The 115,343-nt window shown below is 52.6% G+C and carries 95 protein-coding genes and 1 rRNA gene (1 of these 96 running past the window's edge); 48 read left to right on the forward strand and 48 right to left on the reverse strand.

Going from position 1 to position 115,343, the window contains the following annotated elements:
• Positions 1-140: ribosomal RNA gene (locus VFA09_15035) — 23S ribosomal RNA — on the forward strand; the annotation flags it as partial.
• A 273-nt stretch (positions 141-413) separates the two neighbouring features.
• Here VFA09_15035 and VFA09_15040 read toward each other — a convergent pair.
• From VFA09_15040 to VFA09_15105, 14 genes are all read right to left on the reverse strand, one after another.
• On the reverse strand, positions 414-2,009 hold the full coding sequence (locus VFA09_15040) for a heterodisulfide reductase-related iron-sulfur binding cluster (GenBank protein ID HZU68590.1): 1,596 nt from the start codon (positions 2,007-2,009) through the stop codon (positions 414-416).
• Positions 2,010-2,060: 51 nt separating this feature from the next.
• Positions 2,061-3,209 (reverse strand): SAM-dependent methyltransferase, encoded by a 1,149-nt coding sequence (locus VFA09_15045; protein ID HZU68591.1) that lies wholly within the window; start codon positions 3,207-3,209, stop codon positions 2,061-2,063.
• A complete protein-coding gene (locus tag VFA09_15050) occupies positions 3,206-4,540 on the reverse strand; it encodes an FAD-binding oxidoreductase (GenBank protein ID HZU68592.1) in 1,335 nt (444 codons plus the stop codon). The genes VFA09_15045 and VFA09_15050 overlap by 4 nt, the downstream gene beginning before the upstream one ends.
• A gap of 27 nt (positions 4,541-4,567) precedes the next feature.
• Complete coding sequence (locus tag VFA09_15055; GenBank protein ID HZU68593.1) at positions 4,568-6,037, reverse strand: FAD-linked oxidase C-terminal domain-containing protein; 1,470 nt, start codon at positions 6,035-6,037, stop codon at positions 4,568-4,570.
• A 115-nt stretch (positions 6,038-6,152) separates the two neighbouring features.
• Positions 6,153-7,040 (reverse strand): lamin tail domain-containing protein, encoded by an 888-nt coding sequence (locus VFA09_15060; GenBank protein HZU68594.1) that lies wholly within the window; start codon positions 7,038-7,040, stop codon positions 6,153-6,155.
• A 34-nt stretch (positions 7,041-7,074) separates the two neighbouring features.
• Positions 7,075-7,260 (reverse strand): hypothetical protein, encoded by a 186-nt coding sequence (locus VFA09_15065; protein ID HZU68595.1) that lies wholly within the window; start codon positions 7,258-7,260, stop codon positions 7,075-7,077.
• Positions 7,261-7,281: 21 nt separating this feature from the next.
• Positions 7,282-7,641, reverse strand: coding sequence for a ribosome silencing factor (gene rsfS / locus VFA09_15070; GenBank protein ID HZU68596.1), 360 nt, complete (start codon positions 7,639-7,641; stop codon positions 7,282-7,284).
• A 123-nt stretch (positions 7,642-7,764) separates the two neighbouring features.
• The gene (mptA, locus tag VFA09_15075; protein ID HZU68597.1) at positions 7,765-9,285 is read right to left on the reverse strand and encodes a GTP cyclohydrolase MptA; all 1,521 of its coding nucleotides are present in this window, start codon (positions 9,283-9,285) and stop codon (positions 7,765-7,767) included.
• Between the two features lie 275 nt (positions 9,286-9,560).
• Positions 9,561-11,420, reverse strand: coding sequence for a protein kinase (locus tag VFA09_15080; protein ID HZU68598.1), 1,860 nt, complete (start codon positions 11,418-11,420; stop codon positions 9,561-9,563).
• Positions 11,421-11,643: 223 nt separating this feature from the next.
• On the reverse strand, positions 11,644-12,456 hold the full coding sequence (locus VFA09_15085; GenBank protein ID HZU68599.1) for a PIG-L family deacetylase: 813 nt from the start codon (positions 12,454-12,456) through the stop codon (positions 11,644-11,646).
• A gap of 152 nt (positions 12,457-12,608) precedes the next feature.
• On the reverse strand, positions 12,609-13,442 hold the full coding sequence (locus tag VFA09_15090) for an A/G-specific adenine glycosylase (protein HZU68600.1): 834 nt from the start codon (positions 13,440-13,442) through the stop codon (positions 12,609-12,611).
• 599 nt (positions 13,443-14,041) lie between these two features.
• The gene (locus VFA09_15095; protein ID HZU68601.1) at positions 14,042-15,436 is read right to left on the reverse strand and encodes an alkaline phosphatase family protein; all 1,395 of its coding nucleotides are present in this window, start codon (positions 15,434-15,436) and stop codon (positions 14,042-14,044) included.
• An 8-nt stretch (positions 15,437-15,444) separates the two neighbouring features.
• Positions 15,445-16,455: a prolipoprotein diacylglyceryl transferase gene (lgt, locus tag VFA09_15100; protein ID HZU68602.1), complete on the reverse strand. Its 1,011-nt coding sequence runs from the start codon at positions 16,453-16,455 to the stop codon at positions 15,445-15,447.
• A gap of 15 nt (positions 16,456-16,470) precedes the next feature.
• On the reverse strand, positions 16,471-18,012 hold the full coding sequence (locus VFA09_15105; protein ID HZU68603.1) for a sulfatase: 1,542 nt from the start codon (positions 18,010-18,012) through the stop codon (positions 16,471-16,473).
• A 399-nt stretch (positions 18,013-18,411) separates the two neighbouring features.
• Between VFA09_15105 and VFA09_15110 the strand changes: the two genes are divergently transcribed.
• The gene (locus tag VFA09_15110) at positions 18,412-19,842 is read left to right on the forward strand and encodes a hypothetical protein (protein ID HZU68604.1); all 1,431 of its coding nucleotides are present in this window, start codon (positions 18,412-18,414) and stop codon (positions 19,840-19,842) included.
• 321 nt (positions 19,843-20,163) lie between these two features.
• Here VFA09_15110 and VFA09_15115 read toward each other — a convergent pair whose 3' ends face one another.
• Positions 20,164-20,475, reverse strand: coding sequence for a hypothetical protein (locus VFA09_15115; protein HZU68605.1), 312 nt, complete (start codon positions 20,473-20,475; stop codon positions 20,164-20,166).
• A 207-nt stretch (positions 20,476-20,682) separates the two neighbouring features.
• Here VFA09_15115 and VFA09_15120 point away from each other — a divergent pair, with 207 nt between their 5' ends.
• The 3 genes from VFA09_15120 to VFA09_15130 are packed head-to-tail and all read left to right on the forward strand — an operon-like array spanning position 20,683 to position 23,021.
• Positions 20,683-21,240: a hypothetical protein gene (locus tag VFA09_15120; GenBank protein HZU68606.1), complete on the forward strand. Its 558-nt coding sequence runs from the start codon at positions 20,683-20,685 to the stop codon at positions 21,238-21,240.
• A 28-nt stretch (positions 21,241-21,268) separates the two neighbouring features.
• The gene (gene galT, locus VFA09_15125; GenBank protein ID HZU68607.1) at positions 21,269-22,177 is read left to right on the forward strand and encodes a galactose-1-phosphate uridylyltransferase; all 909 of its coding nucleotides are present in this window, start codon (positions 21,269-21,271) and stop codon (positions 22,175-22,177) included.
• Positions 22,178-22,193: 16 nt separating this feature from the next.
• Positions 22,194-23,021, forward strand: a complete 828-nt coding sequence (locus tag VFA09_15130) for a M55 family metallopeptidase (GenBank protein HZU68608.1) — start codon at positions 22,194-22,196, stop codon at positions 23,019-23,021.
• A gap of 153 nt (positions 23,022-23,174) precedes the next feature.
• Here VFA09_15130 and VFA09_15135 read toward each other — a convergent pair whose 3' ends face one another.
• The 7 genes from VFA09_15135 to VFA09_15165 all read right to left on the reverse strand — a co-directional run bounded on the left by VFA09_15135 (position 23,175) and on the right by VFA09_15165 (position 31,423).
• On the reverse strand, positions 23,175-23,618 hold the full coding sequence (locus tag VFA09_15135; protein ID HZU68609.1) for a hypothetical protein: 444 nt from the start codon (positions 23,616-23,618) through the stop codon (positions 23,175-23,177).
• 161 nt (positions 23,619-23,779) lie between these two features.
• Positions 23,780-24,442 (reverse strand): efflux RND transporter periplasmic adaptor subunit, encoded by a 663-nt coding sequence (locus VFA09_15140; GenBank protein HZU68610.1) that lies wholly within the window; start codon positions 24,440-24,442, stop codon positions 23,780-23,782.
• 88 nt (positions 24,443-24,530) lie between these two features.
• On the reverse strand, positions 24,531-26,177 hold the full coding sequence (locus tag VFA09_15145; protein ID HZU68611.1) for a DHA2 family efflux MFS transporter permease subunit: 1,647 nt from the start codon (positions 26,175-26,177) through the stop codon (positions 24,531-24,533).
• Between the two features lie 4 nt (positions 26,178-26,181).
• Positions 26,182-27,045, reverse strand: a complete 864-nt coding sequence (locus tag VFA09_15150; protein ID HZU68612.1) for a TetR/AcrR family transcriptional regulator — start codon at positions 27,043-27,045, stop codon at positions 26,182-26,184.
• Between the two features lie 95 nt (positions 27,046-27,140).
• Positions 27,141-28,808: an FHA domain-containing protein gene (locus tag VFA09_15155; GenBank protein ID HZU68613.1), complete on the reverse strand. Its 1,668-nt coding sequence runs from the start codon at positions 28,806-28,808 to the stop codon at positions 27,141-27,143.
• Positions 28,809-28,867: 59 nt separating this feature from the next.
• Positions 28,868-29,620 carry a DedA family protein gene (locus VFA09_15160; GenBank protein HZU68614.1) on the reverse strand — a complete coding sequence of 251 codons (753 nt, stop codon included), beginning with the start codon at positions 29,618-29,620 and terminating at the stop codon, positions 28,868-28,870.
• Between the two features lie 105 nt (positions 29,621-29,725).
• Positions 29,726-31,423, reverse strand: a complete 1,698-nt coding sequence (locus VFA09_15165; protein HZU68615.1) for a hypothetical protein — start codon at positions 31,421-31,423, stop codon at positions 29,726-29,728.
• Between the two features lie 243 nt (positions 31,424-31,666).
• Here VFA09_15165 and VFA09_15170 point away from each other — a divergent pair, with 243 nt between their 5' ends.
• Positions 31,667-33,046: a glycosyltransferase family 39 protein gene (locus VFA09_15170; GenBank protein HZU68616.1), complete on the forward strand. Its 1,380-nt coding sequence runs from the start codon at positions 31,667-31,669 to the stop codon at positions 33,044-33,046.
• Positions 33,047-33,116: 70 nt separating this feature from the next.
• Here the strand turns inward: VFA09_15170 and VFA09_15175 are convergent, their stop codons facing one another.
• A complete protein-coding gene (locus tag VFA09_15175; protein HZU68617.1) occupies positions 33,117-34,370 on the reverse strand; it encodes a hypothetical protein in 1,254 nt (417 codons plus the stop codon).
• Positions 34,371-34,538: 168 nt separating this feature from the next.
• Complete coding sequence (locus VFA09_15180) at positions 34,539-36,635, reverse strand: thiamine pyrophosphate-dependent enzyme (GenBank protein HZU68618.1); 2,097 nt, start codon at positions 36,633-36,635, stop codon at positions 34,539-34,541.
• A gap of 289 nt (positions 36,636-36,924) precedes the next feature.
• On the opposite strand from VFA09_15180, the gene VFA09_15185 reads away from it, so the two are divergent.
• The 3 genes from VFA09_15185 to VFA09_15195 are packed head-to-tail and all read left to right on the forward strand — an operon-like array spanning position 36,925 to position 39,137.
• A complete protein-coding gene (locus tag VFA09_15185; protein HZU68619.1) occupies positions 36,925-37,806 on the forward strand; it encodes a thiamine pyrophosphate-dependent dehydrogenase E1 component subunit alpha in 882 nt (293 codons plus the stop codon).
• Positions 37,807-37,851: 45 nt separating this feature from the next.
• Complete coding sequence (locus VFA09_15190) at positions 37,852-38,430, forward strand: class I SAM-dependent methyltransferase (GenBank protein HZU68620.1); 579 nt, start codon at positions 37,852-37,854, stop codon at positions 38,428-38,430.
• A 44-nt stretch (positions 38,431-38,474) separates the two neighbouring features.
• Positions 38,475-39,137 (forward strand): phospholipase, encoded by a 663-nt coding sequence (locus tag VFA09_15195; protein HZU68621.1) that lies wholly within the window; start codon positions 38,475-38,477, stop codon positions 39,135-39,137.
• Between the two features lie 4 nt (positions 39,138-39,141).
• Here the strand turns inward: VFA09_15195 and VFA09_15200 are convergent, their stop codons facing one another.
• Genes VFA09_15200 through VFA09_15210 form a run of 3 tightly spaced genes read right to left on the reverse strand, consistent with a single transcriptional unit; the run spans position 39,142 to position 42,525 of the window.
• A complete protein-coding gene (locus tag VFA09_15200; protein ID HZU68622.1) occupies positions 39,142-39,621 on the reverse strand; it encodes an NUDIX domain-containing protein in 480 nt (159 codons plus the stop codon).
• Between the two features lie 44 nt (positions 39,622-39,665).
• Positions 39,666-40,796: an amidohydrolase family protein gene (locus VFA09_15205; GenBank protein ID HZU68623.1), complete on the reverse strand. Its 1,131-nt coding sequence runs from the start codon at positions 40,794-40,796 to the stop codon at positions 39,666-39,668.
• Between the two features lie 40 nt (positions 40,797-40,836).
• Positions 40,837-42,525, reverse strand: coding sequence for an ATP-binding protein (locus tag VFA09_15210; GenBank protein ID HZU68624.1), 1,689 nt, complete (start codon positions 42,523-42,525; stop codon positions 40,837-40,839).
• A 291-nt stretch (positions 42,526-42,816) separates the two neighbouring features.
• Between VFA09_15210 and VFA09_15215 the strand changes: the two genes are divergently transcribed.
• A complete protein-coding gene (locus tag VFA09_15215; GenBank protein ID HZU68625.1) occupies positions 42,817-43,263 on the forward strand; it encodes a hypothetical protein in 447 nt (148 codons plus the stop codon).
• A gap of 250 nt (positions 43,264-43,513) precedes the next feature.
• Here VFA09_15215 and VFA09_15220 read toward each other — a convergent pair whose 3' ends face one another.
• Positions 43,514-44,875 carry a glutamine synthetase family protein gene (locus tag VFA09_15220; GenBank protein ID HZU68626.1) on the reverse strand — a complete coding sequence of 454 codons (1,362 nt, stop codon included), beginning with the start codon at positions 44,873-44,875 and terminating at the stop codon, positions 43,514-43,516.
• Positions 44,876-45,105: 230 nt separating this feature from the next.
• On the opposite strand from VFA09_15220, the gene VFA09_15225 reads away from it, so the two are divergent.
• Positions 45,106-47,058 (forward strand): ABC-F family ATP-binding cassette domain-containing protein, encoded by a 1,953-nt coding sequence (locus VFA09_15225; protein ID HZU68627.1) that lies wholly within the window; start codon positions 45,106-45,108, stop codon positions 47,056-47,058.
• A 12-nt stretch (positions 47,059-47,070) separates the two neighbouring features.
• Here VFA09_15225 and VFA09_15230 read toward each other — a convergent pair whose 3' ends face one another.
• On the reverse strand, positions 47,071-48,852 hold the full coding sequence (locus VFA09_15230) for a tetratricopeptide repeat protein (GenBank protein HZU68628.1): 1,782 nt from the start codon (positions 48,850-48,852) through the stop codon (positions 47,071-47,073).
• A gap of 137 nt (positions 48,853-48,989) precedes the next feature.
• On the opposite strand from VFA09_15230, the gene coaE reads away from it, so the two are divergent.
• The 6 genes from coaE (at position 48,990) to VFA09_15260 (ending at position 56,229) form a co-directional block, all read left to right on the forward strand.
• Positions 48,990-49,595, forward strand: coding sequence for a dephospho-CoA kinase (gene coaE, locus VFA09_15235; protein ID HZU68629.1), 606 nt, complete (start codon positions 48,990-48,992; stop codon positions 49,593-49,595).
• A gap of 341 nt (positions 49,596-49,936) precedes the next feature.
• Positions 49,937-51,265 (forward strand): branched-chain amino acid ABC transporter substrate-binding protein, encoded by a 1,329-nt coding sequence (locus VFA09_15240; protein HZU68630.1) that lies wholly within the window; start codon positions 49,937-49,939, stop codon positions 51,263-51,265.
• Positions 51,266-51,462: 197 nt separating this feature from the next.
• Complete coding sequence (locus tag VFA09_15245) at positions 51,463-52,425, forward strand: branched-chain amino acid ABC transporter permease (protein HZU68631.1); 963 nt, start codon at positions 51,463-51,465, stop codon at positions 52,423-52,425.
• 63 nt (positions 52,426-52,488) lie between these two features.
• Positions 52,489-54,510 carry a hypothetical protein gene (locus VFA09_15250; protein HZU68632.1) on the forward strand — a complete coding sequence of 674 codons (2,022 nt, stop codon included), beginning with the start codon at positions 52,489-52,491 and terminating at the stop codon, positions 54,508-54,510.
• Positions 54,511-54,534: 24 nt separating this feature from the next.
• Complete coding sequence (locus VFA09_15255; GenBank protein ID HZU68633.1) at positions 54,535-55,377, forward strand: ABC transporter ATP-binding protein; 843 nt, start codon at positions 54,535-54,537, stop codon at positions 55,375-55,377.
• A gap of 144 nt (positions 55,378-55,521) precedes the next feature.
• Complete coding sequence (locus tag VFA09_15260; GenBank protein HZU68634.1) at positions 55,522-56,229, forward strand: ABC transporter ATP-binding protein; 708 nt, start codon at positions 55,522-55,524, stop codon at positions 56,227-56,229.
• Between the two features lie 185 nt (positions 56,230-56,414).
• Here VFA09_15260 and VFA09_15265 read toward each other — a convergent pair whose 3' ends face one another.
• Both VFA09_15265 and VFA09_15270 read right to left on the reverse strand, forming a co-directional pair.
• On the reverse strand, positions 56,415-56,609 hold the full coding sequence (locus VFA09_15265; GenBank protein HZU68635.1) for a hypothetical protein: 195 nt from the start codon (positions 56,607-56,609) through the stop codon (positions 56,415-56,417).
• A gap of 104 nt (positions 56,610-56,713) precedes the next feature.
• The gene (locus VFA09_15270) at positions 56,714-58,060 is read right to left on the reverse strand and encodes a hypothetical protein (protein ID HZU68636.1); all 1,347 of its coding nucleotides are present in this window, start codon (positions 58,058-58,060) and stop codon (positions 56,714-56,716) included.
• 332 nt (positions 58,061-58,392) lie between these two features.
• Here VFA09_15270 and VFA09_15275 point away from each other — a divergent pair, with 332 nt between their 5' ends.
• From VFA09_15275 to VFA09_15325, 11 genes are all read left to right on the forward strand, one after another.
• A complete protein-coding gene (locus tag VFA09_15275; GenBank protein ID HZU68637.1) occupies positions 58,393-60,093 on the forward strand; it encodes an ATP-binding protein in 1,701 nt (566 codons plus the stop codon).
• Entirely contained in the window at positions 60,086-60,805 is a 720-nt protein-coding gene (locus VFA09_15280; GenBank protein HZU68638.1) for a response regulator transcription factor, read from the forward strand. The genes VFA09_15275 and VFA09_15280 overlap by 8 nt, the downstream gene beginning before the upstream one ends.
• Positions 60,806-60,933: 128 nt before the next feature.
• Positions 60,934-61,515 (forward strand): universal stress protein, encoded by a 582-nt coding sequence (locus VFA09_15285; GenBank protein ID HZU68639.1) that lies wholly within the window; start codon positions 60,934-60,936, stop codon positions 61,513-61,515.
• Positions 61,502-63,193 carry an ATP-binding protein gene (locus VFA09_15290; protein ID HZU68640.1) on the forward strand — a complete coding sequence of 564 codons (1,692 nt, stop codon included), beginning with the start codon at positions 61,502-61,504 and terminating at the stop codon, positions 63,191-63,193. Before VFA09_15285 ends, VFA09_15290 begins: the two co-directional genes overlap by 14 nt.
• On the forward strand, positions 63,183-63,881 hold the full coding sequence (locus tag VFA09_15295; protein HZU68641.1) for a response regulator transcription factor: 699 nt from the start codon (positions 63,183-63,185) through the stop codon (positions 63,879-63,881). The genes VFA09_15290 and VFA09_15295 overlap by 11 nt, the downstream gene beginning before the upstream one ends.
• A gap of 285 nt (positions 63,882-64,166) precedes the next feature.
• Positions 64,167-64,634 (forward strand): response regulator, encoded by a 468-nt coding sequence (locus tag VFA09_15300; protein ID HZU68642.1) that lies wholly within the window; start codon positions 64,167-64,169, stop codon positions 64,632-64,634.
• A 96-nt stretch (positions 64,635-64,730) separates the two neighbouring features.
• Positions 64,731-64,826, forward strand: coding sequence for a potassium-transporting ATPase subunit F (locus VFA09_15305; GenBank protein ID HZU68643.1), 96 nt, complete (start codon positions 64,731-64,733; stop codon positions 64,824-64,826).
• 35 nt (positions 64,827-64,861) lie between these two features.
• Positions 64,862-66,613 carry a potassium-transporting ATPase subunit KdpA gene (gene kdpA / locus VFA09_15310; GenBank protein ID HZU68644.1) on the forward strand — a complete coding sequence of 584 codons (1,752 nt, stop codon included), beginning with the start codon at positions 64,862-64,864 and terminating at the stop codon, positions 66,611-66,613.
• A gap of 1 nt (position 66,614) precedes the next feature.
• Positions 66,615-68,813 (forward strand): potassium-transporting ATPase subunit KdpB, encoded by a 2,199-nt coding sequence (gene kdpB, locus VFA09_15315; GenBank protein HZU68645.1) that lies wholly within the window; start codon positions 66,615-66,617, stop codon positions 68,811-68,813.
• Between the two features lie 25 nt (positions 68,814-68,838).
• Positions 68,839-69,477, forward strand: coding sequence for a potassium-transporting ATPase subunit KdpC (gene kdpC, locus VFA09_15320; protein HZU68646.1), 639 nt, complete (start codon positions 68,839-68,841; stop codon positions 69,475-69,477).
• Positions 69,478-69,515: 38 nt separating this feature from the next.
• Positions 69,516-70,835 carry a universal stress protein gene (locus VFA09_15325; GenBank protein ID HZU68647.1) on the forward strand — a complete coding sequence of 440 codons (1,320 nt, stop codon included), beginning with the start codon at positions 69,516-69,518 and terminating at the stop codon, positions 70,833-70,835.
• A gap of 15 nt (positions 70,836-70,850) precedes the next feature.
• Here the strand turns inward: VFA09_15325 and VFA09_15330 are convergent, their stop codons facing one another.
• Complete coding sequence (locus VFA09_15330; protein HZU68648.1) at positions 70,851-71,945, reverse strand: hypothetical protein; 1,095 nt, start codon at positions 71,943-71,945, stop codon at positions 70,851-70,853.
• 250 nt (positions 71,946-72,195) lie between these two features.
• Between VFA09_15330 and VFA09_15335 the strand changes: the two genes are divergently transcribed.
• Positions 72,196-73,122 carry a DUF4118 domain-containing protein gene (locus VFA09_15335; GenBank protein HZU68649.1) on the forward strand — a complete coding sequence of 309 codons (927 nt, stop codon included), beginning with the start codon at positions 72,196-72,198 and terminating at the stop codon, positions 73,120-73,122.
• A 7-nt stretch (positions 73,123-73,129) separates the two neighbouring features.
• Here the strand turns inward: VFA09_15335 and VFA09_15340 are convergent, their stop codons facing one another.
• The 3 genes from VFA09_15340 to VFA09_15350 are packed head-to-tail and all read right to left on the reverse strand — an operon-like array spanning position 73,130 to position 75,734.
• Positions 73,130-73,792, reverse strand: a complete 663-nt coding sequence (locus VFA09_15340; protein ID HZU68650.1) for a universal stress protein — start codon at positions 73,790-73,792, stop codon at positions 73,130-73,132.
• A gap of 17 nt (positions 73,793-73,809) precedes the next feature.
• A complete protein-coding gene (locus tag VFA09_15345; protein ID HZU68651.1) occupies positions 73,810-74,040 on the reverse strand; it encodes a hypothetical protein in 231 nt (76 codons plus the stop codon).
• Positions 74,037-75,734 (reverse strand): APC family permease, encoded by a 1,698-nt coding sequence (locus VFA09_15350; GenBank protein ID HZU68652.1) that lies wholly within the window; start codon positions 75,732-75,734, stop codon positions 74,037-74,039. Before VFA09_15350 ends, VFA09_15345 begins: the two co-directional genes overlap by 4 nt.
• A 306-nt stretch (positions 75,735-76,040) precedes the next feature.
• Between VFA09_15350 and VFA09_15355 the strand changes: the two genes are divergently transcribed.
• The 5 genes from VFA09_15355 to rsmG all read left to right on the forward strand — a co-directional run bounded on the left by VFA09_15355 (position 76,041) and on the right by rsmG (position 84,260).
• The gene (locus tag VFA09_15355) at positions 76,041-78,164 is read left to right on the forward strand and encodes an APC family permease (GenBank protein ID HZU68653.1); all 2,124 of its coding nucleotides are present in this window, start codon (positions 76,041-76,043) and stop codon (positions 78,162-78,164) included.
• Positions 78,165-78,552: 388 nt separating this feature from the next.
• Positions 78,553-79,776: a carbon-nitrogen hydrolase family protein gene (locus VFA09_15360; GenBank protein HZU68654.1), complete on the forward strand. Its 1,224-nt coding sequence runs from the start codon at positions 78,553-78,555 to the stop codon at positions 79,774-79,776.
• A gap of 152 nt (positions 79,777-79,928) precedes the next feature.
• Positions 79,929-81,332 (forward strand): sigma 54-interacting transcriptional regulator, encoded by a 1,404-nt coding sequence (locus VFA09_15365; protein ID HZU68655.1) that lies wholly within the window; start codon positions 79,929-79,931, stop codon positions 81,330-81,332.
• Positions 81,333-81,343: 11 nt separating this feature from the next.
• Positions 81,344-83,539, forward strand: a complete 2,196-nt coding sequence (locus tag VFA09_15370) for a VWA domain-containing protein (protein ID HZU68656.1) — start codon at positions 81,344-81,346, stop codon at positions 83,537-83,539.
• A complete protein-coding gene (gene rsmG, locus VFA09_15375) occupies positions 83,532-84,260 on the forward strand; it encodes a 16S rRNA (guanine(527)-N(7))-methyltransferase RsmG (protein HZU68657.1) in 729 nt (242 codons plus the stop codon). Before VFA09_15370 ends, rsmG begins: the two co-directional genes overlap by 8 nt.
• Before the next feature lie 413 nt (positions 84,261-84,673).
• Here rsmG and VFA09_15380 read toward each other — a convergent pair whose 3' ends face one another.
• Together VFA09_15380 and VFA09_15385 are read right to left on the reverse strand one after the other, a co-directional pair.
• Complete coding sequence (locus VFA09_15380) at positions 84,674-84,955, reverse strand: hypothetical protein (protein ID HZU68658.1); 282 nt, start codon at positions 84,953-84,955, stop codon at positions 84,674-84,676.
• A 38-nt stretch (positions 84,956-84,993) separates the two neighbouring features.
• Entirely contained in the window at positions 84,994-85,125 is a 132-nt protein-coding gene (locus VFA09_15385; protein HZU68659.1) for a hypothetical protein, read from the reverse strand.
• 74 nt (positions 85,126-85,199) lie between these two features.
• Here VFA09_15385 and VFA09_15390 point away from each other — a divergent pair, with 74 nt between their 5' ends.
• Entirely contained in the window at positions 85,200-85,811 is a 612-nt protein-coding gene (locus tag VFA09_15390; protein ID HZU68660.1) for a GNAT family N-acetyltransferase, read from the forward strand.
• A gap of 15 nt (positions 85,812-85,826) precedes the next feature.
• Here the strand turns inward: VFA09_15390 and VFA09_15395 are convergent, their stop codons facing one another.
• The 7 genes from VFA09_15395 to VFA09_15425 all read right to left on the reverse strand — a co-directional run bounded on the left by VFA09_15395 (position 85,827) and on the right by VFA09_15425 (position 97,268).
• Positions 85,827-86,213: a pyridoxamine 5'-phosphate oxidase family protein gene (locus tag VFA09_15395; protein HZU68661.1), complete on the reverse strand. Its 387-nt coding sequence runs from the start codon at positions 86,211-86,213 to the stop codon at positions 85,827-85,829.
• Positions 86,214-86,297: 84 nt separating this feature from the next.
• Positions 86,298-87,626, reverse strand: a complete 1,329-nt coding sequence (locus VFA09_15400) for an adenylosuccinate synthase (protein HZU68662.1) — start codon at positions 87,624-87,626, stop codon at positions 86,298-86,300.
• 92 nt (positions 87,627-87,718) lie between these two features.
• Complete coding sequence (locus VFA09_15405) at positions 87,719-88,675, reverse strand: hypothetical protein (GenBank protein HZU68663.1); 957 nt, start codon at positions 88,673-88,675, stop codon at positions 87,719-87,721.
• A 451-nt stretch (positions 88,676-89,126) separates the two neighbouring features.
• Positions 89,127-89,636: a Mov34/MPN/PAD-1 family protein gene (locus VFA09_15410; protein HZU68664.1), complete on the reverse strand. Its 510-nt coding sequence runs from the start codon at positions 89,634-89,636 to the stop codon at positions 89,127-89,129.
• A 119-nt stretch (positions 89,637-89,755) separates the two neighbouring features.
• Complete coding sequence (locus tag VFA09_15415; protein ID HZU68665.1) at positions 89,756-91,027, reverse strand: MFS transporter; 1,272 nt, start codon at positions 91,025-91,027, stop codon at positions 89,756-89,758.
• 107 nt (positions 91,028-91,134) lie between these two features.
• A complete protein-coding gene (locus tag VFA09_15420; GenBank protein HZU68666.1) occupies positions 91,135-94,248 on the reverse strand; it encodes a LuxR C-terminal-related transcriptional regulator in 3,114 nt (1,037 codons plus the stop codon).
• A 302-nt stretch (positions 94,249-94,550) separates the two neighbouring features.
• A complete protein-coding gene (locus tag VFA09_15425) occupies positions 94,551-97,268 on the reverse strand; it encodes a hypothetical protein (GenBank protein ID HZU68667.1) in 2,718 nt (905 codons plus the stop codon).
• A gap of 219 nt (positions 97,269-97,487) precedes the next feature.
• Here VFA09_15425 and VFA09_15430 point away from each other — a divergent pair, with 219 nt between their 5' ends.
• Together VFA09_15430 and VFA09_15435 are read left to right on the forward strand one after the other, a co-directional pair.
• Positions 97,488-98,408 (forward strand): threonine/serine dehydratase, encoded by a 921-nt coding sequence (locus VFA09_15430; GenBank protein ID HZU68668.1) that lies wholly within the window; start codon positions 97,488-97,490, stop codon positions 98,406-98,408.
• Positions 98,409-98,429: 21 nt separating this feature from the next.
• A complete protein-coding gene (locus VFA09_15435; GenBank protein HZU68669.1) occupies positions 98,430-98,975 on the forward strand; it encodes a DNA-3-methyladenine glycosylase I in 546 nt (181 codons plus the stop codon).
• Between the two features lie 41 nt (positions 98,976-99,016).
• Here the strand turns inward: VFA09_15435 and VFA09_15440 are convergent, their stop codons facing one another.
• Both VFA09_15440 and VFA09_15445 read right to left on the reverse strand, forming a co-directional pair.
• Positions 99,017-99,514, reverse strand: a complete 498-nt coding sequence (locus VFA09_15440; GenBank protein ID HZU68670.1) for an LURP-one-related family protein — start codon at positions 99,512-99,514, stop codon at positions 99,017-99,019.
• A gap of 36 nt (positions 99,515-99,550) precedes the next feature.
• Complete coding sequence (locus tag VFA09_15445; protein ID HZU68671.1) at positions 99,551-100,219, reverse strand: HAD family hydrolase; 669 nt, start codon at positions 100,217-100,219, stop codon at positions 99,551-99,553.
• A gap of 371 nt (positions 100,220-100,590) precedes the next feature.
• Here VFA09_15445 and VFA09_15450 point away from each other — a divergent pair, with 371 nt between their 5' ends.
• The 4 genes from VFA09_15450 (at position 100,591) to VFA09_15465 (ending at position 103,328) form a co-directional block, all read left to right on the forward strand.
• A complete protein-coding gene (locus VFA09_15450; GenBank protein HZU68672.1) occupies positions 100,591-100,965 on the forward strand; it encodes a recombinase family protein in 375 nt (124 codons plus the stop codon).
• A gap of 167 nt (positions 100,966-101,132) precedes the next feature.
• A complete protein-coding gene (locus VFA09_15455; protein HZU68673.1) occupies positions 101,133-101,363 on the forward strand; it encodes a hypothetical protein in 231 nt (76 codons plus the stop codon).
• Entirely contained in the window at positions 101,360-102,631 is a 1,272-nt protein-coding gene (locus tag VFA09_15460) for an ATP-grasp domain-containing protein (protein ID HZU68674.1), read from the forward strand. The genes VFA09_15455 and VFA09_15460 overlap by 4 nt, the downstream gene beginning before the upstream one ends.
• Before the next feature lie 349 nt (positions 102,632-102,980).
• A complete protein-coding gene (locus tag VFA09_15465; GenBank protein ID HZU68675.1) occupies positions 102,981-103,328 on the forward strand; it encodes a peptide chain release factor-like protein in 348 nt (115 codons plus the stop codon).
• Between the two features lie 7 nt (positions 103,329-103,335).
• Here the strand turns inward: VFA09_15465 and VFA09_15470 are convergent, their stop codons facing one another.
• Positions 103,336-104,421 carry a PQQ-binding-like beta-propeller repeat protein gene (locus tag VFA09_15470; GenBank protein HZU68676.1) on the reverse strand — a complete coding sequence of 362 codons (1,086 nt, stop codon included), beginning with the start codon at positions 104,419-104,421 and terminating at the stop codon, positions 103,336-103,338.
• 165 nt (positions 104,422-104,586) lie between these two features.
• Positions 104,587-104,922 carry a hypothetical protein gene (locus VFA09_15475; protein HZU68677.1) on the reverse strand — a complete coding sequence of 112 codons (336 nt, stop codon included), beginning with the start codon at positions 104,920-104,922 and terminating at the stop codon, positions 104,587-104,589.
• A 347-nt stretch (positions 104,923-105,269) separates the two neighbouring features.
• Between VFA09_15475 and VFA09_15480 the strand changes: the two genes are divergently transcribed.
• The 7 genes from VFA09_15480 to VFA09_15510 form a co-directional block, all read left to right on the forward strand.
• Positions 105,270-108,380 carry a sigma 54-interacting transcriptional regulator gene (locus VFA09_15480; protein ID HZU68678.1) on the forward strand — a complete coding sequence of 1,037 codons (3,111 nt, stop codon included), beginning with the start codon at positions 105,270-105,272 and terminating at the stop codon, positions 108,378-108,380.
• A 256-nt stretch (positions 108,381-108,636) separates the two neighbouring features.
• On the forward strand, positions 108,637-108,969 hold the full coding sequence (locus VFA09_15485) for a PTS sugar transporter subunit IIB (protein HZU68679.1): 333 nt from the start codon (positions 108,637-108,639) through the stop codon (positions 108,967-108,969).
• Positions 108,966-110,300 (forward strand): PTS transporter subunit EIIC, encoded by a 1,335-nt coding sequence (locus VFA09_15490; GenBank protein ID HZU68680.1) that lies wholly within the window; start codon positions 108,966-108,968, stop codon positions 110,298-110,300. Before VFA09_15485 ends, VFA09_15490 begins: the two co-directional genes overlap by 4 nt.
• Before the next feature lie 189 nt (positions 110,301-110,489).
• Positions 110,490-111,647, forward strand: coding sequence for a sugar ABC transporter substrate-binding protein (locus VFA09_15495; GenBank protein HZU68681.1), 1,158 nt, complete (start codon positions 110,490-110,492; stop codon positions 111,645-111,647).
• A gap of 437 nt (positions 111,648-112,084) precedes the next feature.
• Complete coding sequence (locus tag VFA09_15500; protein ID HZU68682.1) at positions 112,085-112,915, forward strand: ATP-binding cassette domain-containing protein; 831 nt, start codon at positions 112,085-112,087, stop codon at positions 112,913-112,915.
• Between the two features lie 3 nt (positions 112,916-112,918).
• The gene (locus VFA09_15505; protein ID HZU68683.1) at positions 112,919-114,208 is read left to right on the forward strand and encodes an inner-membrane translocator; all 1,290 of its coding nucleotides are present in this window, start codon (positions 112,919-112,921) and stop codon (positions 114,206-114,208) included.
• Between the two features lie 423 nt (positions 114,209-114,631).
• Positions 114,632-115,343, forward strand: the 5' end (the start) of a protein-coding gene (locus tag VFA09_15510) for a glycoside hydrolase family 15 protein (protein ID HZU68684.1). It continues 2,165 nt past the right edge of the window; only the first 712 of its 2,877 coding nucleotides appear in the window; it begins with the start codon at positions 114,632-114,634; its stop codon lies off the right edge, out of view.

Below are 115,343 nucleotides of genomic sequence, written 5' to 3' on the forward strand. Positions count from 1 at the left end.
AAGCCGCCCCCAAGAGGACTCTTCCCATCGCTCTGCGGAGCGATCAAGATCCCAGGCAGATGACCTGGTGGATAGACCGCGCGTGTGAGCCGGGCAACCGGCGCAGCGGAGCGGCCCTAATGATCGTACGGCTTGTTTCCCAACAGGCCACTTTGCGAATATCCTATATCTTCGCCAACATGACTCCATCGACGCGAGATACGTTTCATCTTGGATGAGCGTCTGACTCGTCGCTGGTGGTGTGTTTCTCACGCTTCAAGACCGCTGGTGAGCCTCTGCTCATCTCTTGCCTGGTCTCGGCAAAATTGAGGTAATTGTAAACAATCTGCAAACAGTTGACGACGAAAAAGGATCAGCTTCGAAAGCTGATCCTTTTTCGTTTTGCAAACGAGGAAAGTTGTCGATTTCCTGTATTACTCTCGTTTGCGTCGCCTGACCAGCAAGAAACCAATTGCTATCCCAACACTGATAGCTATGACTCGATTGCGGCGTCTAATCTTCTCTTTTAGAACATCTTGTGCAGGAATGGTATACAGGCCACCGGTCAGATATGCCTCATCAAGTAACTGAATCGGGTGGACAACGTCCAGTTCCATTCCCCTCTGGCGGGCGCCCAGTGCAATTTGCATCATGCAGCCTGGATTAGCAGTGGCGATGGCGTTTGCTCCGGTTGCTAGAATATTATTCATCTTGCGCTCTAGAAGCTGAGAGGCCATCTCCTGGTTGGTGATGTTGTAGATACCGGCGCTGCCGCAGCACCAGTCGGCCTCTTTTAAATCGACAATCTTCAGTCCCGGGATAGCCTTCAGTAGTTGTACCGGCTGCTGTTTGATCTTCTGACCATGATACAGGTGACAGGCGTGGTGATAGGTAATGGTGCGCGGCACTGCCCCCATTTCGCGATTCAGATCAATGCCTGCCAGGAATTCGTTCACGTCCTTTACCTTCGCGCTGAATGCTTCGGCGCGTTTAGCGTATGCAGGATCGTCGCGCAGCAGGTGACCGTACTCCTTCAGGTTGGAGCCGCAGCCTGCTGAATTGATAATGATAGCATCGCAGTGATATGGCTCAAACACATCAATGTTATGACGGGCAAGTTGCCTGCCGCGTTCCGCCTCTCCAGCATGGACATGCAGTGCTCCGCAGCATTGCTGGAGAGGCGGCGTAATCACTTCACAGCCGTTGGCCGTCAGAACGCGAATGGTCGCCTCGTTAATGTCGCGGTAGACCTGGTCCATGATGCAGCCACTGATGAAGCCGACGCGGTAGCGTTTTCTGCCAGGAGCAGGGGTGATTTCCGGCAAGGGTGCGGGTATCAGGTCACCGCTTGCGGCTGGCATGAGTTCTTCGGGCGTTTTCAATTTGCCCTGAAATGGAGTGGGCAAGTTGTTCACGGCGTCGAGCAGTCCGGTACGGTGTACCAGGGCTTGCAGGCCGCTTCTCTGGTATATTTTCAAGCCTGCAAATACCAGGGAGGTAACCAGGCGCGATGGGAGCATAATATCAAAAAAGAAACGCCGCAGGAATCGTTCTGTGAGATTTTCCAGCCTGGGACTTTTATCTTCACGCTCATGCAGGGGGAAATTAAGCGTGCCTTGGGGTTCAGGAAGTTCATCTTTTGCCCGCCATTGGCCGTTTGTGATATAGCTATGTGCCACCTCAAGCTGGATTTGTTCACGGGCGGCCTCGATCAATTTGCCGAATTGCACACCGGAAGGGCAGGCGGTCTCGCAGGCCCGACATCCCAGGCAGCAGTACATGTGATCCACAAACTCAGGGGAAATCTCCATGCGCCCCTCGGCTACAGCCTGCATCTGATAAATGCGCCCGCGCGGAGAGTCCATTTCTACTCCCAGCACGGCATACGTTGGGCAGGTGGGCAGGCAGAAACCGCAGTGGATGCACTGGCGCATCAAGTCGTAGGTATGCGTATGACGACGTAATGGCCCCTGGCTGGGCGCTACGTGCTGCGTCGATAAAGTGGGTGAGTTTGTTGATTCTGCGGGCATTTCTACCTCCTCGTATGAACCAGAAATACAGGACTATGAAATCTGCCAGAGTTATGACTTCGCTACAAGTGGCCGCGCCGTAACGACCGTCACTTCCTGCCGGTTATGGAAAAGCTGATGAGCCTGTACAATGTTGAAGTACCTGCTCAAAAGATGTAAAGCCTCCCTCAGGTTCTTCAATGGGTCTATACTGGCTGTTGCATGTGGCAACTTGAGCGTGCTGATGATGAAACCATCGCGCCGCAAGCATTTGCCCGCCTGAACCAGCAAGCGGGAAGCTTCTCGCGCATCCATGCGCATATCGTTAGCGATTATATCGAACTGGCGGTGCTTTTTCACGGCATCTTCGAGATACACTTCGGCATAACCACGAAAATGCTCCAGGCGCTGCGCGTGAGGTGAACGCAGCAGGCGCGGGTCAAGTTTAGCCGGATCAACCGCTACGACGCTTAATCCGGCCTCCAGCAACAACCGCGTCCAGCCGCCGGGAGCTGCACCGAGGTCGAGCGCGCGCCCGTGCGGTGGCAGCGAAAGCCCAAAGACTTCCAGGGCCTCCAGTAGTTTGAATTCGGCACGGCTGATCTGCTCGTCTGTCTGGGCAAAATGGCGCATGCCGCCCGGCCACGGACTCAGATTATCGCTGGCGAGCGAGATGCCGCTGTATGCTTTATCTGAGGCGCAGAGCAATGACACGATGATCTGTGGCTTTTTAATGGATTCTACCGCGCCGGTCTCTTCGGCGATAGCTTCAGCAAGTTGCTGGTTCAAGCGCCCACCGCTATATGGACGGTCGATAGTGGCTCTGGTTTGTGCCTCGCTTTGCACAAAACGGGTCTGCACCGCGAAACGTTGCCCTGGTTCCAGCAAGGGAAAGGTAGGCAGTTCCGCGATAGCTAAGGCCAGTTCGCCTATGTCCTTTTCTGTATTGGACAGGGTGACGATTGCCTGCACAGGGGCGAGGTGACGCACGAAGATGGGCCGCTGCTCAGCAACACGATGCATGAATTCTGGAGTGTTGGGAACGCTGCAAAGAGCAATACCGGGGGCCAGCACTTCATGGAGCATGAGGCGTCTATTTATGTGCTTCAGTTCGTCTAACGCGGCATCCAGAAATTCGGGGTGTGCGGTGAAGATCAGCGTAGGAACTGAAGTATCTGTCTGTTCTTTGTTGTTGCCATCTGGCCATATTTGCTGGTTCACAGGCCCCCCACAAAGCGACCGCGCACGAATGTACCCTTGGGATCAAATTGCAATTTGAGACGCTGCATCAGGTAGAAATCGGCGCCAGGTTCGCCCCACACGCTGATGAGCCGCTTGAGATCGACAGGGCAGCGCTCTACGACCAGGCTACCATGAGCAGCTCTGGCTTTCAGGCGCATCTCGGCGATTGCCTCGACCAGGCGAGGAGTAGCGTCGACTGGGCGCAATTCGATATAAAGAATCCCGTTACCTGCATGCGCCACAACTGCGGATTCAAGCTCGTGATGACGGCAGATGGCATCTAGCTCCTGAAGATAAGTGGCAACCTGCGATACCAGAATGGCGGCTTTGCAGGTGACCGATCCACGCGTATGTTCGCGTATGACCTGCCAGAATTGCTGCTGATCCTTCCCTGTCAGGTCATCGCTGAGCAAAGCGCTGTGTTTGCGTGCCAGTAAACGAGCCTCGTCCAACTGCCGATCAATGGTTGCCAGCGAACCCTCAAAATCAATAGCTAACGTATAGCCATCGGTCGGAAGCCGCAGGCCAAAGAAATCGCTCATATCGCTGGCCGCGCCCGCGTCTATCAACTCGATAGCGGATGGCGTGAGCAGGGAGCCAAGGATAGCCGTCACCGTATGCATGGCATCTGTGACATTCGAATAGGTGAGTAACAAGGTGCGCTCTTTCGAAGGAAGCGGTTGCAGTTTGAAATTCGCATCGATGATAATACCAAGCGTTCCTAGAGAGCCGATATAGAGCTTATTGAGGTCGTACCCGGCCACATTTTTAACGACTTTGCCGCCGCTGCGCCCAATTTCGCCATCGGCCTGCACGACATGTAGTCCGATTACCATATCACGGGCTGTACCATAACGCAGGCGTTTGGGGCCACTGGCATTCGAGGCTAAGATGCCACCAATGGTTGCCTGTTGAGCATCGGGTGGATCGAGCGCCAGCCACTGCCCTTTTTTCGCCAGTTGAGCCTGGAGCGCGGCTAAAGTAAGCCCTGCTTCCACATGGCAGGTGAGGTCGGGGGCTTCATGCTCAAGCAGGCGCGTCAATTGCGTCGTTTCGATCATCATATCTATGCGTTCGGGGATATCACCCAGGTCGATGCGCGAACCGCCCCCGCGAGCAAGGACGGTCAGATCTTGCTGGTTTGCAAGCGCCGTGACGAGCGCGACCTGTTCGGCGTTGGCTGGCATGACGACCATGCGAGGCAGTATACCATCGATGCTATAATCGCGTAGCTCATCGGGATCGATGGTTACGTTGATGCCGGGAATGGATTGCTGAAGCGTCGTTGCAAACGTTTCGATCTCAACCATCAGTCTTTTCCTTACAATTGATCTACATCACAATTGTTTTACGTCGGCACAACGTCCTGGCAGCGGGAAGAGCTTTCCTGGATTGAATAACTGGCGCGGATTCCATGCCTCGCGCACCTGTTGCATGATGCGCAAATCGACGGGATTGAAGATCAAGGCCATTTCTTCCTGTTTCTCAATGCCGACTCCGTGTTCTCCTGTGATCGTGCCTCCTACCTCAGCACAGACGGCCAGTATCTCATGTCCTGCCTTGCGCACGCGCTCGACCTCGCCGGGCACCTGCGAATCGAAGAGGATGAGCGGGTGCAGATTGCCGTCACCGGCGTGAAAGACATTGCCGACCCGCAAACCATAGCTGGTACAGATCTCCTCGACGCGCCGCAGGACGTAAGGCAAACGAGTACGAGGCACAACACCATCCTGGACATAAAATTCAGGGCTGATGCGCCCGACGGCGCCAAATGCATTCTTGCGCCCTGCCCAGAATAGCTGTCGCTCCGTTTCATTCGCAGCGATGCGCACGGTGCGCGCGTGATGCTTATTGCAGATATTGACGATCTGCTCGACCTGTTCGGCGACGCTTTCACGAATACCCTCGGCCTCCATGAGCAGAACGGCGGCGGCGTCCATAGGATAGCCTGCATGTGTGTCAGCCTCCACCGCCTGCAAGATCATGCGGTCCATCATTTCGATGGCGGCGGGTATGACACCGGAAGCGATGATCTCGGAAACGGTATTCGAAGCATCATCCATGGTGTCGAAGACGGCCACCATAGTCTTGACGGCTTCGGGCAAATGTACCATGCGCACAATGATTTTGGTAACGATACACAGCGTTCCCTCAGACCCGATGATCAAGCCGGTGAGATCATATCCTGGTGTATCATATGTCTGGCCGCCCACCTGCACGATATCACCCTCCGGGGTAACAATTTCCAATCCCAATACATGGTTGGTCGTAACGCCGTAGATGAGCGTATGCGGGCCGCCCGCGTTTTCGCCGACATTGCCGCCGATAGTGCAGGAACGCTGGCTGCTCGGATCGGGTACATAATAGAATCCCTGCGGATTGAGCGCATTACTCAGATGAAGATTGACCAGGCCGGGTTGAACAACCGCCCGCAGATTCTCGTAATCAATCTCGAGGATGCGGTTCATACGCGCGAACGCGATAACGATTCCGCCATAAATAGGGATGGCGCCTCCACTCAGGCCGGTGCCTGCGCCCCTGGGAACAACAGGGACGTTGTGATAGGCAGCAATTTTGACAATAGCCGCTACCTCCTCCGTCGTTGCGGGCAGCACGACGATATCAGGGGTGCTGCGATCAATTGAGGCATCGTACTCGTAAAGCATCAAATCATAGGGTGTGTGCAGGACATAACGCGCTCCAAGCAAGGCACTCAATTCATGCACGACAAGAGCTTTTTTCGATGCGGACATGCGCTCGAATGCAGGGGCGGTAGCAGGTGATGATGGAATTTCTGCGATGCTCATGGTGGTATTTCCCCTCAATCGCTGCCACAGAGTGGGCAAGCAATAGACTCCTGACCAACGGCTGTTCTAAGTTGATGATACCATGCGAATCGGGCTATGGGAAGATGGGAATCTATCAAGAAGGCCGGAAGAGCCGCCAGCACCAGAAGAGCATCAGAGCGAGAGCGATTACGAGTATGGTTAATAGAATACGACGAACGGTGTCTGAAACATTGTTTGTGGCAGGGGATGGCGATGGAACAGCGAGAGAGGCGCTCGTTATCGCTGTTGGGCTAGCTACAGCAGTTGGAAGCTGTAACCTGTTCCACGCTATCTGCGTTCCATCCACTATTGTTGGTGTATAGCCTGGATACCCTGCTCCACCGCCAGAACCGCCAGAGCCACCGGAACCTCCAGGACTCGATTTAGTGGGAGTCGGTGTCTTTTTAGGCGTTACATTACTGGCAGCAATGGTTGGGGAAAGCGTGACTTGTAAGGTGCTGGCGCCATCAGGTACGCGAGCATAGGATTGATCGGGGCCAAGCGCGGGAATAGTCAGCTGGTCAATGGTTACACCGCTGATATTGAAGCTCAAAGTGATGCCAGAACCAAGATAGGATGAGCCTTCATCTGGAAAAATGACAAGGTAATCATGCGCAGCAATGGCGCTGTTGAGAGGAAAGTAATATGGATATGGATTGGTATTGCTGGTAAAACTGGCATGTGAAGCGTACAGATCAAGCGCCTGATTGGTTGTATTATAGAGTTCAACCCACGAATCCGTGGTGTAAGAGGGCTTGCCTTGATCCAGGCAGTTCCATACTGTAGCAGGTGCGTAAAGTACTTCGTTGATTACCACAATATGCTGGTACGCGGGAGCGGGGACAAGCGGACCGGGCACAGGCGGAGGGACGGACGGCGCGCAGCCATGAGAACCGGCGGCATGAAGAGGCAAAGCAGACAGGCAGGAGAGCAGGGTCAAGACCAGTAGGGCAACTACAAACGATACCCGCAGCCGCACCACAAGGCCCTCCTTACGGTATCAGTTTTCTTTGAAGTTATTGATAGAGGCTTTCGTAAAGCACTTTCCGCCGGCGTGGAAGCCGGTCGTTGATGGCGTGCCGCAACGCCCCGACGCTACTTTCGCCAAGGGTAAAAGCAACGATTGAACCAATAATAACCCCGCAAACTCCACCTAGCGCAATGCCCTCAAGAAACATGCGATTTCGAAAAAATGTCAACATTGATCACCTTTTCTGATTGGTTTATTGCAGGTACACTACAGTCTTTGCATCATTCCAGAGGCGCTCCAGGCGGTAATATTCCCGTTCCTGTTTCCCGAAGATGTGTACAATAATATCACCAAAGTCCAGCAATAGCCAGCCGGTTTCGGCAACGCCCTCTCGATGAAGCAGCCTGGCTCCCTGCTTCTCTAATTGCTCTTCAACGGCTTCAGCAATTGCTTGTATCTGGCGCGTATTATTGCCGCTACAAATGACAAAGTAGTCCGCAATGGTACTTACGTCTCGAATATCGAGCAATATCACATCCGAAGCTTTTTTATCGGACGCGGCATCGACCGCTGTTCTTGCCAATTGTCCTGAGTCTAAAAGGACTCCTTCCACATTCACTCCTTTTCAATCCCGTTTCAATATATTCGTTGTGCCCGCATTATAGCACGGATACGCAACTGTTGTTAATAGTACGCAGGACTGGACGAAAAGTTCACCAGACGGGCAGAGATGCGATTATCGAGCCGGTCCTACGATGCCCAGCCACTCTTCTTTCGTTGTATGACGTTTGAGCCTGGCATTGTGCAGGATCTCGGCGCGTAATTCACCAAGCGTGCCCCAGCCTTCGGCTTCGACATCATATTTATGAATAGTTTCCTCGTTGCGTTGGCGCACCCAGATAAAGGTTTCATCCGGCAAATTGGTATATTTTTCTACCACGGCGCGCAAAATTTCGCGTGCCACATCTTCAACAAAGCGAGGATTGGCATGCGCTTTGTTCACGATATAGAGTTCATCGGGCCGCTTGAGCAACCCGTAGTTTTCTGAACTCATCGCGCTTTCGGCGATGCCGATAAGATCTGCGGCGTCCAGATTCTCGTCAGTGCCAATCATCAGGGTAGCTCGCCCGCGCTGGTTATGAGTGGCGAGCGGCGTGAGATTGAGCATCTTGTCGATCACATCCTCGGCGAAACCCTCTTCCTGCAAGCGCACGCGAGCAAAAGAGTGAACCATATCTTGCGCACACGGGCAGGCGACCATGCCCTCGACTTCGACGCCAATCATGCGCCTGGAAGTATCTTTCGTGGCGACTGCCTGCGCCATCAAACCATACACTTCCTGGGTAGGGCGACCGGAAACCGGTGTCCACCGTTGTAGCGGGTAGGCAGTGCGAATATGCACCTCGGCACGGACGGCTTTTTGCTTCTCTACAATGGTTTTAGCCACATGTTCGGCAAGTATCTCGATTTTTGGCCAGGCGTTGGTATCGATGCCCTCCATGACTTCATCGAGCGCATCGCTGAAACGCGACATGTGAACGCCTGCCTGACTCGAATCGAGGTCGGCATAGAGATCGAATGTGGCATTGAACCACTGCTGGTTTCCCTCGCTGCCAATCAGGATGGCCTTGGTCACGCCGACCACGCCCGCACGTCCCAGCCGCACATGTACCGTTGGCTGGCCACTTTGAATATCATGTTCAAGTGAGATGCGCAGGTCGGGTGCTAATTTTTTCACCCCTTCCCCGGAGACGGCATTCAGTAGCTGCTGAGCGGTATGCCCGGTTACAGGGTCAACGGCATCGGGAGCAATTTCCGCCAGGGGAACAAGTACAAATGCCCGCTCCGCCATACGCGGATGCGGAATAGTCAGATTATCTTCCGTAATATGTAGATCATCGTAGAAGATAATATCGATATCAATCGGGCGCGGTCCATTGCGAAATGTTGGCTGCCTGCCTATTGCCACTTCGATATCTTTCGCATATTTCAGTAATTCCGGTGCAGAAAGCGATGTCTTGCCCGCAATGACGATATTGAAAAACCGGGGCTGATCAAGGTAGCCTACCGGCTCTGTTTCATATATTGATGAAATTGCCGTGATCTCAACGACTTCCCGCAAGCGCTGTAATGCTGCTGCCAGATTTCCTCGACGATCTCCGATATTCGAACCTAACGCCAGGTAAACTGTGTGTGTGGCGACCAGTTTGTGCCCATTCTGGGAAAACGGTGGTGAAACCGTGGTATCTATGCTCATGTATAATGCAACCTCTCAAAACTTTTTCCATACCCATGTAACTAAAACATGGAGCCTGATGTCTTTCATTCCCTTATAAGTAAGATGGCTTTCGCGAGGGAAAGGGATACAACTAGAGGTTTGCGGAGCAAGTTAGTTGACATGCGAAAACAAGAGAACTACATACCTCTGCCACTGGCATAGGCGCAATCTTTACAGCGGCGGCTGTGGGCGAACTTCTTGGCAACATTGCCGGTCGCGGTAACGCGAGGACAAAGAAAAGCTACCCTCATCCATCATTTTTGAAACACCCATACATTGCTGAACATGGCCTCAGTTCCGCCGGCGCTATCTCCCGCCACCAGGAAGCCGATCAGGCCCGACGTGTAAGCGGAACCGGTTGCATCTACATAGCTCGAGACGATCAGTTGCTTGTTGATGTAAAAGCTGAATTGCGAGCCTGTTGCCACAATTAAAAACGTATTGATCTGGCCGTAGCCCTTGAGGATGGTGTTGGATGCCGTCCAGTCTATGAGCGTCAGCCAGTTCAAAGGATTGTTGCCGGATGCACGCACGAAGCGGTATTCGCCCAGGCTATTGAGTTCCAGGACGTAAAACTGGCGACCGCGTGGGCTTAGACGGAAAATCAGGCCATAGGTATCACCACGCAGCAATTGGGCCTGGGCAGTTATCACGACGTTGGAGAACGATTGGATGCTGGAGTAGCACCAGGCAGCTTCGTGCGCGGCATGTGTCTGGACATGATACCCCAGTGGTGAGAAAAAGCACTGGCTACCGTCATTCACCCAGCCGTTGCCCGGCGCTGTCATGCTATCCATGTAGAGAACGTTTCCGGCGCCAATAGCCGATGTGATGCCAGCAGTTGCTTGAGCGCGAGCCTCAGCTGCCAGTGTTGCCTGGATATGGGCCTGTCCTATGGCGGTAGCCGTCATATCCGCGTTAATGAGTTGCTGAGCGCCCAGAGATTGCGGGCCTGTATTCGCGCCGTGATGCGATTGACGCCCCTGCCACGTCATAAAACCTAAGGGTAATGCTATGACGAGAGATACCAGGCAAGCCAGGACAAGCAGTGCGGGCCATGGGCGACTTCTACGACGTGTGTTCTGCCTTGCGGTTGCTGAGGATACCTCGATCAGTGGCTCTTTCAATGGGATGAGCAGGGGAGTAATGAGTGGGTGCGATGATCCGAGGCCGGTCTCTGGTAGAACCTGAGTCGCGATGGATGGGACAATTACTGCTTTCTGCATAGTTTCTGCCGCTTCAGCAGAAACTTCTGAACTCGATGAAGTCGGCTCGGTGCTTGTTTGCGTATGCGCCTGTTCCTGTTGTAGAGCGTGCCACAAGGCATCCGCGAAAGCCTGCGCCTGTTGGAAGCGTTCATCCGGGTCTTTGGCCAGCGCTTTGAGAATGATCTCTTCAATAGAGGGCGGAATCTCGCTATTGAGTTCGCGTGGGGGCACAGGTTTTGATTGAATGTGTTTCAAGGAAATTGCTACAGGTGATTCGGCGGTAAATGGCACGCGGCCCGCCAGCATCTGGTAAAGGATGATGCCGAGTGAATAAATATCGCTTCGATAATCGCTCTGTCCATTGGATTGTTCCGGGGCCATATATTCCGGGGTTCCGATCATTGCCCCCGCGGTCGTGAGCGATTCGCCGCCTGTAATTGCCTTGGCCAATCCGAAATCGACGAGGTAGGCGTAACCATCCTGGCGCAGCAGAATATTGGATGGCTTTACATCGCGATGCACTACGCCATGGTCATGCGCATATTGTAAAGCTGAGGCAATCTGGCTTATGATACTGGTGGCTTCCTCAAGCGTAAGCAGTTTGCGCTTGAACAGGTAGTCGCGCAGCGTGCTGCCCTCGACATAGGGCATCACCAGGTAGTACCAGGGACTCTGTTCGCCGAAATCGTAGAGGGGCAGGATGTGGTTGTGGGAGAGCGCCCCAACGGATAGTGCCTCGCGCTCAAATCGACGCACGAACGATTCATCTCGTCCATAGAGTACTTTAATGGCTACCTGCCGCCGCACCCGGCGGTCATAGGCCAGGTATACTTCAGCCATACCACCCTGACCTAACCGCCTGCGCAGTTCGTATCGTCCTAATGTCAGACCTTCTATCCCCTTCATCTATCCACCCCATCCGCATCGATAGATGGTTTGAAATCAGTCGCAACCATACTGTCCTCTTGCTTCTCTTGCGCCTTTTGAGCGCAAACATCTTCTATACTCAGCATACCATGAGAGAAAACAGGTGTGGTCGGCGTGTTTCGTTGCCTGGTAGAAATTTACTAGTTGCGAGTATGCGAAAAGTACCAGGCAACCATTATTTCAAATACCGGACGGCCGTGGTCTAACGTGCAGTCCAGTAGCGCTCGAGGTGAACTGTCTCTACCGGACGAATGCTGTGCGTATAGTTTTCCATCGCCTCAAACATAGACGTTTTATCGCCGAAATTTGGAGCAATTTGCGAAGCGTACATTTCCGCTGCTTCCTGGCGCACGGGCAGCATTTCCGACATCTCGACCAGCGCAGGCTCCAGGGTATTGCCGAATTCCTTCAGACGCGCTTCTAAAGCCCCTTTTTGTAACACATACGGAAAGTCCTCATAAAGTTTGACGTTTGCTCCAAGCTGAATGAGGCGATCAACCGCGGAAGTGACGATCTGGTGATCCACGTGCCGGCCCACGCCGAGAGGCGCGTACCAGACCGCGTCGGGCAGGCGATCATGCAGAGCAACCAGGTGTTCGGCCAGTTGTCTATCAATATAGAGGTCTGATGGGTGAACTTCGCCCCCCATCAACTGGCTTTCCTGAGTATAGAACGATGGACTGCCGCGAAAAATCGCGTCGAGATAATCCAGCCAGAGATAATCAGTGTGCAGGTAATCAAGCGCCCTGGCGTCTTCTTGTCGCCGGGCAAGCACAGCATTCTGTATATCCTGGGGCCGGAATCCCATTCCCCTTAAAACCCGCTCGGCCAGAGGACTGAGAGTTATTGAATTATCGGGGATACCGGCGAAGACGGTGATGACCAGCGGGCGGAGTCCTACACTGACCTGCACTCCCAACGTGCCACCGCAGGAAAAGACGACGTCGTCGAAGTGCGGCGAGAGATAAATATGGCGATAGGTTCTGGTGATGTCATCAAGACTTTTGAGTTGCAACTGAATGTTCCTCCATGAAATAGATGAAATAATCTCGTTGTTATTGCGCTACGGGTAACAGCCTCAGTATACATGACCGGGCTGAGAGTACAAAATGATACGGTTTTAATGTCCAAAAGTCCCTGTTAATACTGTAGCACGAAGCAAAAGGATTATCCAGCAGGTAGCCTGACACCCTCATTCGTGCAATCGACCAGTCCATCTTTTACCAGTCCATCGATCAATTTTTGCAGCCACGGAAGGTCATCAGGACAAAATTCGGGTTTGATTTGCGGGCCGAGCGCAGTCAGGGAAATGCGCTCGTTAGCCGGTAGGGATCGCAGTTGAACGACGATACGCCCGCGAAAATAGCGGTTTGTGCTGGTAAATGGCCTCGTTTGATAGGGAGCTTTCTTTTCTGCAACCTTACGCATCTGACGGAGTACGGCGCCCGATGGGAAAAGACTCTGCCGGCTCATTTCAGTATAGGCGCTACAGGTTTCCTGAAGAGGGCAGCGCGTGCATTGCGGGTTAGTGCTGGTGCAAATGGTCGCGCCGAGATCCATCAGCGCCTGATTCCAGTCATAGGCTTCGCCATCAGGTAAGACCTGCTCCGCCAGCGCTAGCATCTGGTCGTTATTGAGTTTTGCTTCTGGATATTCCAGTCCCAGAAAGATGCGATGCAGCACGCGATAGATATTCGTATCGACGGTGGCCACCTGTTTGTGATAGGCAAAACAGGCTATCGCACCGGCTGTATAGCGACCAATACCTTTCAGTTTCAGTAGATCATCGATGGTATCGGGAATGCGCCCACCATATTCGGCGATGACCTGGCGGGCAATGGATTGCAGGCGTACTGCGCGCATGTTGTAACCCAGCGGCACCCAGACTGAAATGACATCCGCGGTGGAAGCGGCGGCAAGATCGGCAAGGGTTGGAAAAGTGGCCAGGAACTGCTGATATTTAGGCAGAACGCGATCAACCTGTGTCTGCTGGAGCATCATTTCGGACACGAGAATAGCATAGGGATCATTGGTTAATCGCCAGGGTAAATTCCTGCTTTCAGCCCTGTACCATGCCAAAAGAGAGAGATGAACCCGCGCCAGAACATCGGACGCGGGCCGTGAGAAGAAATAAGATGATGAAGATCGCTTGCCCATAAACGATTAAGGTGTAGTGCGCTGAGGCGTTGCGCTCTCCGGCTCTGCCATAGTATCTTCTGCAACAGCCTTTGCCTGTCCGCGCTTGCGCGCCATCAAAGAAAACAGCGTTTCGCCGCCTTCTTGCCAGCATCTGGAATCAGGAGCCGGGAGGTTTTCGCAGAGGATCCAGTCTTCTGCATCCCTTAGCACATGTCCCTTAATGCATTTAGCATACATCACGTGATCGTTCAATTCAGGATCGCCCGGCTTGATGTCAGGCGAGGCAATCTTCGGTATAAAAAACTTGCACCACGGCACGTTTAGGCACCTTCCTTACATTCGTTTTTCTGCTCTTAAGTGAGCATTTTTATAAGTTCACTCAAACAACAGAGCTTGCGACTTATTATAGCGCATTACGATGGTTTTAACCAGTGCAAGAATAAAAAAGGCTTATTTAGGAGCTAGATTTTCTGCAACACCTTGCCACGCAAACCCCTGGGTGCCTCGATATCGTAGCGGCTCAAGAGAGTAGGCAAGATATCATATATCTGGGCGTTCTCAATACGTTGTCCATTGCCGGGTCGTCGCGGGTCGTAGTAGATCATGAGGCCGTATTGGGCGTGGTTTGCGTCATCGGGTCCGGTGTCATTTTCCATCGTGTATAGTTCGCCTCCGCCCACGGTTCCTACCGAGCGCCATGCCAGGTCGGCGAAATAGACGATCAGATCAGGCGCGACACCGCGCACGTTTTGATAGATTTGTCGCGGAATAAAGACGCGGTTCCCGAATGGTCGGCCATCAGGGCCGGGGATGGCGCGCAGTTGCTCGGCCAGGGCTGTTCGCTCGCGTTCATATTCGGCCAGTGGGATGATGCCTTCAGGTTCGCGACCTCGCACATTCATGAAGATGCGGGCGTAGTAGCCTCCCGCGCCCCATGCCTTTGTGCGTTTCCAATCTACGGCTGCCTCTTCCAATGAGATGGGGCTGGTTGGCTGCTCGCGCAACGTGAGATAGCCGGCCATCTGGAGCCACTCGTTGATGCAAATGCCTCCCATTAATGGGCGAGCGCCATGGTCTGAAACCACCAGCACCGACGTTTCTTCTCCACAGTAGCTCAGTAATTCACCAATGCGCTTATCGACGTGGCGGTAGTACTCGTGGATAGCCTCACTGAATGGGGAATTGGGAATGTATCCTGGATGGCGCGGGTCCATATGCTTCCAGAGCGCATGGTGAATGCGGTCGACTCCCATCTCCACCATCATGAACAGGTCTGGCTCGTACTCCGTAAGCAGGCGTGTAGCTACCGTGAAGCGCTGATCGCACAGGGTGTAGATGTCTTTGAGGATGCGCGCTTTGTCTTCTGAACGAAAATTGGGCACATCGAGCAGGTAGTTATCGACCCACATCGCTATGCGGTCAGCCAGGTGCGGCGGCCACGTGTAGGCAACACGAGTCGAGGGGCTGAGAAAGCAGGAGACAAGCGCTCCATTGACCGGGTGTGGCGGATAGGTACCCGGTACGCTGAGAACAGCAACTTTCCAGCCTGCTTCGCTCAAGATATCCCAGAGTCGTGGTACGCGCACGGCCCTGCCATCAGCAATAGTCATGTGCTGGTAAGAGCGGTCGGCGCGGTTGCGAAAGCCATAAATGCCCAGCTCTCCCGGATCACGCCCGCTCATCATGCAGCTCCAGGCAGGCACGGTAATGGCCGGTATGCTGCTTTCTAGCAAGCCATAGCTGCCTTTTTGTACCAGCCCGGCAAGGTTTGGTAGGTCGTTACGCCATTGATCGAAGACTAGCGATGGCTCAGCGCAGTCGAGACCGATGATGATGAGGCGGGGGGACTTTGACATCGAACCAACTATCCTTTTTCGATGCCAGGCGTATTTACCCCTGTACTATTGACCCCGATTTCGCTTTCAGTACGCTGATCTTCAGATTCCGAACTGTTAACCGCTATTCCGTTGCTGCTGGCGCCGGCCTCCTCGTTTGCTAGTGCTTCTGAATCTGCTGATTCATTAGCTACTTCGGGCTGTTCTACCTCAGCGGCAGGCTGGCGGCGGTGGCGCAGGATCAGGATGGTGGCGCTGGTGATAACGGCAAGGGCGGACAGGATATGTACGAGATCGATGTGTGTGCCGGGGAAGTACCATGAGTCCGAACGCATGAATTCGATAAAGAAACGCCCGGTCGGGAACCAGATCAGGTACATCAAAAAAAGATCGCCATTGCGCAGGCGCGTCTTGAAACGGCGCGAGATGAAGTACAGGACGGCGAAGCCGAGCGCGTCCCAGGTGAGCTCATAGAGAAAGAGTGGTTGAAAGCGCACACTCTCCGGATAGAGCGTCAGGTTGTTATAGGGCGGAACGCGATGAGCAGGATCGATGCGCAGGCCCCAGGGGAGCGTGGTAGGCGGGCCGTACAATTCCTGGTTGATGAAGTTTCCGATGCGACCAATAGCCTGTCCAATCAGTAAGCCCAGGCCAATGCCGTCGAGGTAGATCAGTACCGGCAGTTTGCGTATGCGTAGGAATAAAAGCCCGGTGATGCCGCCTAAGATAATAGCCCCAAAGATATGAATGCCGCCATTCCATATCTCGAAAATTTTGATGGGGTTTGCCAGGTACTGCCCAACACCATTAGGTCCCGGTGGTGTCTGAATGAAGACGAAGTACAGACGGGCGCCGACGAGCGCGGGAATGAGCACCCAGAGCAGCATTTCCCAGATGCTATTTGGGTCCTGCCCCTTGCGTGCTACATAGCTACTGGCGACCATGGTGCCAGTGAAGATAGCAAGCGTCATCGTCAGGCCATACCAGTGTATCGCGAGAGGCCCCAATTGTATCAAAATTGGACTAACAGGTGGATACATAATACGTTCATGCTCCTATTCAAGGTAACCCAGGTTACGCAGACGATGAGATACCTGTGGGTCATTGTAAGGGTCAAGCCCGGTGTTGGGAGTTCCAACATCGACATGTTGCATAAAAGCCTTTAAGCGCTCTTGCATCATTTCGACCTGCTCAGGAAGGATATCGCGCAAATTCAAGGTCTCATCGGGATCGTCGAAGAAGTCGTAAAGCTCTACCTCGTCTTCTCCGGTCTGAATAAGTTTGTAGCGTTCGCTCCATACCGTCCGGCGTGGATTGTTCAAATGGGCCTTGCGCACCAGGTCTGGCCGGCGCCGTTCCAGCAGGCTCAGCGCGTTTTGGGGCGTTACTCCCTCTGAATAAACGATGGTATCGATGAGATCGCTATGTTCATTTTTTCGCGCCAGGGTAAGTCTCTGCTCAGCTTCGGTTGCGATTCCTGCCGCTGTTAGTATAGTATGAAAAATGCGCCTTGTCGAGGTCGTTTCTTCGACAGTAGTGCCGCGTGGAAAATCGCCGTCCGGGTCGCGAATGAACAGGGGGACATGCACAAGTTCGTTGTAAAGCGAGATGCTGTGCCCCATCAGTTCTTTCTCGCCCAGGTGCTCGCCATGATCCGCGCAGACAATGAAAAGTGTGCGATCCAGCCTGCCACTTGCCCGCAGTTTATCCAGGAATTCGCCTACTTGCTCGTCCTGGTTAGCCACTTCCGCGTTGTACATACCATCCAGCGTCGCCTTTTCTTTCGCGTCCATTGTGCCGGCCAGCGGGGCCAGCCAGCCGAAGACATCGCTGTTGAAGCGGCGCAAGTAATGCTGCGCCGATTTATCCTCTAAAACATGGGGCGCGAAACGCTCGACGAAGCGCCGCGGCGGATGGTAGGGCATGTGTGTGCCCATCAGGTTTATGAAGCTAAAAATAGGTTGATCTTCTGGAAGCCCTTCGCGCTTGATCAGCAAGCGCGCCGCATCGTTCAGTGCCCTGCCTGTATTGCCTTTAAAGCTAAGAGCGGTTTGCCAGAGTGGAACCATCAAAGGAGAAAATGAGAAATCCAGCAGCGTATCTGAACGTGCGAAGACATCCTGTATGCCGGTGATTGCATTGGCCAGGAAACGCTTGAAATGTTTACGATAGCGGTCAAACAGGTGCTGCTGCCCCCCGATCTGATTGGGGCGTGAAGTCATCCAGCCAGAATAATTCAAAAAGCTATTGAAACCTCTTCGCAGGCCGTTATTAACGACACCGAGCAGGGGATTGTTGCAGTACGCGGCAGTGAGGTAGTGATTATTGCTAAGCCGCTCTGCCAGCGTGGACATCGATGCCGGCAGAATCGACGAGGCATGGAACATGGTGTGGCTAGAAGGATAAACGCCGGTGAACATCGAGGCATGAGACGGAACGGTCCACTGGGCCGTTGAGACGGCATGGCGAAACAGCGTAGAATCGGCAGCAAGCTCGTCGATATGGGGCGATATTTCAAGCGGATTCCCGTAGCATGAAAGACGGTCGATACGCTGAGTGTCAAGTACGAGTAGCACAATATCCGGGCGTGCTCTCACTGTTAAGCTCCTTTTGATTGCGCCAGTACATAAGAGGCTGTTATTTTTCAGCTAGCTTAGGGATAACTGGCTGCCATTGTCTCCATAAACACTATCATAAATGCCGGCCTTTGTCTATAAAATGAGCATAGCCCGGCTTTGTTATAAAACGGTTAAGTCAATGCAAAGGGAGCGTAATACAAATATCTTTACTGTTTAGTTTATTTAATGCCCGCTTGCTTGAATGAGCTTCTGGATGAGTTTCTTGCTTGATTTAGAAAACTTATAAGCAAAAATCCTTAACCGCTTCTCAACCTTATCATTATTGCACCTATCTATTGATGAGTGCTATGTTGATTAATGAAGATCAGGGATTTCCTGACGTATTATCGGAAAGAACAGTATTTGAGAGGAAATTGTATGAAGCGGAAAATGAAGTTTGCCGGTCTCTGCATGTTTTTAGTGCTATGCGGAGGTATGGTAGCGGCTTTCATTGTGGTGCAGCGAATGCCTGGCAAGGCTCATGCTTCTGGAGGCGGCCAGGTTATCTTTCAAGATAATTTTGACAGTTACCAGCCAGGCCCTTTACCAACAGGTCCGGGGGCTGACCAGTGGTCGAGTGTAGGCATAAAAGGCACCGGTTTCAACGTGGCTGTTTCTAATGCCCAGTTCGAGAGTGCTCCAAATTCATTACAGATAACTCTGGGTAGTCAAAAGAACGGCTATGCATGGGCAGAGAAGGACTATACCGGTCCCGGCTATGTCGAACATACTGTAGACTTCAACCTTTATCTCGACCCAAGCCTCAGTCTTGGGAACCAGTCAATCGCTTTATTTACGGCAGAGAACGCCAGCCAGCCACAAAATGGCTCTGCCGCCATATGGTTGACTTCGAATGGTCATTTACAGGTTGTGCGTTATGATAGCCAGGGCGTCAAGCATGCTACGGGGGCAAAGGCCGGGCTTTCCTTGGGTCAATGGCATGCGATCGAGCTAAATCAGACAAACGATCCCCAGAGCGGCTCCTACTCTCTCCTGGTAGATGGAACGCAGGTTCTGGGAGAAACAGGAATCGATACCGGAAATACACTGGTGACGACCATTTTTGCCGGCGATAAACTCAGCTCTAATGCGAGCTTAAGCGGCTTATATTATGAAGATGATGTCGTTACTTCGACCACGACTCCACCACCGCCAACCGTTATCTTCCAGGACAACTTCGATAGCTATCCTCTAGGTCCCTTACCAACCGGGCCGGGAGCGAACCAGTGGACGAAGGTCAGTATAAAGGGTGCAGGCTTTGGTGTAGCGGTTTCCAGCGCGCAATCTCACAGCGCTCCCAATTCGTTGCAGATTACGCTTGGTAACGTGGCGCGCGGGCATGCCTGGGCGGAGAAGGATTATTCGGGAGCCGGCTACTTCACGCACGCGGCCCAGTTCTGGGTTTACCTTGACCCACACCTGGTACAGGGTAACCAGGCCATCTCCTTGTTCACCGTCAATAACAGTAGCCAGCCGCAGAATGGCTCGATTGCTCTCTGGTTAACTCCAAAACAACACCTGCAAATCATTCGCTACGATAGCCTTGGAAAGAAGTATATTGTAGGGACAACAGGTGTCCTGACTACCGGGGCATGGTTTAAGATCGAGATAGACCAGACGAACGATCCCGCCAATGGCTCATACGCGCTTTTCCTGAACAATACCCAGGTTGCAGGGCAGACCGGCATAGATACCGGCAATATCCCGGTAACTTCAATCGTTGCGGGCGATAGGCTCATTTCTCGCGCCGGACTATCCGGGTCTTATTATGAGGACGATGTGATAACAGCAACCGGTTATATTGGGTAAAGCGAACCGTTCCTAAGCGTGTCGTTGCATTCCATAATCGATTTTCCCAGGAGCCGATCAATCGGCCCCTACGGCACCACCGTGGGGGCCGTTATGTATTTTTACCATCAAAATCCAGGTCGTGTCATTCTGAGCGCAGCGAAGAATCTGTGCCCTGTCGCGCTGAGATTCTTCGCTGCGCTCAGAATGACATGACCTGAACCACAGATGCTGAACGAGGCGAAGAATGGCGTGACCTGAACCACTCAGATTATCGGTTTTGGTCGTGAAAATTCATTATCGGCCCCATTGACGCATTCTTTCAGAAAGGTCCCATTTTGCTTACAGTCCGCGACTGACGGCAATGCGCAGCCACCAGCTACCTGTTTTGAAAGCCAAAATCAGGTAAAACCAGCCCCAGGGTTCCTGAATAACCCAGTAGCTGGCCGCCATTGCCAGAAAGAAGAGGCTGGCAATCGCGGAGAGCTGCTTTAAACGCCAGCTGCGCAAGCGCCAGTTAAAACTTTGCACCTGGCTTCCGCGAAAATGCCACAGAACCAGGCCGGTCGTTACTAAGAGGGCAACAGTGCCGGCGATGCCAAACCCGAAAAGGTAGGGTGAGAATACGCCAGGATTGAAAGTACCGGCATCCATGAGAAATGTCCTCGATTTGTGTTCATGAACCGTTGCTACAATAGGCCTGGGTTATTATATGCAATTATAGCATGCAGCGAGTGCCTGTAGTATACTAAGGGGGCATGTCATTCTGAGTGAAGCGAAGAATCTGAAAAGGGATGGCGTGTAGGGACCCGATTGATCGCGTCCGGGGGTAGGACTTTCCCCGACTTCGTGGAGTGAAGTGTGTTAGCAAATGAATTAGTCGTGCTTGACGCCGATTCTCGTCTTTGGCAGGCAGCACGTTCATTATTGAATGCCGCTTTACGGCTGGATCAGTCTGATGATGCGTACTCGTGGCATGGATGGGATAAGCTTCAGATAAACTCCTTCCTCAAAAATTTGCCGTCGCCGTGTAGCCTGGTTGTGGGAGTATGGAAAACTGTGCTTGCGCAAGATGGTGAGGTGGAGCGCGAGGAACTGGCATTGGGCATCGTTTGTGCGGTGGTCGAGGGAGAAGTTCACTCGATTTGCACCTTTGAAGCGCTGGCTGCTGCCGGACTCAAGTCTGTTAAGGAACTGGAGCCTGGCATTGATGATGCCGTGGAGATTATGCGTGCAGCCCGCAAGCTGTTTGCTCCCGTGGCCTGGGCGCTTTTTATCGAGAAGCCGGCATGGGATGAATGGCTGTTTGCCGGTGGAGACGATGGCGCGGTTGCGAATAAAGGAGAACTGCTTGCCTCTTATGCTCGCCAGGGGCGCTGTGTTTTGATGGGGAGCCAGACCGGGCATCATCATCCATGAAATGGGCTGGAACAATCATGAGGATACTATGGAACCGGCAACAAAGTTAACCTGGAATCCTATTCTTCGTCAATATCTTGTCAATGCGCCCCAGCGCATGAACCGGCGCGAAGGAAGTGCCGCGTGCCCTTTCTGCGCGGATATCGTCAATGGCAAAGTAGGGCCGGAAACACAGGTATGGCTGCATCCCAATGATTTCCCCCCATTGGTAGCTCCGGTTGGAGAAGCCTATGTCGTGATTTATAACCGCGACCATAACCGCACATTCACCGAATTGACCGTAGATGAGGTAGACGCCGTCACACATTTGTGGCGCGACCTCTACCGCGACCTTGCTTCACGTTACCCCGCCGTAATGATCTTCGAGAACAGCGGCGAAGCGATTGGGCAAACACAACACCATCCGCACGGCCAGGCATTCGGCGTCTCCGTAATCCCCCCGCTATTGGAACGCGAGTTAGAGACCGTTCTGAAAGATCATAGCGAAGGCAAGGGGTGCCCATTTTGCCGCGCGCGAGAGGAAATGACGAACAGCGACTATCAGGTAGCGGCCAATACTACCTGGCAGGCATTCTTACCACCCTACGCGCGATACCCCTATGAGACGCATCTTTACCCGCGCCGCCACGTGCCGAATCTTTCACTGATGCAAGATCACGGGCTGCACGACCTCGCGGACATATTACTGGCGGTGGTGCGAGGTTACAATGCGTTGTATGATGGAGCAATGGCCCCCATGCCTTACTTGCTGGGGATACATCAATTAGCCGATGAACGCTTTCACCTGCACGTTGAAATCCTTGCCATCGGTCGCGCGCCCGGCAAATTGAAGTACGCAGCCTCATCCGAGTCCATCTGGGGCCTATGGACAAACGACTCCAATCCGGCGCAGAAAGCCCGGGAGTTGCGAGAGGCCATCGCGAAAATAGCAGTGTAGAAGGAGCATAACATCCATGAAATTATTTCTTTCCACTGACTTTGAGGGAACCAGCGGTATCGTGGCCTGGGAGCAGATTCTTGAGGGCAACCCTGAATACGAGCAGGGCCGCCGTTTACTCACCGCCGAGGTCAATGCCATCATCCAGGGCGCTTTAAACGCCGGAGCGAATGAATTCGTCGTCAACGACTCACATCATGATATGCGCAACCTTCATCCACAGGACTTACTTGGCCTGGCTACCTTGATTACCGGCAAGCATAAGCCACTCTATATGATGCAGGGCCTGGACGCCAGCTTCGATGGGGTATGCTTCGTGAGCTATCATGGCTCGATTGGAGCAGAACACGCGGTGCTATCGCATACGTATAATCCGCGCGCCATCTGGGAAGTGCGCATCAATGGCGAAATCGTGGGCGAATCCGGCATCAATGCGCTCGTGGCGGCCCATTATGGCGTGCCAATTATCTTTGTCAGCGGAGATGCCGTAACAGCAAAAGAGGCCGAGAGCATCGCACCCAACGCGGAAAAGGTGGTCGTAAAGCAATCGCTTGGACGATTTGCCGCCGCCCATATTCATCCTACACTTGCCTGTGAAATGCTGCGCGAGGGAGCATTTCGAGCGGTTAGCAATATCGAAAAGATGCGCCCGCCGGAGTTCAAACTGCCGGTGCCATTGGAGATAACCTTTCTGGTCGCCGATATGGCTGAGATGGCCTCCTGGATACGAGGCGTTGAGCTGGTAGGCCCACGCACGGTGATCTTGAGCAGCGACAATCTACTCGATCTCTATCGTATGTTCGTGGCGATTGTCACGCTGACTCGCTCGCTGGTGGATAGGTAGCGTTTCATATAGCCAGGACAATCTTTTTGACAGGCCGCCGCGTAGAGCTAGAATCTTTTCATTCCTACGGCTCTACGCGGCGGCTTCTATTTTTATTGGTTTTTCCTCTTTTGAGTGATCGAGATCTCCAAAGATGGAAAAGCAATCTATAGGTTACGAACCATCTCCAGAAGAATGAGTGCGCGATTCTTCAGCGATGCTGAAACGAGCGGCTTGTGATTGTTCGATGCGATCAACAGCCTCCGTCAGTACGCGTAAATGTTGCTCAAGCTCCCAGGCATGCTGGTAGAGGGTGCGCAACTCAGAGGCAAGCTCATGGAACTGGCCGTTGAGCGCGGATAATTGTTGATCGTCTCCTCTTGTGCCATATGATCGCTCTACAGGAACCGGTGCGGACTGCCTTATAGGAGCTGTCCTGCCGGTTGGAACGCTTTGATTTGATGCGCTGCTTGCCGTCGAACTCATATTTGTTGCACCCGCGGCTGCTCCATTGGCACGCGCTTTCTCAGCACGCTGCTCGCCGATGGAGAGGAGTACAGCGCCGAGAATTGCTGCTGCTGCTATGATGATCAGGCCGCCCATAATCAGTAAATTCACGAAAGCCTCCTTTGTATATCAGGAACGATGTACGCTTGCAGCATCGTTTCCTGGATTTGCTTGTGCATCTGCTCTTGACGTTTGCAGGTTTAGCAAGCTATGCTCCTGTCACAGGAAGCGGCAAGGACCAGACTCTTCACTGAATCCGTTCGGGATCGAAACTAGTGAAGATGAATGGTAACCTCGGCACTCATACCCGGGACAATATCCTTGCCGCCATTATTGTCGAGCGTGATGATTACCGGGATGCGCTGCCCCACCTTGGTGAAATTTCCACTGGTCGGGTCCTCGTTAGGCAGAAGCGAAAACTCGCCGGCAGCCGCCTGGATAATTTGCTGCACGTGGCCGCTAAAAGTTGTACCGCTATAGGCGTCGATGCTAATATCGACCGCCTGGCCGACACTGATATTGCTGATGGAGTTCTCATCAACATAAGCGGTCACCGTTACGGCGCCGAGATTGGTCACTTCAGCGATTGTCAGGCCAGGCGCGACGGTTTGATTTTGTACCGCGGGAACCTGCAAAATGGTGCCGTTCATAGGGCTGGTAATATTGATAGTAGCCGGGGCTGCACCGGCGCCATTTGCGCTGGATGCTAAAGTGACCGTACCGATTGTTTCGCCGGAAGTAACTGTATCACCTTGCTTGATTGAGAGGCTGGTGAGGATACCGGCAGCCGGTGCGCTCACATTTACAATCGGCCCGGTGACCTGTGCATCATCGGTGCTATAGTAGGTATAGTTGTTATAAACAGCGTAAAAAATAGCCCCACCAATGGCGAATACTGCTATTATGACCAGCAGCGGTATAAGTAAACGACGCATGGATTATCTCTCCCTTGATAAACTTTATGATGTTGCGGAGGCATACACACATGCCACTCTACGTTGTACTGGCATGCCGTTAAGCACATTATCCGGCCAGCACTGCTTCCGCAAGGGCGGCATCTTCTGTTTGTGCAGGAACCTGGACCTCAGGCGCACGAGCAGGCACGCGCTGTGGCTTAGGCCTTGACCTGACGAACAGCGTAGCAATGATTGCCACAACGATGAAAACTAATGTGAGCCTTAAGGCATCTTGTATAGCCAGAACAAAAGCCTGTCCTTTCACGAATTCGGCAATCAATTGGATGGCCGTTCGATGAGCCAGTGCTGGATCAGCACCATGGAGAATAAAGTAATTCTGAATAAACGGGACGAGCTGGCCAAGGCGCGAACTGGGTGTTACCTGCTCGGCGAGATGACCGAAATGTAACATGCTTTGTGTTTGCACCAGTGTGGCCAGTATAGCGATGCCAAGCGAGCTTGCCACAGCACGATTCACAGTGCTGATAGCGGAAGCCTGACCAAGTTGGCGCGGACTGATCTCAGATAACGATGCTACCGTTAAAGGCTGGATGGTGAGTCCGAGGGCCATGCCACGCAAGATCAGCATTGATTGCAACCAGGAATAAGGTGAATACAGGGTTAGCTGGGCAAGTTGCCATGTTGCAAAAGCCAGGATGAGCAGGCCGGGGATCATTACAGCTCGCACGCCGATTTTGTCCACCAGGCGTCCACCGATAATCGTTGTTACCATGGAGGCCAGGGCCTGGGGCAGTAAGATCAGACCGGCCTGGAATGCGCTCAGCTGCCGCAGGTCTTGCAGGTAAATTGGAAACAGGAATAGCGCGCTAAAGAGACTGAAAATGACGAAGACGTTGGCAATCATGCCCGCCCGGAATGGCCCGTTTGCGAAGAGGCGCAGGTCAAGCAGTGGTTGTCCGCCACGATTTGCGAGGATCAATTCTGTAGCGATAAACGCTGCGATGCAGAACAATCCCCCCGCGAGACAGCCCAGAACAGTTCCAGACCCCCATCCATCCGTACTTGCAGATGAAAGCGCGTAAAGAACGAGGGCCAGCCCGATGGCAGCAGAGATGAAGCCAACCGGGTCAAAACGTGTATTCCCCTCAGGGCGTGCCTGGCGTATGAAGAGGATAGAGAGGATGATGGCAACGATGCCGACGGGAACGTTGATATAGAAAATCAACTGCCAGCCCGCGTAGGTGACAAGGTAGCCTCCAAGCGTCGGGCCAACTGCCGGTGCCAACAGCGCGGGAACGCCGAAGAATCCCATTGCCATGCCGCGTTCCTGCGGTGGGAACTCGCGGAAGAGCAGTGTGATGGAGAGCGGGAACAGCGCGGCTCCTCCAAGCCCTTGCAAAATACGGAATGTGATCAGGACTGGCAGACTCCAGGCAAGACCACACAACGCCGAACCAGCGGTAAATGCAACCAGCGAAAGGATGTAGAAGCGCTTGATCCCGAGCCTGTCCGAGAAGAAAGCCGCGGCTGGTGTAGCGACTCCCTGGGCAAGGATATACGCGGTAAGCACCCATTGAACGCTGTGGATATCGGCGCCGAAAGCTGTTTGCAGGCGTGGTATGGCAATATTGACGATGGTCTGATCCAGGATGCTCATAAACACTCCTAGAATGACGACCATTGCCAGTATCCACTTGTAGTCAAGTCCTCCGTCGCGTCGTGCCGCCTGGGTATTGACTTGCATGACCTGCATGCGGTTAAACTCCTTTCCAGGCTTCGTCTTTAGGCGGTTGATCGCGGCGGACGATGCCGTATAGAAGTAAAGAGACAAATTGATCGATAATTTCTTCGCGTGAGAGGTGTGCCAGGGGGAGAAGATCGCTGAGTCCCTGTCCTACTACGCGCATAGCACAGGTTAAGGATATTACCTGTACGAAAAATGCAGGATCAATATCCTGACAGAAAGAGCCGTCTTCCTGGCGTTTTTTCACGTACTCAATAATGCTTTTGCGTCCCTTGACGATTTTCTCTGCGAGCAGGCGGGCCGCCTCTGGATGGGTATGAACAAGTAGAATGGCGAGGCGCGCATAATCTCCCATCTCGGTGAAGCCGTCGTAAAAGGCAGCAACAAGTTTTCGCACGATAGCTTCATCGTCAAGCGGAACGTCATCCCTCAAATGTTGTTCAATCGACTCGACAACCGGGCGCACTACGGAATGAGGCCCATAGCGCTTAATGATGGCTGAGAGTAACTCATCTTTACTGTGAAAGTGCCATAAGAGCGTGCCGCGTGTGACACCCGCTTCGGCAGCAATGTCTTCCAGGGTGGCTGCTGAAATACCGGCGCGCGCGAAAACGCGCAGGGCCGCCTCGAGAATGGCCTGCTGCGTATCTTGAACCGGTCCCTCATCAAGTATGCCGCGATGTATCAGTTCAGCGCGCAGCTCTTCTTTCCCCCCTGCAAAGTGGTAATAGAAGGCAGGGCGCGAGAGTTCCGCGGTTTTGCTAATATCATCAATGGTGATATTAGCAAAAGGACGTTCTTTCGCCAGTACTTGAGCCGCATTGATCAAGCGCTCTTTCCCGCTGCATTTTCCTTTATCGGAGTGCTGCCGAACCAACTATACTTTCCTTTACCAGAAATTTGTATCATACAGTGGAACAGACTATATTATACAGTTTCACTGGTAAGGATAGTATAGACTACAGGAAAAAGTCAAGAGTTATTCACCAGTTGCTCAAAAGCCATACTCATAACCGGTGAGAGGCGGAAAATGATCTCGTAGTTTCCGATGCTGATGTGATCGCCATCCGCCAGTTCGCATCCCACCACAGCATCAATCTTCTGGCCATTCACAAACACACCATTCGCGCTCCGCCTGTCATAGATGATGTAAGTATTATCCACACGTTTGAGCAGGGCATGATGTCGTGAAGTGAGGTTATCCTGGTCCAGCAGGATATCGCTGGAACCGGCGCGGCCCAGGGTTATTTCGTCGCTTTTCATTCTATATTCCACCACCTGTTCAGTATATGGCGAGACGATGATCAGGTGTGGGGTAGCCGTCGCCTGTTCTTGTTCCGTTTGTGGTAATAGTTCCGCGTAGTCCGTAAGTTCGCTTATAGAAGTGTAGCCGGCCTGTGGCAGCGTTTGAGGCGTTGTTTCAGGTATGGTGGGTTCGGGCAATGGTTGTGGCACATCTGGCACCGGTTGTGGAATGGGGTCAGGCACCGGCTGCGGTGTATCCGGCTCAGAGGGCGTTCCAGGAATATCCGGTTGGGGAGCAGGAACGGGGTCTGGCGAGGGTTGAGGTACGTTGGGTTCCGGTATAGGCTGTGGAATATCTGGTTCTGGTCGAGGTTCGGGAGCAGGACTCGGAACTGGAGTTGGTGGAACTGTTGGAGCGGGTTCTGGTTCTGGTTGAGGAGTCGGGGCAGGCTCTGGTGTAGGCTGGGGTATCTGCTGCGCAAATTGATCTTCCACTACCAGGACCGGCTCTTCTCGCTCTTGTTCCTCAGAAGACTCAGCCTGAGGGGTGGGCGCCAGCGTTGCCAGCAGAGATTCTGCAAATGCAAGCATCGAGGGATAACGATCTTCAGGGTAGCTAGATAAGGCGCGAAGTAGGATGCCGTCTTGCTCAAGAGTTACCTTTGGATTGAGGGAGCTCGGCAGCGGAATACTTTCAGAAAGTTTCAAATGCTCAATTTCTTCTGGAGTTCCTAAATACGGTGGTTGGCCGGTGAGCCAGAAGTAGAGTAATACGGCGAGGGCGAATTGATCGCTGGCAGGAGTGACACGTTTGCCGTATTGTTCGGGAGCAGTTGTGATGGGAAGGAATTGATTCTGGGGCCGGCCAAAGCGACGTACAAAGTTTGTCAAGCCGGCATCCGCGAGCAAGAAAGGCGCGTAATCCGGTTCGTTATCAAGGTTTGGACCGCGCAATAGCAGGATGTTAGAGAAAGTCATGGAGCCGTGCAAATATCCCAGATTATGGATGTACTGAAGCGCCTGGGCCAGTTGATGTACATAATGGATGGCATCCGCGATAGGAAGCGGGGGTCGAAACCACAAGCGGCCTTCGTTGCCTAATAAAGTGCCACCGGTAACGTAGCGGCGAGCGACGTATAGCCTGCTATCAAGCTCCCCATAGTCAAGCACCGCCGCGAGGTAGGGATGATTGAGGGCGCTAATCCCCTGCATTTCGCGGAAAAACTGGCGGCGGGCGGCGTCGGCAAGGGTGGCCCATGGATGTATCAGTTTCAGCGAGACTTTGCGCAGGAGCATGGTATCTTCGGCCTCATAGCATTCTCCTGAAGCGCTACTTCCTAGATGGCGTAGGATACGATAGCGCTCAAATAGCTGTCCATCAAGCAATGTTGGCATGGCAGAGACCCCTCACTTTTCTTTCTTGTACTCAATGTTAGCATGCACAAAAGAGGCAATTAAGGATGATCATTCGCTGTGCTGGCAGCTTCTTCCGCGAGCTCTTCCAGCGGGACATCCTGGATTTCCCCGGCTAATTGGGTTGAACGCATACGCCGTTTGCGCAGGCGATACATGATAATTGCCAGGATGACGACCAGTGCGATTGCCCCGGCTCCCGCCCAGCCAATTGTGCGAGCAATGGTTTCCACCTGTGTAAAATTATCCTTGAAGTAGCGTCCAGCATAAAAGCCGAGCAGGCCATAGACGATGGCCCAGACGATACCGCCGGCGGCATTATAGAGCAGGAAACTGCGCCAGCGCATATGGTTAACCCCTGCTAGAAACGCCGCCCATGCACGTAAGATAGAGACGAAACGACCGAAAAAGACCGTTTTATTGCCGTGTTTGGCAAAGAACTTTTCGGCCCGGTCCAGGTGTTCCGGCTTCAAGAAGACATAACGACCGTAGCGTTCTGCCAGGGCGCGGCCTCCGGTACGACCGATGATATAGCCGATATTGTCTCCCACAATCGCGCCGAGTGCGGCGCAAGCAATGACGATGGGTATCTGTAATTGCTGCTCTACTCCCGCGTAAAAAGAGGCGAGCAGCAACATTGTTTCACCGGGGAATGGGATGCCCGAACTCTCGATCATGATGAAAAGCGCAACTGCCGGATAGCCCATTGCGTTCAGCGCGTTACGCAATAGGTCCAGTGAGATGAGCGCCCCCATCGGCTCACCTGACCAGTAAAGCATTTTGTTTCGAAACATGAATAAATGGCGCATCGAGAGTCCTTTCGCCCCGGTTGAACAATCGCTGAGAGCTCACCCAGGCAATTATAAAGCGGCGAGGTCCGACTCGGCAACTTTATGATATCAAGCCCTGACTTTTTCCGTGTAGGCACTATCGCTTGTCAGGTGGGAAGCCTGTGAAGGAGACTTCCAGGTAAAGTATACAATGAGAAAGGCGACTATGGGAGGGGCAATAGTAGTTAAAAATACCAGGCCGGTCCATACGCCGAACGGCGGGTAGCCATCTTTAAAAAGATAAGTCAGGAGAGCCGAAGCCGAAAATATCAGGACAAAGGCCAGCAGCGATCTGCCGGTACGGCTCCCTTTCAATGGAAGGCAAACTGCTATCAGACCGACTAGCCAGGTCACGTACCAGGAATAGAACCATGGCGTGACGATGAGCAGGGCGCCCAGGGAAGCGACTGATGCGAGCATAAAATTGCGCATGGTTTGGGTTTTCCACATCGCAATCGCCCCGGCCAGGATGGATATCGCTAAAATGAGAATGCTTATATCGTCCCAGGTCTTGCGAGCGGCCAGAGTGCTGGCAAGCGTGTCCATAAAGCTACCTGGCGGTAGACTATTGGCATGATTCCAGGCCTGTATGGCTCGCATGATCGAATTTTCGGAAAAGAGAGCTGATGGTGGAGAGGTGAAACTGCTCTCAATTGCATGGATACTATGGCCGATCCAGAATGGGCCATAAAATGAAATCGCTACGATAGCGGCGCTGATGCTCGCGAGGAGAACCGTTAAGAGCGCTTGTTTCCAGCGACGTGAGATTATTCTCCATACCGGTTGACCATCTGAGTCTGCCGGATGCAGCACTCTACATGCCAGGAGAATAATAAAGAGAGCGATGATTGGGATGGTCGTGAACTTTATTAAGGCGGCCAGCGTGAATGCGATTATCGGTGGCAGGTAGCCTCGCGGCGTAGGAAGTAATCCCTTGCGATCTGCGCGAACGGCCAGCAAAATCCCGGCAAGTATGAAGGTGACCATGACGATATCGTTATGACCACCAAGGCTACTCTCAAGCAATACGAGAGGATTCCAGGCGTACAGCAGCGCTCCGAGAGTGATGGTACGCGGTGAGTGCCCCATTGTGCGCAGTGTGGTGATGACCAACCAGATATTTATCAGATGGCAGGCAAGCGCGAACAGGCGAAAAGCCAGGACATACGCAACCGGTTGCGGGCCAACTATCAATCCCCAAAAAGCGCATATGCCTAACCACACGGGACCATAAGCAGCTGTCGTATGAGCCCAGTAGTTAAGAGGGTAAAGCGGGTCCTGGGGGTAGGCTGATAATGGCACGAAATAGGGATTCGCATGATACACACCCAATATGCGGCTGTAGCTGGCGTAGACAAGGATATCATGCGAGAGCATTGCTGGTGTAAAGACGTAGATCAGCCCTGCCACCAGCGTCCCAGCCCAGATGAACTGGAGCGTTTGCCTGTGCCTGTTAGCCTGGGCCAGGCGTAAGATGAAGAAGGCAAACCATGCATAGATGGCAAAAGTAAGCCCGATGAGTAGCAAGAATTCCAGGTAGTTTGTGTTAGCCTGGGATGCTACATGATTCGCTGTTAGGCCCACATCATTGGGTAACCAGGCTCCTACCCTGGCAAGATAGGCTCCCAGAGGCGTTTGCAGGCGAATGACCGGGTCTGGTATTCGACTGAGCGGTGCAACGGTGAGCAATGTACAGGCTACAAAAGCTAGCGTGCAGAGTATGCTAGTAAGTATTGATGATCGGCCTTCAGTGTTTCTCTCGACCAATTTTATCCTCTATTGAATGAAAAGCATAGTAAGAAGGAGTGAGGCAGCTTTCTGCACCAACAGCATTTTAACTATAGTTTTCTGACCATGTACTTTGTCAATTTTGATATCTCTAGGTACTATTACCGAGTGATGACAAATTCGTTACCTCAACAAACGTAGTTCGTTAGTTTTGAGTAGGCCCGATGGAATTTTCACATTATCTAACGTACTAGATGCTCGGTATGGAACATGAAATTTGAAATGAAACATTTGCGGTCATATCTGCCTGCATTCAGCATTTTTTGTCTCGCTCTGGCGGTACGCCTGGTCTATAATCTCACAGTTGCGCGTAATTATGTACCGGAGCACGACTCGCTTTCTTATTACATGTTGGGTGTCCATATTGTTACCGAACATTGTTTCTGCGTGCAGCCATATATGCCGACGGTATACCGTGCCCCTTTCTGGCCGGCAATCATCGCGGTGATAGTTGCGCTCTTCGGTCAACATGCTGAATTGCCGCGCTATTTTTTGTGCCTGGTTGGTTCCGGTACCTGCGTGCTGGTCTACCTGTTCGCGCGAGATTTGTTTGGCTGGCGTATAGGCCTGCTGGCAGGGGCATTTGCCGCCATCTACCCGCAACTGTATATCTATGACGGTTGGCTGTATACCGAGTCTATCTATATTTTCCTCTTTTTTGGTTTTTGCTATGCTGTCTACCGGTTACAACGCGATCGGAAACGAGCAAACTGGATATGGTGCGCAATACTGCTCGCCATGCTCACCCTCACCAGGCCCAACGGTATTCTTGTGCTTGCGCTTTTCCTATTCTGGGCAGTTATTATGGTCTGGAGAAAAGTGCTTCCATGGCAATTACTCGCGAAAAGCGCGCTTGGCATTACGCTGATAACCGCTATCTTCGTAGTTCCCTGGACGATTCGCAATTATAACGTTTCACACGCGTTTGTGCTTGTGGCAAACGGGGATGGAACCGTACTGCTCGGAGCATACAATTCGCAAACGGTCTACCTGCCAAGCTATCCGGGTGGAGTGCCGGGAACCTGGATCAATCCACTCGTGTCCAGTCCGGCTATCGCGCACAAATACCCGGATTTTTGCGTGCCGACGTGCGAGGTCGCGCGCGACAACTATTTCAAGGCTCAGGCCATTCTATGGATCAAGAGCCATCTTAATTTGATGCCTCACTTGCTGAAATTACATTTCATTAATATGTGGCAACCTGCGACCTTCGAAGCCGATTTGCCGGTTGACAAATATTTCTGGCAGCGGTCATCAAAAATTGTTCAGGATATGATGAACACCTTCCCGATTGCTGTTTTTATCATGGCCGGTCTGGGCCTGGCGCTTACCTGGCAAAGATGGCGTGAACTCCTGTTCCTCTATCTCATGATCTTGATGACCATTGCCCAGTGTATTATTTTTTATGGCATCCCACGCTTTCGAGCGCCTATCGAGCCAATACTTATCCTGCTGGGGGCCGGTGCCCTGTGGTGGTTGACGAGCGGAGAGCCTGGAACCCTGCGCGCGCTTATCGCAAGTTACAGGAAAGCGCCCGCTCAAAAGATGGAACCAAAAGCTGAAGAGGATGTGCCAGAGACAAGCGAGGCCCTGGGCAAATAAACCCTCTCTGATCAATTTTGCCAATCGAATCGGGGAATCACCATCATCGTGCCTGTCCTCTTCGGGGCCGCTACACCATCCAACGATTCAGCACGAAAAGCATCGCGAATACTGCCTGCAAGGTCGGGAACAAAAGTATCAATGCCTGGTGCAGACGATGATGTTTGATGCCAAGGGCCGCCAGCGTGATGAAAGCCGGGAACATTTCCAGGACGAAGCGTTGATTGGACTGTAAGGCGTCATGCTGTGTCGTTGCCGGGCTAATGAGCATGAATAACAATAAAATGACCAGCCAGACATTGTAGCTGGTACGCAGCCGCCGCCAGCCCATCACTGCCAGGATGATAAAGCTAATGGTAGCAGTGAGATCGATTAAGGTATGAACCTCGTAGAATGATCCAAATGGAGTTGCCCAGAAGAGATCGACTAACGCCAGCCATATACCTATCCAGGGCCAGGAGAGATGCCGCGCCCAATAAATCTGCACCGATGCAAACGCAAATGGATTGCCGAAGACATACCACGTATAGAGACAGTAGAGCAGCGTACCAAGCGGGATGAGAATAACCGGCAAGGCCCTGGAAAGGAAGTCCAGTAATTTGCGGGCAACGACCCTGGTAGCGTGACCAGGCCTGTCATTTGAGACCCAGATTTCATAGAGAAAAGGGATGATAAGGAATAGACCGGCTGAGCGTGTCAAAGCAGCGAAGAACCCCAGGCCTGCCGCAAGCCACCACCTCTTTCGACGCATAGCGAGGAAGGAACTGGCGGTCAGGAAGAGGAAAAGTGACTCATTATAGGCGGCAAAAAAGAAAAAAGCGGTTGGGAAGATGCAAAGATACAGCAGCGTTCGTCGCCCAACCTGTTCTCCTGAAACATCGACGGCAATCTGGTAGAGAACGAACAGCGATCCAAGCAAAGCGAGATTGCTGATAATCATGCCAATAGCGATGTAACCTTGATTGCCAAGTAAAAAAGCGACTGCCTTGATAAGTAGGGGAAAAAGTGGGAAAAAAGCGGTCAGCTCAACTCTGGTATAACCGAACTCGGCAATATAGGTATAATTGGCGGCATCCCAGTGATTCCAGGAAGTAAACAATCCGATCAGGTCAACGGGTGTGTTTGGATAGAAATGCGCCGGTACCGGAAAAAGAATAAAGCTGATATACGTAACCAGGATGAGTAACAGGCGCGTTGCTACGAACAGCCAGATGATATCCGAAACAGGGACAGTCTGCTTTGTAACTTCGCCTGCCGGTTGCTCAACATATTCAGGTTGCTGAACGCGATTACGCTGAGAGGTAAATATAGCTTTATTCCTCACTTGAGCCAGGTTATCGAATTGATCAAGTCTAAGGTATGTAACGTATCGCCCAGCCAAATAGATACAATCGGGCCTGAGAGCGATCAAAAAGAGGGGGCCAAATCTTTACAGTACTGGCCCCCTCTTTCTCGTTGGTTGTAGGAGGGTATTATATCCAGGCGATGGTGGTTATTCCTGCAATAACTGCTCGATTCCGGCTTCGATAGTGGCAGCGGTTGGATAGAATGCCTTCTCTTCCGGCTCGTTATAGGGAGCTGCGGGAGCCGGAAGCGCGGAGATGAAGATGGGCGTGCCATCCAGGTCATAGAAGCAGTGTTCCACAATCCAGGAATGCAGGTGGCGAGCAAAGCTCGTCAAATCGTATTCTTCCGTCACGATGATGACGCGATTCGCTTCACGCACGGCTGCGGATACCGCCTCTTCGTCGAAAGGAGTGAGCGTGCGCAAATCTACCACTTCGATTGCCCCCCCACTGCGATTGACGATATTGGCCGCCGCGGTACAGGATTCCAGCACCATCGTTCCCCAGCTGATGATGGCAATGTTAGAACGCCCCTCACCGATGCGCAGGCGCCGGGCCTTACCTATCGGCAGTGTGTAGTAGCCTTCGGGAACATTCCACAGTTCGGCCATAACCGCGATAAGGTTGCCTGCGCTGTCCTTTGGCGGCTCCGAACGATAGAGACGACCGCGTTCGAGGAACGTGACCGGAGATTGCGAGCGGGCCGCTTCAAGGAGTAGTCCCTTGGCATCAAAAGGCGTTGATGGACAGATGGTTATCATGCCTGGTATCGATGTGAACCATTGCTCGCCGGCGTTGGAATGACCGAAAGCGCCGCCGCCTGCGCCGCCGCTGGAGATAGGGCCACCGCCGCCGCTGCCCGACTTGGTACGGATAATCAACGGAACCGTCCAATCGCCATTGCTCTGATACATCGTGCGCGCAGCCATGCGGATGGTCTGGGCCGCCGACTGGTGATAGTCAACGAATTGAATTTCAGCGCAGCGTGCTTTTCCATCGATCATACCTGCGCCCGCCGCGATGCCAACGATAAGCTGTTCATTGAGGGGACTACTGATGGCGCGACCGGGAAATTGTGTGACGAGTGAAGCAGTCGCACCAAAAACGCCGCCTCTCGGACTGCCTACGTCCTGCCCATAAACAAAAAAGTAAGGATCGCGTTGTGCCAGCTCTACCAGCGCGTCGTTGATAGCTCCCAGCATTGATGTCTGCTTTTTCGTTCCGCGTGGCATGTTTTCTTGCCACTCTGGAACGGCGAGAACATGCTGCGTGACCCGATCAGGTGATGGCTCCGGCTCCTGCAGCACCTGGGCTTCGGCCTGTTCCAGTTCGGCACGAACCTCTTTGCGGATACGCTCGATATCGCCTTCCTGCAGGTAATTGTTTTCAACGAGCCAGCGACCAAAGTTTTTCACCGGGTCTTTCGTGGCGGTAGTAGCCTCGATCTCTTCCTTTGTACGGTAAGCGCGAATATCGGTGCTGCTGGAATGTGGATCAAGCAGGCCTAGACGCAGGTGCATCAAAACAGGTCCCTGGCCGGAGCGGACATGTTCGGCGAGACTTACGGCGGCATTATAGGTAGCCATCGTATCCGTTCCATCGACCTCTTCAGCGTAGACGCCTCCCCCCTTAGCCCATTCTACCAGCGAGCCTGCCCATTGAACAGGAGAAGGAGTAGTGATGGCCCAGCCATTATCCTCTACAACCATCAAGACGGGCAGTTTATGCACTGCTGCCTGGCGGAACAGAACATTGAAGTCATTGGTAGCGGCTCCGCCATCGCCGGTACAAAACATGACGATATCTTTACTTTCGTGCCTTTGTAACGAGAATGCCACGCCGCCCGCGAAAGGACCCAATGCCGCGACCTCGCTGAAGGTAGGGAGAATGCGGTGGCGTTTGCTGCTATAATGGGATGGCATATTGCGCCCGGCTCCCATAGGGCCGGTTGTGCGCGAATACGCTTCACGCAATGGACCGTAAATATCACCCGTTCGCTGGAGCCATGCTCCCAGGTCGCGGTAGTAGAGGGCGAGCCAATCGGTTGTGCGCAGGGCCGCGACAACGGCGGCCATACTTTCATGTCCGGCGCACCCGATGTAAAATGGGAAACGGCCCTGCGTTTTGCGCGTTTTCAATAAATCGTTTGTCACGCGGGCTGTTACCATCGTCCGGTATAGCGCGAGGATATCCAGCGGCTCTGCTGTGGTACTTGCTTCCGTAGCCTGTATGTTAACTGTCATGCTGCCTCCATGAATCTAAGCTGCTCTGGCTCTAGTTGAGGATTGTATTGTTAGTCCATTATAGAATCCTTGATTAGAAAAAAGCAATATTGATCGGAGAAAGGCAGAGTTATTATTTTTGTGGGAATCACCGGGACTCTTTCCTATCATTATTGCCTCACAACGAGGCCGGGTCGTATAATACACGCGGAAAAAGTCCTTGAAAGACAATAGATCGGGTGGAAATTCATTGGAGAAACAGGCAGTCTCTGCATCTTCTGTAGCCCTTTTAAAAAACTTGTATGCTCGTATGCTTTTTTCGCGTATTGTCGATGATTGTGCATGGGGGTTATTTAAACAGGGACAGATCGATTTTGTGGCCAGCGCTCGTGGGCATGAAGCGGCTCAGGTGGGAAGTGCGCTGTGTATCGAGGTGGGACTGGATTTCACCCTACCCTATTATCGTGATCTGGGCGTTGTATTGACTATCGGTATGACGCCTTATGAGGTGTTTCGCACATATTTGCTGGCTCATAGTCGCTATTCAGCGCAAGATAGACCGGTGGGAGCATCAGGAGAGGGCCGTGTTGAAAGGCAATGTGTGCATCATTGGGGCTATCAAAAGCACAACATGATTACGGGTACTGCGCCGGTCGCGACGCAGATTCTGCATGCCGCGGGCGTCGCATTTGCCTGCAAGCTACGTAAGACGCCGGCAGTTACAGTCGCTTATTGTGGCGATGGAGCTACCGCCGAACCAGATTTCCTCGAAGGCATAAAATTCGCGGCTCAACATGTCCTGCCTGCGGTATTCATCTGCGAGCAGGATTGTTCCGATCCGGCTTTATCTTGCCTGCAGGAATTGGAACTTCCCGCGGGCATCGAGCATCGCCACGTTAATGGAGTCGATGTTGTGGAGGTATATGATGCAATGAGAAATGCGATGCTGCATGCGCGTAGTGGCCTCGGCCCCGTTTTACTGGAGATGCACGTTGTGCGCTCGGGCCTTGACCAACATAAGCAGATGCCATCCGAGCAGCTGCCTGCTGATCCTCTCCTACGCTGCCGGCAACTGATGGAGGAGCAGGGCGTATGGGATGAGCAGTGGGCAAGTGAGTTGTATGAACGCACATTTGAAGAGGTTGAACAGGCATTAGAGGATGCGATGAGGGATGTTGTGGGGATGCGATAATTTAGTAAGATATATGCTATTTGGTATTGCTATGGATGGGACAAGATGATAAATTGGAAAGAGTTCTACAAATTTACCAAAGGCCAACCACCGTGGTCATTGCTTGTCAAAGCAGTATCTATAGTCTCTCGTAAGGAAAATGCGCTGGAATTGGGAAGCGGCGCCGGACGTGATACCATATACTTACTGGAACAGGGCTTTCACGTGACCGCGGTGGATAAAGACCCAGATTCTATGGCAATTCTGCAAGAATTGCCACAACAGAACTTGCGACTCGTGCAGTCAGGCTTTGAGGATTTTACGTTTGAGCCGGGCGCTTATGACCTGGTCAGCGCGCAATTTGCCCTGCCATTCACCGCAAAGGACAAATTCGGCGAGGTTTTTGCACGCATGAAGGATTCTTCGCGACCGGGAGGTATCTTTGCGGGCCAGTTGTTCGGTATGCATGACCAGTGGAATACCCCAGGCAATAGTATGACTTTTCTGACGCGCGAGCAGGCAGAAGATTTATTCAGGGATATGCGCGTCATAGAGTTCAAAGAGGTTGAAGAGGACGGGCATACAGCAAATGGGTCGCCGAAACATTGGCATGTCTTCCATATCATTGCGCGCAAGGAAGCGTAAAGCAGTAGAAGTTTTCAGGTCAGTTTACCGGAAAGGGAATCAGTATGGACGAGTCAGCAGGTAAGATCACCGGGCTACATCAAGGCCAGCCACTTCTGCACGCGGGCGAATCGATGGAAAAGGCGCGGGCAGCTATGATTATGGTACACGGACGAGGCGCTTCAGCAGAAGATATTCTCAGCTTAACTCCTGACCTGAAACAACCCGGCTTTATATTTCTGGCTCCACAGGCCGCCGGAAATGCCTGGTATCCCAATAGTTTTCTGGCGCCCACAGCGAGCAATGAACCAGCCCTATCATCAGCGCTGGCAGTAATTGCATCTCTCCTGGAGCAACTTGCGGCAGCCGGGATTCCCGCGGAACGTACCCTACTTCTAGGCTTCTCACAGGGCGCGTGCCTTTCTTTAGAATTTGCCGCGCGCAATGCTCGTCGTTATGGTGGAATAGCCGGCTTGAGCGGTGGATTAATTGGGCCAGATGGCGCACCACGAGATTATCCAGGTTCATTGGCAGGAACGCCGGTGTTTCTCGGCTGTAGCGATAGAGATCCCCACATCCCAAAGGAGCGGGTGCTGCTGACTGACGAGGTATTGAAGCGCATGGGCGGAATGGTTACCACGCGCCTGTATCCTCACATGGGGCATATGGTTAACAGAGATGAGCTGCGATTTGTGCAGGACATGATGAAGGAACTGGTTGAACAATAGATTCCTAACTCGTCGTAAGTCCCTGATCTTCCTCTGTACTGGTGAGCTGCGCGCGAATAATCGCTTCGCATTGGTTGAGTAGAGCGTCTTCAATACGCTGGCGGTGTTTGGGTAGCGTATTTTCCGGCAGAGCATCGGGCGGAAAATACCTGCTCTCGCTCGTTTCTTCAGTTGCTTGCAATGTCCCGCCGGTGATGTGGCAGCGGAACGCCAGCACCACCTCTTGCTTTTGGGGTTTCGAGTAGACCCCTACCAGTTTTTCAACCTCGATCTCAAGACCGGTCTCTTCCTGTACTTCGCGACGCAATGCTTCATCGACCGTCTCTCCTATCTCCATGCCGCCGCCGGGGAGATTCCACCAGTCAGTATCGCGCCGGTGCCCAAGGAGAATATGCCCCTGCTCATTGAAGATCAAAGCAAAGACGCCGATACGAAATTGTCGCGGACTGGTCGCTGCATCTAATGTATCTATCGACCTGGCCAATGTTGTCCCTCCCTGGATTTGTTCTACTTCACTTTAAATATATCTCATAGTTTGTAGACGGTATAGGCCGTATCGTGTAAAATTTGAAGCGCAAGGTCGTATGCCTGCTCTTCATCAATTTCGTCCGCCTCGATCATTTCCTGAAGAACCTGTCCGATGATGCTACGTCCCCGGATGGCCGCGGCCCAGTGCATTTCAGGCACATGTATACCATCCGAACTGTACATGAGTTTGCTTGCCGGTGCTACTGCCAACGCCTGGCGGGTAAACGCCAGCATCTCTAACCTGTCTACAAAAGGAATCATATAAGACAGGTCAAAATAGACATGTGGATAAATAGCTGCCAGGTAAGCTCCAAGCTGTGAATAAGGGTAGCTCTCATGCAAAAGCACAACCTTCATCGTTTGGTATTCTTTGCGTTCCAGCACATTGCGCAGGTGCAGTGGATTGCCCAGCAACATGTCGGTATCACTATCGCCATAACCGGTATGAAACTGCAGCGGAAGTTCTTGCTCAGCGGCTTCCTTGAAAGCAATGTGCAAAAGATAATCGATCAGAGGCTTGTGAACAATGCGTAATTGCCCATCCCTGATACTGGAAACTGCTTCTCGAAAAGAGGAAATCGCCTGGTCTTTGCTCCAATCTTCGATGTGCAATCCGCTACGATAGGCGACAATACTTTTGAATGCGCAGTAGCCCTGTGCGCGTGCGTTGCTCAAGGCCAGCGTGTAGCGTTCAACTACTTCATCGAAATCATGGTATTGCACGATCAATCGCTGCATAAGCGTTTCCAGGCGTAGCATGCTGGCGACACGGCAATGACCCAGCTGTCCCATACGCTCCGGCGTATAACATATCTGCGGGAGCGGGAAAGCAGGGTCGAGAATTAATGTGTCGATGTTGGCGGCACGCAGGAAGCGCTCGATAAGGGCATCTCCATTCAGCGCATTTCTTATAGCCAGAATGTCTATCTCACTGTTCTGGCAGCCGTAAAAAGTTGCTAGTTGTCGAAGAAGCCAGAGGTAGTAGACGGTGTTCGGGATGTGCGTTTCTGAAAAGCTGGCATCGCTCGCCTCGGTAAAATAGCCGCGGAAGCTCTGTGCATCTAGCTGCTGGTTTAACAGGACGGGATGGCAGTGGTTATCTACCACCGGGATGCTGGTCAGGTCAAGCATAGCATATCTCCCTCCTCCAGTCCTGGGAGCATTCAGAAAGTCATTGCTGCTGGATCGGCAATCTGACGGTAAAAGTGCTGCCATTCCCAGGAATGCCTTCGCTTTTTATCGTTAATGTGCCTCCATGTTTGGCAACCAGCGCGTTGACAAGATAAAGGCCAAGACCTAAGCCTTTTGAGTCAACGCTCATGGCATTTTCGGCACGGAAAAAGCGCTCGGTCAGGTGCGCCAGCGCCTCCGGTGGTATGCCAATCCCCTCATCTTCAACGTCAATCTCGATATATTCATTCTCAACCTGCCGGATTGATACGGTAATCGGGCCATCTTCAGGGCTATATTTGATAGCGTTGCTGAGCAGATTTGCCAGTATCTGTTCCAGTTGTTGTTCGTCAGCCTCTATTTTCAGAGAGTGTGCTATGTGATCGCTCTCTGGGGCAGTTGGAACGATGGGCACAGCATTTCCATTAACAAGCAGGCGAAGTTCATGGTTGCGTGCGGCGTAAGGCAGTTGTTCGGCCAGCGCGCGGCGTGCCAGCTGGATCAGGTCAATCTGCTGTAACTCACTTTCCAGGCGATCCAGATCGAGGCGGCTGACATCCAGCAGGGTATTAATCATGTGTTCGATTCTGCGCGATTGATGTTCGATGCTGTCCAGCCCTCGAATCAGATCGTTGGTGGCTTCGGTATTGATAATTTCTGGATGCAGCATTCTTCTGAAGTAACGCCGCAAGACCTGGGCCTGGCCGCGAATAGCTGTAAGCGGGTTTTTGAGTTCGTGTGCGGTTAGCGAAATGAACTCATCTCGCTGGTTAAGCAGCGCACGAGCAGTTTCCAGTTCGCTGTACCGGCGATTTAATGCTATCAGCAGGTGATTTTTTTCGATTGTCATGCTGGCAAATCTCGCCAGGGCGGTGAGCAATTCAACACTCCACTGGGGGAAATAGGAAGGGTCCTGACCGAGTGGGCGGTGTCTTTCGACCCCTAATACAGCTATGGGATGCCCGTTGAACATAACCGGGGCATAGATCGCGGCACGCAGCTGGCGTGGATTGCTCAGACCTGGGGAAGAGGCGAAATCGAACATGAGGGGGCGCGCAAGCCTGAGCGTTTGTAAATAGGGCGATGAGGACTTGTTTAAGGCCTGTTGTAAATGGATGGTCAAATCCTCAAGCTCCTTTTGCCACTCTTCCTTGCTTTGCTGGCTTGAGCCAAACAGTCCAATAGGCACAATTCTTCCTGTTTTATCATCAAGGCGAAAGGCGATGCTATTATCTACCGATTCCATCTGCGGAATGAGGGCAGCAATGCGACGCAGAACCTCGTCGATTTCGTTGTTTTCATGCTCACCATGTGTGTCGAGCATGACCTCTAGCAGCACATTTAATGCGGTCAGCGCCTGGTGTTCTTCAAGCAGGTGTTCGCTGATATCATGCGAGGTGATAACGACACCCTTGATAGCGTTGCTTGCTGAATGTAGAGGGACGGAATTGATAAGCAGGAACTCTTTTTCACTGATATGCACAATTTCATGCTGCACCTGTGTACCTGCGAGCGCTCGTGCGACAGCAGGTTGCTTTGCGAGCCTGTTGCTGGACGCATGCTTCAGGTTCCAATGCCTTTCTGCCACTGCGTTATGGTAGATCAATGCACCATTTGCATCGAGATAGCAAATTCCTTCGTGAAATGAATTCAGCAAGGGGCTAAGGTCGTGCTGGTGAATTTCAACCATTCAATTACTCCTGACCAGTAAGCTAAAAAATATAGATTGATTATATGCTATTGGTTAAAAGAACGGAAGTCCAATAATTTGTAACTGGCAGATTCTAATGATACTTCGCGGTGAGGGTAAGACGCTCGTAACGCTTTGTAGCGCATCTGAAACCGATTGATTACTATGCACGTATCTGTAATGGATGGATTTCAAACTCGTTTTCCTGGAAGATCCAGTACATATGAGTACTATTCTTACTTAAGCGTGTGGTATAGGGCCACGCAGGTCCTATAGGAAAGGATGTCGAAGATGAACAGTTTCTTTAAAGGTTTGCTGGTTGGCGTTGGCGTTGGCCTGCTGGTAGCTCCAATGAGAGGTGAGGAGATGCGCAATCTCTTGAGCCAGCGCTTTGAAGAGCTACGGGGTTATCTGCCTGAAAACGAACAGCTCAACCAGTATGTGCAGCAAGTTTCTAGCAGCGTCTCACAAACAAGTAGCAATTTGAAGAGCTATGCCCAACAGGCAGCCGCGAAGATGAAAGACACGGGTTCGGGTCTTGGCGAACTTGCTCAAAAGGCAACCAGGGATGTGAAGCAGACGGGCCAGGATGTCGCGCAGACAACGAAGCAGGCGGCACAATCTACAAAGCAAAGCGTGCAGTCAAGCACCACAGGTACCGGTACTGCAACATCTGCCCCGGCTCCGACAGCATATCCCGAATATGTCAATCCTGAGAGGGGTACTACTGATCACTAGTTTCAATTCCCAGACGGGTTCAGGAAAGAAAGGACACTTTTCCCACAAAGGGGGAGTGTCCTTTCCTGTCTACTGTGCCTGATTTCTTTGGCAATGGCCGTAGGGGCCGATTGATCGTGCCCACCGCCGATTGATCGGCCTCCGCTCTACTGTGCCTGATTTCTTTGGTAATGGCTGTAGGGCCGATTGATCGGCCTCCGCGTCAATACCTGATTATTTTGTTAAACAACATTAAAGCAAGGTATGAGTATCAATACTTGTAAAAGTGCTGGATAGCCTCTTCCTCGGGTGTTTTATCTTTGAAAAACGCGGCTTCATTGCGCTTGACGGCAATGTAGGAGTTTGCTAGCAACGGGCCGAGCGCATCCGTCAAAACCGTATCGCGTTCTAGCTCGTCCAGGGCCTCGTCGAGCGTGGTGGGGAGACGACGGATGCCGCGTTCCTCGCGTTCCGCATCGCTATAGTTTCCGGGATCTATCTCCTGTGGATCGCCGGGGTCGATCTGGTTCTGCACTCCATCCATACCGGCGGCAATGAGCGCGCCCATGGCAAGATAGGGATTGCCGCTGTGATCAGACGGCTTCAGTTCCAGGTTAATCGAATCGGCTTCACGCCCCCAGAAGACCGATGGCACACGAATAGCTCCTTCGCGGTTATCGAAGCCGTAGGCGCCATAGGCGGAACTCCAGAAATGCGGCAGGAGACGCCGATAGGAGTTCGGACTGGCACAGGTGATGGCAACCAGGCCGCGAATATGCCGTAAAACGCCCCCAATGAAGTATTTACCGAAATCACTCAGCGAGCCGCGTGCGTTCGGATCGTAGAACAGGTTTTTGCGTTGATGCTCCTCATCCCCGGTTCCCCAGATGCTCAGGTGGATATGCGCTCCGCTGCCGGCCTGGTCAAGGAATGGCTTGGGGGCGAACGTGGCGAGCAAATCGAAGGAACGGGCGATGCCATGAGCCGTCTCACGCACAAGGCAGACATTATCCGCGGCGCGCAGGACATCGGCATGATGAATAGAGAGTTCCTGCTGCGCGGGACCGAGTTCTGTATGGAACAGTTCGATGGAGAGGCCTTGCTTTTCCAGTGCCTCTAGAAGAGCATCTATTACCTCTGCCTGTTCGTCCAGGCCGATGCTGCTATAGCAAAGACTGTGGTCGGCAGGAACGTATTTCCCGTTCTCTTCACGCGCAAGGTAAAACTCGTGTTCGACGGCGGCCTCAGCGTACATGCCTTGATCGGCCAGCCGCGCCACCATGCGTTTCAGAAAAGTGCGCGGGCATGCCTCCCATGGTTTACCATCTGTCCGGATCATGTCGCACATCATGCTGCCGGTACCGGGCACGTAGGGTAGTATGACGAACGTATTGGGGTCGGGGATCAGGCGAAACTCGCCAATCGGTCCCATACCCTCAACAGGGGCAAGCGATTCGACGCCGGTAAAAGCCTGCATCGCAAGCGTCTGGCCGATGCCTTCGGTAATACGTGTGGAAAGTTTGCTGGCGTGTGTAGCTTTGCCACGGATAATGCCGCCATTATCACAATACAAAAATCGCACCAGCCGGAGGTCTGCCTCGCGTGCCTGTCGCACCACATCTTGAGCATTCATGGGTCTGCTTTCTCCTAATCTACGTTATAATGCAAAAGGAAAAGAGCCATAGAACCGGTATTGATCTGCTGGCAGTAGTATATCAAAGCAGTTGAGAGAATACAAGAAGAGGAAGCATAGGCATCGTGAGGCATGTGTATCGTATCGAACTTGCGTCCGCTGGCATGTTATGATACCCTGTTCCTTGCAATTGATATCCTCAATTTTTAATGGTCACCGGGTGAATTGCTATGCCAATTGTCAATGTAACACAGGTAGGGAAATCGTTTGGGTCTGAACTCATCTTTTCTGACGTCAGCTTTCAAATTGATGAGCATGATCGTATTGGACTTGTAGGCCCCAATGGCGCCGGTAAAACAACGCTCCTCAATCTTCTGGCCGGTTATGAAGAGCCTGACGAGGGCACAATATCTATCGCTCGTAATACTCGCCTTGGGTATCTGAGACAACTCACGGATTTTCATCCTCGGAATACGCTGCGGGAAGAGATGCTTACCGTCTTTGCGGAGGTGCGAGCCTGGGAACGGGAACTGAATGAGCTGGCTGTTGCCCTCAGTAGCACATCTGACCAGGAGGTTGATACAACAACGCATGATCAGCTTTTGCAACGCTATGCAGAATTGCAGATGCACTTTGAACACGCGGGTGGCTATACCTATGAAAATCGTATCGACCAGGTGCTTGATGGACTCGGATTTTCGCGGGAGCAACAGGCAGCCCCGGTGGAACAGCTCAGCGGTGGGCAGCAAACGCGGGCGGCTCTCGGCAAACTACTCTTGCAAGAGCCTGATCTGTTGCTACTGGACGAGCCAACGAACCATCTTGATCTGGCGGCCCTCGAATGGTTAGAGACCTACCTGAGCGGCTGGAAAGGCGCTATGGTTATCGTCGCGCATGATCGCTACTTCCTGGACAAAGTCGTCTCGCGCACCATCGAGATGGCTTTTGGTCGCATCGAAGAGTATCCCGGCAATTATACAAAATATCTACACCTGCGAGAGGAGCGCATGGAGCGCCGGATGCGCGAATACGAGGCGCAGCAGGCACATATCGCTCACACGGAGGAGTTTATTCGCCGTTACAAAGCGGGCCAGCGCAGCCGTGAAGCGCGCGGGCGTCAGAAACTGCTTGACCGCCTGGAACGTGTCGAGCGGCCACAGGATTTTCCAGAGATGCATTTCGAGTTCACTCCCGTTGTGGATAGCGGCCAGGTGGTGCTTTCTACCCAGAAACTCGCGGTGGGATATACTGCCGCGAATACGGAGAATGGACAGCAGCCGAGGATGCTGGTGCGTGTCGCCGACCTGGAACTTTTACGTGGAGATCGCGTCGGGCTGCTTGGGCCGAATGGCGCGGGCAAAACAACTCTTTTGCGCACGATCATTGGAGAGCTTCCTCCGGTCGGCGGGCAGGTCAACATTGGTCATAATGTGCGCATCGGCTATTATTCGCAGACCCATGCCGGGTTAAATCCCAATCGCACCATTGTCGACGAAATCCGGCAGGTGAGCGTATTGAGCGAAGATGGCGCGCGCAGCTTCCTGGGACGTTTTCTCTTCAGCGGAGATGACGTGTTCAAGCCAATCAGCACGCTGAGCGGTGGCGAGCGCAGTCGCGTGGCGCTGGCCAAGTTGACGCTACAGGGTTCTAATTTTCTCGTATTAGACGAGCCAACGAACCATCTTGACCTGCAATCGCGCCAGTTTCTTGAAGAGATTCTGGGCGAATTTGAGGGGACGCTGCTCTTTGTCTCGCATGATCGCTACTTTATCGATAGCCTGGCAACCAAAGTCTGGGTGATTGAGGACGGCGTATTGATACCCTACCTGGGTAACTACACGGAATATCGCACACGCAAGCGACCGCTGGTGCTCGATATTCCTGCTCCTGCTCAGGATAATGGAAGGACTCCGGGGGCAGTTGCTAAACCCCTGCCATCCTCTGCTCCCGCGCCTAAATCCGCAACCAGAAAAGGTCCGAAGGTCAAGGTGCGTACAGTCGAGGATGTGGAACGAGATATCGAAAAAGCTGAGGCACGTGTGAAAGCAGTAGAAGACGAACTTTCTGCTGCCGCACTCCAGGCAGATGCGGCCCAACTGACGAAGCTGGCCGCCGATTATGAGCGGGTGAAAGCAGATGTTGAGAAGCTGCTGGCTGAATGGGAGCAGCTGGCTGAGATGTAAAGAAGCATTGCTTTACTTTTTCCGCCGCACGCCGGTGAAAAGTCCGGCAATAAGTCCGCCGATGCCTGCCAGGAAAGGCACTATCGCTGCCACCAGTAGCCACGTCCCGAGAAAGATCACAGATACGATCAGTGGAGGATTGGCTGTAACTCTATTAACTATCCAGTTATAGCCAAATTTATAGAGTGCCCCAATGATGCCGGCTGCCATCAAACTGGTAATGAGCGTAATCAGCAGGCGTGAAAATCCATAGAGATAAGCTCCGCGCGCAGCATTTACACACAAAACGGACAAGCCTAAACTTCCCAGCACGAAAGCAATGATGATGGCCAGTTGTGGCGCTATCAGGAGCAGCGATATACCGATTGAGCCAACGATGAGGGCGAAAATTTGCAGGAAAGCACTAAGCAAGAAAGATGCCGCATTGTCACGTGGACGAGCGTAAGCTGCCTGCAACTTCTGGCTCTGCTCGACGAGTTGCTGTCTTGTCAAGATAGTTTCCTTGACAGCCCATGTCTCCGGGTTGTTGGGGTCAATGGCAAGCGAGCGCTCAACCGAAGTTAAGGCCTCTTGAAATTCTCCCAGGTTAGCTAGCAGGGCCGCCTGCATGCTCCAACCCAGGGCGTTGTTAGGTTCTGATTGTAACGATTGTTTGATAGCGGCAAGAGCATCCTGGAACTGGCCGGCAGTGCCTAAAATCTGCCCTTTGAGAATAAGCGCATCACTAAGCGTTGGTGAAATTTGCAGAACCTGGTTGACGATGGTGAGCGCTTCGGTGAGATTCTGCATCTGCACAAGCTGGCGAGCCTGGTTCAGGAGCATCATACATTGCTGCTGGCGATTTCTCTCCAGGACTGAAAGTGCCAGTTGCCCGGAGGTTGTGGGCGACATTTGCCTGGTTGCGGTAGCGGTTGATGCCGTGTTCTGGGGAGATTGTTGCCATGGCGAGCTGGTGCTTGCCTGAAAAGGAGTTGTTCCGGCGGGGCTGGCAGGAGGGACAGCGGCAGACTCATAGCCATTTTGCTTACTACCGGTAAGTGTAGGGAGATCACCTACCAGCACGATAGGACGCTGTTCCTGACCGAATACCTGTGGCGAGTATTGCGGGTTGAGAGAACTCGACAGGAATGCATGCAGTCTTTGCAGTGTGACCTGGCCGGTAGCAGGATCGACAGCCGGACCACTGAGGCCAACTATGGCGCTGTGCATCAGGACGCCTAGATTTTTCCCACCCACCTCTGGCACAGATTCGTTTCCGCGACAAGAACAATACAGCAATCGACCCTGTATTTGTTGCAGTCCATTCAATAGTGACTGGCCAAGCAATGGCTTGAAATCAAAAGGAGAAGCACGCAGGGAATTCCAGGCAGGGCCGGACTGGAAACAATCGAGTACCAATAATATTTGAGCGGCTCGGCTGGCGGCAATGATATTTCTAACCAGAGAGTAGAGATGCAGGCCGGTATCTGGCTGCTGGTAACGAGTATTTGCTAAGGCAAGATAACCCTCTTTACTCGATTGATCGACGAACGCGTGACCGGCGAAGTAGATCAGAATGAGGTCGCCAGGCATGGCCTCATTGAGGCAGACCTGTGTGAGCAGTGATTCGGTTAATTCTCGTGTAGCCTGTGAGCCGAGTACCAACTGTACGTCCGAAGGGAGCCATTTGCCACCTCGAACATTCACCAGCCATTGAGCCAGCGCTTTAGCGTCGGTTTCGGCAAACTGCAACGGTCGAAATGCAGTATCTTGATACTGATTGATTCCGATAATGAGCCCCAGGCGTCTGGCCAACTCTGTTCTCCTTAGAGCCTAAGCATTGCAAGTGTCCTTTGGGTATTGTACGATACATGGCAGAGAATATGGAACTCAAAACGTAAAAACAAGTACTTTTGTGGTATTCGGGGAGTATCAAAAGGAACGATTGAAGCATGCCGCGAATTATTGGGATAACCGGCAATATTGCCTGTGGCAAGACTGCTGTTGGGCAAATGCTGCTGGAATTGGGAGCCGAGCGCTATATCGACGCTGACGCGCTTGTCCATAGGCTCTACCTGAAAGGCCAGCCGGTAGCGATAAAGGTTGCCGAGGCGTTCGGTCCCCAGGTTGTTGCTGCTGACGGAAGCATTGATCGCAAAGCCTTGGGAACGATCGTATTTCAAGATGCCGGAGCCATGCGCCGCCTGGAAGGGATAGTTCACCCGGCGGTGGGGCAGGCATTGCTGAAAGAATTAGCCACTATTAGCCCATCCGGCATCGCGGTCATCGATGCGGTGAAGCTATTGGAGGGAGGATCAGGTGCCTTATGCCAGAGCAAATGGTTGATTACCTGCTCGGAGGAACAAGAACTGGCCCGCTTGATGGCCCGCAATGGGCTGAGTGAGGAGGATGCCCGGTCGCGTATTCGAGCGCAGCCTTCCGTTTCCGCCCGGCTTCTCCTGGTCGATGAAGTGATTGATAACAGTGGCTCATTAGAGGAAACGCGACGGCAGGTGACTGCTGCGTTTGAACGCTTCCTTAATCGTTTCCCGGCGTAGCATGTAAAGCATGTAACGAATGAGATTGACTCGTAATTTGCGGAAGTTGAGCAGAAACTATTGACATCCTATGCCTGGATACGTATAATCTGTCCAGCTATTACCCCGTTTCTTTTATCTTGTTCCATTGGGAGAAACCGGCATTCTAGTGGGCTCATGAGCCGTCATCTTGAAAGCAAAGCTGTCAGGGATGATCTGATCAGTATTAGCTCATCCTGGTGAGATTTGTTAAAAAGCTGACGTACTTAATCGTAGGAAGGGATTATCAGTTCCGAGAATTGACCCTTTCTAAAGACTTATGAGTCCATATTTCGTATTGTTGAAGGAGGCTGACTACGATCATGAAGAGAAGTTGGTCACGTATTTTTGCCTTAACACTGGGAATCCCCTTGTTGTTGGCAATTCTCGTGGCGTGTGGCGGCACGGGAACCACGGGAGGAAGTGGAACGAGTGGTGGAGGCACCACCTCCGGTGGAATCATCAAAATTGCCACCGACCTGCCGGTGAGCGGCGCGGAAGCCACCGATGGCAAACCAGCCGAGAATGGCGCACACCTGGCCGTCGACCAGGCCAATGCCAACCATACTATTCCCGGCTATACCCTGGTCTTTGATCCACAAGATGATGTGGGTGCCAGCGGTGTGCATGACCCGGCAGTCGGCGCTGCCAACGTCACCAAACTGATCGGCGATGCCGAAGTAGCCGGCATCATTGGCCCGTTCAACAGTAGCGTGGCCCAATCCGAAATGCCGATTGCTAATGAGGCCCCCATCGTCCTGATTAGCCCATCCAACACCAACACCTGCCTGACGCAGAATAGTCCAGATACCGGCTGCACTGGCGCCAATGATATGCTCTCTACCTTACGTCCAACAGGGAAGGTCACCTACTTCCGTATTGCGACGACCGACAACCACCAGGGCGCAGTCGGAGCTGATTTCCTGTACAAGACGCAGGGCTACAAGACCGCCTATGTGATCGATGATACCGAGACCTATGGCGTCGGATTGGCCACCCAATTTATCAAAGAATGGCAGGCCGACGGTGGGAAGCTGCTTGGCCACGACAGTATCAAGAGTACGACAGACTACACCGGTGAATTGACCAAGATCGCGTCCTTAAAACCCGATGTGATCTACTTTGCAGGTGTGGAGGCCAATGGTGGCTTACAGATCCGCAAGCAGATGGCGACGACCCCTGGCCTGACCAACACCCCATTTGCCGGTGGTGATGGTATCCAGGACAGCGCCTTCGCGACAGCCATTGGCACCAAGACCGGTGGTCCCGTCTTCAGCACGGTGGCAGCAGTCGATGTCACCAAGGTACCCTCAGCGGCTAGCTTTATCCAGCAGTACCAGGCCAAGTATGGGCCGCTGGGCGCCTATAGTGCCAGTGGTTATGACTGCGCGCAGATCCTGATCCTGGCCATCAAGGCGGCGATTGCCAGTGGAGCCAAACCGCCGACCAGTTCAAGCGATGTGGCTGCGGCCCAGTCGTTCCGGCAGGCGGTCATTGACCAGGTGGCCAAGACCAACTATAACGGGGTCACCGGCCACCAGTCCTTTGATCAGAACGGCGATACGACCAACAAGACCATTTCGGTCTACCAGTTGGCCGATGTCAATGGCTCTCCCGGTTGGAAGTATGTGACCGCGGAGACGCTGCCGTAAGCTGTCTTCCAGGTAAATAGTGGCAGTGGCCTGATTGTGAGCAAAACTCTCAGGCCATTGATACCAGCATGGAAAGCATAAAAGGGGGTCGTTGTCATACTCTCGTTGACGGCTCCCTTGCTTGCTATTCATTTCCTGAATGATATAATTACTCCCGATTCCATCCTAACTCGCAGGAAGGAGGGTTGCCGCATACTATGACGCTTTTTGTGCAGTTACTGATCGTAGGTCTTTCCGGAGGCGCGATTTATGCGCTCATTGCTCTTGGATATACGATGGTCTATGGTATCATCGAGCTGATTAACTTCGCCCATGGCGATATCTTCATGATTGGCACCTTCATCACGATTACCATTCTCCAGGCATTTAACATTACTGATGATCCTAATGTAAATGGCACGCTGGTCGCAGCAATACTGATAGCTTTTTTTGCATCGATGATCCTGTGTGCTATTTTAGGCGTTGTGATCGAACGAATTGCCTATCGCCCACTGCGTAACGCTCCGCGACTGGCGCCGCTGATTTCCGCTATTGGTGTATCTTTGGTCCTTGAAGATATCGGAAAGCTCTGGAAAGGTCTTAGCCCGATCTCCCCACCTCAAATTTTCGGCGCGGGCGCGGTTTTCTATATCGGCCCAATATCCATCCAGGTAGTCGATATTGTTGTCGTCGTGGTCTCCATACTATTGATGGTCGGCTTGCAATGGATGGTCAACAGCACTCGTCTCGGTCGTGCTATGCGCGCAGTCGCGCAGGATCGTGAGGCAGCTGCGTTAATGGGTGTCAATGTCGATTTTATTATTTCGTTCACTTTCCTTGTTGGTACTGGACTGGCCGGTGCCGCCGGTTTTATCTATCTGTTGAAATTTCCGGTTACGACGTTCACCATCGGTTTCGATCTGGGCCTAATTGCTTTTACTGCCGCCGTGCTTGGAGGCATCGGCAACCTCTATGGTGCAATGCTCGGCGGGCTTGTGATTGGCCTGGTGCAGTCTCTGGTCAATCTCATACCCGATTCCAACAACCCAAGTTCTCATGGGTTAGGCTTGCCACATGGTGGTGGCGCCTGGGCGACAGCCATCATTTTCGCAATCCTGATCCTGATCCTGGTATTTCGTCCCTCCGGCCTCCTGGGTCAACAGACTCCGGAGAAAGTGTAAAGGAACATCTGTGCAAGCTGGTGATTCGTTTCGCAGATTTGCCGGAATCAAGGAGAGAAAGCCATGTCTGCTGTCACTATCAACACAAATCCGGCTGGCCCGGTAAGCAGTACGCGCTCACTATTAATAAAGTGGGTGATCGCGTTGCTTGTGCCCATACTTGTCTTCAACTTTGTCTGGCAGGGTGATTACCTGATCAACAATGTGATCCTGGGATTCATTAATCCTGCTGACGCCCTTATTGGTACAGGTAGCCTGGTTCAGGCAACGATCTTTATTATCTTTTTCTACCTGGTTATACTCGCATTCGCCGGATACCTCGTGGCCGCGGATACAGGCCGGAGGGGTATGGTTGAAGTATGGGTCGATGTGCTTGTTTTTGCCGTCCTGCCCATCCTGCTGATTGTCCTGGTGAACAATAACTTGATCATTGGCCTGGCGCTGTGTGCGATAGTGTGGCCTATTTACTTTTATATTCGCCGTCGCGTCCCATTCCTGGCGCGCAGTCAGGCTCTTTCGTTGCCAAAGAGTATTTCCGTATTGAACACTGAACAGAAGGCCGCGATGGTCCGTCGAGCTAAACTAGGCGGATTCGCGTTTGGATTATCTTTAGCCATCATCTGGCTTATTGTCGATCTGCTTTATTATATTGCAGGAGCTTACCCCACGGAGTTGCTCGTTGTTACAGCTGTTCGCACGGTATTTCTCATAGTAGCAGGCTATTTTCTTGGCTGGCTCGGCGGTATTGTGGCGGTGCGACGTACCCTGTCTGCAAATGGAAATCCCACCAATGGCTCAGATAATGCCACTCAATCTGACGCCAATGAACGAAGAAGACGCCAATCGCTGTTGTTAGCGAGTTCTCGCGCGAAGGAAGAAGTCCAGGAAGTCGTGCCTAATGATTTGCCTTTGCGCAGCGCGGGCGCTCGACGGTTCTTTCTTATCCTCTTGATTGCGTTCGTCCTCTTCTATCCTGTGCTTGATCCGTTCCTGTTTGGTTATGGAACGGCTGGTCGTCTCGCAGGCTATACTGACGCGGGTTATTATGTGATTCTTGCGCTTGGCCTCAATATCGTGGTGGGCTTCGCGGGATTGCTTGACCTGGGATATGTAGCGTTCTTCGCCATAGGTGCTTATGCCTGGGGTATCTTCGGCTCAACGCAATTTGGTCGGCTTACCAATATTATCATCCAGCCGAATGTTCTATCCTGGCTTTTCTGGCCGATGTTAATTGTAACCGCGCTCATTGCGGCTCTCTGGGGAGTGATATTAGGGGCGCCAACACTACGCCTGCGCGGTGATTACCTGGCGATTGTTACGCTGGGTTTTGGTGAAATTGTTCCGGTGATCTTTCTCAATCTCGATAAATATACCAATGGTACGAACGGCATTGTGGGTGTACGTTCGCCCGCTTTCTTTGGCATACAATGGACAGTAATCAACCATGTTCCTTACTACTACTTGATCCTGGCCTTGATTGCCCTCGTGATTTTCGCCAATGTCCGCCTGCGCGATTCCCGGCTGGGTCGTGCCTGGATTGCTATACGCGAGGACGAGATAGCCGCGGCATCCTCAGGTGTGAATCTTGTGCGCACAAAATTATTCGCGTTCGGCACGGGCGCATTCTTTTCAGGTATCGCGGGAGCATATTTCTCCGCTAAGCTGGGTAATGTTTCGCCAGACCTGTTCAGCTTCAATGACTCGGTCATTTACCTGGCAATGGTCGTGATTGGTGGTCTGGGTAGTATTCCTGGTGTCATCGTAGGCGCATTGGCCGTCTACTCCATCAACCTGTTTATCCTGAACAACCTTGATTCTATCGCCTCCGATCCCAGCAGTTTCCTCTATGGGATTGACCAGTTCATTATCCATTTTATTCCGAGCTTTACGTTCGGCAATATTCGTAACCTGGTCTTTGGCATTGTACTGGTAGCGATTATGATCTTCCGCCCCGAGGGTCTGATACCGAGCGCGAGAAGGAGACGCGAATTGCACCAGGCTCCCGAAGAGGAAGCGGTAGAACTCGGCTCGCTGGATGTAACGACGACCGATCCAGGCTTCGAGGCCGAGGTTCGTATTGAGTAATATCGAGCAGGAGAGAGAACTACTATGGTCGAGGAACGGGTATACGTACCTACTAACGAGGTACTGCTGGATTTACAAAACGTAACAAAGCATTTTGGTGGTCTGGCCGCGGTCCAGGATGTCAACCTGCAGGTCCGGCGAGGCGAAATTATCAGTGTGATTGGACCCAATGGAGCCGGTAAAACAACCGTATTTAACCTGATTACAGGGATATATCACGTATCAAGTGGTGATATCGTCCTGGATGGGAAGTCGATTCTCGGGTTGACGCCCGACCAGGTACTGCGTCGTGGTATCGCGCGCACCTTTCAAAACATTCGCCTCTTTAATAATATGACCGTGCTTGAGAACATCCTGGTCGGCCAGCATACACAGTTGAGTGCAAACATACTAACTTCGCTCTTTCGCACGCCCGGTGTCCGGCGAGAAGAAGAGGAGGCGCGTGAGCGAGCTACTGAGTTATTGAGTTTCTTCGGCGCTGGATTGGTAAACCGGCAGGAAGAGTATGTAATAAACCTTTCCTATGCTGATCGGAGGCGCGTTGAAATCGCTCGCGCACTGGCAGCAAGACCAAAACTGCTGTTGTTGGACGAACCAACTGCCGGTATGAACGAGGCTGAAACGCTGGAAGCTGTGAAATACGTGCGCCGTTTGCGTGATGAACTAGGCCTGACCATACTGTTGATCGAACATAAGCTGGCGGTAACAATGGGCATGTCAGACCGCATTTACGTGCTCGATTATGGACGGAAGATTGCCGAGGGCCTACCAGAAGAGGTGCGCCGGAATGAAAAAGTCATCGCGGCCTATCTTGGCAAACCTGCAGCCAGCGAGCAAAAGGCGGCTGGTGATGCGCCTTATGTGTAGTCGAACCAATCATATGCGTTCTCTGTCCCATATAGCTGCTTGAGCTAGGGAGCAGGTAGCGCAGGAGGGTAATTTTCCATGTCAAGTGCAGATATATTTCCGACCGCTTATGGCGCAAATGTACCAGGGGCAACAACTACAGCAATGTTGCGCCTCAACAATGTGAATACGTTCTACGGTCCAAGCCAGGTTCTGTATGATGTGTCGGTTGAGGTGAATAGGGGCGAGATTGTTTGTTTGCTGGGGGCAAATGCAGCAGGCAAGACAACCACCATGAAAACAATCTTCGGCCTCGTGCGAGCCCGCAGCGGAACGATTGAATTCGAGGGCAAACGCATTGACCGTATGTTGCCCGGTGATATTGTACGTATGGGCATGGCGCTGGTGCCCGAAGCTCGCCGCATCTTCTCACGTATGACTGTGCTGGAGAACCTGGAGATGGGCGCATTCATTCGCAATAACCGGTCAGAAATCAAGCAAGATCTCGATCATGTATGCCAGATATTCCCTCGTCTCCAGGAACGCTTGAAGCAGGTTGCAGGTACTATGTCCGGTGGGGAACAGCAGATGCTGGCGATGGCCCGTGCCTTGATGTCTCGTCCACGTATGATATGTATGGATGAACCATCCATGGGCTTATCTCCAATTCTCGTTGAGACCGTTTTTAACACGATCCTGCGCATTCGCGATGAAGGGGTAACAATTTTCCTGGTGGAGCAGAATGCGTCAATGGCCTTGAGCCTGGCGGATAGAGGCTATGTTTTACAGACCGGTCACATCGTCTTGAGCGATTCGGCACGCAACTTGCTGACGAATGATCTCGTCCGGCAGGCTTATCTGGGTGGCGCGTAGAAAAATCGCGGAGATGAGACATCCCGAATTTTGACAAGTGGACTTGTAGAGGGCGACCAGTAGAGTGCGCATTCATCCGGCGCGTGGTGCGCCCTTACTATGACCACGAAGCTATCTCGTAAGGGCGCACCCTTGTGTCGCCCTTTCTCCTTGCCTATTCCTCAAATTCGGGATGTCTCATCTTCTCATTTCAGGTCGAGTTGCCGGTGTAATTCGTCGATGCGCTGGATGACCTCCGCCAGCGTCGTTACTCCCAGGTCCTCCATATCTTCACGCAATGTCTCTAGCCGCTCTAGCATCTCCATCACATCATATTCTTCTTCGTCCAGATCATTAGCGGCTTCATCAGCAGAATCCTGATTATGTGGATTGTGATTCATTTCTTGTATTCCTTCCATAACAATGCTGTTCATGTGTATGATGTTGTCTATATTGTATAGACGTTTATGTGGACGGCGTAAGAGCATTTCAGGATAGCCCCCGATCAAAACAAAAAGGATGTATTGGGGTCTTCGTAGCTCCAGCTGGCCTGTGAATCGTTTCCTGAATCTATAAGGTTAGGTGTGCCCTGAACTTTCCCCTGGTTATCGAGCGTAACTGTGTAGAGGCCATTACCGGAATGCAGACGCTGTCCCTGCCAGCTCAAGCGAGAGCGTGTCAGAAAGAGAAAGTGCCGGCTATCCGACGCCCAGGGACTATTTGAGGCAGGCTGGAGCAAACCATCAACCCCGGGAAGAGCAGGCGACGAAGCTCCTGGCTCCTGTGTCATACTGGAATCGCTCAGTAATATTTGCTGGCTCTGATGCGCGATCTGCGCAAGTACCAGGGTATGTAAACCATCGAGCAGCAAAAATTCACTGTCCGGCGACCAGTAGGGTAGGCTCCCTGCCTCACCCGAGATAGTGAAGGCTGAGCCGGAGTGTATGTTCACGACAGTATAGATTGAGCCTGTACTGTACAGTACTGAGTTTCCATCCGGTGACCAGGCAAATTGAGTGCAACTACAGGTTGCCAGTGAGGAAGTATGACCATCGCTTTCGCGCAGCTCCAGTTGGACTTTTAGAGCCCCCGAACCAAACGATTTAGATTGTGACGAGGGAACAGCAATAGCATAAAGAATAGCAGGATTCTGGTGCGCAGGCTGCCAGAGGATGCGCTCCAGGCTGGTCGGCAGGGGATGGCCTGGCAGAACAGAGGGTATAATGTATTGTATGTTGGTTCCGGCCAGTGTCGTAGTAAAAACACCCTGTTCCGAATTTCCTATAGCCAAAGAACTATTGGGTGAAAATGATGGGATCGAGAAGGTGCTGGGAAGCGATTTGCGGGCGATGCCGCTCGGTTGATCATTTTGGGATACCCACCAGGAAACGCCAAGGGGGCTTTGAACACTGGATAACGGTTCTTCACGATATAGCACGCGATTGCCACTTGCATTCCACCATGCATTGCTGCGCGAGATATCGGAACTGGCGAAGATAATGGGAATAGGAGTGCCTCCATCGATGCCAACGGTATTAAGTGTAGAAGGGACATCGCCAGGCATTCCTGTGATGGGATTAAAAGTGAGATGTTTACCAGCCGCGCTCTTAGCGAAGGTACTATCGAGTGTGCGAAATACAAAGATATGATGGTCAGGTGACCACGCATAACCAATAACGGGATCAGCACCGGAAACTACCTGATATGCATTTGCGCCATCAGGGTCAATGGTCCACAGGTGCCCATCGCGCACAAAAGCAATCTCATTACCTCCCACGTGACCAGGACTGCACGAGGCAAGCAGAGGCAGCAGGAGTAAAATCAGTAATAGTAGTACATGATGCCGTTTCATAAGCGCAGTATAGCCTTGTGAAAGGGGTCAGTCAATAGCGATCTCTCAGCATCCAACCCGATGTAAAAGTCATACTGCCAGAGCATCCTTGTGGCCGCCTATTTTCCCACCAGGCTTTTTTATTACCATTTCTTCAGCATCGCTATTGACTGCGTATCTACAATCTCATATGCTAGATAATAGCTTAATTTCAATCCCCACCGGGAAGCCGGGAAAAGGACCAGTTCCTGCCGCTTCTCTGTGGAGAGAGTATAGTGGTCAAACCCGAATATATCAAGGGCAAATAGCATTAAACAATGTAAGCCCCGGCGGGCATCTATCAGGAACATACAATGAACTGGCTTGAACGATTTCGTCTATCGCTGTTAGAAATAAAACAGGAGCAGCGAGGGAGTAAAATCTTCGTCGATAGCGTAGTAGCGGTACTAGGAGCGCTTGTTGTTACCTTCATCATTTACTTTTTTCACCTTTACCCACGTATTCCGAATATATCGCTACTATATATAGTAGTCGTGCTGGCACTGGCAAGTACACGTGGCCTCTATGCCGCTGTTCTTACGTCTATAGTGGCGTTCTTATCGTTCGATTACTTTCTGGTTCCTCCATACTATACCCTCAGCATTGCGAAGATTGATGAATGGCTGGCGTTATTCATTTTTCTGGTTACCGCGATCATTACCGGACAACTTGCATCTGCTCTACGCAAGCGCGCGGAACAGGCAAGACGCCGCGAGTATGAGACGAGAATTCTTTATGAACTTGTGCGCGATATGAATAGAGAAGAGAATCTGCAGAGGCAGTTGGATATCATTGTGCATGGGATTGCCGATAACTTTTCTTCCTGGGGCGTCCGTGATTGCGCTATTTTTCTTCCTGACTCTGCCGGGCGCCTCGTTTTACAGGAGAGCGCGCGAGAACCGGCGGTTCAAGTCAATCTTTTGCCCGATGAAGAAGCAACCGCGGCCTGGGTGATGGCGCAATCGCAAACCGTTGAATTGCACGATGTCGCGTTAAATCCCCCCCAATTGTCGGTTAACGCGCCGAGGGCAGTAGTGCGTAGTACCAGGCACGGACAGGTGGCACGCCATTACATACGCTTGATACCCCTAAAGCTAGGGCAAAAAGTGGTTGGTGTGCTGCGTCTTTCGATGGAAGACGACCCCCAATTATTCGCCGCGGAAAGAAGCCTGGGAGTGGAACAGGAGAGATCAAATCCGCGTATGGCCTTTTTCTGGGCCTTTGTCGATCAGGCGGCGGTTGCGATTGAGCGCGCGCGTTTAAGGCATGAAAGTTTGCGAGTCCAGGTTTTGCAGCGTACAGATGAACTGCGAGCAGCGCTGCTCTCTTCTGTCTCGCATGATCTGCGCACCCCTCTTTCAGCGATTAAGGCGGCTGCTAGCAGTTTGTTGCAAGAGGATGTACAATGGGACGAAGAGGCAAGGCGGGGCTTTGCCCTGTCTATCGAACGGGAAGCAGATCGGCTCAACCGGCTGGTTGAGAATCTACTGGATATGTCGCGTATCGAGGGCGGGGCGCTCAAACCTGAAAAAGAGTGGTATCCGGTAGATGAACTGGTTCATGACGTGTTAGGGCGTTTGCAACCGGACTTACGAGGACGCGAGGTGATCCTGGATTTACCTGCCAGTTTGCCACCTGTCAAATTAGACTACATGGAAATAGACCAGGTGTTGACCAATATTATAGAGAATGCGGTGGACTATTCGCCCGCTGGATCGCCAATAGAGATAAGCGCGAAAGTTGATAGCGATCAAATGGTGGTAAGTGTGGCAGATCGTGGCCCAGGTATTCCGCCAGACGATCTGGTGCGTATCTTTGATAAATTTTATCGCATCAGGAATATAAAAACGAAATCGCCTCGCACTTCTGGGTCGGGATTAGGACTGGCAGTGAGCCGGGGGATGGTAGAGGCCCATGGAGGGCGTATCTGGGCGGAAAATCGTGAGGGCGGCGGATCGATCTTTCGTTTCACCTTGCCGCTAGGGAAAACAGAGAGGGTACTGCTCCATGAGTAAGAGTGGCGCGCGCATTCTGGTTGTTGATGATGAGATCGAGATCATGCGGGCCTTGCAGCGCAGCCTGGCTGCACATGGATTTGAGGTGTTCACTGCCAATAGCGGTGAGGAAGCGCTGGATGCTATTATTCAGCACCGGCCTGACCTCATGATATTGGATCTGGGACTGCCAGGTATAAGTGGGCTGGAGGTCTGCAAGCGGGTACGGACGCAATCCAATTTGCCCATCATTGTGCTTTCCGTGAAGGATACCGAACGTGACAAAGTGCTGGCGCTCGATCTGGGGGCGGACGATTATGTTTCCAAGCCCTTTGGAATGAATGAGGTGCTGGCGCGTATCCGCGTGGCCTTGCGTCATGCCGCACAGGTCGAGTCTGGAACGGAACCCATCTTTACTGCTGGCCCACTGAAAGTGGATTTTGCGCAAAGGCTCGTGCAGGTCAATGGAAAAGAGGTGAAGCTGACTCCAACCGAATACGACCTGCTCAAGGCCCTTATCAAGAACAGCGGCAAGATCATGACGCGCCAGATGTTGCTTTCCCAGGTCTGGGGAACCGGATATGGCGCCGAGTCTCATTACCTCCACGTGTATATAGGTCAGCTGCGCCGTAAAATTGAGCCTGATCCCGCGCATCCTCGTTTTATCCTCACTATATCTGGCGTCGGTTATCGCTTCAATGCTGACGAAGAAGTTGAGCCGGCCAGATATTGAGCGAATCTTTAGCTCTTCGCGTTTTCTTCTTAGCACATATTGACCTGCTTTTAGCTAAAATGTGGACATGAATAAAGAGGTTATTCTTTGCCTCCGTGAGATATTGTCCCGGCTATCTGGAGGTCATGATGAAAAAATGTTTACTACTCCCTTTTACGCATGGCATCGACTCATTTGCGGTTGAGCAGGCTATACGGTTAGCGAAGAGCCTGGGTGCTACCCTCATTTCTCTCTCAATAATTTTTGTGCCGCAGGAACGATGTCCAGGAGGGGCTCGCCTCGAACATATTCAGCAGTCGAAGGATTTTCTGGAAATGGCGAAGTATAGGGCGGCAAGAATCGGTGTTCCTCTCAAATGCTTCGAGGTTTTTACATCTGACGTTGTGGAGAGTATTAACATTGTGGCGAGGGAACAGGGATGCGAGGGTATCTTGCTCTTCGTACAGGACAGGCGCGGCGTGCTTCTGCATGCAGATGAGATTAAGCATCTGATGGAGAGGGCGACTTGTAAGCTCTATATTATGCGCTTGCAGTTTGATGATAAAGATACTCCTGTACGATCTTTTCGCGAGCGTCTCTCTCATTTGCTTTCCCAGAGGGGGCGGAGATACCAGGGGATGCCGCTCGAAGTGCTGGCCTATGCTGAAGAGGAGGCATCCCCTCTCTTTTGTATTCCATCGGGCAGGAAGCCTGGCTATGAACGTAGTTGAGCATTTACCCGCAATCGAAGAAAGAAAAGCCCCGACCTGGAGAAGTTTCCTCTATGATACAGTTCTGGCAATAGCTGGAGCTTTGCTGATTACTGCTATCATCTTCTTGCTTCATCTCTATCCGCGCATTCCCAACATATCGTTTGCCTACCTGCTGGTTGTGCTGGCACTGGCGAGTACACGGGGATTGTATGCCTCAATTCTCACCTCTGTGACAGCATTTCTTTCGTTTGATTACTACCTCGTGCCGCCAATTTACACCTTTACAATACAAAGGGTGGACGAATGGCTGGCCCTGTTTTTCTTCCTGGCGGTTTCCATCATCACGGCGCAATTCGCTACGGCCCTGCGGAAGCGTGCGGAGGAAGCGCGGCGGCACGAACGTGAGATGCACATCCTCTTCGATCTCGTGCGCGTCACCAATCGAGAAGATGATCTTTCCAGGGAACTCAGCGTGGTTGCCCGTGCATTTGTGGATGTGTTTTCGCCGTGGGGGGTGCGTGCATGTTCGATTCTGCTACCGGATGAAAGTGGAGCGCTTACTGTACGCGCATCCGCCAATGGACTTGCAGCGATCAAGCCGGAGGAACGTTCCTCTGATGAGGAAGCAACGTGTTCATGGGTACTCTCTCATGGCCAATCCGTAAAGCTGCACGAGACATCAACTTCTCTACAGAAGTCGGCTTATACGCTGCGAGTTTCTGCAACTGGCAGGGCTGAACTCCCTGATTCACGTTACGCACTCTACCTGCTCCCACTCAGGGTGGGGCAAAAGGCCGTGGGCGTCCTTCGTCTCAAGATCGAGGGGAACCCGCACTGGCTTTCTTCGGAGTCATCTCTAGATGATGAAAAAGAGCGCGCAAGCTCGCAGACAGCTTTCTTCTGGACCTTCCTGGAACAGGCTTCGACGATGATTGAACAGGCGAGTTTGCGCCAGGAAACGATGCAGGTCGAGGTCTTGCGACGCACAGATGCCTTGCGTACTGCCCTGCTTTCCTCTGTTTCGCATGATTTGCGCACTCCGCTAGCCTCGATAAAGGCAGCGGCCAGCAGTCTCCAGCAGGAAGATATGCAGTGGGATGAGGAGGCGCGCCGCAGCTTTGCTAATACTATTGAACGTGAGGCTGATCGTCTCAATCGCCTTGTTGAGAACCTGCTGGATATGTCACGCATTGAAGCAGGTGCGCTCAAGCCTGAGAAAGAGTGGTATTCGATCACCGCTTTGATCCAGGATGTGGTGGGGCGCCTGCAGCCGCTTTTACAGACAAGGGAGATACGAGCCTCTTTGCCTGCTGATTTGCCACCGGTAAAGATAGATTATCTCTACATTGATCAGGTCCTGACAAATCTCCTGGAAAATGCCACGCGCTACACACCACCAGATTCGCCGATTGATCTCAGCACGGCAGTGAAAAATAACTTCATACTTGTCAGCGTCGCTGATCGCGGCCCGGGCATTCCTGCCGGTGAGCGCGAGCGCATATTTGACAAGTTCTACCGCATACTTGGGAGCCAGCGCGATACGAGAGGATCGGGATTAGGTCTTGCTGTCAGTCGTGGGCTTATTGAAGCTCACGGAGGGCGTATCTGGGTAGAGGCGCGTGAGGGGGGCGGCTCTGTGTTTCGTTTCACGCTTCCGCTTGAGAACATAGAAGAGGGACATTTCCATGATGAATGAAGACGCGCACATTCTGGTAGTCGATGATGATATTGGTATTCAACGCGCTCTACAACGCAGCTTGAGCGCCTATGGCTATCAAGTGAGCACTGTCAGCACCGGTGAGGAGGCGCTGGAGGAAATTGCTCGGAAACGTCCCGACCTTGTTTTACTCGACCTGGGATTGCCCGGCATGAGCGGTCTGGAGGTGTGTGAGAAGATACGCACCGGGTCCAATCTTCCGATCATCGTGCTTTCTATTAAGAACTCGGAACAGGATAAAGTCCGCGCGCTTGATCTTGGTGCCGACGATTACGTCTCCAAACCCTTTGGAATCAACGAGGTTCTCGCTCGCGTTCGTGTGGCGCTGCGCCATGCTACGCAGCGATACTCTGAGACGGAACAGGTTGTGAAAGCAGGTTCTTTGACGATTGACTTTACGAAACGAAAAGTGCTGGTAGATGGACGTGATATCAAGCTTACACCGACCGAATATGAATTGCTGGCCGCCCTGGTGCAGCACAGCGGCAAGATCATGACGCGCCATATGCTGCTCTCTCAAGTGTGGGGGAATGGTTACGAAGCGGACGCGCATTATCTGCACGTTTATGTGGCTCACCTGCGGCAAAAGATCGAACCAGACCCGGCGCATCCATGCTTTATATTGACCATCCCTGGCGTCGGTTACCGCTTCAACTCAGAATTCTAGGTTGACACCCTATTCCTATTGCTCATTTTGAGCAAACATTGAGATGCCGCATTATTCTTCTTAGTTCATCTTGATACGAAAAGCGCGATAATTGCTGTAAAGGTAAGATCAGTCAGTGGATTAGTGTTTAGAGGCACTGCCCATGACGAGGCTCATCACGCTTTCGTGTCACATCCTTCTTATACCAGGGCCAGAGAGAGCCTGGCTCCTCAGTTCGGAAGTGGCAACAGACTTCGCAGGATGAGCCTTTGAGTGAGGAAATGTCCTGAAAAGGAGCCATGTATTATGCCTGGAGCACAGATTCTCCTGGTAGAAGATGACGATGTTCTCTGTGACGTTATTGGACGAAATTTGCATGCACGCGATCATACAGTGACCATGGCGCTGGATGTGCAAAGCGCGGTTGAATACTTGCGCACAAAGGAATTTGACCTCATCGTGCTCGATATCAACCTGCCAGACCAGACGGGCTGGGATGTATTACGTGTGGCACGCCAGAAAGGATACATTCATCCAATTGAGGAAGATGGGAATAAGCTGCCGGTAGTAGTGCTCTCGGCAGTACGAGTAAGTCCTCACCGGCTGGCTGAATTCCGCCCATTGGCCTACCTGCCGAAACCGTTTCCTATGGATGCGCTGCTGCGCCTGGCTGCCGGGGCTGCACAGCACGGGAAAGCTTCCTCACATAATGAGGAAGCAGATGCAGAGGGTTCTGAGAACCCTCAAACAAACGAGGAGGAATTACATGCTTGATGTGATTATCATCCTGGTCACCATTATCACGTTTGTCGCGTTCATCGGTTTCACCGAGGGCTGTGAGCGCCTGTAGCAAAAGAAAGAGGGAAAGTCATGAACACCCCGCTGGAGTATATCCTGGTTGGCATCGTCACACTGGGTGTACTCATCTATCTGATTATCGCGCTACTAATGCCCGAAAAATTTTAATAGTGTCTTTTTCAACATAAGTGAGGTAAAGAATTATGCCTGTAACACTCAATAGTGTCCTGCAGGTAGCCATCTTCCTGGTGATCGTGCTGCTGCTGACCAAACCGCTTGGCCTGTATATGTACAAGGTTTTCAATGGGGAGCGCACCTGGCTCTCGCCAGTCTTTGTCCCCATGGAGCGTTTTTTCTACCGGCTCAGTGGAGTCAACCCGGAGGAGGAGCAGAAGTGGACAGGCTACATGATCTCCATCCTGATCTTCAGCGTGGTAGGCATGTTGCTCCTATATGCTTTCGAGCGCACCCAGCAGTGGCAGGGGCCGTTCTTCAATCCGCAGGGCTTGCCCAACGTCGAGCCGCAGCTGGCCTTCAACACAGCTGCCAGCTTCACCACCAACACCAACTGGCAGAACTATACTGGCGAGCAGACCATGACCTACCTGACGCAGATGGCCGGTCTGTCCTTTCACCAGTTCGTTTCAGCAGGTGCCGGCATTGCGATGGCCGTGGCGCTGGTGCGCGGGTTAGCGCGCCGCAGCACCCAGCACCTGGGCAACTTCTGGGTAGACCTGACACGCGCTACACTCTACGTCCTGCTGCCTATCTGCGTGGTGGTCGCGCTGATCTTCGTCTCGCAAGGCATGATCCAGAACTTCAATGCCTATACTGTCGTACATACCCTCAATGGGGGAATGCAGACAGTCGCCCAGGGGCCGGTAGCTGCTATGGAGGCAATCAAGGATCTGGGAACGAACGGCGGCGGCTTCTTCAACGTCAACTCGGCGCACCCTTTCGAGAATCCCAATGCCTTCACTGCCCTGATCATCATCCTTGAAGAGATCTCTATCGGCGCGGGCCTGTTCTATATGTTTGGCAAGTGGGTTGGCGATACGCGCCAGGGCTGGGTGTTGTGGATTGCCTCGGCCATTCTGTTTGTCGTCGGTCTGTCGATTGTCATCCCTGCCGAGCAGGCCGGCAATCCTATCCTGACCAGCCTGGGAGCGAACCAGCAGGTCAGCACGACACAGATGGGCGGCAATATGGAGGGCAAGGAGGTGCGCTTCGGCATCACTATCTCTTCGTTGCAAGAGGTGACTACGACCGCCACTTCGACCGGAACCGTCATGAGCTTCCACGACAGCTACACGCCGCTGGGTGGGCTGGTGCTCATTGCCAACATGGCACTTGGTGAGATCATCTTTGGAGGGGTTGGCGCAGGACTATACTGCATGATCATGTTTGCCATCATCGCGGTCTTCATTGCGGGTCTGATGGTGGGTAGAACACCAGAATACCTGGGCAAGAAGATCGAGCGCAAGGAAATCATGATGGCGGTGCTGGCGCTGCTTGTCTCACCCCTGGTGATCCTGGGATTCTCCGCCGTTGCCATCGTACTTCCGGCGGGTATGGCCGGGCTTACGACGGGAGCCAATAATCTGGGGCCGCATGGCCTGACCGACATCCTGTACGCCTTCACCTCGACCAATGCCAACAACGGCTCGGCTTTCGCCGGGTTGAACGGCAATAATCCTTTCTATAACTGGACGCTGGGCTTCGCCATGCTGATCGGACGTTTCGCCGAGGTCATTCCCTTGCTGGCTTTAGGGGGAGTGCTCGTCAAGAAGAGGGTCGTGCCGGCGAACCTGGGTACTTTTCCGACCACAGGACCGCTGTTTGTTGGATTGTTGATCGGTGTGATCCTGATCGTGGGCGCGCTGACCTTCTTCCCGGCCTATGCGTTGGGGCCAATTGTTGAACATTTGCTGATGCTGCAGGGGAGGACGTTCTAAGATGCAGACCAATCAAACACAGCCTCAGATAGAGTCCGATAGCTTAGAAGTCAAACAATGGAAGACGCGACGCAAAGGGGATATCTCGATCTGGGACCCCAAGATCATCCGTACCGCCATCCCGGCATCGTTCCAGAAGCTCGACCCGCGCGTGCAGGTCAAGAACCCGGTTATGTTCGTGGTAGAGGTCGGTAGCGTTATCACCACTATCGAATTCGTGCGCCTGCTCTTTACCCGGCCCAGCGCTGGCTTTACCGGCAGCCAACTCGTGGCCGAGCGACTCTTCGTGCTGGCGGTGGCCATCTGGCTCTGGTTCACCGTCGTCTTCGCCAACTTCGCCGAGGCAATGGCTGAGGGACGCGGCAAGGCGCAGGCTGAGACGCTGCGCCGGGCACGCACCACGACGATGGCCAAACGCCTCGCCGGTCCCGACCGCTTCGGACCCGTGCAGGAAGTCACGGCCCCCGAACTGCGCAAGGGTGATCTGGTGCTCGTCGAGGCCGGCGATGTCATCCCTGGCGATGGGGATGTGGTAGAAGGTGTGGCCTCTGTCGATGAGTCGGCTATCACCGGCGAATCGGCCCCGGTCATTCGTGAGAGCGGCGGCGACCGCTCCGCGGTCACAGGTGGTACGCGCGTCCTTTCCGACTGGATCGTGGTCAAAATTTCGGCGAACCCTGGCGAAACGTTCCTGGATCGGATGATCGCGCTCGTGGAGGGCGCGAAGCGACAGCGTACACCCAACGAGATCGCTTTGAATATCCTGATCTCCGCCCTGACCATCATCTTCGTGCTGGTGGTCGTCTCCCTTGAGCCATTCGCCATCTACTCAGGGCAGGCCGTCTCAGTTACCACGCTGATCGCGCTGCTCATCTGTTTGATCCCTACTACCATTGGTGGACTGTTATCGGCCATCGGCATTGCAGGCATGGACCGGCTGGTGCAGCGCAATGTGCTGGCGATGAGCGGGCGCGCGGTGGAGGCGGCAGGCGATGTCGATGTGCTGCTCCTGGATAAGACTGGCACCATCACTATCGGCAACCGCCAGGCCACGCGTTTCATTCCGCTGCATGGAGTAGACGAACGCGACCTGGCCCGTGCCGCGATGTTGTCCAGTCTCTCGGATGAGACGCCCGAAGGTCGCTCGATTGTCACGCTGGCGAAGGAAAAATACGGGTTTACCGACGAGATCGATTCCTCTGCTACCTTCATTCCGTTCTCAGCCACTACACGGATGAGTGGTGTCGACCTGGATGGTGCTCATGCAGGCAATGGTGCTGTACCTGTGCATTCTATTCGCAAAGGTGCCTCCGATTCGGTTGCTGCTTATGTGGCCGAACATGGGGGCAATAGCAGTGACGAATTGAAAGTGATTGTCAATGGCATCGCCAGCGCCGGCAGTACGCCACTCGTTGTAGCTGAGACGGAGCCTGGCTCCAACGGTACAAAGGAGCGCGCGCGGGTGCTGGGAGTGATCGAACTGAAAGACATCGTCAAGGGTGGGATGCGGGCGCGCTTCGATGAACTGCGCAAGATGGGCATCCGCACCATTATGATCACCGGAGATAACCCGCTGACCGCCGCGGCCATCGCTAAAGAATCGGGCGTCGACGATTTCCTGGCACAGGCGACACCTGAGACCAAAATGAAGCTGATTAAAGAGCAGCAGAGCGGCGGGCGTATGGTGGCCATGACCGGCGACGGTACCAACGATGCACCGGCCCTGGCGCAGGCGGATGTAGGTGTTGCCATGAATACCGGCACGCAGGCGGCCAAAGAAGCCGCCAATATGGTGGATCTCGATTCCAACCCGACCAAGCTGATCGAGGTGGTCGAGGTGGGCAAGCAACTGCTGATTACTCGAGGTGCGCTGACCACGTTCAGCATTGCCAATGACGTGGCGAAGTACTTCGCCATCATTCCGGCGGCTTTCTCGATCACGTACCCGCAGTTGCAGGCCTTGAATATCATGCACCTGGCAACACCGCACAGCGCGGTACTCTCAGCTGTGATTTTCAACGCTTTGATTATCGTAGCCCTGATTCCCCTGGCCCTACGGGGCGTGAAATACCGGGCCATTGGAGCAGGACCACTGCTACGGCGCAATCTGCTGATCTATGGCATTGGCGGCATCATTGTCCCGTTCATTGGCATTAAGGCCATCGACCTGATCTTGCAGGTGCTACACCTGACTCTATAAGCAAAGGATACAAAGGATAGATAAAATGAAGACGTTTTTGATCAAGTACCTGCGCCCGGCGGTGGCGCTGGCGATAATTCTGACCATCGTGACCGGGTTCCTCTATCCAGGAGTGGTAACAGTGCTGGCGCAGGTACTCTTTAACCACCAGGCGAACGGAAGCTTACTCTGCAATGCGCAGGGCCAGGTAGTCGGCTCCGAATTAATCGGGCAGTACTGGACGCAGCTGAAGTACTTTCATGGACGGCCTTCGGCGACTGTCAACCCGGTGACAGAGAAGCCTGAGCCTTACGCAGCCGATAATTCATCGGCTTCGAACCTTGGTCCGACGAACGCGGCGCTTAAGCAGGATGTGCAGCAACGCATCGCGGCATTACAGGCGGAATTCAAGCAGGAGCATCTGCCGGTTCCTGCTGGCTCAGTGCCGGTTGATCTAGTCACCGCGTCCGGTTCGGGGCTAGACCCGGACATTTCGATTGCTGCGGCGATGTACCAGGTGCCGGTTGTGGCGGCCGCACGCGGGATGAGCCAGCAAGCGGTCATGAATCTGATCACATCCAACGAGACGGGACGCTTCCTGGGCGTCTTCGGCGAGCCATATGTCAATGTTCTCACGTTGAACCTGGCTCTGGATGGGCCGAGCGCGAATGTACACCAGTGTTAATGCTGCTGGACTGGAACGCAGCATGATAAGATAGGGTCATGATGGCTGAGCGACTACCTGACGAAGAACAACATAGGCGAGAGGAAGGGCGGCCCGACCCGGAGGAACTGCTCAGGCGCTATGGCTTGCGAGATAGCGACCTGGCCGCACCTTCTCCTGGCATGCCGTCGGAGAGTGGGCAGAATCAGAATGTCCTTACTCCCAGCCGGGTAACCTACCCACACCGGCGCGGTCGGCTGCGCGTCTACCTGGCGGCGGCAGCTGGAGCAGGGAAGACCTATGCTATGCTCAATGAGGGGCACCGCCGCGAGGGACGAGGCACCGATGTGGTGATCGGCTATGTTGAGACGCACAAGCGCTCACAAACCGAATCACAGATTGGGGACCTGGAGATTATGCCGCGTAAGAAAGTGACGTACCGCGGGGTGACGCTCGAAGAAATGGACACCGAGGCAATTATTGCCCGGCATCCGAAAGTCGCGCTCATCGATGAACTTGCTCATACGAACGTCCCGGGTTCCAAACATGCCAAACGTTACCAGGATGTATTGGAGATTCTGGATGCAGGCATTGATGTAGTAACGACGCTCAACGTGCAGCATCTTGAGAGCCTCAACGATACGGTGGCCAGTATTACCGGGGTGCGTGTGCGTGAGACCTTACCCGACTGGGTGCTGGACGGGGCTGACGAGGTGGAACTGGTCGATATCTCGCCATATGCTCTTCGCCAGCGCATGAAGCACGGAAATATCTATCCTCCAGAGCGCATTGATGCAGCTCTTAACAATTTCTTCCGTGAGGGGAATTTGACGGCGCTGCGCGAACTGGCATTGATCCGCACTGCTGAAAAGACAGAATCCCAGCTGCAGGAATACATGACCGAGCATAAGATCGAGAAGCTATGGCCCGCGAGCGAACGGGTGCTGGTGGGTTTCGACACTCGGCCACAGAGCCGCCAGATCATCCGTGATGCCTGGCGGCTCGCCCATGGCCTGCATGCCGATCTCATTGCCGTCACAGTGCAGCCGGAGGGCTATATGGCTTTCACAAGCAAACTTATTGGATTACTCAAGTATGGTAGTAAGGCTAAGAAGCACAGGGAAGAGGCTCTGCAGCGCCTGGAACAACATGCTTTGCTCGCAGAAGATCTCGGTGCCGAAGTCATCCGCACCAGTAGCAACGATATTGCCAGGAAGCTCGTCGAGGTGGCCCGTGAAAACCATGTGACCCAGTTAGTGCTTGGCCAGCCCGCACGCAGCCGCTGGGAAGAGCTGCTGAGAGGCTCCATTATCAATCGTGTGTTGCGCCTGAGTTCGGAAATTGATATTCATCTTGTACCCCAGGAAAGGGAAGAATAGGTAGGCATAAATTTCCTATATCCACAGATGCGCAATAACCCATACCACGTAGATACAGAGCAGTACCAGGCCAGGTACACGCCCAAAATGCCGTTTCAATACTCCAAAAAGCATACCCAGTGTGAGCAGGATCGTGAGTGGCATATCCAGGAATAGAATCGAGCGGTCAGAGAGCAGTCCTTGCCAGAACAACAAAGGCAACGCTATGCCAAGCGCCAGATTGATGCTGTTGCTGCTAAAAATTTCTTCTACCGATGCGGCGGCTTCATTTGTGCGTGCCAGGCTCACTGCCACGACAGTATTGGGCAATGATGTAGCCACAGCAAGTATCACTAAACCGGTAAATACCGAAGGCAGATGTAGATCAGCAGAAACAACCTCCCCACTCTGTACCATCACTACGACGCCCAGCAGGGCTATGCCAAGTGCGAGCACAACCTCAGCGCTTAACCTGAAGATGTGAATGGATGGTGATCTGCTCAGATGAGCCTGGCTATGAGTAGCCAGCGGTGATGCCGGTCCCGGATGAGAACGCCTGAGAATATGCACAATGAGCCAGGCGAATATCCCCAATACGATCAGGTTTGCAAGCAGCGTGAGAATGTGTGCCGGACCTGTCTCCCAGCTTTTAACGATTGACGGTGTCGTTGGAAGTAAAGCAATTACTGCCTGGATTCCAAGCGTGATGGCCAATGCATACCAGCCGATGCCACGCGCATCCTGTGCTTCTTGAGCATTGAGCGTTATACCGGAAGTTTCATACGAGGCCAGCGCGCAGAGACCAAGGATAATAGCAATGTTGTAAATACTCGAACCCACAATGATACCTATGCCAACGTCGGCATGACTTGTGACGATGGCATCTATAGAAGCTGCGTAATTAGGGATATTGGCTCCAATTGCGCTGAGCAGGCTCAGTATGCCTATCGAGAGGCCAAAAAGCTCGCACAGCGCCTCAAGCCGGCGTGTAAACCAGGCCGCAGCCCCCATCACAATGAACAATGAGGCGAAAAAGAGGAGCAGCGCAACCGGTAGTTGTGTGATTATCGCAATTCCTCCACGTAAGAAAAGTACCGGAGGGATAGAGCCTTGTACCTGTCCTCGCAGTATATCATAATGGCGTTTTCAAAACAAAAAAGCAGCTTTCCTAAGCATCTTTTGAGCGTCTTTCTATGTTTCATGAGTATTCTTTGAGAATATCACTGCTACAGTATAAAAGGAAACGATAGCAACCATAGCAAGGATTAGCTATAGGGACAGCGCCTTGTGCCTGTCCTGCTCGGGGGCTCAGAACAGTCCTGTAGTGGCAGAGTCTGGCGCCTGTCATTCCGGGGATTACAGATTCGAGGTAGATATTCTTATGCATGAAATAGAACGCATTCCGCAACTACCAGGGCAAACAGAAACACCCTGGCAAAAATATCTCATCGATAGCCTGCTGGCTGTGGGAGGAACGTTAGCCGTTACAGGCATTATTTACGCTTACCATTTATATCCAACCATTCCCAACATATCGATTGTCTACTTACTGATTATTCTGCCCCTGGCGACTAAGCGTGGTCGTTATTCAGCGCTACTGGCTTCTGCGGTTGCCTTTCTCTCGTTCGATTTTTTTCTCGTGCCGCCATTGTATACCTTTAACATATCCCGTTGGGAGGAATGGATTGCCCTGTTTGTCTTTTTGGTAACGGCCCTGATTGCCAGCCAGCTAGCAACAGTATCACGGGAAAGTATCGAACAGGCCTGGTTACACGAGCGTGAGGCACAGATCCTTTATGAAGTTGGACGTGTCCTCAATATAACGGACAGACTTGATGAACAACTCAATAGCATTGTCCTGGCTCTCGAACGGGTATTTCACCCATGGGGTGTGCGCGAGTGCGCATTACTGCTCCCTGACGCGGACGGCAGACTACACGTTCAAGCAGATGCTCCCATTCGCATCGAGCAATTTACCCTGTCGCCTGATGAGTTAATGGTAGCGCAAGAAGTGCTGGTCCAGGGAACTATGAGGGAAAAGAACCAGGCCTCATTGGCTTCTCAGTCCACTTCTTCGGGCCAGAATCTGATCTTGTATTTGCTTCCCCTTAAGACCGCTAATCGCGTACTCGGTGTGCTTTGTTTGCGTGCTGACCATGAAGCGCCGTGGATTACGAGCGCGCAACATCCCCAGGAAGGGCCGAATTTTGAACGTGCTACCTTTTTAAGAATGTTTCTTGATCAAGCCATCCTGGTAATTGAAGAGGCACGCCTGCGCACACACGCCATCTCAAACAACGAAGGTTGACGTGCCACTAAACGGTTGCGATAACCCTCTCCGGCTCTCTCGTTTCTCCACTATTGACTGAAGAATGATGTCCAGGGCTTAGCACCAGCACTTCGCATGGCGCATTCTTCAACACATAATCAATCGCCGGGTTCACCTGCTGCACGTTTCCTCGCCCTCGGATAGATGTCCTCGCGATGAGGATTATATCCACCGCTTCCTCCTCTGCCTCCCGCACAATCGCTGCCCCCGCATTGCGCGCCTTCAGAATGCGGCGGCTTATTCTATGGCCATTTTTAGTTCCGCATTGGTGCGCTACAGCCTCGGCGCGTTCCAGCAATTCAAGGGCGTACTTTTCATCTTCTTCCACATGCGCGTTTATCGGTAATGTAAAGGGCACTTCGATCACCGCCAGCAGGACCGCGCTGCCATTTCTCTGCCGTATCATTTGGGCCGCTAATGCAACGATGCGATCTGTGGCCTCACTCTTCGCTAAAATCGGCACAAGTATGCGCGTCATCCTGTTCACCGAACGGATTGCCTGGTGTGCAGTCCTGGTGCGTTCCGTCTCCTTCGGCAGTCGTAACATCCAACCAAGGACTCCTACAATAGAGGCCATAAACGCTATAGCGATCAGTACACCGATGAAAGTGATCTGTAGCGCATTAGTAGCGGCTGCCATGTTGTTCATTACCAGCATATCCAGGCTCACTTTCTTTTCCGCGACGATATGCCTTGATTTTGTTTATTCTGCGCATAAGCACGTAACCTCACCACACCCAACGCCACAAAAGCCATGCCAAGCACAATCAATGTCCACGCCTGCAGGCCGAACATCGCCGCTCGCATCATGATGATCAGGCCCAGCGGAATAATCAGCACGCTCACCAGTACCCGGTAGCGTTCGCGCAAAGATGATGGCTGTGATTGCTGCTTCATGCTTTTCCTCCTTTGTGCTTCCTGTTGTGATTCCCATTCGAAGGCAGTGGAACATCCAGCACCTGCGTTCCAATCGGCAACTTGCTCTCGATCTCCCGCTCTCCGTGCAGGCGGCGTTTGCGTGCTAAATTCTCTTTCAGCTCATCGGCAAGCTCATATTCGCCCGCGTCTTCATACACATGCATCTGCTCCTTTTCCCAGTTCCGTTCCAGCGACTTTGTCACCGGCAGTTTATTGCGCCGCCGGTGCCAGATGTAGATCAGCAAGCCCATAATAATCCAGGCCGGGCCCGCGATGCGCCCAATCGCATGTGTCAGAACAACCAGCGCCAGAATGCTGCTGATGCCCAGGAAGCCCAGGACGCCGACGATAGGCAAGAGGCGAGTTTCACCATCTTTGCCCCGGAAACGCAGATTCAAAGGCACTTTAAATGGTCGTGGTGTCCACGGGTCGATAAAACGTAGCACCAGCAACGAGACGAACACCAGCATGTAAGCGGTCGCAGCTCCAAATGCATACATGTTGCCAAGCACATCGTAAGCGTTGGGTGATAAACCCGCCAGCCACAGTTCTATCAGCGCAATGCCGGAAAAGACCACCAGTGTGCGAATCGGCGTGCGAAACTTCGGGTGTACCTTTGAAAACCAGCGTGGCAGCAAGTCGAATCGCGCCATCGAATAAGTGATGCGGGAAGCGCCGAATACCCCTGCATTGGATGAAATCAGCACCAGTGTTGCTCCTAGCATCGCTACATACGGCCCGGCGACCAGGCCCAGCACGGGTATATGGCTGGCCAGCCACGCAATAGGGTCGCCATTGTGTTGAGCAAAGGATTGCCACGGCAGCATCGCCAGGCTCAAATTTGAAAAAGCCAGCGCGTAGATCAATACGGTCAGAATCAATGCGATTGATGTGCGTGGCACCACCTTACCGGGGCGAATGGTCTCCTGGCTTGCCTGGCTGATCGACTCAAGCCCTACGAACGAGATGATCGCCAGCGAGGCTCCATATGCCAGGTGAAATGGATCAGGCCATTGCGTGAGCATCTGGTGAACGAGCATCGACGGATTGAACGCGAAAAGGAAGCCGAAGAACAGGATCGATGATTCGCTGATCACATCGAGCGCGCCCAGAATCTCGTTAAATTTTGAAGATTCGCGCACGCCGATAATATTCAGGCACGTCAGAAAGACCACAAAGATCGTAGCTTCTAGAATCAAAAAGGGTTGTACTCCCGGAAAGGTAATGCCAAGCAGGCTCATATTTATATGGGTATCAAGTGCCGGGATGAAGAAATTGATATAGCCGGCGGATGCCAGGGCAAAGAGCGAGATATCGATGGTAAAATCGAGCAGCACTGCCCAACCGGCTACAAATCCCCAGAAGTCGCCTAACCCGCGCAGAACGTAGAATTGACCCCCTCCGGCCATGGGATAGGCTGCCGCCAGCTCTGTATAGGCCAGGCCAACCATCACGTAAACCAGGCCCGCAAAAAGAAAGGCGACGTTTGTAGCTCCTTGAGCCGCCGCCATCACAATGCCGAGTGCCACGTACACATCGGCTCCTACATCCGCGTATCCCCAGGTATATGAGCCCCAGACGCCAACAGCGCGTCTCAAACTATGACTTTCTTGTTCTGTTTCGGCAACTGCGCCGGATGCAACAGCCGCGTCCGGCGCCGTTTTGCTTGCCATAGATATTCCTCCAGAATGATCATAGGGGTGACCCTTGTGGTCGCCCGCTCTTGCCGGCTGGGACAGACAATGCTGCTGGCAGTACAGCATTCAGTCTTATTTGATGGTAATGGTATAACACTTCTTGTGTTTCAGGCTCAAAAAATGCTCAAGAAGTTCGTTAAAACTCTCAAAAATGCTCAAGAAAGGGATTTTCTCCGGCAAATTTACTTGATAGGGAAACTGATAACTGACTATACTGGAATCAGCTACTTTAGCCTATATCTCGCTTGCTTGACAGGCGTTAAAGAACAGAGGGTGCTATCAATGGACGCTGAAAACAGCCAGGATAAGCCAATCCAGAAGGACGATGAGGCTAGCAGCCTCACCGATCAAAACGTGATCCTGGTTGAGGAGGATGACCCGACGCTTTTGTCTCGTAAGGAGGTCTTAAGAGGCAGTTTGCCAGGTAATGAGCGTGTGCGCATCGTGCGTCCAAATCAGCGCGCGTTTCGACGCTTAAGCACAGGTATGCTCGAAGCGACCGAGTTAACCCAAACCCCACAGGCTGGTTTATCGCGTGGCATATATAGGATCCGTCGCCTGCTGATCGGGCCTGCACTGACCAACGCCCAGGGGGAACATGAGCGCCTGACAAAATTCAAAGCCCTGGCCGTTCTTTCGTCCGATGCCATATCTTCGGTGGCATACGCGACCGAAGCCATTCTCATCACCCTGGTGGCAGCCGGGTCAGGCTATCTGGGACTGACTCTGCCGATTAGCTTTGCGATAGTCCTGTTGCTGGCTATCGTCGCCACCTCCTATCGCCAGACCATTCCCGCCTATCCCAATGGCGGCGGCTCATATATCGTAGCGAAAGATAACCTTGGCACGCTGCCGGGCCTTGTTGCTGCCGCTTCGCTGATGATCGATTATGTGCTAACCGTCTCCGTCAGCATCTCTTCCGGTGTGCAGAATCTGGCCTCGCTTTTTACCGTGCTGGGGCCACACGTCGTCATCATTGATGTCGCGCTGGTCATTCTCGTCACTATTGTGAACCTGCGAGGCGTGCGCGAATCTGGCTCCATCTTTTCAATCCCTACCTACATTTTCATTGGCAGCGCGCTGTTGTTGATTATCGTAGGTGTGATCAAATCCTTTTTTATCCAGCACAATCCTGTCATTGGGCATTTCCAGTATGTGAAAGCCATCGAACCAGTTACCATCTTTCTGATTCTCAGATCGTTTGCCTCTGGTTGTTCGGCGATGACGGGCGTGGAAGCAATTTCTAATGGCGTGCCAGCTTTCAAAAGGCCGGAACCGCGCAATGCAGCGATCACATTGACCTGGATGGCTGTAATTCTTGGTACCCTCTTCATCGGCATTACTTTTCTGGCCACATCCTTTCATGTTGAGGCGAACGCGGCTGGCAATCCTACCGTCATAGCCCAGATAGCCGCTGAGGTATTCTCAGGGCCGCTGTACTTCATGTTCCCGATCTTCCAACTTGCCACCCTGCTGATTTTGACACTGGCCGCCAATACCAGCTACTCTGACTTCCCGCGCCTGGCCTCGCTGCTGGCGCGAGATCAATTTCTGCCACACCAGTTCTCCTTCAGGGGTGATCGCCTGGCCTTCTCTACGGGTATCATCTTTCTGGCGGTTCTGGCGAGTCTGCTACTGGTTGTCTTTAACGGAAATACGACACAACTCATCAACTTGTATGCCGTCGGTGTCTTTATGTCGTTCACGCTCTCACAGAGCGGAATGGTGCGTCACTGGTGGAGATTACGCCGCACGCAGAAGGGCTGGCAGCGCCGCCTTGCCATCAACGGACTGGGCGCATTTACTACACTGGTAGTGAGCCTGGTGATAGCGTCAACAAAATTTCTCGAGGGTGCCTGGATCGTCGTTCTGCTGATTCCCTTGCTGGTGCTGATGTTTGTTGCCATCAACCGTCACTACCAGAAGGTGGAGCGGGAACGCGTCGTCGATATTCCGATCCACCCAAGGGACATTCGCCATCGTCTGATTGTGCCCATTGCCGGATTAGACCGGGCCGCTATCCAAAGTCTTGCCTACGCACGCTCAATCACACCGCATGTCACTGCTGTGCATATCGCAATCAATGAGGATGATGCTACCCGGACCCGTGATGCCTGGCAACAGTGGCAAAAACAACTGAGCGAGGATGAAGAGACGCACCTGATTATCATAGAATCGCCGTACCGTTCGCTGACGCGGCCCCTGCTGGCTTACATTGATACCGTCCATGAACTCTTCCCCAATGATACGCTGACCGTGATTCTGCCGGAATTTGTCGTTTCACACTGGTGGGAAGGCATTTTGCACAATCAAACGGCTCTGCGCCTGAAAGCGGCCCTGCTCTTCAGACCAGGAATCGTCGTGACGAGCGTTCCGCAGCATCTGAGAAGCCGAATCAAGAAGTAGGGATAGGTGCCTGGCGCCCATCCTTGACAACGCCTGTACCCATTCCTGGCTGTAGGGACAGGCACCAGACCCTGTCCCTACAGCATTGCTCAATTTGCCATGAGAGACCTGGTGATGCTCCAGAAGTTCCCAGAACGGGAGACGCCCACGTGATCTCTGGAGCGCGTGAGAGATTCTTCCCCGTTCACTCCGCTCAGGGCTTCGGCTCCTGCGCTCAGAATGACAGGCTCCCTCATTCTGAGCGCAGGGAAGAATCCCCGACCAACCTGTGAGAAATCCAGCAGAAGAAACCCCTCGACGCGGTGATGCATCTATGGTAGACTTATTTTGCTCTGAAATGGGCATGATGTGGGGTGATACAGGGTACCTGCAAGACTGAGGAGTCACCATGAATGCTCAAGGCACACATGCTTTTAAAGATACGCAGCCGGCCCGTCTGATTGCAGTAGGCAATCGGATCAATCTGCATGCCGCGGTCAGCGAAAATAGTTTTTCAGAGGAGTTAGAGCGCATTATTGGGCTGGCTATGGAACACCTTGCGCAGGACCGACCCAACCTGGTCGTGCTGGGTGAGATCCTGGGATTGCCACTTGCATTAACCGGAAAACGTGGCTATTTATCCCGGCGCATGCATACCTCGAATGTGGCAATGAGCATGCTGGCCCTGGCATATGGCCGCCGTATATTTCATTATCGTCGAATGTACCCAAATATTTCTCTTGTACGCGCCTTGCTGCTCTCGCTCTCAGATAGAATGTATCGTCCCTTTACAACAACGCTGAGCCGGCTTGCCGCAAAACATAACATTTATGTATCCGCAAGCACCATAGTTCCACATGTCAATTGTTCAACTTCTCTGACGGATGTTGTCAGATTGGGGCGCCGCACAGAAAGCAAAGTCTACCTGCCGGGTGGGCCAGAAGTGTACAATACCGCATTCTTGTGGGGGCCGGATGGAACGCTGATCGGGACGACTGACAAGGTGTTTCTTACCGAAAGTGAAAAATCAATCCTGGATTTGACTCCTGGAAACCTGGAATGCGTGCAGGCATTTGATACCGAGATGGGGAAGGTCGGTATGGCGATCAGCCTGGATGCCTTTACACCTGAGTACCTGCGGAAATTGGATAGCCTGGGAACGCGGATTGTAATCCAGAATGATGCCAATGATACAATATGGGCAGGGCCTTGCAAAACCTGGGAGTGGCAGCCGCAGGAATGGCTCAACTCTGTGCTTGGTTCCCTGCAAGACGATTATCCCAACCTGTACTATAATGTATGCGCCATGCAGGTAGGAAACTTTTACGATATTCCGTTTGATGGGCAATCCACCATCACGATGAAAAGCGAGGATGAACCCGACCCGCAGTGCAATTTTGTCGGAAACGAGGGATTCGTGCATACCGTTACGGGCAAACCAATGACAGGAGCAATCCTCGCCATGTCGCCCTGGGTTGTTGAAGACCCTATTCGCACAAAACCCGGCTTGACACTCGAGGAACGCCGGGCGGCTCTAGAGCAGGTGGGAAGACAACTCCTGCCGGGTGGCTCGCGTGCCAATCAGTATTGCGAATCGGTGATCTGGGCCGATGTTGAGGTTCCAGTGCCGTAAGCTTGACCCTTGCGCTTTCTTGCCTGAGACGATAGAATAAGAGAGGTTCCACATGTTCGGTGCAGTGGGATCATGCAGGATTGGTTTATCGTCCCCTATCCCAGCCATGCATTCCATGTAGCCCACCCCAAGAAAGGTAGCAAATAAGCGGAATGACCATTATGACCCGACCTCACACCATTGGTGAGTTGCGAGAAAGTGGATATAAAGTTCTCTCTGTCAAAGAAGAGATGCGGAAAAATCTGATCGCGAAGATTCGGAAAGGGGAAGAACTCTTCCCTGGGATTATCGGCTACGAGGATACTGTGATCCCCCAGGTCGAAAATGCCATTCTCTCCGGCCAGGATATCATCTTTCTGGGCGAGCGCGGCCAGGCTAAGACGCGTATGGCCCGCAACCTGGTCAACTTGCTTGATGATGAGATTCCGGTAATTGCCGGGTGCGAAATTAATGATAATCCCTATGAGCCTATCTGTAAGGCTTGCCGCGATAAAGTTGAAGAGAAAGGTGATCGTGTAGAAATCGCCTGGCTGCCTCGTGATATGCGCTATGGCGAGAAGCTGGCCACTCCTGATATCACCATCTCTGATCTTATCGGCGAGGTAGACCCCGTGCGTGTCGCAGAGGGGCGCTATCTCTCCGACGAATTGACGATTCACTACGGCTTGATTCCTCGCACCAACCGTGGCATCTTCTGCATTAATGAATTGCCTGACCTGGCCGAACGTATCCAGGTTGGCCTGCTGAATATTATGGAAGAGCGCGATGTGCAGATTCGTGGCTACAAGATTCGTTTGCCGCTGGATGTCTACGTGGTCGCCAGCGCCAACCCCGAAGATTATACCAACCGCGGGCGTATCATTACGCCATTGAAAGACCGTGTCGGCTCCGAGATTCGCACGCACTATCCGCTCACGACCGAACACGAGATTCAGATCATGGAGTCTGAAAGCACCCACTTCACGACCGAGGGCTTAGAGATCATCTTCCCCCAGTTCATGAAGGAAGTGATCGCGGAAATTACGCAGCAGGCACGTCGCAGCAACGACATCAGCCAGCGTTCTGGCGTTAGTGTGCGTGTCTCCGTCGCGAACTATGAGAACGTTCTCAGCAATGCTTGCCGGCGCGCGTTGCGCCTCAAAGAGCGGCAAGTTGCTCCTCGCGTGAGTGATCTTTCCGCCATCATAGCCTCGACGAGTGGTAAAATTGAGCTTGATACGGTGGGTGATGTCAAAGAGGAGCGCATCGTTCAGAAGCTCATCAATGCCGCAATCCTCGAAGTTTTTGGTGAATACTTTGAAGTGCGTGAATTTGAACAACTGGTAGCGGGCTTCGAGCGCGGCCTGAACGTCCAGGTAGGCGATGATTTGCCATCCATGGAATATGTCACCCAACTCTCGCGGGTTGGTGGTTTGAGCAAAGCCGTCGACAAGCTCAATGGACGAGGTAGCCCCGCCAGTATCGCATCCGCCGTCGAGTTTATCCTCGAGGGCCTGCACTTGAACCGTCGGCTTAATAAGGATGAAGTGAACGGCAAGACTCGCTACCGGCGCTAGGAAATACTTCCATGTTCAAACGCTTTTATAAGAACCGTTACGGTTACTCGCGCTGGGACGGCACCCAGCGCATCGAGGGACTGGATGCCGATGATATCCTCAATGCGCTCTCCGATGACTACATGGAGGGCGGCAACCTGCAGCAGGCGCTTCAACGCCTGATGCGGGACGGCATCCGTACCGAGGATGGCCAGCGTACCATGGGCCTGCGCGAGATGCTCGAGCGTATGCGCAACATGCGCAACCAGCAGCTAAATCGCTATAACATGGCCTCAGGCGTGATGGATGATCTGCGCCAGAAGCTCGAAGAGATCAAGCAACTGGAGCGCCAGGGCATCCAACGCCGCCTGGATAATGGCTCCGGGCAAGATCAGCAATCGTCCCAACCATCGGGCCAGCAGCCGTCCGAGGGGCAGGAGCAGGACGGCCAGCAGCAGCCATCAGGTCGTCCACAGGCTGGGAGCCAGACTCCATCTGGAAGCCAGCAATCAGGACAGCAGGGTGAAAGTGGCAGTCAGTCGGGACAGTCCGACGAGGGCAGCGACGATTTGACGCCTGAGCAAAAGCGCAAGATGCTTGAAATGATTGCGAAGCGCAAGCAGGACTACCTGGATAAACTGCCACAGGATATTCCCGGCCAGATCAAGGGACTCTCCGAATATGACTTCATGGATGACGAGGCGCGCGAGAAGTTCAAGGAACTGCTGGAGAGCCTTCAGCAGCAGATGATGCAACAGTTCTTCCAGGGCATGCAGCAGTCGTTGCAAAGTATGACGCCAGAAGATATCGCCAGGCTGCGCGAGATGATTCGCGATCTCAACAAGATGCTGCGCGAGCGCCAGCAGGGATTGGAACCTGACTTCGACTCGTTCATGCAGAAGTATGGCGATTACTTTCCCGGCGTGAATTCGCTCGATGATCTGATCGAGCAGATGCAGCAGCAGATGGCGGCCATGCAAGGCATCATGGACAACCTCTCGCCGGAGCAGCGGCAAGAGTTGCAGGACCTGATGGAACAACTGATGGGCGATGATCGCATCCGTGTTGACCTGATGGAACTGGCGCAGAATCTCGAAGCCATCGCTCCGATGGAGGATATACGGACGCGCTTCCCATTCCGCGGCGGTGAATCGCTGCCTTTTAACGAGGCCATGCGCATGATGAGCCGCTTGCAGCAAATGGAGGGGTTAGAAGACCAGCTCCAGGAAGCGCGACGACTGGATAACCTGGAAGCCATCGATAGTGAGAAGGTCAAAGACCTGCTAGGAGATGAGGAGTATCAATCAATCGAGCAATTGAAAGAACTCATGAAGGTGCTGGAGGAGGCCGGCTATATCCAGAAGAAAGGCAATCGATGGGAATTGACCGCTCGCGGTATCCGCAAGATTGGCCAGAAGGCGCTCCAGGACATCTTCAACAAGCTCAAGCGTGATGGCTTTGGCCGGCATATCAGTCCATTCAGGGGAGTAGGCGGCGAGCGCACCGATGAAAGTAAGGCCTATCAATTCGGCGATCCATTCCTGCTTGACCTGGAAAAGACGTTAATGAACGCGCTGCACCGCCGCGGTGTAGGCACTCCGGTCACTCTGCAAAAAGAGGACTTTGAGGTGTACCGCACGGAGTTCACTACCCAGTCTTCTACCGTTCTGATGATCGACCTTAGCATGAGTATGGTCTACAATGGGTGCCAACCTGCGGCGAAAAAGGTCGCGGTCGCCCTGGAAAGCCTGATCCGCTCGCAGTTCCCGCGCGACAACCTGTATGTTGTCGGTTTCTCTTTCCTGGCGCGTGAATACAAGCCGGAGGAACTGGTAGAGATGGGGCGCTACGATAACAGCACCGGCACGAATATGGCGCATGGCCTGATGCTGGCCCGGCAATTGCTGGCGCGTCACCGTGGCGTGAACAAACAGATTATCATGATTACCGATGGTGGCCCAACCGTGTGGTTGGAGAATGGTGAATGGCAATTCGGCTATCCGCCAAACCCATTCGCCGAACAGCAGGCACTGTTAGAGGTGCAGCGCTGCACGCGCGAGGGCATCACCATCAATACCTTCATGTTGGAAGATGATCGATGGATGGTTGCTTTCGTCAACCAAATGGCATCGATCAATCATGGTCGTACATTCTATGCAGATAAGAACAACCTGGGTGAATACCTGCTGGTTGATTATCTGAATAGCAAGAAGAAGTTCATTGCGTAATCTATTCGCTGAGGGCTTGCGCCGGCTCGGTCTCGAGCTAACCGCGCAGGAGTTGGAACAGTTTGAGCGCTACCGCCAGGAACTGCTCGACTGGAATACACACATCAACCTGACTGCGATAACGGATCCAGAGGAAGTGTTAGTCAAACACTTCCTCGATTCTTTATCGTTACTGCTGGCTTATGACAATCCTCAGGCGCGTTTGCTTGATATCGGAGCCGGCGCAGGTTTCCCAGGTCTGCCCTTGAAGATTGTGCGTCCGTCGTGGTCAGTAGTATTGTTAGAGGCCACCGGCAAGAAAGTGACCTTCTTGCAGCATGTGATTGAAACGCTGCAACTGAAGGAAGTGGAGGCTGTACATGGACGTGCTGAAGAACTGGCGCGCAAACCCGAATATCGTGCGAGGTTTGATGTAGTGGCAGCTCGCGCGGTTGCTGCTCTACCATCGCTGTTGGAATACGCCGCGCCTTACTGCCAGGTTGGAGGACAGATCATTCTTTTCAAAAAAGGCGAGATCACTGAAGAACTGGAACAGGGAAAACGGGCGGCGAAACAACTTGGCGCATCCTTTAAGTCAGATATTGTTGTGAATTTGCCGGGGCTGGAAGATGGACGACGTCTCCTGGTATGGGAGCAGCAGAAAAGTTGCCCGGGGCAGTTTCCCCGTAGTGGCTCCCAGATGGCGAAGAAACCACTGGGAGAGGATGCAGCTCATGGCTAAATGTACTCTCATTACGAGCAGTCAATGTGCTAGAAATCTGCCCCTGTCGAAGATGCCACCAAAAAAACGGCTTACCATGCGAACAACAAGGGTGATAATCATGCCCTTAAGAATCCATTCCCAGAGGGGTAACTGGCTGTTACGTTTCCTTGCTTTGAACATGGGAAATACCTTTCTCCCTGCACAGAATGTTGCATGCAGATGCTTCATATTGTATTACGTGTGCAAGAGCTAAAAAATAGCAAGCCTGCATACAACTGTGGAAGATAGTTTGGGCTACGGCTTCGTTCATCCCATGCACGATAGTTCTATCAAATTCATGCTCTTCAGACAGAGGATGAGTTTATCGCGAGCATTCAAAGGCTTGAGACACCTCTATGCTGAAGAGCAAAAAGGCGGCGCGTCGTCCTGCTTCAGGTATTTAAAGTCATTCCTGGCTTCTCTTTCGCTACTTCTTTCTCCTCGATGCTCTTTCCTTGCGGCGTCTGTGCGGCCTCGGAAATTTTCTCACGGTACTGGTAGAGGTAGTCGAGCAGTGAATAAGCGGCTTGTGCATTAAGACTTACTTGCTCGTTGGGATTATCTTCGGAAGCAATGCGCAGTTCTGCATTGACGAACTCGAATCTCCAACCATGCACGCTCATCGGCGCAATATTCACCGTATTTTCTGTCGTCTGTGTAACATCCATATCCATGTCATACTCCTTTCTACCAATCGATTGGTATACTATGTCTATCTTCTCCCGCGGAAAAAGCCGCGTATGAGACGGCGCACTATACGAACCACGATGACGACGATGATACTCTCAACGATCCATTCCCAGAGGCGTGACATTATGCCATTGCGCCTGTTTGCCCTGAACATAGCTCTATCTCCTGGCTGCAAAGCATTTTCTGTACAGGTACCTTTTTGTTTAACACGTATGTGAGAGGTAGGAAGTGGCAGAACTGCACTATAAGCTGGACAACCAATCCTTGCCACACTATAATTTAGGCATGATACAGCAACACATTTTTGAAAACCTGGATGTGCCTGAGCGATTCAAATGCCAGATCCTCTCATTTTCGCGCATCGAATGGCCTGAGCTGTTTTCTGGAACGAACAGGTTACGGGATTGGACGACAAAGCCCGAGATGCATCCCGTTACGTTTCTTCTGGAAGAGGAGGGTATCCTTATCAGCCATTTAGAGGTTGTCTGGAAAATGCTTTCCCATGGGCAGGAAGAATATAAAGCATATGGATTGACAGGCGTGTTTACCTATCCAGCCTTTCGGAGACAGGGATATGGCCTGCAACTGGTTCGATCAGCCAGAGATTACATTGAGCGCAAAAGGGATGTCGATATCGTGATCTTTCATTCCACCGTCAAAGGATTTTACGAACAAGCGGGATTTGAACGTATGGATAACCTGATCACTCTTATAGGAGATTTGCTCAATCCTGAGAAAAGCTCCGAAACAGCTTTTATGCTCTTTCTATCCGAAAAAGGGAAACGCGCTAGAAAGAGTTTTGTAACGGGGCCGCTATACTTTGGCGAAAAAACCTGGTAAGGCCTTTTCTTCCCCTTAGAATCTCCAATCGGTGCGCGTGCCAACGGTGCCATATTCCCACGTCATCACGTGTTTCACATGCACGCGGTACAGGTCGCAGTTTTCCTGAAATATCGTATCACTGGCACCACTATGCGGGTCTACATACTTCTCGGCATAAGCAGAGTCGATACGTTTCAACTCTTCCGGGTCTGATACTATCTCCACGTATCCTTCCAGGATGATCACATCATCTCCATCCCCGGCATGGACAACAATCCAGGGCTGTTGAGCGAGATTTTTCGATTTTTGCATATCGCGCCTGCTGATGAAATAGATGCTGGTGCCGTCCCAGACGAACCAGACGGGTACGGCATGGGGACGACCATCCGGGCGCGTTGTACTGATCCAGATGGAGCGCATTGCCTTCAGAGGTAAATCAACTTTGCGTCAGGGAATGTGACCGGGCATGTATCTTTTCCTTACGAGTGCATGCAAAATTGAAACCTATCGTATCGCGTTCCTGGGATAGCGCGCATCATACTCCGGGGTGGCCAGCATATCCTGTACCTGGATCGTCCTACCCCGTTGCGGGCTGACCGAGACCATCGCAATGGGCGTTTCGATCAAGGTTTCCAGGCGTTTCAAGTAATTTTTCGCGGCTGCCGGCAGTTGTTCGTAAGAACAAACGCCTGTGGTATCACACTGCCAGCCTTCAACCTCCTCGTAAACAGGCTCGCAGGCGGCGAGGGCGGTTTGTGTGGCGGGTAGGCTGTGGATGAGCTTGCCGTGAAGCTGGTAAGCGGTACAGATTTTGATGGTTGGAAGTGTGTCGAGAACATCAAGCTTGGTGATGACGGCGGCATCCAGGCCGTTGAGCTGGGCGACAAAGCGACCGGCAACGGCATCGAACCAGCCGCAGCGGCGCTCCCTGCCGGTATTGGTACCATATTCATGCCCACGTTCGCGCATCAATTGGCCGGTGCCATCAAAGAGTTCGGTAGGCATGGGGCCGCTGCCGACACGTGTGATATAGGCCTTGTAGATGCCGATAACGCGATTGATGGAGCGTGGCGGCAATCCTGCACCTGCGGAAGCGTTGGCGGCCATTGTCGAAGATGAGGTAACGAAAGGATAGGTGCCGAAATCGATATCCAGCAGCGCGCCCTGGGCGCCCTCCAGAAGAATGGTTTTGCGCTCAAAGAGCGCATCATGCAGCATTGCCTGGGTATCGGCGATATGCGAGCGTAATTGCTGGCCGTAACCGAAGTACTCGCCATGGATTTCTTCAAGCGAGAGCGGCGGTTGCCCATAGATTTCTGTAATCATGCGATTCTTTTGTTGTAGGATGCTGGCGAGCTTACCCCGGAAAGCGTCGACATCGAGCAGGTCTGCCATGCGGATGCCGATGCGGGCATGCTTATCAACATAGGCGGGAGAAATGCCCCGCTGCGTACTGCCGATCTTGTCCGCGCCACGAGCCTCTTCCTCAAGGCGGTCGAGCAGAAAATGATAGGGCATCACCACGTGTGCCCTTTCACTAATATAAAGCCGGGATGTATCTATACCCCGGCTTTGTAGCTCTTGCATTTCAGCGATAAGGCCCTTGGGGTCCACCACGACACCATTGCCGATAATGCATGTGGTGTTGGGAAAGAGTATACCTGATGGCACGAGACGAAATGAAAATTCTCCTTTCTCATGCACCACGCGGTGTCCCGCATTGCTCCCTCCCTGGTAACGGACGACGAAATCCGCATGCATTGACAACTCATCTACAATCTTCCCCTTGCCTTCGTCTCCCCATTGGGCTCCGATGACTGCTACAACGGCCATAGCGTATTTTCCCTCTCCGCTTCTAGTGTTATCCGATTTGTCCATCTGCTATAGTACGTTATGCGCTTCTCAGGTGTCAAATATTTCCGGTACTACGGTGTTGCCTGCTGGAACTGGAATCGGCCCAGCATGTATTCGAAATATTGCGTATTGGCGGCATCAAATTGGCTAGTAGATGCCTGTAATTCGATAATGTAGGCCAATCCCTGGTGTACGGTAGCGTAGACCTCAATCTGTTCCTGCTGGTTATTTACCTGGTAAGACGCGATTTTATACACCCAGTTTTCGCCAGCAATGGTTGTGCTTGAAGACGATGTTGGCGGCATATAGCCAGGTTGTGAAGCAAAATTATTCAAATCATTATCAACCAGTTGATCTGCTGTACCTGTTGCCGGCCCCGGCGTTTTGAAAGCGGCAAACATATCTGGCGAGGTTGGATTGGTGAACTGTATACCGGTGTTATCTGAAGTGGATGCCTCTTGCCATCCAGCAGGATATTCGACTATATAGCCTTTTTGTGTGCATGTGGTATCACACCATGTGAAACCCGGGTCAGGTGGCGTCGAGGTAGCTGCCGGAGATGGCGATGGTGATGGAGTGGGAGACGGCGTCGAAGAGGCCGTGGGGCTTAACATTGGAGACGGGTTGGATGCCGCCGTTGCCGTAATAACGCTTGTAGGATGGGAAGCCGTTTTGTTATGGGCTTTAGATGAATTATTATGCAGCAGGTAGATCGCTCCAAAAGCGGCAACGGAAATGATTGCGACTGAGAGACAGATGCAAATGATGATGAGGACGGTGTTATTCTGTTTTTTCTGTGGCGGAAAGTCTGGGGGCCTCTGGTAGTTCTGGCCATTGATAAATGGCGGAGGCGGTGAATACATCGTGGGCGGACTTGCATAGTTGCTCGCCTGAAAAGGACTCATAGATTGACGGTACTGATTAGCGCCCGGAAATTCCCCAGGATTTGGCCTACCTATAAACATCTGCGGTTGTTGTGGATAGCCCATCTGAAAGTTCTGATTATTGCTGGCTGCTAAGGAGGACATCGCCTCGGTAGCCTCGTTATAAAAGCCGGACTGCTGCTGTGGCTCAGATGAGGCAATGATGGGCGAACTGGAATATAAGGGCCCAGACGGCGCAGATTGACCGCCTCCATAAAAGGTATGGGAAGGGGAACTTGAAGGATGCATTCCTGAGTTGTATGCATTGGGTATTGAGGGCGGGAGCGAACCATATCCGTTGCTCAAAGCTCCGCTGGGCATTGATTGTGAATTCATCAACTCAGTTGGCTGCGCAGGCGGTATATTAGGTGTTCCACATTGTCCACAAAATGTTTCACCTGGGCCGACCTCATTACCGCAGTTAGGGCATCTCATTGCCATATGTTGCGTTCCTCTTCCCTGTTGCCTCATGAGATTGTTCATTCCATTACCGGCGTCCATTATAGCTCATAGATGTGTTCTTGGCTACCCATTTGACCGAATGTCTCATAAGGGGTTAAGGTATGTCATCGAACGGCTTTTCGGTCACCTCTTCAAAGTGAATAGGGATGCGTCTCAATCCCTCGCCCTCATAATGATGATAGGCTACGAAAGACGAATCCGGCAACAATCGCAAATGACGTTGTACCTGCTGTAATAACGTTGGATTGCGGTCAAATGGTCCGCTAATAATCAACCATATCCAGGGAATCTGCTGTTCAACGTTGACCCGTTTCATATTCTGGCGATCGGTGCTGCTGGCGACGGCCAGTCCCGTCGGATGACTATGATAGACCCCTACAATCTCGCCTGGATGCTCGATGTCAACGGCCAGCAAATCTTCAGGAGCAAATTCGAAGTAAACGGGTGAGTCAAAAATATTGCGCAGGGGATATGCCTGCTCAATAAACCAGTTCCCATCATCATCTCTTCTTCCCAATAGAACCCCGCACGCCTCGATGAACTGGCGTTTATGGACATCCAGCAGCATCGTTTTCTGGGCGCTAATACTGATGTGAACGAACACTCTACTGTTTTCTCGCATATTCTATCAAAGAACGCTTTCTATCCACTTCGAGAGATTTGTGCATATCTTTATACTATCATACGTGGGTGAATTGTGTGAGAATAAACACGACAAGAGCCTTATGTGGTCGGCTCCTGGTGGCTCTTGCGCAACGATGGAGTGGCGATTACTACTGAGACGATGGCTAGAGCAATAATCAATGCCCCGGCAGCATAAGTCTGAAAGTGGCCCCACTCTGTATAGACCAGGCCACCGAGCAGGGGGCCGAGAATCATCGCGATTGACTGGATTGACTGGCCCGCGCCACCTACCCGGCCTTGCTCACCCGGCCCGACCATGCGCGAGGTTAATCCGCGCAGCGCGTTTTCGACCAGCCCACCGGAACCCGCGAAGAGAATGACACCTGCTACGAGCAGGATTGGCGAGGCAAACAGCGCGATGGAACCGAGCAGCAGATAGCTGATTGCTACCAGAATCAATGAACTGATGCTGAGCTTTACATCGCCGAAGATGGTGATCAACCTGCCCACCAGGATGCCCTGCACGACGATATCGACCACTCCTACCGTCGTCGCGATGATTCCTGCTTGAGTAGCATTCCAGCCCAGGCTATCCTTCATCAAAATGGTGAGCGTGGCCTGTAGCATCGCAAACGGCAAGGCGTAGAAAAAAGCGGCCAGCAATAGCCAGCGCAGATTTGCTAGCCGGAACACGTCGTTCATTTGTTTGAGTGGATTCAGGTCGCGTAGCCGAATTGCCGCCACGCGATGCTCTTTGTTCAAGCTCTCGGGCAGGAAAAAGAAACCCCAGGCGATATTGAGCAGGATGACTCCGGCAGCTACGAGAAAGGGTGTGCTATAGTTGACAGTCGCCAGCAGACCACCGATGGCAGGCCCAACCATAAAGCCGACTCCTGAGACGCCGCCGATCATACCGAAGTATTTGCCGCGCTCCTCCGGCTTCGTAATATCGGCGATGTAGCCGAAAAGAACGCTGAAGTTGCCACCCGTCAGGCCATCGATGATGCGTCCCAGGAAGAGTACCCAGAGCGAGGCTCCTAAACCAAAAAGTATGTAGCCGACTGCTGAACCGAGCAGGCAGATGAACAGGATCGGACGGCGTCCAAAACGGTCGCTCAGCAGGCCCAATCCTGGCGCTGCGATCATCTGGCAAATGCCATAACTTGCTGTTAACCATGAGACGACCAGCGCGAGATTGTTCGGATTACTCAGGTGTCGCAATGTCATAAACGGCACAACGGGTCCTACAATCGTCATGCCCATTGTATTTAAAAATGCCATGACCATGAGAAAGAGCAGCGCCTTGCGTCCCGGAGCAGCTTTTGTGCTGTCTGCATTCTCTGTTGGCGTAGAGACTTCTGATACATTCATGTACATGTCCTCCAATCGAATTGCATTGTTTTGTATCATGGTCTCTACTGTACCTGGTGAAAGGACGAACTGGCATCATGCATGAGGATGATTTGCCGGATGATTTTTTAGACCAGTTCAAGCTGCCTGGCAAGGGCGCTAGCCTCGACACGGTTGTTGACGTTCAGTTTGCGATAGATACTCTGTACCTGCGTTCGTATCGTATTGACCGACACGACCAGTTCGCGTGCAATCTCTGCATTGGAGTTTCCTGCCGCGAGCAGACGCAGGACTTTCTGTTCCTGCGAACTTAAAGGCTCTATCAGTACTGTGGTAGGTTGTGTGTTTTGCTCTGATGTGCCGATTTCCCTATCAAAAGCGTGGAGGATGCGACGCGCGTAGGCCAGTACAATTTTCTCGTGTATTTGAGGTAAGCATCCGTGCAAGAGGTTGGCCAGTTCCTCGCCTTCATTGAGGTAAAGGCGCATATAGTTCTCGCCGTGCGTGAGTTTTAATAGTTGCAGTAATTGCTGCTGCGCTTTCTCACGCGATTTCTGTTGGAGATACGCTAGCGTCAGTACCATCCGAATTTCCATCCAGAAGTACAGGTGGCCGCTTTGCTGTGTTGCCGCACTTAAGGAATCGAGCCGCTCTATTGCCTCGCCAATCGCTCCTTGCGCAAGAAACAAACGAGCTTGTAGCAACTGCTCGCGCTGCCGCTGTAGTAATGGTAGAGGTTCTTCACGTTGCTTGATACTTGCAAACCAGCGTTCAGGACCGACGTGGTCACCGCTCATGAGTTGCAAGCGCGTCAGCGTGGCCTGTACTTCTCGATAGAGGTGGTAGCTGTGAGGCGTGCTGAACGTTGTTTTCCCGGTCAACCACGCCAGGAGACGTTGTTGTGCCTGTTTGCTCTGACCCTGCGCGTACTCAATCAGCGCCAGTCGCATCGTTGCCAGGGCCAGAAACTCTTCCACATTCATCTGCTCGCCAATTTCCAGGGTCTCCTGTACAGCCTGCTGTGCCTCTTCCAGATTGTTCCATTGATAGGCAATTTGTGCCAGCCCCAACTGCGAACGAGCAATATCGTCAAAATCCCCCTGCGCCCGGGCCTCGGCCTGCATCTGGTGAAACTGCTCAGCCGCGTGATGAAGCTCTCCCTGCTCTAAACTTACCCAGCTGAGCATGCCGCGAGTCGCACGCGCATAGATGACATTGCCCTGTTGTTCATTAAGTGTCAGTGCCTCAAGCAGGTAGGTGCGCGCGTGTTTCAGCTGCCCGTCAACCATCTCTCCCATTACGACCACCGTCAGAGCAATACTGCGCCAGGTGCGTCCTTCAGGCGGGAGCCATGCCAGCGCCTGTTTGGCCCATGTGACGGCCTGGAGCATTTTTCCTTCTTGACGCGCTAGTAGTGCCCGGAAAGCGAATACTTCGGCCAGCTTCGCGGTGTTATTGGCATCACGCCATTGTTGTTCCGCCACTTGCAGCAGGGAATAAATACGCTCTTTGCGGTCTGAAGCACGTGGGTCTTCCATGAGTTTAAAAAGCAGGGTCATGGCGTAGTGCAAACAAAGGTAGGGGTTGCGTTCCAGCACTTCTTGCGGCAGGCATTCCAACCAGCGATTCAAGCTATACACCTCCGGGATGGTTGGCATAATGCTCTGCTGTTTGTCCTCGATGAACTGCTGGATAAGATTGGCGGAGCGGGTAAAGTCAGCAGCATAAAGCGCGGTTTCAATTGCCTCGACCAGCAGTCCATGCTGCTCGTACCACAGGCTTGCCGCGGCAGCAAGGGCGCGCAATCGCTCATCTCCCAATCGTTTGCGAGCTTCTTGCTGCATTGCATCAGCAAAGAGAGATTGATAGCGTCCCCACTCTCCTGTAGCGTTTAATGGTATCAGAAAAAGATCGCCTCCATATAGTGCCGCGAGCCGCTGCGTGCTGTCATTGCGCTCCAATACCGCATCGCAAAGCGCGGCTGCCAGGCGAGGAAAGATGCATGTCTGTAGCAGAAACTCTTGCAGGTCTTCCGGTAGTGTCCGCAGCACTTCGTTCAGAAAGTAATCCTGGATTCTCCAATAACGGCCTGAAAATGCCTCCAGCGTGTGCTCAAATTCTTGCTCGCTTTTCACAAGAGGCAACGTTCCGGAGAGCAGGCGTATACCCGCGGGCCAACCCTCCAGTTTATCGTATATCTGGCGCAACACTTTTTCTGAAAGTGGGAAAGGGAGTTCCTGCTCGAAAAAAGTGCGCGTCTCTTCTCGCGAAAACCCCAGGTATGGCGGGTAGATTTCCAGCAGCTCGTTACGCGCGCGCAGGCGGGTCAAAGAGAGAGTAGGGTCTCCACGCATAAGCAGGAACACGTGAAACGAAGTGGGCAGGTGCTCAAGGAAAAAAGCGAGTGTTTCACGCAGCGGCGGCGAGCTAATCGTATGAAAATCATCCAGAATCAGGACACCAGGTTGTTCAAGCTGGCTTAACTCGTTCAATAGAGCGATCAGCATCATTTGCAGAGGCTTGAAAGGTGGCAACCGGTTTGCCAGCAACAATTCAAGCGCCTCCTTGCCGAAGTCTGCTTGAAACTTCTGGCAAGCCGCAATGATGTAACGCCAGAAGCGAATGGGATCGTTATCGCCCTCATCCAGGGCAACATAGGCGATACGCGCAACGTCCTGGTCTGTGCCTCTTTCCGCAATCCATTGAGCAACTGCAGTTGTCTTGCCATAACCTGCTGGGCTGGAGATGATGGTCAATTTGTGTTCGAGACCTTTATCCAGCAGTTCCAGCAAATGCTCGCGTTTCAGAAGTGATTTCTGGCTGCGAGGTGGCTGTAGTTTGGGCATCAAGAGTGGTTCGAATTGTACAGGACTGAAAGCAGGGGAAGCGTTCTCAGAGGGCTGGCCAGTTTTCACCTCATCCCACTGTGCTAATAGGGTTGAGATTTCTTCCAGTCGTTCCGCGTTCAATTGCACGCTGCGACCGGCGTAACGCTTCACCATCTGCTTTCCATGGCGTTGATAAGCGTACCAGTAATCATCTTCACCACGGCTGCGCTTCTCTTTCAACAAATTGATCTGTCCATTGCGACCATGAAAGGCAAACGAGCGATGGGCTGCGAGCCATTGCTGCCAGTATTCTTCATCTGACAGCAAATGTGAAGCTCCGCTTTTCGACTCGGTTAAAAGATACCTGTCTTCCTTCTGGGACCAGATTACGATGTATTGTGCTGTCTTCGGCATTGACGTATATTATCTCTCTTATTTTTGCTCCCCAACAAATCCTTGTGGATGATTATATGCCGGAAAGCAATAGAATACAAGCCGATGATGACCCACACGTGGAGAAGATCAGGATGCGAAGCGACAGTGCCCGGGAGATTCTGAGCGCAGCGAAGAATGACAGGTTCCGGGATATGCCGGGGATTCTTCGCTGCGCTCAGCATGACAGGCCCCGGACACACTTGGCTGTCTCTGGGGCCTGTCATGCTGAGCGCAGCGAAGAATCTCTGCCCATCTTCTGTGAAATCAGCCAGGAAAAAAGACTAAGAAGTCAAAATCTCCTGCTCAAGCGCCTGCTCTTGCACGGAAATCTGTCCCTGGTACTCGCCGCTGTAGATCAGCAGGTTGGCGACCAGGCCGGTCCAACCTGTCTGGTGGTTGGCACCGAGACCAGCTCCGTTATCACCATGGAAGTATTCGTAGAAGAGCAGCAAGTCGCGCCAGTTGGGATCGCGCTGGAACTTCTCGACACCGCCGTGTACGGCCCGGCGCCCATTCTCGTCGCGCAGGAAGATGTGCGTCAGGCGGCGCGAAAGTTCGACGGCGATCTCCGAGAGCGTCATGAGCTTGCCTGATCCGGTAGGAAACTCAACTTTGAACTCGTCGCCATAGAAGTGGTAGAAAGCCCGCAGCGAGTTGATGATCAGGTAGTTCAAAGGGAACCAGATGGGACCGCGCCAGTTAGAGTTGCCGCCAAACAAAGCGGTGGTCGACTCGGCAGGTTCATAATCGATGGTGTGGATCGTGTCATCCAGCGCGAGCGAGTAAGGATGATCCTTGTGATAGCGCGAAACGGAGCGCAATCCATATTCTGAAAGGAATTCCGCCTCGTCGAGCATCACTTTCAGGATGCGTGGCAGCTTGTCCCTGTTCACGATGGCTAGCAACATATGCTGGCCGTGTTCATCGCCCGCTACTTGCTCGACATGGTTGTTAATATCTTCCCAATTGTTGATGAACCACTCCATGCGCTTTTTAAAACTGGGCAGTTGATCGATGAGGTCTGATTCGAGGATACAAATGGCAAACAATGGGATCAGGCCAACCATTGAACGCACCCGAAGCGGTAGTTTCATTCCGTCCTTGCTGTGCAGGACATCGTAATAGAAACCGTCCTCCACGTTCCACAGTTCGATACCATCTGTCCCCATATCATTCATGGCATGAGCGATGTAGACAAAATGCTCAAAGAATTTGCTGGCGATATCACTATAGGCGCGATTCTCCTTTGCCAGTTCAAGGGCAATCGTGAGCATGTTCAGGCAGTACATAGCCATCCAGCTGGTGCCATCAGATTGTTCCAGGTGACTGCCATTAGGCAACATGGTGTTGCGATCAAAGACTCCTATATTATCCAGGCCCAGGAAACCGCCCTGGAAGACATTCTGGCCCTCGTAGTCCTTGCGGTTCACCCACCAGGTAAAGTTCAGCAGCAGCTTCTGGAAGACCTTTTCCAGGAAATCGCGATCTCCTTTGCCGGTCGCATGCTTCTCGATCATATAGACATGATAGGTCGCCCAGGCATGTACGGGCGGGTTCACATCGCTGAAAGCCCATTCATAAGCCGGTATCTGGCCGTTGGGGTGCATGTACCACTCGCGTAGAAACAGGATGAGCAGGTCTTTCGCGTAGGCAGGATCGATGAGCGAGAGCGTGGTGCAGTGGAAAGCCAGGTCCCAGGAAGCATACCATGGGTATTCCCATTTATCGGGCATTGAGATCACATCGGAGTTATAGAGGTGTGTCCAATCGTGATTGCGTCCATGGAGGCGTTGTGGCGGCGGAGGTGGCTGAGCGGGATCGCCCGTGAGCCAGGTTTTGACATCATAGTAGTAGAACTGTTTGCTCCACAACATGCCGGCGAAAGCCTGCCGCACAACGCGCTTTGCGTCATCTGAGAGACTATCAGGAATGATCGTACCATAAAACTCGTCGGCCTCACGCTGGGCCTGCGTGAACATGTTTTCAAAGGTATCATCAAACGGCAGAAAATCTTCTGGATGCGCTTCAGCAAAGCGCATCTTTACGATGCGTGTTTCACCAGGAGCCAGGGTGAGGTGATAATGGGCCGCTACCTTGGTACCTGTTTCAGCCGGATTGATGGCGTCCTGCTTGCCATGCACGATGTAATCGTTAATGCTGTCTTTGACGTAGGGGCTGGCGTTCGGAGTGCCGTAGAGCCGCTGGTTATTGGTTTCGTTCTCGGTGAAAAGGAGCGGGGGCGTTTCATCACAGTACAGCCAGCGTTTTCCATAGTATTCATGCTCGGTCTTCACCACGCAGTATGACTCCATCAAGAGCGGTGGATGATAGTGGCTGAGTGAAGGACGAGGCGCGTTAATTTCCCACGACCACGTATTGCGAAACCAGAGCGTTGGCAGCAGATCAAGTGTGGCAGTATCCGGGCCGCGATTGATGATGGTGTAACGGATCAATATATCTTCGGGGCCGGCTTTGGCATATTCAACAAAGATATCGAAATAGCGATCCTCGTCGAAAATGCCGGTATCAATCAATTCATATTCGGGCATAGCGCGATCCCGGCGCCTGTTTTCTTCGACCAGTTGTGCGTAGGGATAGGCGGCCTGCGGATATTTATACAGGTATTTCATATAGCTATGAGTAGGCGTGTTGTCGAGATAATAGTAATATTCTTTGACATCTTCGCCGTGGTTGCCTTCCGGGCCGCTTAAGCCAAACAGGCGCTCTTTGAGAATGGGGTCTTGCCCGTTCCAGAGTGCCAGGGCTAAACAGATATACTGGTGGCGGTCGCAGATGCCGGCCAGCCCGTCTTCTCCCCAGCGATAGGCTTTCGAGCGAGCTTGATCGTGCGGGAAATAATCCCAGGCCGTGCCATCCGGGCTATAATCTTCACGTACCGTTCCCCAGGCACGTTCGCTGACATATGGTCCCCAGCGCGTCCAGTAAACGCTGTGCTGCTCTGTTTGCTGAAGTCTTTCGTGTTCGGGTGTGGTGGTCATGAGTTGTCTATCCTTCCTTTCCATCTTCCAGGTGATGTGTTTTTCTCACATTGTACTAGATAGACAAAGAAAGTCAAAAATTGTTACGAGAAGACAAAAGGTGTTCCAATCCTTGAAAGCCTGCATTTGATCATTGGCCTGAATATTCATGTGATATTCTGGTAGAAAGGTTTGGAGAAAAAAAGTATGGGCCGATATGAAAATTGTGAAGGAAATGATATGCGTACTGAAATCAAAGATGCTCATGAACGAATAGCAGGCTATGTACGAACAACACCGATTATGCATCTTGAAGCAGGAGCATGGGGACTCGATGCACACGTGGTGTTGAAACTTGAACAACTCCAGCATACCGGGTCATTTAAGCCACGCGGAGCATTCAATCGTATCCTGAGTCATGAAGTCCCGGAAGTGGGTGTAATTGCTGCATCCGGCGGCAATCATGGTGTAGCTGTCGCCTACGCTGCAAGGCAGTTGGGATATCGCGCAGAAATATTTGTGCCGGAAGTGTGTCCCCCTGTAAAAGTGCAGCGCCTGGGGGATTATGGAGCGCAGGTATATCTGGTAGGAGCGACCTATGCCGAGGCATTGCTGGCAAGCCAGGCACGTGCAGTCGAGACGGGTGCGCTGGTGATTCATGCCTATGACCAGCCCGAAGTTGTTGCTGGTCAAGGTACACTTGGGTGTGAATTTGCGCGACAGGTTCCCAATCTTGATACGGTCCTGGTAGCAGTGGGTGGAGGAGGTCTCATTGCGGGTGTAGCGGCCTGGTTCGAGGGCAATGTGCGCGTTATTGGTGTAGAGCCGATATCTGCGGCGAGCATGGCAGCCGCGCTTCAAGCAGGAGAACCGGTCGATTTCAATGTGGGAGGGGTAGCCGCGGATTCTTTAGGGGCCAGGCGTGTCGGAACGTTGGCGTTTGATTATGTGAAACGCTATGTTGATCGCGTTGTCGTTGTTCAAGACGAGAGCATCCGGGCAGCTCAGCGCGTCCTGTGGAACGACCTGCGGCTTGTGGCGGAGCCAGGAGGAGCAACCGCCGCTGCCGCGCTAATCAGTGGAGCCTACCAACCGGCACCGGGCGAGCGAGTTGGTGTGGTAATATGCGGAGGCAATACTGATCCCGGCCAGGTTGTATGAAAAGGAAAGAGCATATTTATTATGGCAACGAGTTACTGTGAAGCAGCGCAACTGAATCCCCTGCACAAATCCTATCATGATACTGAATATGGCTTCCCGTTGCGTGACGACGCCACTTTGTTCGAGCGCCTGGCATTAGAGATCAACCAGGCAGGCCTCTCCTGGCTTACCATCCTGAAGAAAAAGGATGCCTTTCACCGGGCATTTGATGGTTTCGATATTGATCGTGTGGCAGCATATGGTGAGAAAGATGTAGCGCGGCTCCTGGCCGATGCGAATATCATACGCAATCGTTTGAAAATAAACGCGGTGATTGAAAATGCGCGCAGGCTGCAAACGCTGTGTGAAGAATATGGATCGTTCGCTGCGTGGCTGGATCAGCATCATCCAAAAACGATGGCAGAGTGGCAAAAGCTGTTCAAGAAAACGTTTGTCTTTACCGGTGGCGAGATTGTGCGTGAGTTTCTGGTAAGTGTGGGATATTTGCCGGGCGCGCATGATCCGTCCTGCGTGATTTATGAACGGATTGCTGAATTGAAACCCGCATGGATGCAGGCTGGTGGTTGAGGGTAATGCCGGACCACACTCATTGGCGGCCCGGCAAGTTTTTAATGGCGGTCTCGCTCGTGATGCTCTTTCACCATCTCGATCACGATTGCCAGTGCGAGGATAAACGGTGCATCGACGTTGGGGGCGACATCAACGGCGTAGCTGTCGCGGAAGAGCGAGAACTGGCGACCAATCTGCGCTAGCAAATTGCCTTGATCATCGCTCACAGTGAAATTCCAACGCCATATATCGCCATCGACGTGGAACACGATGCCGTTTTCTCCCTCCACCTTGAAACGCTCGCCAAAAAAGCGGAATTGCTCGTGTACATCGGCCCACAGCTGGCCGTTGCGATAGATCTGGTAGTGCGGCAGAAGCGACAGGATGCGCTGTTTGATATGCACCAGTTCCTGGCCGGTATAGCGATCGAACATCACCAGGTCATCGCCGATGTGGAAAAATTTGCCGCGCACCTCAAAGACGGGATTGCCGGCATCGTCGCGAATGACAAATGCCTCTGTCAGGCTCCATGCGCGTTCTCGTAAGTGATATCGCATCGATTGTAGGTTTCCTTCCTCTTTTGTATTGCGTTGTTACGATTTCAGAAATTGCTCCATAGTAAAGTTTCTCAGGTCGCCGATATGTAATACGTGAATGTCAGGACTAAAGTTGTCCGGCACCTGTTTCGCATAGTGTCCCTGTTCAACGAATACCGTCGTCAATTTCTTACCCATAAGGGCCTTGGAGTCAACCAGGATATCCGGCTTATCATCAATCATGACGTAGTGATCGGCAGGATACTTCTGGAGAATCTCTTCCAGGTGCTGTTGCTTGTGCGTATAGATCAGAACGCGGCCCTCCACACTTTCTGCCAGATCGCTGCGAAAAATCTTCTCGGACTGAAAGAATTGATCGCCATCGGAGACAATGACCGTCAGTCCCATCGAGCGAAGATGCTGTAGCGTTTCGAGGGTATGAGGATACAGGGCATTATAGAATGGGTAGTTGTCAAAGATCGATTCCGCGTGAAGAAAGGTCTGCTCGTCCAGTTCGGAAAGCGGGATTTCTTCACGCAGCCGGCGAAAAGTGAGGGGTATGTCGACGACGCTCCTTTCTTTACGCACCGCTTCATAGAGTTCCCAGAAGCGGGCAGCTAATTTCGGCCCTAGCTCCACTTCAAGATGTGTGCTGAAATCCTCTTTCACTTTATCGTTATCGATCAGCGTGTTATCGACATCGAGTAAGAATACCAGTGTTGGCATAAATTTCCTGCTTTCTTTAAAAAATATCGTTACCTCTTACTTCTATCACTGTTGACCGGCATCAAATAGGGACAGCGCCTGGTGCCTGCCCTCATCAAGGCTCAGGACAGGCACCAGGCGCTGTCCCTACGGGGATGGTGAACTCGACATCCCTTATTACCGCATCTGGTTGTGAACATTCATATTTGCGCTTACTAAGATGATTACGCCAGCACGAGTGTAAGGGATGATGGCTCCTTGTGTCAAGGAAAAAGCTCCTGCCTGCTTATTTCTCGGAAAAAGAATAGTCCATAAGGCTTGAAACACCGTATACCGGTATATACTCTCACGTCATCAATTCGTACAATGGAATGCCAGGGAGGTAAGACACTATGAAGAGCAAAGATATACCGAAAAAGGCGGCGATTTATGCCAGGGCTGATGGCTTTCCATTAGCATATGAATCCGGTTCTCTGACATCGCAAATTGATTTGAATACTCAATACTGTAAGAAGCATGGCTATGCAATTGTGGCTGTTTTCCAGGAGATAGCTACCGGCGCAATTTCTGAGAGGGTCGAGTTTTTAAAACTCAGGCAGGCACTGGAGGAACATGCATTTGATGTAATTGTCGTCTCCTCATTTGATAGACTCAGTGAAGATCGTTCAATTGTCCAGGCTTTTATTATTGAGGCAGAAGGAAAAGGTTATTGGGTTGAATCGGTAACTGAACCAGAGATTGATATACAGGAGGAATTGCTGGCATAGGTATCCCTCTTTGGCTTCGCCAGGGGCCTGAACCGAAGGTCATATAGAGCTTGAATTTTGCTGCACCATGAAACCTCTTGTGATACAATGGGATGTAGTAGCTCATTATTTGTATACTTTACCGCACGAGAGACAAAATGAAAATTCTGTTCCAAAGTAGAGATTTTGTGAGCATTGATGGAGCAGGACTTGGTTTCAATAGCAGGCGACCGGCAGGTAGTCCCTGGCATTTTCAGGGAAAGGTGCATCATCTGCAATGGCAGGGTAATTATGAGTGTCATTGGAAAGGTCCAGAATTGTTCTGGACGGTATATGGTGATGACCGCCTGCTCCGGCTTGCGGAGGCCTTGAAGTCCCGGGGGTATGTCGTGGAAGTGAAACAAGATAAAGAGCCATGAATAGAACAAAAGAGAATATTCCTCAGCGGGTATTGCTGTTGATGTCTCCTGCCACCTACCGGGCTGGAGCTTTTTTACATGCCGCCAGGGATCTGAATCTTGAGGTTGTGGTGGGCATTGATCTTCCAGAAACGCTCGCCGATTACTGGCACGTTCCGCTGGGCATCGATTTTGCCGATCCCGAAGCGTCGGTTCAAACCATTGTCGAGTTTGCGCAGGAACATCCGCTCGCGGCCATTCTTTCGGTCGATGATAGCGCAACTGAACTGGCGGCACTTGCCAGCGCGGCCCTGGGGTTGCCCTGCAACTCGCCAAAAGCAGCAGAGGCGGCCCGCGATAAACTGCTGATGCGCACATTGATGTCGGCGGGTGGCGCTCCCTGCCCTGTTTTCCGGCCATTTTCGCTGGGTGATGATCCCGCCTGGATTGCCGGTCAGGTAAGCTATCCATGTGTCTTAAAACCGCTGCGTCTTTCGGGCAGCCGGGGAGTGATACGTGCCAACAATGTTGATGAATTCATCGCAGCCTTCCATCGTCTCAAGCGCATTCTGGTTGCCGAGGGCAATTCGGCCTATGAAACCTCTTTTCTGGTAGAGGACTTTATCCCCGGCTTTGAAGTTGCCCTGGAAGGCATCCTGACATATGGACAATTGAAGGTGCTGGCGCTCTTCGATAAGCCCGATCCATTGGATGGCCCTTTCTTTGAAGAGACCATCTATGTGACGCCCTCGCGCCTGCCTGCCAGGGTACAGGCGGAGATTGCGCGCTGTGTATCCATTGCGGCGGCATCGCTTGAATTGCGCGAGGGGCCGGTACATGCCGAGTTGCGTGTCAACGAGCAGGGTCCCTGGATGCTGGAGATTGCTGGACGTTCCATCGGTGGATTGTGTTCGACCATCCTGGAATTTAGCTCTGGTATGTGCCTGGAAGAACTGATCCTGCGTCACGCTATCGGTGAGAAAATTACCAACGTTGAACGCGATCAACACGCCGCGGGCGTAATGATGATCCCGATTCCTTCTGCCGGCATACTCAAGGGCGTGCATGGTGTTGAAGAAGCTGAGAAAGTGCCGCTCATTACCGGCGTTGAGATTACCGCAAAGTTGAACTATCCTCTCATGCCCTTACCAGAAGGAGCCAGTTATCTCGGCTTCATCTTTGCGCGCGGCGATACTCCTGTCGAGGTGGAAGCGGCTATTCGCAAGGCGCATAAGTTGTTGCGGTTTGAGATCCGGCGGGAAATCCCCGTATTAGGACGGAGCTTGTAAGTTCCGCCGCGCTTGAAAAGGAATAAAATAGCTGCCTCTGCGGTTTCGATACTATGATCAGGTTATGCACATTGCGAGAGGCGATCTTCATATGCGAGGGCCAGCACCAAAGCAACTGGTGCTGGCCCTCGCATGTAGCTACTCGAGATAGCCACTCTCAATGTGCGACACTACTATCAGTAAGCAATGCCGCAATGCTGAGATTATGCTTAACTTTCAGCTTCGTATTGCTTGAAACTGTATAAGTTTTCGCCTCTCAGTAATTCTTGGGATTACACGATTTTATGACAGAAAACGTTTCAAGGGAAAATGATAGATTTTATGGATATATACGAGGGAATGAATAATCATGGTTGAGACGTATCCGACCGACCGCGCATCATTGGAACGCGATTGCAATAGAGAATACTTTATTGCCGGCGGACCCGGTGGCCAGCACCGCAATAAGGTTGAGACGGGCGTCCGCCTGACCCATCGTCCAACCGGCATCGTGGTGACAGCTACTGAACGCCGCTCGCAACATGCCAACCGTGAAATGGCTTTTGAGCGTATGGCCGAACGCCTTGAAGAGCGGCAGCGTGTCGTGAAGCCGCGCACAGCAACACGGCCTACGCCAGCCAGCCGCGTGCGCCGGCTTGAGACGAAACGGCGTACAGGCATGGTAAAGAGACTGAGGTCGGCTCAGGTGGAAGAGTAGTACTATACTACGCCTGGAGCGCATAGACGTTATCATCATTCGAGCCAATATAGACTGTCCCGTTCACTACTGCTGGTGAGGATTCAACAGGACCGCCCGTCTTGAAAGCCCACTTCTTTTTGCCGGTCTTCACCTTAATGTCATAGACCTTGTGATCTTCTGAGCCAACATAGATGCTGCCGTTGACCACTGCCGGTTTGGCGATCACAATACCCCCTGTCGCAAAAGCCCGAATTTCGGTTCCAGCAATGGCATCAATAGAGTAGATTTTGTGGTCATTCGAGCCGATATAGACCGCATTATTGACTATAGCAGGTGAAGATTGAACAGACCCACCTGTTTTGAAAGCCCAGGTTTCGGCACCGCTGGCTTCATTGATGGCGTAGACGTTGTCATCATTTGAGCCAATATAAACGATACCGTTGGCTACTGCCGGGGAAGATACAACAGGTCCACCCGTTGCGAAAGTCCACACCTGTGTGCCTGTAGCAGCATCGAGAGCATAGACGTTGTCATCACCTGAGCCGACAAAGAGCAGGCCGTTATCCACAGTAGGGGAAGATACCACATATGAACCTGTCTTGTAGCTCCATATTTCAGTTCCAGTCGAGGCGTCTAGCGCGTAAATATTATGATCGTCTGAGCCGATATAAACGACGCCGTTGACGACTGTTGGAGAGGAGCCAATAATTGAGCCGGTCGGGAACGTCCAAATTACGGTTCCGCTTGTGGCGTCCAGCGCATACACATTGTGATCATATGAGCCAATATAGACGACGCCGTTGACGACTGCCGGAGAAGATTGATAAATTGGGCCACCCGTCTTGAAGGCCCAGATCTGTGCGCCGGTAGCAGCATCCAGCGCGTAAACATTATCGTCTGCTGACCCGACATACACAACGCCATTGACTACTGCAGGTGAGGAGGATACATAGTTACCTGTCTTGAAAGACCACTGCTCCGCTCCGCTTTTTGTTGGCATGGCCAGGGCCAATGGACTTCCTAATCCGAGCAGGCCCAGCAGCACACATACTGACAGAATAGCCACCTGAACACTGCGAACGACTCTAGCTTTTGCTGGCACTATCATCATTTTGTTTCCTTTCTCTACATCTCTTTCGCTCCCCCACGAAAGAATCGCATCAAGCAAAAGAGAAAGTTACTGCGGGTGTAAGCATCTCTGCGAAAACGATCGGGATACGGAGAAGTACAATTTTAGTAATCCCCCTAGAGAGAATAGTTGATGAGATATCATTTGTCAATAATTTAAATATTCCGTAGGATATTTGTTTTGACGATGAAAATGTACGCAAATCCGGCATGTCAGATGTTTCTGGTTGCCTTTTGAGGTCTGTACCAGCAGGGCGCGTTGTCCAATGGCAAACTTCGGCTCCGTCCCGATGCCGAGCAGCCCCGGTTCGTGTTCTTTAAAGATGTTATGGAATCCAGCGGCGCGCAACTGTGCCATAGTTGTCCATTGCTGCCCATCGTGTCCAATGTACTGGCGCTCGTCCTGGCAGATAGGGCATCCTGATGGGGGCGCCTGGCTTTGTGGAAACTGCGTTCCGCATGTCTGGCAAATCCAATGTTCCATGGATGTGTTCCTCTCTATGAAAAACCTTCTCGTAGAACCATTAAAGAGTATACCATGCTCTTGCGGATTGCTGCCGAAAAGCACATGGAGCGGCCTCACTCTAAACTGTTACGGTAATATCAAAAGCAGATGAAACTCAGTTGAGCTGAAAAAATAGAGTTTCCGTCAACTGAAAAAAGCTGGTGAAAGGCTCACGGCGGTGATATTGCTCCGATTGCATGCGTAGTATAAAACGATGTAGTTATCTGATCAGCGCAGATTGGCGTTTTTTTCTCTTGCCCCCAACGTATGAGTATGCTACACTGAACACAAGGTAGCAGTGTATTGCTCCTGGAAGGAGTCGTTGCGTGCTCCGCAAAGATCGTGTATACGAGGCATTGCGATCCTTGTGCGCACAGCGACCGGCACAAAGTAGTGTTTTGCGTCGTCATACAGGCTTCAGCGCGGAAGAAGTAGCCCAGCAAGCTCATGTAGATCGTACAAATGCCAGCCGTGACCTCAATTTGCTGGTGCAAGAAGGGATGGTCGAGCGTATCCCCGGTCGTCCCGTGCTGTTCACGGTCAAGACGCCTTTTGCCGGTTTCGAGCCAGGCGGGCACAATGGAAATAGTGAGAATGGCATCAGGCGTGGCACACAATTAGAACTTCCTGATGAATATGCTCCCACCCCGGTTTCAGACGAAAGCTACAACTCCTCGCGTTTCGTTGGCATTTCGCCACTGAAAGTCACACATGAGCCTGGGAAACCTCCTGCTATCGCGGCCTCGGTTCAGACGGGGGCCGTGGTTACCAGCTTCGATACATTGATTGGCGCCGCGGGAGGGTTGAAGGTTGCGGTACAGCAGGCGAAGGCCGCGATGCTCTATCCTCCGCGAGGTTTGCATACCCTGCTGTGCGGTCCAAGTGGTGTTGGCAAAACGACCTTTGCCCGTCTGATGCATTCCTTCGCGCTTGAGCTCAAAGCGCTGCCTCCCGATGCTCCGTTCATCAGCTTCAATTGTGCCGACTATGCTGGTAATTCACAATTGCTGATGGCGCACCTTTTCGGCGTTATGCGTGGGGCCTATACCGGCGCCGACCGTGACCGCGAAGGACTGGTCGAGCAGGCGCATAGGGGCATCCTTTTCCTCGATGAGGTACATCGCCTGCCGCCCGAAGGCCAGGAGATGCTGTTTTACCTGATGGATCGCGAGCGCTTCCGGCGCCTGGGAGATGTGCGTGAACGCCAATCCTCACTGCTATTGCTGGCCGCGACGACAGAAGACCCCGCGACAGCGCTGCTGCCGACATTCCGGCGGCGCATTCCCATGACCATCAACCTGCCCGGCCTGCACGAGCGCACCATGATGGAACGCTACGAGTTGATTCGGGCTTTCTTTACAACTGAATGCAGCAGCATTGGAACGAACATCCATGTCGAACCGCAGGTGTTAAGGGCGCTGCTGCTTTATGAGTGTCCCGGCAATATTGGTCAGCTGCGCACCGATGTGCAGCTCACATGCGCCAGGGCTTACCTGGAGTATCGCACCCAAAACCTACCCGAATTGAATATACATCTAGGCGTCTTGCCAGACCATGTACGGCGTGGCCTGCTGCGCACGGCTGAACTGCAGCGCGGCCTTGAATCGGTCCTGCACCTGTTAGAGGCTACGCATATCTTTACGCCGACGGGCCTGAGCCTTGATAGCCTGCCCGAATCGGCTTCCGACCTGTATGATACCATCAGCGCGGACCTCAACCGCTTAAGGAACAGCGGACTACTGGAAAGCGAAATTAACCGGCTGTTACATCTCGATATTCAGCACTACTTCCAGCGTTTTGCCCATGAAGTTACGAAGGAATGGCAGGATGCGGCTGCCAATTTGATTGATGAGCGTATCGCGTTAATCAGTCGTCGCATCGTACAGTTCGCGGAAGAGCAACTGGCGCGCACCTTTCCAGAAAAGCTGGCCCTGGTGCTGGCAATGCACCTGACCAGTACGCTGGAACATATGGCGAACGGGCGACAAATTGCGGGATTATCGATTCAGTCCGTGCGTCGCACCTATCCAATCGAGTACGAGGTTGCTCGCGCGGCCCTGTTACAATTTCGTTCCTCGCTCGGAGTATCCCTACCAGAAAGCGAAACAGATGTGCTGGCCGTGCTGCTGGCGAATGCCGATGCGTTATTGAGCAGCGGGCAAGCAACAGTGGGTATCGTGGTGGCGGCCCATGGTCACGGCATCGCCGCGGGCCTGGCGGAACTGGCGAATACCCTGGTTGGTGTGAGCCTGGTACGCTGGGTAGAACTGACGCTGGAGCAGTCGCCGGATGAATTGCTGAGCCAGGTTGTACATTGGGTGCGGGTTGCCGATCAGGGTGGTGGAGTCCTGCTGCTGGTTGATTTTAGCTCATTGTTGTCCCTGGGCGAACTGGTAACAAGGCAGACAGGCGTCCAGGTTCGTACTATCGCTAATGTTTCCGCTCCACTGGTAGTTGAGGCAGTGCGCCGCGCGCAGCGTTCCGGCCATCTGACGCTCGATGAACTGGCGTCGAGTCTCACGCTGCCGCGCTCCATCAATAGCACTGGCGGCAATGAATCATCGATTGCTAGAAGGCAGGAATCGGCTCCTCTGAGAGAGCTATCTTATCAAAATGGATCGGGAGATGCTCGCTTTATCCAGGATAAGACGCCGCGCGTCATTCTCTCGGTGTGTCTGACAGGCTTCGGTAGCGCAACCAAGATAGCGGAATTGATAGAAGAGCGCCTGCCAGGACTGCGAGAACAGGGGGTAGAGGTTATCTGTATGGACATCAGTCTTTCAAGTAAGACGGAGACGGATGTGCAGCGCCTGGTGGGAGATCGTAGCGTTGTCGCGGTTGTGGGGACGATCAATCCGCACCTGGAAAGTTATCCTTATATCGCCCTGACTGATTTCCTTTTTGGGGATGGGGTTGCCCGGCTGCGGACGCTGCTCGGTGATACATTGATTGATCCTGCCCTCATCCAGCCGCCAGAGGAAAAGGTAAATGGCTATACCACTACGACAGCACACGATTCTGGCGTGATCGGAAGCACGCCCGCGTTTACGCAGCGCAGCGACTTATTGCGTGAGATCTCATTTACGCTCAGCCAGCAACTCCTATTTCTCAATCCTGTCAAAGCGATGCCACTGATCGAGCGCATGATCGAACTGATCGAGGTCGAGGTGGGTGAAACATTCGATATCGATGTGCTCGCGGGATTGATACTGCACCTGGCGTGTATCCTGGAACGTGGAACCCAGCTACAGGGAATGCTGGTCAGCGAGACGGTTCGTATCCAGGTGGAACAGCAGTTTGCGCGCGAATTGAGTATCTGCCGCCGCGCTCTACAGATTCTGAGCGCGCAGATAGCGCGTCCTTTGCCTGATGAAGAGGCGTATAATATTGTTGGGATTCTCAGGCAGGTAGATATCTTCAGCATCAATCCGGTGTAGGGTGCTTACCGATTTTGGTAGTGAAAATTCATGATCAGCTCCACGTTCATTGCCGGAGTAGTTTGTCAAACTGTATGATAGCATTCCTGCTCGGTTTTCCTCAAAGTGTGCTATGTGTGTAGCACAGATTTTGGCATGATTATTGCAATGTATATAAGTGTACCCAGATGGTTTCGAAAATCGGTTTTATGGAAGGCTGCATAGCACAACTTCCAGGCGGGAACGTGATATTCGGAACCCGTGAGGGGGAGTTGTCATGATACGGGTTTTGATTGTATGCAGCTGGGGAATGTCCACCAGCTTACTGGTGGAGAGCATGCTTGCGGCAGCCGTGGCGCGAAAGTACGAATTGACAGTTGAGGCGTTGAGCGCTGGTGAGTACGCGGCGAAAGTGGAAGAATGTGATGTTGTGTTGATCGCGCCACAGATTCGACATTTGCGCAAAGGTATCGAGAAGCTGGCGCAATCGGTAGGCAAGCCGGTGGCGATGATTGAGCCTTTTCATTATGCGACGATGAATGGGCAGGCAGTGCTTGAACAGGTACTGCACCTGCTGGCGAGTAAGCAGGAAGGAAAGCAGGAAGCATGAGCATGATGATTGAGCGTGGCAGCGACTGGGTCGAACGCTACCTGGTTCCGCCGCTTGGCGCACTGGCAAGTAACGTTTACTTGCAGGCCGTGCGCGACGCTTTCATTATTTTTACGCTGCCCTTGATACTCGCCGGTAGCCTGTTCCTTATAATAGCGAATCCACCGATCCAGGCGCTGGCTAACCTGATCGCGCCCTACCAGAGCCAGGTACTCGTACCATTTCAGCTTTCATTCGGGCTGATGGCATTGTTCCTATCCTTTGGCGTCGCATATAGCCTGGCACAGTACCGTCGTACTGAGCCGGTGCAACCTGGTGTGCTGGCAATGGTCTTGTTCCTGGTGGCAAGCATGCCGGTACGCGACTTGACAACACTCAGTCTGGGCGACATTCTGCCGTACCTGGGTGGCGAGGGATTGCTGGTTGGTATATTAGTCGGCATTTTGACGACCGAGGTGGTACGGCGCTTCCGTGGGTCGCGCTTTACGATCCGCTTGCCGAAAAGCGTACCGCCCAACGTCACACGCGCATTCGAGGCCCTGGTGCCGGCTGTGCTATTGCTGACGTTTATCTGGGCGCTAGAGTGGTTTGTCAGCTCGCATACTTTTGTAGGAACGGATGGGCATCTTCATCAACTGACGATTCCGATCCTGCTCGAGCGCATATTTCAGCCACTGATACTGGTTCAGGATAGCTATCCGGCGGCCTTAATAGAGATTGTCTTGATGATGTTGCTGTGGTCGGTAGGCATTCACGGCATGAATGTAGTAACGGCCATAGCGTTGCCATTCTGGCTGGCGACGTTGACGAATAACGCGGTAAATCATGGACATGGGATTGTGACCGAGCCATTCTTCCATATATTTGCGCACTTAGGAGGTTCGGGCGCGACCTGGCCGCTGGTCGTTTATATGCTGCGCTCGCGTTCGGCCCAATTGCGCACTGTGGGCAAAGTCGCGCTGGGGCCGGCGATTTTCAATATCAATGAACCGGTGACATTTGGTGTGCCCATGGCGCTCAACCCGATCATGATGATACCATTTGTATTTGTGCCGGTAATCATTGTCACTATTAACTATTTCGTGTTTACTGTCGGGCTGGTGCATGTGCCGGTGGTGTTGCAACCCTTTACCGTTCCCATCGGACTCAGCGGGTTCGTAGCGACTGGAGGCGACATTAGAGGAAGCCTGCTCCAGTTCTTCGATCTTGCTGTCTCCGCTCTTCTATATTATCCGTTTTTCAAGGCCTGGGAGCGTGTGCTTGTAGCACGTGAGGAGGCTGCCAGCCAGCCGGAGGAAAGTGCAAAACCTGCTCCGGTCGGAGTTGGCTAGCTTCTTTAAGATTACCCGGAGTCAGAAAGGAGGCTTTATTCACACGATTATTGCGAAAGGAGACCTGGTTTCCGGTCAACTATTGTGTTGTATCATGACCATTCCGGTCATATCATGTGCATCTTTTGCATGCAGGTTTTCGACGTGGGAGGCCTGCGAAGATGCAGCGAGGAAGGAAAGGACGAGTTTATGATGAACTTATTTGGGCGGCGAAATAAAATGTTTGCCGCGCTTGCTGGACTGGTTCTATTCAGCGTTTTGTTCGCGGCCTGCGGCAGCGCCAATAACGGTGGTAGCGGTAGCGGCAGTGGTAGTGGCAGCACTACCGTAACCAATGGGAAAGGATGCAAGAAGATTGGCGTGCTCTTGCCCGAGACGGCCACCTCGGCTCGCTGGGATACCTATGACAGGCCATACCTGATCAACGATATCAAACAACAGCTTCCCGGCGCTTCCGTAGACTATAACAATGCCCAGGGTAGCGCAAGCACCCAGATGACGCAGGCGCAGGCTGATCTGACAAAAGGCGATTGCATTCTGGTAGTTGCTCCATCCGATAGTGTCGGAGCGGCTGCGATAGTGTCGGCGGCGAAGGTGAAGAGCGTACCGGTAATTGCTTACGACCGCCTGATCTATAGCAACGACCTCAACTACTATGTCTCGTTCGACAACGTCAAGGTTGGCGAGCTACAGGGCCAGTATATTGCCGATCACTACAAGAGTTATGTGTCTCCGGGCCATAACAACCTCGTGATGATCGATGGCGCGCAGACCGACAACAACGCACTCCTGTTTGCTAAGGGCGCTCATAATATCCTTGATCCGCTGATTGCCAGTGGCGCACTGAAGAAGGTGTACGAGAAGTACACGCCAAACTGGGACAATCCAACTGCCGAAACCGAGATGCAGGCTGCGCTGGTACAGACTCAGAACAACATCCAGATCGCATATGTCGCCAATGACGGTATGGCGGGTACGGTTATCGCCGCACTTAAGGCTGTGAAGCTGAACGGGAAAGTGCTGGTTACCGGTCAGGATGCAACCGTTGCCGGTCTGCAAAACATTCTTGAGGGCAACCAGGCCATGACCGTCTACAAGGCTATCAACAAAGAGGCCATGGCGACTGCTCAACTCGTGGCTGCGATCAGCAATGGCACCGATACTTCTACCATCGTCAATGGTCAGACGACCATTCCCCAAACAGGTGGCGCTAACATTCCGTCTGTGCTTGAGACGCCGGTGGCTGTTGATAAAACCAACATCGCTTCTACAGTTATCGCCGATGGTTTCGTGACCAAAGACCAACTCTGCGCGGGTCTGCCTGCCGGAACGGGCGGTATCTGCTAGCTGGGTATCAGAGTCAGAGGCAGCATGTCTCCATGATATGACTGCCCATCCCTATTATGATAGAGGCCAAACAGCGCCCTATCATAGTAGGGCCCCTTTTGAGGCTGTTCTATGAATGGAGATACCTCTTTCAAGTATCTGGTTCATGCAAAAAAACAGGTATTTCGCGGTGATGTGATATACTTTGTTTAACTTGGGCAAGGTTCAATTTTCACGAAAGAGTGCTTGACGGGTTCAACACGCCAACCGTGTCATTCTGAGCGAAATGAGCCGAAGCACTGAGGAACGAGGGGAAGAATTTATCTCGCCCGGCACCGAGATTCTTCGCTCCGCTCAAAATGACACGGTTGGCCGTGTCAAATGCATTTGAATCATGCCATAACATCGTATCTGGCAAAGCGGAATCAAGTTCAACTCTTATTTACAAGGAGGGCCAGATGGCCGATAGTATTACACCTTCGGTTGGGTCAACCTCATTTTCCACGTCGCGTGGTACGCCCATCCTGCAGATGCGCGGCATCACCAAAAGTTTTGGCGCTGTACGTGCCCTTGGTGGTGTCGATTTTGAGGTCTACGCGGGTGAAGTCGTTGCTCTGGTTGGTGATAACGGCGCGGGTAAATCGACGCTTGTTAAGGCCATCGCAGGTGTTGGTCCTGCGGATAGTGGGGAGATTTTTGTAAATGGTACGGAAGTCAAAATAACCAACCCCCAGACCGCCAATCGGCTGGGCATTGAGACGGTCTATCAGGACCTCGCGCTGTGTGATAACCTGGATGTCGTCTCAAATCTCTTCTTAGGTCATGAAGAACTCTCTCCATGGAGATCACTCTCGGAAGTCCCTATGGAAAAAAAGACGCTGGAGGTTTTACGTACTCTGGACGTCAAGCTTCCATCCATTCGTTCGCTGGTGGCCTCGCTTTCGGGTGGCCAGCGACAGTCTATCGCGGTGGCTAAATCGTTGCTGCGTAAAGCCAAAGTAGTGCTGCTGGACGAGCCAACGGCTGCTCTCGGTGTAGCGCAGACGCGCCAGGTACTTAACTTGATCCTGCGGCTGCGCGATCAGGGCCTGGGAGTGGTGGTCATTTCCCATAACCTGGCCGATGTGTTCGAGGTTGCCGACCGGGTCATTGTCCTGCGCCTGGGCAAGCGCGTTGCAACCTTTGATGTAAAAAATACGACTTCTGAGCAGGTTGTCGCCGCCATCACGGGCGCAGAATTTGGCGAACTGATGTCGAGTGGCGGCAATGGCGCTTCAGAGGGGAGGTAACTCATGGGCGATATTATCGAGCAGAATCAGACGCCGGAACCTTCCGAGGCGTCTCAGGTAGATGCGTTTGGCGCTGACAAGCAGTCATTCTCGGCTGCCGCGGTTGAAGTACCTTCGTATACGCCGCGCCAGACATTTGGTCAAATCTTGCGCGGTGATCTCGGATTTATACCTGTCATCATTACGCTGGCGATCGTCGTCATCTATTTTGCCATTGTCACCGGCGGAGTATTTCTTTATCCAGAGAATATCTCAAACCTGGTCGGACCGCAGATTGGCGCTGTTGCCATTCTCGGACTGGGAAGCATTCTGGTGTTGTTATTGGGTGAGATTGATCTCTCGGTTGCTTCTGTCAGCGTGCTTTGCGCTGTCATCATGGCTATACTTTCAGAGCGGAGTGGCGCTCCCACCTGGGTTGCTATAGGGGCGGCGCTGGTGGCAGGTGCGCTGATTGGTCTCATCAATGGATTCTTTGTCGCGGTCTTGCGCGTGCCTTCCTTTATTGTGACGCTCGCAGGTTCAATTGGCTACGCCGGACTGCTCCTGCACCTGTTAAACGGCCAGGCAACGCTTCCCATCAGAAATCCTTTTATTGACGCTATCGCCGGCAGCTCCCAGAGTTTTTTACCGGATAGCCTGGGTATTGGGTTGCCTGCTTTAGGCGTAATCCTCTATGCTGTTGGTGTCATTTACGGCTATGTGAGTCGTAAGAGAGCCGGGCTGAGAACGATGTCAACCACTCGCCTGATTGCTCAGATTGTATTAGTTGCTGTCCTGGCTGTAGTGGCAGTCGGGGTCCTTGAGAGCGAGCATGGTGTACCATACACAACGGCGCTTTTCGTTGGATTGATCATATTATTCTGGCTCATTCTAACGAAAACTCCCTTTGGGCGCCATATTTATGCAGTGGGTGGTAATGCCGAAGCTGCTCGCCGCGCCGGTATCAATGTGGTAGGCATACGAATTGCTGCTTTTACATTGTGTTCAGTTGTTGCGGCTATAGGGGGTATCGTTGCGGCTTCATATGGTAATTCCGTGGCAAGTCAAATCGATCCTACCCTGCTGCTAAACGCCATTGCTGCTGCCGTCATCGGAGGTGTCAGCCTCTTTGGTGGCCGTGGTTCCGTCTGGGCCATTATACTGGGCGTACTCATCATCGGTGGTCTGATAAACGGCTTGTCCCTGCTGAGCCAGGGAACTGATGTATCGGAGATGGTAGAAGGTATCGTACTGTTGTTCGCTGTAACCGTGGATGCGGTTTTACGCCGATTACAGGCCCGTACGGGCAGGTGACGTGTTCATAAAATGATCATGTCAAAGGTGCCGGGCAAACTTGATATTGCCCGGTGCGAGGCCGATGAATCGGCCCCTACGGTGGTTTCACCTCTCGTAGGGGCCGATTTTATGTTATCGATACTTCAATGTCACAAAAGCGAAATCTCTACCGTACAATATTCAGTATGCCTGTTTTATGGATCGAGCCGCTCGTATTTTGATGATGAATAGTAAGTGTGTAACACGCTATCTGGCATGATTATTGCACTATCTAAGAGTGTTCCATGTATTTGGAAGATCAAGTGTGTAGTGTGTCATTTCCACTTTCTCCATTGCTTATTTGTTTGATTTGTAGCACAGCAATAAAGATGAGGGGCATTACTCTTCTGTCCTGCCAGCAATTGCTAAATGGACTCGATAAGTGAAAGGGAGGGCTTTCACATGCATTTCTACTCACGGCACCGCCAACTTTGCCTGCGTTCGACGCAACTGATTTCTGTGACGTTCATTCTTATGCTCATGTTTGCCAGGTTCGCGGGAACTGCGCTGGCGGGTGGTACTGCTCCTGGAGGGCCAGGAGCTTCGTCCGACTGGACTCCTTCCAACAATACCATTTTGGGGACGGCAGCCAATACAACCAGCGATGTCTGGTTTACCGGCTATAATGGCATCATCGGCGAGGTCTTCTATCCGACCGCCGATACGCCCAATACGACCGATTTGCAGTTTCTCATCGGCGATAGTGGTCACACCTGGGTGGATGAAGAGAAGGCCGATACGACCTCCCAGGTGCAGCTCTACAATAATCACTCGCTTGCCTGGACGGCGACCAATACCGCGAAGAATGGCAAGTATAAAATCATCGAGACCATCTATACCGATCCGGCTCGCAACTCGCTCATCGAGCAGACCACCTTTACGGCCCTGACCGGCAATCTGTCCAACTACCTGTTGTATGTGCTCTACAATCCGACCATGCATGATGCCGGCAATAATAACAGCAGCTCTACGCAAGTTTATGGTGGCAGGACCATGCTGGTGAGTACGGATTCATCGGGCAACTACGCCAGCGCGCTCGCTGCATCGTTCCCTTATCAATCCGGCATGACCAGTTCGGGCTTTGTAGGCGTGAACGATGGCTGGACAGATCTGA

The sequence above is a fragment of the Ktedonobacteraceae bacterium genome, from assembly GCA_035653615.1.
Classification (GTDB): Bacteria; Chloroflexota; Ktedonobacteria; order Ktedonobacterales; family Ktedonobacteraceae; genus DASRBN01.

Bases quoted from the DNA above. Each gene is read 5' to 3' on its own strand.
- VFA09_15040 (HZU68590.1), bottom strand. From the start codon at position 2,009: ATGCCCGCAGAATCAACAAACTCACCCACTTTATCGACGCAGCACGTA.
- VFA09_15050 (HZU68592.1), bottom strand. From the start codon at position 4,540: ATGGTTGAGATCGAAACGTTTGCAACGACGCTTCAGCAATCCATTCCC.
- VFA09_15055 (HZU68593.1), bottom strand. From the start codon at position 6,037: ATGAGCATCGCAGAAATTCCATCATCACCTGCTACCGCCCCTGCATTC.
- VFA09_15065 (HZU68595.1), bottom strand. From the start codon at position 7,260: ATGTTGACATTTTTTCGAAATCGCATGTTTCTTGAGGGCATTGCGCTA.
- mptA (HZU68597.1), bottom strand. From the start codon at position 9,285: ATGAGCATAGATACCACGGTTTCACCACCGTTTTCCCAGAATGGGCAC.
- VFA09_15080 (HZU68598.1), bottom strand. From the start codon at position 11,420: ATGAAGGGGATAGAAGGTCTGACATTAGGACGATACGAACTGCGCAGG.
- VFA09_15090 (HZU68600.1), bottom strand. From the start codon at position 13,442: ATGATGCTCCAGCAGACACAGGTTGATCGCGTTCTGCCTAAATATCAG.
- VFA09_15095 (HZU68601.1), bottom strand. From the start codon at position 15,436: ATGTCAAAGTCCCCCCGCCTCATCATCATCGGTCTCGACTGCGCTGAG.
- lgt (HZU68602.1), bottom strand. From the start codon at position 16,455: ATGTATCCACCTGTTAGTCCAATTTTGATACAATTGGGGCCTCTCGCG.
- VFA09_15110 (HZU68604.1), top strand. From the start codon at position 18,412: ATGAAGCGGAAAATGAAGTTTGCCGGTCTCTGCATGTTTTTAGTGCTA.
- VFA09_15115 (HZU68605.1), bottom strand. From the start codon at position 20,475: ATGGATGCCGGTACTTTCAATCCTGGCGTATTCTCACCCTACCTTTTC.
- galT (HZU68607.1), top strand. From the start codon at position 21,269: ATGGAACCGGCAACAAAGTTAACCTGGAATCCTATTCTTCGTCAATAT.
- VFA09_15130 (HZU68608.1), top strand. From the start codon at position 22,194: ATGAAATTATTTCTTTCCACTGACTTTGAGGGAACCAGCGGTATCGTG.
- VFA09_15140 (HZU68610.1), bottom strand. From the start codon at position 24,442: ATGCGTCGTTTACTTATACCGCTGCTGGTCATAATAGCAGTATTCGCC.
- VFA09_15145 (HZU68611.1), bottom strand. From the start codon at position 26,177: ATGCAGGTCATGCAAGTCAATACCCAGGCGGCACGACGCGACGGAGGA.
- VFA09_15155 (HZU68613.1), bottom strand. From the start codon at position 28,808: ATGCCAACATTGCTTGATGGACAGCTATTTGAGCGCTATCGTATCCTA.
- VFA09_15160 (HZU68614.1), bottom strand. From the start codon at position 29,620: ATGTTTCGAAACAAAATGCTTTACTGGTCAGGTGAGCCGATGGGGGCG.
- VFA09_15170 (HZU68616.1), top strand. From the start codon at position 31,667: ATGAAACATTTGCGGTCATATCTGCCTGCATTCAGCATTTTTTGTCTC.
- VFA09_15180 (HZU68618.1), bottom strand. From the start codon at position 36,635: ATGACAGTTAACATACAGGCTACGGAAGCAAGTACCACAGCAGAGCCG.
- VFA09_15185 (HZU68619.1), top strand. From the start codon at position 36,925: ATGCTTTTTTCGCGTATTGTCGATGATTGTGCATGGGGGTTATTTAAA.
- VFA09_15190 (HZU68620.1), top strand. From the start codon at position 37,852: ATGATAAATTGGAAAGAGTTCTACAAATTTACCAAAGGCCAACCACCG.
- VFA09_15195 (HZU68621.1), top strand. From the start codon at position 38,475: ATGGACGAGTCAGCAGGTAAGATCACCGGGCTACATCAAGGCCAGCCA.
- VFA09_15205 (HZU68623.1), bottom strand. From the start codon at position 40,796: ATGCTTGACCTGACCAGCATCCCGGTGGTAGATAACCACTGCCATCCC.
- VFA09_15210 (HZU68624.1), bottom strand. From the start codon at position 42,525: ATGGTTGAAATTCACCAGCACGACCTTAGCCCCTTGCTGAATTCATTT.
- VFA09_15215 (HZU68625.1), top strand. From the start codon at position 42,817: ATGAACAGTTTCTTTAAAGGTTTGCTGGTTGGCGTTGGCGTTGGCCTG.
- VFA09_15220 (HZU68626.1), bottom strand. From the start codon at position 44,875: ATGAATGCTCAAGATGTGGTGCGACAGGCACGCGAGGCAGACCTCCGG.
- VFA09_15225 (HZU68627.1), top strand. From the start codon at position 45,106: ATGCCAATTGTCAATGTAACACAGGTAGGGAAATCGTTTGGGTCTGAA.
- coaE (HZU68629.1), top strand. From the start codon at position 48,990: ATGCCGCGAATTATTGGGATAACCGGCAATATTGCCTGTGGCAAGACT.
- VFA09_15240 (HZU68630.1), top strand. From the start codon at position 49,937: ATGAAGAGAAGTTGGTCACGTATTTTTGCCTTAACACTGGGAATCCCC.
- VFA09_15245 (HZU68631.1), top strand. From the start codon at position 51,463: ATGACGCTTTTTGTGCAGTTACTGATCGTAGGTCTTTCCGGAGGCGCG.
- VFA09_15250 (HZU68632.1), top strand. From the start codon at position 52,489: ATGTCTGCTGTCACTATCAACACAAATCCGGCTGGCCCGGTAAGCAGT.
- VFA09_15255 (HZU68633.1), top strand. From the start codon at position 54,535: ATGGTCGAGGAACGGGTATACGTACCTACTAACGAGGTACTGCTGGAT.
- VFA09_15260 (HZU68634.1), top strand. From the start codon at position 55,522: ATGTTGCGCCTCAACAATGTGAATACGTTCTACGGTCCAAGCCAGGTT.
- VFA09_15265 (HZU68635.1), bottom strand. From the start codon at position 56,609: ATGAATCACAATCCACATAATCAGGATTCTGCTGATGAAGCCGCTAAT.
- VFA09_15270 (HZU68636.1), bottom strand. From the start codon at position 58,060: ATGAAACGGCATCATGTACTACTATTACTGATTTTACTCCTGCTGCCT.
- VFA09_15275 (HZU68637.1), top strand. From the start codon at position 58,393: ATGAACTGGCTTGAACGATTTCGTCTATCGCTGTTAGAAATAAAACAG.
- VFA09_15280 (HZU68638.1), top strand. From the start codon at position 60,086: ATGAGTAAGAGTGGCGCGCGCATTCTGGTTGTTGATGATGAGATCGAG.
- VFA09_15285 (HZU68639.1), top strand. From the start codon at position 60,934: ATGAAAAAATGTTTACTACTCCCTTTTACGCATGGCATCGACTCATTT.
- VFA09_15290 (HZU68640.1), top strand. From the start codon at position 61,502: ATGAACGTAGTTGAGCATTTACCCGCAATCGAAGAAAGAAAAGCCCCG.
- VFA09_15295 (HZU68641.1), top strand. From the start codon at position 63,183: ATGATGAATGAAGACGCGCACATTCTGGTAGTCGATGATGATATTGGT.
- VFA09_15300 (HZU68642.1), top strand. From the start codon at position 64,167: ATGCCTGGAGCACAGATTCTCCTGGTAGAAGATGACGATGTTCTCTGT.
- VFA09_15305 (HZU68643.1), top strand. From the start codon at position 64,731: ATGAACACCCCGCTGGAGTATATCCTGGTTGGCATCGTCACACTGGGT.
- kdpA (HZU68644.1), top strand. From the start codon at position 64,862: ATGCCTGTAACACTCAATAGTGTCCTGCAGGTAGCCATCTTCCTGGTG.
- kdpB (HZU68645.1), top strand. From the start codon at position 66,615: ATGCAGACCAATCAAACACAGCCTCAGATAGAGTCCGATAGCTTAGAA.
- kdpC (HZU68646.1), top strand. From the start codon at position 68,839: ATGAAGACGTTTTTGATCAAGTACCTGCGCCCGGCGGTGGCGCTGGCG.
- VFA09_15325 (HZU68647.1), top strand. From the start codon at position 69,516: ATGATGGCTGAGCGACTACCTGACGAAGAACAACATAGGCGAGAGGAA.
- VFA09_15335 (HZU68649.1), top strand. From the start codon at position 72,196: ATGCATGAAATAGAACGCATTCCGCAACTACCAGGGCAAACAGAAACA.
- VFA09_15340 (HZU68650.1), bottom strand. From the start codon at position 73,792: ATGAACAACATGGCAGCCGCTACTAATGCGCTACAGATCACTTTCATC.
- VFA09_15345 (HZU68651.1), bottom strand. From the start codon at position 74,040: ATGAAGCAGCAATCACAGCCATCATCTTTGCGCGAACGCTACCGGGTA.
- VFA09_15350 (HZU68652.1), bottom strand. From the start codon at position 75,734: ATGGCAAGCAAAACGGCGCCGGACGCGGCTGTTGCATCCGGCGCAGTT.
- VFA09_15355 (HZU68653.1), top strand. From the start codon at position 76,041: ATGGACGCTGAAAACAGCCAGGATAAGCCAATCCAGAAGGACGATGAG.
- VFA09_15360 (HZU68654.1), top strand. From the start codon at position 78,553: ATGAATGCTCAAGGCACACATGCTTTTAAAGATACGCAGCCGGCCCGT.
- VFA09_15365 (HZU68655.1), top strand. From the start codon at position 79,929: ATGACCATTATGACCCGACCTCACACCATTGGTGAGTTGCGAGAAAGT.
- VFA09_15370 (HZU68656.1), top strand. From the start codon at position 81,344: ATGTTCAAACGCTTTTATAAGAACCGTTACGGTTACTCGCGCTGGGAC.
- VFA09_15380 (HZU68658.1), bottom strand. From the start codon at position 84,955: ATGGATATGGATGTTACACAGACGACAGAAAATACGGTGAATATTGCG.
- VFA09_15385 (HZU68659.1), bottom strand. From the start codon at position 85,125: ATGTTCAGGGCAAACAGGCGCAATGGCATAATGTCACGCCTCTGGGAA.
- VFA09_15395 (HZU68661.1), bottom strand. From the start codon at position 86,213: ATGCGCTCCATCTGGATCAGTACAACGCGCCCGGATGGTCGTCCCCAT.
- VFA09_15400 (HZU68662.1), bottom strand. From the start codon at position 87,626: ATGGCCGTTGTAGCAGTCATCGGAGCCCAATGGGGAGACGAAGGCAAG.
- VFA09_15405 (HZU68663.1), bottom strand. From the start codon at position 88,675: ATGTCCTCCTTAGCAGCCAGCAATAATCAGAACTTTCAGATGGGCTAT.
- VFA09_15415 (HZU68665.1), bottom strand. From the start codon at position 91,027: ATGAATGTATCAGAAGTCTCTACGCCAACAGAGAATGCAGACAGCACA.
- VFA09_15420 (HZU68666.1), bottom strand. From the start codon at position 94,248: ATGCCGAAGACAGCACAATACATCGTAATCTGGTCCCAGAAGGAAGAC.
- VFA09_15425 (HZU68667.1), bottom strand. From the start codon at position 97,268: ATGACCACCACACCCGAACACGAAAGACTTCAGCAAACAGAGCAGCAC.
- VFA09_15430 (HZU68668.1), top strand. From the start codon at position 97,488: ATGCGTACTGAAATCAAAGATGCTCATGAACGAATAGCAGGCTATGTA.
- VFA09_15435 (HZU68669.1), top strand. From the start codon at position 98,430: ATGGCAACGAGTTACTGTGAAGCAGCGCAACTGAATCCCCTGCACAAA.
- VFA09_15440 (HZU68670.1), bottom strand. From the start codon at position 99,514: ATGCGATATCACTTACGAGAACGCGCATGGAGCCTGACAGAGGCATTT.
- VFA09_15445 (HZU68671.1), bottom strand. From the start codon at position 100,219: ATGCCAACACTGGTATTCTTACTCGATGTCGATAACACGCTGATCGAT.
- VFA09_15450 (HZU68672.1), top strand. From the start codon at position 100,591: ATGAAGAGCAAAGATATACCGAAAAAGGCGGCGATTTATGCCAGGGCT.
- VFA09_15460 (HZU68674.1), top strand. From the start codon at position 101,360: ATGAATAGAACAAAAGAGAATATTCCTCAGCGGGTATTGCTGTTGATG.
- VFA09_15465 (HZU68675.1), top strand. From the start codon at position 102,981: ATGGTTGAGACGTATCCGACCGACCGCGCATCATTGGAACGCGATTGC.
- VFA09_15470 (HZU68676.1), bottom strand. From the start codon at position 104,421: ATGATGATAGTGCCAGCAAAAGCTAGAGTCGTTCGCAGTGTTCAGGTG.
- VFA09_15475 (HZU68677.1), bottom strand. From the start codon at position 104,922: ATGGAACATTGGATTTGCCAGACATGCGGAACGCAGTTTCCACAAAGC.
- VFA09_15485 (HZU68679.1), top strand. From the start codon at position 108,637: ATGATACGGGTTTTGATTGTATGCAGCTGGGGAATGTCCACCAGCTTA.
- VFA09_15490 (HZU68680.1), top strand. From the start codon at position 108,966: ATGAGCATGATGATTGAGCGTGGCAGCGACTGGGTCGAACGCTACCTG.
- VFA09_15495 (HZU68681.1), top strand. From the start codon at position 110,490: ATGATGAACTTATTTGGGCGGCGAAATAAAATGTTTGCCGCGCTTGCT.
- VFA09_15500 (HZU68682.1), top strand. From the start codon at position 112,085: ATGGCCGATAGTATTACACCTTCGGTTGGGTCAACCTCATTTTCCACG.
- VFA09_15505 (HZU68683.1), top strand. From the start codon at position 112,919: ATGGGCGATATTATCGAGCAGAATCAGACGCCGGAACCTTCCGAGGCG.